112 protein-coding genes and 4 pseudogenes (2 of these 116 cut by a window edge) are annotated in these 115,343 nt (G+C 56.3%); 50 read left to right on the forward strand and 66 right to left on the reverse strand.

Annotated elements, in window-relative coordinates; genetic code table 11:
* From hslU to NY406_RS05045, 4 genes are all read right to left on the reverse strand, one after another.
* On the reverse strand, positions 1-1,253 hold the 5' portion of the coding sequence (gene hslU / locus NY406_RS05030; protein ID WP_260633748.1) for an ATP-dependent protease ATPase subunit HslU. The gene continues 223 nt to the left of window position 1, outside the view; only the first 1,253 of its 1,476 coding nucleotides appear in the window; the start codon lies at positions 1,251-1,253; its stop codon lies beyond the left edge, outside the window.
* A gap of 83 nt (positions 1,254-1,336) precedes the next feature.
* Positions 1,337-1,882: an ATP-dependent protease subunit HslV gene (hslV, locus tag NY406_RS05035; RefSeq protein ID WP_260633639.1), complete on the reverse strand. Its 546-nt coding sequence runs from the start codon at positions 1,880-1,882 to the stop codon at positions 1,337-1,339.
* Between the two features lie 27 nt (positions 1,883-1,909).
* Positions 1,910-3,358: an RNA polymerase factor sigma-54 gene (gene rpoN / locus NY406_RS05040; RefSeq protein ID WP_260633640.1), complete on the reverse strand. Its 1,449-nt coding sequence runs from the start codon at positions 3,356-3,358 to the stop codon at positions 1,910-1,912.
* A 6-nt stretch (positions 3,359-3,364) separates the two neighbouring features.
* Positions 3,365-3,928, reverse strand: coding sequence for a DUF3109 family protein (locus NY406_RS05045; RefSeq protein WP_260633749.1), 564 nt, complete (start codon positions 3,926-3,928; stop codon positions 3,365-3,367).
* Here NY406_RS05045 and NY406_RS05050 point away from each other — a divergent pair.
* The 8 genes from NY406_RS05050 (at position 3,912) to NY406_RS05085 (ending at position 10,499) form a co-directional block, all read left to right on the forward strand.
* Positions 3,912-4,214: a hypothetical protein gene (locus NY406_RS05050; protein WP_260633641.1), complete on the forward strand. Its 303-nt coding sequence runs from the start codon at positions 3,912-3,914 to the stop codon at positions 4,212-4,214. The genes NY406_RS05045 and NY406_RS05050 overlap by 17 nt on opposite strands.
* Positions 4,160-5,530: a DNA repair protein RadA gene (gene radA, locus NY406_RS05055; protein WP_260633642.1), complete on the forward strand. Its 1,371-nt coding sequence runs from the start codon at positions 4,160-4,162 to the stop codon at positions 5,528-5,530. Before NY406_RS05050 ends, radA begins: the two co-directional genes overlap by 55 nt.
* A gap of 166 nt (positions 5,531-5,696) precedes the next feature.
* On the forward strand, positions 5,697-6,038 hold the full coding sequence (locus NY406_RS05060; RefSeq protein WP_260633643.1) for a phage holin family protein: 342 nt from the start codon (positions 5,697-5,699) through the stop codon (positions 6,036-6,038).
* A gap of 25 nt (positions 6,039-6,063) precedes the next feature.
* A complete protein-coding gene (locus NY406_RS05065) occupies positions 6,064-7,020 on the forward strand; it encodes an alcohol dehydrogenase catalytic domain-containing protein (RefSeq protein ID WP_260633644.1) in 957 nt (318 codons plus the stop codon).
* 14 nt (positions 7,021-7,034) lie between these two features.
* Positions 7,035-8,570, forward strand: a complete 1,536-nt coding sequence (locus NY406_RS05070; RefSeq protein WP_260633645.1) for an ABC transporter ATP-binding protein — start codon at positions 7,035-7,037, stop codon at positions 8,568-8,570.
* 15 nt (positions 8,571-8,585) lie between these two features.
* Positions 8,586-9,620, forward strand: a complete 1,035-nt coding sequence (locus tag NY406_RS05075) for an ABC transporter permease (RefSeq protein ID WP_260633646.1) — start codon at positions 8,586-8,588, stop codon at positions 9,618-9,620.
* Between the two features lie 251 nt (positions 9,621-9,871).
* Positions 9,872-10,207, forward strand: coding sequence for a DUF2934 domain-containing protein (locus NY406_RS05080; protein WP_260633647.1), 336 nt, complete (start codon positions 9,872-9,874; stop codon positions 10,205-10,207).
* A 124-nt stretch (positions 10,208-10,331) separates the two neighbouring features.
* Complete coding sequence (locus NY406_RS05085) at positions 10,332-10,499, forward strand: hypothetical protein (protein WP_260633648.1); 168 nt, start codon at positions 10,332-10,334, stop codon at positions 10,497-10,499.
* A gap of 163 nt (positions 10,500-10,662) precedes the next feature.
* On the opposite strand, the gene NY406_RS05090 is transcribed toward NY406_RS05085, so the two are convergent.
* The 3 genes from NY406_RS05090 to NY406_RS05100 form a co-directional block, all read right to left on the reverse strand.
* A complete protein-coding gene (locus NY406_RS05090; RefSeq protein WP_260633649.1) occupies positions 10,663-11,547 on the reverse strand; it encodes a calcium/sodium antiporter in 885 nt (294 codons plus the stop codon).
* Between the two features lie 70 nt (positions 11,548-11,617).
* Positions 11,618-12,352 (reverse strand): PASTA domain-containing protein, encoded by a 735-nt coding sequence (locus tag NY406_RS05095; RefSeq protein WP_260633650.1) that lies wholly within the window; start codon positions 12,350-12,352, stop codon positions 11,618-11,620.
* A 43-nt stretch (positions 12,353-12,395) separates the two neighbouring features.
* On the reverse strand, positions 12,396-13,370 hold the full coding sequence (locus NY406_RS05100) for a polyprenyl synthetase family protein (RefSeq protein ID WP_260633750.1): 975 nt from the start codon (positions 13,368-13,370) through the stop codon (positions 12,396-12,398).
* A gap of 90 nt (positions 13,371-13,460) precedes the next feature.
* Between NY406_RS05100 and NY406_RS05105 the strand changes: the two genes are divergently transcribed.
* From NY406_RS05105 to NY406_RS05115, 3 genes are read left to right on the forward strand one after another with little or no spacing between them, the layout of a single operon-like run.
* Entirely contained in the window at positions 13,461-13,682 is a 222-nt protein-coding gene (locus NY406_RS05105) for a hypothetical protein (protein ID WP_260633651.1), read from the forward strand.
* Positions 13,679-14,677: a twin-arginine translocase subunit TatC gene (tatC, locus tag NY406_RS05110; RefSeq protein ID WP_260633652.1), complete on the forward strand. Its 999-nt coding sequence runs from the start codon at positions 13,679-13,681 to the stop codon at positions 14,675-14,677. Before NY406_RS05105 ends, tatC begins: the two co-directional genes overlap by 4 nt.
* Positions 14,674-15,696: an alpha/beta hydrolase gene (locus NY406_RS05115; protein ID WP_260633653.1), complete on the forward strand. Its 1,023-nt coding sequence runs from the start codon at positions 14,674-14,676 to the stop codon at positions 15,694-15,696. The genes tatC and NY406_RS05115 overlap by 4 nt, the downstream gene beginning before the upstream one ends.
* Before the next feature lie 279 nt (positions 15,697-15,975).
* Here NY406_RS05115 and coaE read toward each other — a convergent pair whose 3' ends face one another.
* Both coaE and NY406_RS05125 read right to left on the reverse strand, forming a co-directional pair.
* Positions 15,976-16,617 carry a dephospho-CoA kinase gene (gene coaE, locus NY406_RS05120; RefSeq protein WP_260633654.1) on the reverse strand — a complete coding sequence of 214 codons (642 nt, stop codon included), beginning with the start codon at positions 16,615-16,617 and terminating at the stop codon, positions 15,976-15,978.
* Positions 16,614-16,979: a hypothetical protein gene (locus NY406_RS05125; protein ID WP_260633655.1), complete on the reverse strand. Its 366-nt coding sequence runs from the start codon at positions 16,977-16,979 to the stop codon at positions 16,614-16,616. The genes coaE and NY406_RS05125 overlap by 4 nt, the downstream gene beginning before the upstream one ends.
* A gap of 104 nt (positions 16,980-17,083) precedes the next feature.
* On the opposite strand from NY406_RS05125, the gene NY406_RS05130 reads away from it, so the two are divergent.
* On the forward strand, positions 17,084-17,686 hold the full coding sequence (locus NY406_RS05130) for a superoxide dismutase (RefSeq protein ID WP_260633656.1): 603 nt from the start codon (positions 17,084-17,086) through the stop codon (positions 17,684-17,686).
* Between the two features lie 133 nt (positions 17,687-17,819).
* On the opposite strand, the gene NY406_RS05135 is transcribed toward NY406_RS05130, so the two are convergent.
* Complete coding sequence (locus NY406_RS05135) at positions 17,820-18,701, reverse strand: DUF4292 domain-containing protein (RefSeq protein WP_260633657.1); 882 nt, start codon at positions 18,699-18,701, stop codon at positions 17,820-17,822.
* A gap of 142 nt (positions 18,702-18,843) precedes the next feature.
* Between NY406_RS05135 and NY406_RS05140 the strand changes: the two genes are divergently transcribed.
* Complete coding sequence (locus NY406_RS05140) at positions 18,844-20,028, forward strand: class I SAM-dependent rRNA methyltransferase (protein ID WP_260633658.1); 1,185 nt, start codon at positions 18,844-18,846, stop codon at positions 20,026-20,028.
* A gap of 342 nt (positions 20,029-20,370) precedes the next feature.
* Here NY406_RS05140 and NY406_RS05145 read toward each other — a convergent pair whose 3' ends face one another.
* The 3 genes from NY406_RS05145 to NY406_RS05155 all read right to left on the reverse strand — a co-directional run bounded on the left by NY406_RS05145 (position 20,371) and on the right by NY406_RS05155 (position 22,256).
* Positions 20,371-20,946 carry a 5' nucleotidase, NT5C type gene (locus tag NY406_RS05145; protein ID WP_260633659.1) on the reverse strand — a complete coding sequence of 192 codons (576 nt, stop codon included), beginning with the start codon at positions 20,944-20,946 and terminating at the stop codon, positions 20,371-20,373.
* A gap of 142 nt (positions 20,947-21,088) precedes the next feature.
* Positions 21,089-21,895 carry a thioredoxin gene (gene trxA, locus NY406_RS05150; RefSeq protein WP_260633660.1) on the reverse strand — a complete coding sequence of 269 codons (807 nt, stop codon included), beginning with the start codon at positions 21,893-21,895 and terminating at the stop codon, positions 21,089-21,091.
* Positions 21,896-22,076: 181 nt separating this feature from the next.
* The gene (locus tag NY406_RS05155) at positions 22,077-22,256 is read right to left on the reverse strand and encodes a hypothetical protein (RefSeq protein WP_260633661.1); all 180 of its coding nucleotides are present in this window, start codon (positions 22,254-22,256) and stop codon (positions 22,077-22,079) included.
* Positions 22,257-22,456: 200 nt separating this feature from the next.
* On the opposite strand from NY406_RS05155, the gene NY406_RS05160 reads away from it, so the two are divergent.
* Together NY406_RS05160 and NY406_RS05165 are read left to right on the forward strand one after the other, a co-directional pair.
* Positions 22,457-22,930 carry a DUF2141 domain-containing protein gene (locus NY406_RS05160; RefSeq protein WP_260633662.1) on the forward strand — a complete coding sequence of 158 codons (474 nt, stop codon included), beginning with the start codon at positions 22,457-22,459 and terminating at the stop codon, positions 22,928-22,930.
* A 222-nt stretch (positions 22,931-23,152) separates the two neighbouring features.
* On the forward strand, positions 23,153-24,085 hold the full coding sequence (locus NY406_RS05165) for a hypothetical protein (protein WP_260633663.1): 933 nt from the start codon (positions 23,153-23,155) through the stop codon (positions 24,083-24,085).
* 2 nt (positions 24,086-24,087) lie between these two features.
* On the opposite strand, the gene NY406_RS05170 is transcribed toward NY406_RS05165, so the two are convergent.
* The 4 genes and pseudogenes from NY406_RS05170 to NY406_RS05185 all read right to left on the reverse strand — a co-directional run.
* Entirely contained in the window at positions 24,088-25,434 is a 1,347-nt protein-coding gene (locus NY406_RS05170) for an NAD(P)/FAD-dependent oxidoreductase (protein ID WP_260633664.1), read from the reverse strand.
* 98 nt (positions 25,435-25,532) lie between these two features.
* Positions 25,533-25,694, reverse strand: a complete 162-nt coding sequence (locus NY406_RS05175; protein ID WP_260633665.1) for a hypothetical protein — start codon at positions 25,692-25,694, stop codon at positions 25,533-25,535.
* The gene (locus tag NY406_RS05180; RefSeq protein WP_260633666.1) at positions 25,691-26,209 is read right to left on the reverse strand and encodes an HlyD family secretion protein; all 519 of its coding nucleotides are present in this window, start codon (positions 26,207-26,209) and stop codon (positions 25,691-25,693) included. The genes NY406_RS05175 and NY406_RS05180 overlap by 4 nt, the downstream gene beginning before the upstream one ends.
* A 132-nt stretch (positions 26,210-26,341) precedes the next feature.
* Positions 26,342-27,231: pseudogene (locus tag NY406_RS05185) on the reverse strand (ABC transporter permease); the annotation flags it as partial.
* 263 nt (positions 27,232-27,494) lie between these two features.
* Here NY406_RS05185 and NY406_RS05190 point away from each other — a divergent pair.
* Positions 27,495-28,271: an N-acetylmuramoyl-L-alanine amidase gene (locus tag NY406_RS05190; protein ID WP_260633667.1), complete on the forward strand. Its 777-nt coding sequence runs from the start codon at positions 27,495-27,497 to the stop codon at positions 28,269-28,271.
* 465 nt (positions 28,272-28,736) lie between these two features.
* Positions 28,737-29,060, forward strand: a complete 324-nt coding sequence (locus tag NY406_RS05195; RefSeq protein ID WP_260633668.1) for a hypothetical protein — start codon at positions 28,737-28,739, stop codon at positions 29,058-29,060.
* 179 nt (positions 29,061-29,239) lie between these two features.
* On the opposite strand, the gene NY406_RS05200 is transcribed toward NY406_RS05195, so the two are convergent.
* The 18 genes and pseudogenes from NY406_RS05200 to NY406_RS05285 form a co-directional block, all read right to left on the reverse strand.
* Positions 29,240-29,974 carry a YozE family protein gene (locus tag NY406_RS05200; RefSeq protein WP_260633669.1) on the reverse strand — a complete coding sequence of 245 codons (735 nt, stop codon included), beginning with the start codon at positions 29,972-29,974 and terminating at the stop codon, positions 29,240-29,242.
* Entirely contained in the window at positions 29,971-30,450 is a 480-nt protein-coding gene (locus NY406_RS05205) for a hypothetical protein (RefSeq protein WP_260633670.1), read from the reverse strand. Before NY406_RS05205 ends, NY406_RS05200 begins: the two co-directional genes overlap by 4 nt.
* A gap of 65 nt (positions 30,451-30,515) precedes the next feature.
* Positions 30,516-31,889 (reverse strand): UDP-N-acetylenolpyruvoylglucosamine reductase, encoded by a 1,374-nt coding sequence (locus tag NY406_RS05210; protein ID WP_260633671.1) that lies wholly within the window; start codon positions 31,887-31,889, stop codon positions 30,516-30,518.
* A 16-nt stretch (positions 31,890-31,905) separates the two neighbouring features.
* Positions 31,906-32,070 carry an FAD-binding protein gene (locus NY406_RS05215; RefSeq protein ID WP_260633672.1) on the reverse strand — a complete coding sequence of 55 codons (165 nt, stop codon included), beginning with the start codon at positions 32,068-32,070 and terminating at the stop codon, positions 31,906-31,908.
* A 110-nt stretch (positions 32,071-32,180) separates the two neighbouring features.
* Positions 32,181-34,730: a cation-translocating P-type ATPase gene (locus NY406_RS05220; protein WP_260633673.1), complete on the reverse strand. Its 2,550-nt coding sequence runs from the start codon at positions 34,728-34,730 to the stop codon at positions 32,181-32,183.
* A 223-nt stretch (positions 34,731-34,953) separates the two neighbouring features.
* The gene (locus NY406_RS05225; RefSeq protein WP_260633674.1) at positions 34,954-35,190 is read right to left on the reverse strand and encodes a hypothetical protein; all 237 of its coding nucleotides are present in this window, start codon (positions 35,188-35,190) and stop codon (positions 34,954-34,956) included.
* 201 nt (positions 35,191-35,391) lie between these two features.
* The gene (locus NY406_RS05230; RefSeq protein ID WP_260633675.1) at positions 35,392-36,879 is read right to left on the reverse strand and encodes an amino acid permease; all 1,488 of its coding nucleotides are present in this window, start codon (positions 36,877-36,879) and stop codon (positions 35,392-35,394) included.
* 97 nt (positions 36,880-36,976) lie between these two features.
* Positions 36,977-39,639: pseudogene (locus NY406_RS05235) on the reverse strand (cation-translocating P-type ATPase).
* 102 nt (positions 39,640-39,741) lie between these two features.
* The gene (locus tag NY406_RS05240; protein WP_260633676.1) at positions 39,742-40,995 is read right to left on the reverse strand and encodes a hypothetical protein; all 1,254 of its coding nucleotides are present in this window, start codon (positions 40,993-40,995) and stop codon (positions 39,742-39,744) included.
* Positions 40,996-41,080: 85 nt separating this feature from the next.
* Positions 41,081-41,341, reverse strand: coding sequence for a Nif11-like leader peptide family natural product precursor (locus NY406_RS05245; protein WP_260633677.1), 261 nt, complete (start codon positions 41,339-41,341; stop codon positions 41,081-41,083).
* Positions 41,342-41,528: 187 nt separating this feature from the next.
* The gene (locus NY406_RS05250) at positions 41,529-42,287 is read right to left on the reverse strand and encodes an SDR family NAD(P)-dependent oxidoreductase (protein WP_260633678.1); all 759 of its coding nucleotides are present in this window, start codon (positions 42,285-42,287) and stop codon (positions 41,529-41,531) included.
* Between the two features lie 46 nt (positions 42,288-42,333).
* On the reverse strand, positions 42,334-43,200 hold the full coding sequence (locus tag NY406_RS05255; RefSeq protein WP_260633679.1) for a glycosyltransferase family 2 protein: 867 nt from the start codon (positions 43,198-43,200) through the stop codon (positions 42,334-42,336).
* Between the two features lie 27 nt (positions 43,201-43,227).
* Positions 43,228-44,520: a pentapeptide repeat-containing protein gene (locus NY406_RS05260; RefSeq protein WP_260633680.1), complete on the reverse strand. Its 1,293-nt coding sequence runs from the start codon at positions 44,518-44,520 to the stop codon at positions 43,228-43,230.
* 7 nt (positions 44,521-44,527) lie between these two features.
* Positions 44,528-45,820 carry a hypothetical protein gene (locus NY406_RS05265; protein ID WP_260633681.1) on the reverse strand — a complete coding sequence of 431 codons (1,293 nt, stop codon included), beginning with the start codon at positions 45,818-45,820 and terminating at the stop codon, positions 44,528-44,530.
* A gap of 14 nt (positions 45,821-45,834) precedes the next feature.
* A complete protein-coding gene (locus tag NY406_RS05270; protein WP_260633682.1) occupies positions 45,835-46,227 on the reverse strand; it encodes a DoxX-like family protein in 393 nt (130 codons plus the stop codon).
* 160 nt (positions 46,228-46,387) lie between these two features.
* Positions 46,388-46,507: pseudogene (locus NY406_RS11300) on the reverse strand (hypothetical protein); the annotation flags it as partial.
* A 218-nt stretch (positions 46,508-46,725) separates the two neighbouring features.
* Positions 46,726-47,025: a type II toxin-antitoxin system RelE/ParE family toxin gene (locus NY406_RS05280; RefSeq protein ID WP_260633684.1), complete on the reverse strand. Its 300-nt coding sequence runs from the start codon at positions 47,023-47,025 to the stop codon at positions 46,726-46,728.
* Entirely contained in the window at positions 47,022-47,312 is a 291-nt protein-coding gene (locus NY406_RS05285; protein ID WP_260633685.1) for a type II toxin-antitoxin system Phd/YefM family antitoxin, read from the reverse strand. The genes NY406_RS05280 and NY406_RS05285 overlap by 4 nt, the downstream gene beginning before the upstream one ends.
* A gap of 122 nt (positions 47,313-47,434) precedes the next feature.
* Between NY406_RS05285 and NY406_RS05290 the strand changes: the two genes are divergently transcribed.
* A complete protein-coding gene (locus NY406_RS05290) occupies positions 47,435-47,635 on the forward strand; it encodes a hypothetical protein (protein WP_260633686.1) in 201 nt (66 codons plus the stop codon).
* Positions 47,636-47,723: 88 nt separating this feature from the next.
* On the opposite strand, the gene NY406_RS11305 is transcribed toward NY406_RS05290, so the two are convergent.
* Positions 47,724-47,984: a type II restriction endonuclease gene (locus tag NY406_RS11305; protein WP_411267100.1), complete on the reverse strand. Its 261-nt coding sequence runs from the start codon at positions 47,982-47,984 to the stop codon at positions 47,724-47,726.
* A 70-nt stretch (positions 47,985-48,054) separates the two neighbouring features.
* Here NY406_RS11305 and NY406_RS05295 point away from each other — a divergent pair, with 70 nt between their 5' ends.
* A complete protein-coding gene (locus NY406_RS05295) occupies positions 48,055-50,037 on the forward strand; it encodes a DUF2075 domain-containing protein (RefSeq protein ID WP_260633687.1) in 1,983 nt (660 codons plus the stop codon).
* On the opposite strand, the gene NY406_RS05300 is transcribed toward NY406_RS05295, so the two are convergent.
* The 15 genes and pseudogenes from NY406_RS05300 to NY406_RS05370 form a co-directional block, all read right to left on the reverse strand.
* Complete coding sequence (locus NY406_RS05300) at positions 50,006-50,440, reverse strand: hypothetical protein (protein ID WP_260633688.1); 435 nt, start codon at positions 50,438-50,440, stop codon at positions 50,006-50,008. The genes NY406_RS05295 and NY406_RS05300 overlap by 32 nt on opposite strands.
* A gap of 147 nt (positions 50,441-50,587) precedes the next feature.
* A pseudogene (locus NY406_RS05305) lies at positions 50,588-51,136 on the reverse strand (efflux RND transporter permease subunit); the annotation flags it as partial.
* The gene (locus NY406_RS05310) at positions 51,019-51,324 is read right to left on the reverse strand and encodes an efflux RND transporter periplasmic adaptor subunit (RefSeq protein WP_260633689.1); all 306 of its coding nucleotides are present in this window, start codon (positions 51,322-51,324) and stop codon (positions 51,019-51,021) included. The gene NY406_RS05310 and the pseudogene NY406_RS05305, both read right to left, overlap by 118 nt.
* A 33-nt stretch (positions 51,325-51,357) precedes the next feature.
* Positions 51,358-52,047: an efflux RND transporter periplasmic adaptor subunit gene (locus tag NY406_RS05315; protein ID WP_260633690.1), complete on the reverse strand. Its 690-nt coding sequence runs from the start codon at positions 52,045-52,047 to the stop codon at positions 51,358-51,360.
* Positions 52,048-52,182: 135 nt separating this feature from the next.
* Positions 52,183-52,911, reverse strand: coding sequence for a PhoU domain-containing protein (locus NY406_RS05320; RefSeq protein WP_260633691.1), 729 nt, complete (start codon positions 52,909-52,911; stop codon positions 52,183-52,185).
* A gap of 202 nt (positions 52,912-53,113) precedes the next feature.
* A complete protein-coding gene (locus tag NY406_RS05325; protein ID WP_260633692.1) occupies positions 53,114-53,608 on the reverse strand; it encodes a DUF3124 domain-containing protein in 495 nt (164 codons plus the stop codon).
* 177 nt (positions 53,609-53,785) lie between these two features.
* Entirely contained in the window at positions 53,786-54,472 is a 687-nt protein-coding gene (gene phoU, locus NY406_RS05330; RefSeq protein WP_260633693.1) for a phosphate signaling complex protein PhoU, read from the reverse strand.
* 18 nt (positions 54,473-54,490) lie between these two features.
* The gene (gene pstB / locus NY406_RS05335; RefSeq protein WP_260633694.1) at positions 54,491-55,345 is read right to left on the reverse strand and encodes a phosphate ABC transporter ATP-binding protein PstB; all 855 of its coding nucleotides are present in this window, start codon (positions 55,343-55,345) and stop codon (positions 54,491-54,493) included.
* 5 nt (positions 55,346-55,350) lie between these two features.
* Positions 55,351-56,697 carry a phosphate ABC transporter permease PstA gene (gene pstA / locus NY406_RS05340; RefSeq protein ID WP_260633695.1) on the reverse strand — a complete coding sequence of 449 codons (1,347 nt, stop codon included), beginning with the start codon at positions 56,695-56,697 and terminating at the stop codon, positions 55,351-55,353.
* Between the two features lie 28 nt (positions 56,698-56,725).
* Positions 56,726-57,889 carry a PstC family ABC transporter permease gene (locus NY406_RS05345; RefSeq protein ID WP_260633696.1) on the reverse strand — a complete coding sequence of 388 codons (1,164 nt, stop codon included), beginning with the start codon at positions 57,887-57,889 and terminating at the stop codon, positions 56,726-56,728.
* A 273-nt stretch (positions 57,890-58,162) separates the two neighbouring features.
* Positions 58,163-58,981: a phosphate ABC transporter substrate-binding protein gene (locus NY406_RS05350; protein WP_260633697.1), complete on the reverse strand. Its 819-nt coding sequence runs from the start codon at positions 58,979-58,981 to the stop codon at positions 58,163-58,165.
* Positions 58,982-59,277: 296 nt separating this feature from the next.
* The gene (locus NY406_RS05355; protein WP_260633698.1) at positions 59,278-60,096 is read right to left on the reverse strand and encodes a PstS family phosphate ABC transporter substrate-binding protein; all 819 of its coding nucleotides are present in this window, start codon (positions 60,094-60,096) and stop codon (positions 59,278-59,280) included.
* Positions 60,097-60,451: 355 nt separating this feature from the next.
* Entirely contained in the window at positions 60,452-61,546 is a 1,095-nt protein-coding gene (locus NY406_RS05360) for a putative porin (RefSeq protein WP_260633699.1), read from the reverse strand.
* A gap of 237 nt (positions 61,547-61,783) precedes the next feature.
* The gene (locus NY406_RS05365; protein ID WP_260633700.1) at positions 61,784-62,455 is read right to left on the reverse strand and encodes a GNAT family N-acetyltransferase; all 672 of its coding nucleotides are present in this window, start codon (positions 62,453-62,455) and stop codon (positions 61,784-61,786) included.
* Positions 62,443-63,198 carry a lysophospholipid acyltransferase family protein gene (locus NY406_RS05370; RefSeq protein ID WP_260633701.1) on the reverse strand — a complete coding sequence of 252 codons (756 nt, stop codon included), beginning with the start codon at positions 63,196-63,198 and terminating at the stop codon, positions 62,443-62,445. Before NY406_RS05370 ends, NY406_RS05365 begins: the two co-directional genes overlap by 13 nt.
* 315 nt (positions 63,199-63,513) lie before the next feature.
* Between NY406_RS05370 and NY406_RS05375 the strand changes: the two genes are divergently transcribed.
* The 6 genes from NY406_RS05375 to NY406_RS05400 all read left to right on the forward strand — a co-directional run bounded on the left by NY406_RS05375 (position 63,514) and on the right by NY406_RS05400 (position 70,559).
* Positions 63,514-64,173, forward strand: coding sequence for a class I SAM-dependent methyltransferase (locus NY406_RS05375; RefSeq protein ID WP_260633702.1), 660 nt, complete (start codon positions 63,514-63,516; stop codon positions 64,171-64,173).
* Positions 64,174-64,176: 3 nt separating this feature from the next.
* Positions 64,177-64,854 (forward strand): HAD family hydrolase, encoded by a 678-nt coding sequence (locus NY406_RS05380; RefSeq protein WP_260633703.1) that lies wholly within the window; start codon positions 64,177-64,179, stop codon positions 64,852-64,854.
* 161 nt (positions 64,855-65,015) lie between these two features.
* Positions 65,016-67,196, forward strand: coding sequence for a polyphosphate kinase 1 (gene ppk1 / locus NY406_RS05385; protein WP_260633704.1), 2,181 nt, complete (start codon positions 65,016-65,018; stop codon positions 67,194-67,196).
* 203 nt (positions 67,197-67,399) lie between these two features.
* Complete coding sequence (locus NY406_RS05390) at positions 67,400-68,221, forward strand: hypothetical protein (RefSeq protein ID WP_260633705.1); 822 nt, start codon at positions 67,400-67,402, stop codon at positions 68,219-68,221.
* Positions 68,222-68,241: 20 nt separating this feature from the next.
* Positions 68,242-69,810 (forward strand): CHAD domain-containing protein, encoded by a 1,569-nt coding sequence (locus tag NY406_RS05395; RefSeq protein WP_260633706.1) that lies wholly within the window; start codon positions 68,242-68,244, stop codon positions 69,808-69,810.
* Positions 69,811-69,812: 2 nt separating this feature from the next.
* Positions 69,813-70,559 carry a ParA family protein gene (locus tag NY406_RS05400; protein ID WP_260633707.1) on the forward strand — a complete coding sequence of 249 codons (747 nt, stop codon included), beginning with the start codon at positions 69,813-69,815 and terminating at the stop codon, positions 70,557-70,559.
* 68 nt (positions 70,560-70,627) lie between these two features.
* Here the strand turns inward: NY406_RS05400 and NY406_RS05405 are convergent, their stop codons facing one another.
* Both NY406_RS05405 and NY406_RS05410 read right to left on the reverse strand, forming a co-directional pair.
* Entirely contained in the window at positions 70,628-71,689 is a 1,062-nt protein-coding gene (locus NY406_RS05405) for a metallophosphoesterase (protein WP_260633708.1), read from the reverse strand.
* Positions 71,690-71,829: 140 nt separating this feature from the next.
* Complete coding sequence (locus NY406_RS05410; RefSeq protein ID WP_260633709.1) at positions 71,830-72,903, reverse strand: metallophosphoesterase; 1,074 nt, start codon at positions 72,901-72,903, stop codon at positions 71,830-71,832.
* A 266-nt stretch (positions 72,904-73,169) separates the two neighbouring features.
* Here NY406_RS05410 and trmH point away from each other — a divergent pair, with 266 nt between their 5' ends.
* The 22 genes from trmH to NY406_RS05520 all read left to right on the forward strand — a co-directional run bounded on the left by trmH (position 73,170) and on the right by NY406_RS05520 (position 99,309).
* Positions 73,170-73,820: a tRNA (guanosine(18)-2'-O)-methyltransferase TrmH gene (trmH, locus tag NY406_RS05415; protein ID WP_260633710.1), complete on the forward strand. Its 651-nt coding sequence runs from the start codon at positions 73,170-73,172 to the stop codon at positions 73,818-73,820.
* 250 nt (positions 73,821-74,070) lie between these two features.
* Positions 74,071-74,295, forward strand: a complete 225-nt coding sequence (locus NY406_RS05420) for a hypothetical protein (protein ID WP_260633711.1) — start codon at positions 74,071-74,073, stop codon at positions 74,293-74,295.
* Positions 74,229-74,687: a DUF4255 domain-containing protein gene (locus tag NY406_RS05425; RefSeq protein WP_260633751.1), complete on the forward strand. Its 459-nt coding sequence runs from the start codon at positions 74,229-74,231 to the stop codon at positions 74,685-74,687. Before NY406_RS05420 ends, NY406_RS05425 begins: the two co-directional genes overlap by 67 nt.
* Positions 74,688-74,693: 6 nt before the next feature.
* The gene (locus NY406_RS05430; protein WP_260533058.1) at positions 74,694-74,978 is read left to right on the forward strand and encodes a hypothetical protein; all 285 of its coding nucleotides are present in this window, start codon (positions 74,694-74,696) and stop codon (positions 74,976-74,978) included.
* Positions 74,979-75,026: 48 nt separating this feature from the next.
* On the forward strand, positions 75,027-75,707 hold the full coding sequence (locus tag NY406_RS05435) for a hypothetical protein (RefSeq protein WP_260533059.1): 681 nt from the start codon (positions 75,027-75,029) through the stop codon (positions 75,705-75,707).
* A 29-nt stretch (positions 75,708-75,736) separates the two neighbouring features.
* Positions 75,737-77,806 carry a phage tail sheath family protein gene (locus NY406_RS05440; protein ID WP_260533060.1) on the forward strand — a complete coding sequence of 690 codons (2,070 nt, stop codon included), beginning with the start codon at positions 75,737-75,739 and terminating at the stop codon, positions 77,804-77,806.
* A gap of 56 nt (positions 77,807-77,862) precedes the next feature.
* Complete coding sequence (locus NY406_RS05445; RefSeq protein ID WP_260533061.1) at positions 77,863-78,300, forward strand: phage tail protein; 438 nt, start codon at positions 77,863-77,865, stop codon at positions 78,298-78,300.
* Positions 78,301-78,313: 13 nt separating this feature from the next.
* Entirely contained in the window at positions 78,314-78,757 is a 444-nt protein-coding gene (locus tag NY406_RS05450) for a phage tail protein (RefSeq protein ID WP_260533062.1), read from the forward strand.
* Positions 78,758-78,761: 4 nt separating this feature from the next.
* Positions 78,762-78,953, forward strand: coding sequence for a DUF5908 family protein (locus tag NY406_RS05455; protein WP_260533064.1), 192 nt, complete (start codon positions 78,762-78,764; stop codon positions 78,951-78,953).
* Positions 78,953-79,663 carry a CIS tube protein gene (locus NY406_RS05460; RefSeq protein WP_260533066.1) on the forward strand — a complete coding sequence of 237 codons (711 nt, stop codon included), beginning with the start codon at positions 78,953-78,955 and terminating at the stop codon, positions 79,661-79,663. Before NY406_RS05455 ends, NY406_RS05460 begins: the two co-directional genes overlap by 1 nt.
* A complete protein-coding gene (locus tag NY406_RS05465) occupies positions 79,660-80,370 on the forward strand; it encodes a phage late control D family protein (RefSeq protein ID WP_260533068.1) in 711 nt (236 codons plus the stop codon). The genes NY406_RS05460 and NY406_RS05465 overlap by 4 nt, the downstream gene beginning before the upstream one ends.
* A gap of 3 nt (positions 80,371-80,373) precedes the next feature.
* Positions 80,374-81,426, forward strand: a complete 1,053-nt coding sequence (gene vgrG / locus NY406_RS05470; RefSeq protein WP_260533070.1) for a type VI secretion system tip protein VgrG — start codon at positions 80,374-80,376, stop codon at positions 81,424-81,426.
* A gap of 14 nt (positions 81,427-81,440) precedes the next feature.
* Complete coding sequence (locus tag NY406_RS05475; protein ID WP_260533072.1) at positions 81,441-81,710, forward strand: PAAR domain-containing protein; 270 nt, start codon at positions 81,441-81,443, stop codon at positions 81,708-81,710.
* A gap of 121 nt (positions 81,711-81,831) precedes the next feature.
* Entirely contained in the window at positions 81,832-82,272 is a 441-nt protein-coding gene (locus NY406_RS05480) for a GPW/gp25 family protein (RefSeq protein ID WP_260533074.1), read from the forward strand.
* 27 nt (positions 82,273-82,299) lie between these two features.
* Positions 82,300-86,004: a baseplate J/gp47 family protein gene (locus NY406_RS05485; protein WP_260533076.1), complete on the forward strand. Its 3,705-nt coding sequence runs from the start codon at positions 82,300-82,302 to the stop codon at positions 86,002-86,004.
* Positions 86,005-86,040: 36 nt separating this feature from the next.
* Entirely contained in the window at positions 86,041-89,379 is a 3,339-nt protein-coding gene (locus NY406_RS05490) for a hypothetical protein (RefSeq protein ID WP_260533078.1), read from the forward strand.
* A gap of 42 nt (positions 89,380-89,421) precedes the next feature.
* On the forward strand, positions 89,422-92,022 hold the full coding sequence (locus NY406_RS05495) for a hypothetical protein (protein WP_260533080.1): 2,601 nt from the start codon (positions 89,422-89,424) through the stop codon (positions 92,020-92,022).
* Entirely contained in the window at positions 92,019-92,165 is a 147-nt protein-coding gene (locus tag NY406_RS05500) for a hypothetical protein (protein ID WP_260533082.1), read from the forward strand. The genes NY406_RS05495 and NY406_RS05500 overlap by 4 nt, the downstream gene beginning before the upstream one ends.
* Before the next feature lie 225 nt (positions 92,166-92,390).
* Complete coding sequence (locus NY406_RS05505) at positions 92,391-94,133, forward strand: contractile injection system tape measure protein (protein ID WP_260533084.1); 1,743 nt, start codon at positions 92,391-92,393, stop codon at positions 94,131-94,133.
* 14 nt (positions 94,134-94,147) lie between these two features.
* Positions 94,148-97,462: a DUF4157 domain-containing protein gene (locus NY406_RS05510; RefSeq protein ID WP_260533086.1), complete on the forward strand. Its 3,315-nt coding sequence runs from the start codon at positions 94,148-94,150 to the stop codon at positions 97,460-97,462.
* An 18-nt stretch (positions 97,463-97,480) separates the two neighbouring features.
* Positions 97,481-98,806 (forward strand): ATP-binding protein, encoded by a 1,326-nt coding sequence (locus NY406_RS05515; protein WP_260533088.1) that lies wholly within the window; start codon positions 97,481-97,483, stop codon positions 98,804-98,806.
* 80 nt (positions 98,807-98,886) lie between these two features.
* Positions 98,887-99,309, forward strand: coding sequence for an NUDIX hydrolase (locus tag NY406_RS05520; RefSeq protein ID WP_260533090.1), 423 nt, complete (start codon positions 98,887-98,889; stop codon positions 99,307-99,309).
* Here the strand turns inward: NY406_RS05520 and NY406_RS05525 are convergent.
* Entirely contained in the window at positions 99,306-99,659 is a 354-nt protein-coding gene (locus NY406_RS05525; protein WP_260533092.1) for a hypothetical protein, read from the reverse strand. The genes NY406_RS05520 and NY406_RS05525 overlap by 4 nt on opposite strands.
* A 267-nt stretch (positions 99,660-99,926) precedes the next feature.
* On the opposite strand from NY406_RS05525, the gene NY406_RS05530 reads away from it, so the two are divergent.
* Together NY406_RS05530 and trpD are read left to right on the forward strand one after the other, a co-directional pair.
* Positions 99,927-100,898 (forward strand): zinc-dependent alcohol dehydrogenase, encoded by a 972-nt coding sequence (locus NY406_RS05530; protein ID WP_260533094.1) that lies wholly within the window; start codon positions 99,927-99,929, stop codon positions 100,896-100,898.
* A 79-nt stretch (positions 100,899-100,977) separates the two neighbouring features.
* Positions 100,978-102,063: an anthranilate phosphoribosyltransferase gene (trpD, locus tag NY406_RS05535; RefSeq protein ID WP_260533096.1), complete on the forward strand. Its 1,086-nt coding sequence runs from the start codon at positions 100,978-100,980 to the stop codon at positions 102,061-102,063.
* A gap of 221 nt (positions 102,064-102,284) precedes the next feature.
* Here trpD and NY406_RS05540 read toward each other — a convergent pair whose 3' ends face one another.
* Positions 102,285-103,061 carry a YkgJ family cysteine cluster protein gene (locus NY406_RS05540; protein WP_260533098.1) on the reverse strand — a complete coding sequence of 259 codons (777 nt, stop codon included), beginning with the start codon at positions 103,059-103,061 and terminating at the stop codon, positions 102,285-102,287.
* Between the two features lie 193 nt (positions 103,062-103,254).
* Between NY406_RS05540 and NY406_RS05545 the strand changes: the two genes are divergently transcribed.
* The gene (locus NY406_RS05545) at positions 103,255-103,539 is read left to right on the forward strand and encodes a hypothetical protein (RefSeq protein ID WP_069809850.1); all 285 of its coding nucleotides are present in this window, start codon (positions 103,255-103,257) and stop codon (positions 103,537-103,539) included.
* Between the two features lie 100 nt (positions 103,540-103,639).
* Here NY406_RS05545 and qmoC read toward each other — a convergent pair whose 3' ends face one another.
* From qmoC to tusC, 11 genes are all read right to left on the reverse strand, one after another.
* A complete protein-coding gene (gene qmoC, locus NY406_RS05550; RefSeq protein WP_260533100.1) occupies positions 103,640-104,815 on the reverse strand; it encodes a quinone-interacting membrane-bound oxidoreductase complex subunit QmoC in 1,176 nt (391 codons plus the stop codon).
* Positions 104,816-104,924: 109 nt separating this feature from the next.
* Positions 104,925-107,177, reverse strand: a complete 2,253-nt coding sequence (locus NY406_RS05555) for an FAD-dependent oxidoreductase (protein WP_260533102.1) — start codon at positions 107,175-107,177, stop codon at positions 104,925-104,927.
* Between the two features lie 3 nt (positions 107,178-107,180).
* The gene (locus NY406_RS05560) at positions 107,181-108,419 is read right to left on the reverse strand and encodes a CoB--CoM heterodisulfide reductase iron-sulfur subunit A family protein (RefSeq protein ID WP_260533104.1); all 1,239 of its coding nucleotides are present in this window, start codon (positions 108,417-108,419) and stop codon (positions 107,181-107,183) included.
* A gap of 141 nt (positions 108,420-108,560) precedes the next feature.
* Complete coding sequence (aprA, locus tag NY406_RS05565; protein ID WP_260533106.1) at positions 108,561-110,537, reverse strand: adenylyl-sulfate reductase subunit alpha; 1,977 nt, start codon at positions 110,535-110,537, stop codon at positions 108,561-108,563.
* Positions 110,538-110,567: 30 nt separating this feature from the next.
* A complete protein-coding gene (aprB, locus tag NY406_RS05570) occupies positions 110,568-110,990 on the reverse strand; it encodes an adenylyl-sulfate reductase subunit beta (protein WP_260533108.1) in 423 nt (140 codons plus the stop codon).
* A gap of 108 nt (positions 110,991-111,098) precedes the next feature.
* Positions 111,099-112,313 (reverse strand): sulfate adenylyltransferase, encoded by a 1,215-nt coding sequence (gene sat / locus NY406_RS05575; RefSeq protein WP_260533110.1) that lies wholly within the window; start codon positions 112,311-112,313, stop codon positions 111,099-111,101.
* A 259-nt stretch (positions 112,314-112,572) separates the two neighbouring features.
* Positions 112,573-113,082 (reverse strand): sulfur carrier protein DsrE2, encoded by a 510-nt coding sequence (dsrE2, locus tag NY406_RS05580; RefSeq protein WP_260533112.1) that lies wholly within the window; start codon positions 113,080-113,082, stop codon positions 112,573-112,575.
* Between the two features lie 69 nt (positions 113,083-113,151).
* Positions 113,152-113,586: a DUF1634 domain-containing protein gene (locus NY406_RS05585; protein ID WP_260533114.1), complete on the reverse strand. Its 435-nt coding sequence runs from the start codon at positions 113,584-113,586 to the stop codon at positions 113,152-113,154.
* Positions 113,583-114,533: a sulfite exporter TauE/SafE family protein gene (locus tag NY406_RS05590; RefSeq protein ID WP_260533116.1), complete on the reverse strand. Its 951-nt coding sequence runs from the start codon at positions 114,531-114,533 to the stop codon at positions 113,583-113,585. Before NY406_RS05590 ends, NY406_RS05585 begins: the two co-directional genes overlap by 4 nt.
* A gap of 320 nt (positions 114,534-114,853) precedes the next feature.
* The gene (gene tusB / locus NY406_RS05595) at positions 114,854-115,150 is read right to left on the reverse strand and encodes a sulfurtransferase complex subunit TusB (protein WP_260533118.1); all 297 of its coding nucleotides are present in this window, start codon (positions 115,148-115,150) and stop codon (positions 114,854-114,856) included.
* 62 nt (positions 115,151-115,212) lie between these two features.
* On the reverse strand, positions 115,213-115,343 hold the 3' end of the coding sequence (gene tusC, locus NY406_RS05600; protein WP_260533120.1) for a sulfurtransferase complex subunit TusC. Its footprint extends 244 nt past the window's final position; the window shows 131 of its 375 coding nt (coding positions 245-375); the start codon falls outside the window, past its right edge — the gene reads right to left on this strand; it ends in the stop codon at positions 115,213-115,215.

Below are 115,343 nucleotides of genomic sequence, written 5' to 3' on the forward strand. Positions count from 1 at the left end.
TCTCGAATCGCTTCGTCAGTAAACTCGAGATCGATCTGCTCGGTCTTGAGCATGGCACGATACTGCTTGATAAGCGCGTTGCGAGGCTTGGTCAGGATCAGGTAGAAATCATCCTCGGTGAGACTTTTCAACTCGACCCTGATCGGGAAACGGCCTTGCAACTCTGGAATCAGATCGGACGGCCTCGCTACATGGAACGCGCCCGAGGCGATGAAAAGCACGTGATCGGTTTTGACGACACCGTACTTGGTGGAGACGGCCGAGCCTTCCACAATAGGCAGCAGGTCGCGCTGCACGCCTTCACGGCTGACATCAGGGCCCTTGCCGCCAGCACCGGTGGTGGGGGCAGCAATTTTGTCGATCTCGTCGATGAACACGATGCCAGAATCCTCAACTTTGCGAAGCGCTTCCTTGACAACAGCGTCCATGTCGATGAGCTTCTGCACCTCCTCCTGTTCCAGATACTTGCGGGCTTCGGCGATGGTCATGCGGCGCTTTTTGCGTTTTTTCGGCATGCCGCTCATCAGATCCTGCATGATGTTGCCGATCTCCTCCATCTGCCCGAGTGGCCCGAAAATCTGCATCATGCCGCCCTGCCCGTCGCTGCTGACCTCCAGTTCTATCTGGCGATCCTCCATTCTGCCGTCACGCAGGCGCTCGCGCATCTTCTGGCGGCTTTTGCGGTTGATTTCACGTTCGAGGTTCTTCTCCCCGACCACCTCGGCGTCACCTTCAACAACCACGGCATTCTCTTCGTCGCCAACGTGTTCCGGTTCTTCGAGTCCGCTCACGGGAGGCAAAAGGATGTCGAGCAAACGCTCCTCGACAAGTAACGCCGCCTTTTCGCGAACCTCCTCCGACTTCTCGCTGCGCACCATCGCCACCGACTGTTCGACCAGGTCGCGGATCATCGATTCGACGTCACGGCCGACGTAGCCAACCTCAGTGAATTTTGAGGCTTCGACCTTTATGAAGGGAGCTTTGGCAAGCTTGGCCAGCCTCCGGGCGATTTCGGTTTTGCCGACACCGGTTGGGCCGATCATGATGATGTTGTTCGGCATGATCTCGTCGCGCAGCTCCTCGCTCACATTCTGGCGGCGAAGCCTGTTACGCAAGGCGATGGCCACCGATTTCTTGGCCTCTTTCTGGCCAATGATGTACTTGTCGAGCTGCTCAACGATCTGTGTCGGCGTGAGCTGCTCCTTGTCGATGAGTTTGACCGGAAAACCCTGAGGTTCATCCGGCTGGGTCATATCCTGAGTATCGTTGTTCATTGAGTGTCGTTCGGAATTTCATGAAGATGGAACCTGCTCCGGCATGGTGCCAAATTGCTGGTTCACAGGGTTTCGATGACAATGTGGTCGTTCGTGTAGATGCAGATATCGGCTGCGGTTTGCAAGCTTTCGCGGACGATCTCCTCTGCGGAAAGCGTAGTGTGCTTCATGAGCGAGCGCGCGGCGGCCAGCGCGTACATGCTGCCACTGCCGATGGCCACGATGCCGTCCTCCGGCTCAATGACGTCGCCCGTGCCGGAGATGATGAGGGCCTTGTCCTGGCTGACGATCGCGAGCATCGCTTCGAGACGGCGCAGGTACTTGTCGGTACGCCAGTCTTTTGCCAGTTCTACGGCAGCGCGGTCAAGCTTGCCGCTGTAGGCTTCGAGCTTCGCCTCGAAACGATCGAGCAGCGTCAGTGCATCGGCGGTGGCGCCTGCAAAACCGGCAATGAATTTGCCCTGATAGAGGCGGCGGATTTTGCGGGTTGAATGTTTCATCACGGTTGCGCCGAGCGTCATCTGGCCGTCGCTGCCAAGCGCAGCCTTGCCATCCCTGATGATGCCGATAACGGTAGTTGATCGTATCTGCGGTTTTTCGTAGCCCATGGAGTCGTAGTCGAAATAATGATTAACCTATTTTTTCCTTAATCTTGCAACTGGAATTTGCATTTGTTCACGGTATTTTGCAACCGTGCGCCGGGCGATCTTCACCCCTTTTTCACTCATCAGTTCCGCAAGACGATCATCGCTGAGCGGCTCGGAAGAACTCTCCCCCTCGATCAGCTCGCGAAGCTGCTGCTTGATGATCCTCGACGACAGCTCCTCGCCTTCGTCGGTCGATAACGCACCGCTGAAGAAATATTTCAGTTCGAACACCCCGAAACGGGTCTGCACATATTTGCCGTTCACCGCGCGGCTAATGGTCGAAATATCGTAACCGGTCTCTTCGGCGATCGTCTTCATCACAAGCGGCTGCAAATAGCGCGGCCCGTCGATGAAAAACTTCGCCTGCACCACCAGCAGCGCCTCCATCACCTTCAGCAACGTCTGCCGCCGGACTTGCAGGGCGGTGGCGAATTCATTGGCCCGCTGGAGCTTCTGGCGCATAAACTGCCGATCCTCCTTTGGCACCTTCCGCTTCGCAAGCACCTCTCGATACTCGTCCGACACTCTGACAGAGAGACTGCTCCGGTCATTCAGTACAGCGGTCAGCGCACCATTTTCGTAGGTGACAATGAAATCGGGCGAGATGTAGTGCCCTCCCTCATCGAAAAACACTTCACCCGGATGCGGATCAAGCGACGTGATCACATCGATAGCTGCTTCGAGCTGGCGTTTTTGAAGATTCAGCTTTTTCTGCAACCGGTCGAAGCGCTTGTTCATGAAGTCGTCGAACGCCTCGTCAAGAATCGTTCGCGCAATGACAACCGCTTCGGAATCGTGCTCACGTTCGTAGACCGAAAGCTCAACCAGCAGTCGTTCGCGGAGATTTGCGACTGCCACGCCGGGCGGATCGAGATACCAGATTTTCTGTTGTATTTGGCGAACCTCTGCCTCGCTGGCATCGATATCTGACTGCCGGAGTCCATCGATGATCACCTCCAGCGCTTCGGTCAGATAGCCGTCGCTGTCGAGGTTACCGAGAATCTCGGCGGCGATGAGCACCTCCCGCTCTCCGATTCCCTCCTGGAGCGAGAGATCGCGCAGCAACCGCTCGTGAAACGTGTCGTGCTGCACCGCCTGGAAAAAGCGCTCCTCGCCGCCCGAAGCTGCTCCGCCTGCCCTGCCGACAGAAACAGTCTCCCTGCTCCCTCCATCGGCCCGCCTCTTCATCGACGAGCGCTCAAAGCGGGACACCAAATCGAACATCTCCGTCGAATCAGCGGAGCCCACCTGATTGGCACCAGCCGCGCCATCGTCCTGACGACGCTCCTCGACCAGTTCGAGCATGGGATTGTCTTGTACCTCTTCATAAATCCGCTGTTCAAGCTGGGTCAGGGGCAATTGCAGCAACTGGCTGGTCATTACCTGCTGCGCCGACAACTGGGCGGTCTGGCGCTGTTGTAGCCTCATCTCCGCCATGATACTTCAGATAGATGCGACAAATTCCTTCAGGCTCATGTACCAGTCGTGTCCGTACTTTTCAACGAGTGGCGCTTCGAGGAAATCGATCAGCCGGACATCCTCTTCGGCTCCCTGCCGCCGGGCATCACGGCACATGGCGTGCTGTTCATAAACAAGATAGTCCAATCCGAACTTTTTTCGCACCCGGATCGGGAAAAGGCGGCACGATAAGGGCTTGGTCGCGCCGAGCTGCCCCGCCTTCCACGCCGTCTCGACTGCACAGAGCGCCTTGCCGTTTTCGTGATAAACGAAGACGCACTCACGCCCGTCGATGGTTTTGGTGTAGAGATTTCCCTGATAGAGCTCCGTACAGCCGTGGCGGCGAATGTAGCGAAGATTGCGATCCGGCAGCATTGAACGAAGCGGCTCAACGGAAGATTCGAGAAATTTCGCTTCCTGCTCGTCGATTGGCGCACCGAGTTCGCCCTCGACGCAACAGGCGCCGTGGCACAGATCGAGATTGCAACTGAACCACGCATCGAGCGCCGCGCGGTCAACGAGGACTTCACCGATGGAGACGACTGACATTTTCAGCAAGGGAGAAGTGGATGAAAAACAGGGGCTGGAAAATCTGCCTGAGCCTTTGAGGAGTCTTCACTATCTTTTTACTTTGACCGTTCAACGTATCTTCAACGGCGCATCGAGCGAGGAAGTTGCACTGAAAAAGCGACGCTTCCACGCGAAAGCACACTATGTAATCAATCGAGCCGAAACTTCCAACGCCGGAGATTCGGTGACAAAAACAACGGGAACCGCTTCATGGCCAAATCCACTGTTCGCTACGTCTGCTCCGCCTGCGGGGCGGTTTCGCTGAAATATCAGGGGCGCTGCTTCGAGTGCCAGAGCTGGGGCACGCTGGTTGAAACCCACGCCGATGAGCCGGACGCCAAAGTTCGCAAGAAACGCCCCACCGGCACCATGCCCGAGGTGCAGAACCTCGATGACACCCCTCCAGAGGGCTTCCACCGCTTGATGACCGGCATCGGCGAGCTCGACCGCGTGCTGGGCGGCGGCCTGATGGAGGCCTCGGCGATCCTCGTGGGCGGTGAACCGGGCATCGGCAAATCGACGCTGATGATCCAGCTCGTGCCGCGTCTCGGGGGCAAAAAGGTGCTCTACGTCGCGGGCGAGGAGTCGCCGAACCAGATTCGAGAACGCGCCCGGCGTCTCTCGATCAAAGCCCCAAACCTTCGCCTCGTCTCCGAAGTGGCGCTCGAACGCATCCTGGACGCCATCGCAAACGAGCAGCCTGAAATGGTGATCGTCGATTCGATCCAAACCGTTTACTCGACCGACTACCAGAGTTCGGCGGGAACGATCACGCAGATTCGCGAGTGCGCCGCCTCGCTCATCCGCGCGGCCAAGGAGCAGAACTTCATTCTGCTCATCATTGGCCATATCACCAAGGAGGGGTCGCTGGCCGGGCCAAAGGCACTGGAGCACATGGTCGATACGGTCGTGCAGTTCGAGGGCGAAAACTATCAGCGCTACCGCATCATCCGATCAGTCAAGAACCGCTTCGGCCCAACCAACGAAATCGGCGTCTTCAAGATGGAGGAGGACGGCCTGACGGAGGTCTCGAACCCGTCGGAGTTCTTCATCTCCGATCGTAGGACGGACGTGCCGGGTACCGCCATACTGGCCGGCATCGAAGGTTCGCGCGCGCTTATGGTGGAGGTGCAGGCGCTGGTGTCGCGCACCGGCTACTCGATGCCGCAGCGCATCAGCACGGGCTTTGATTTGAAGCGCATCGCGATCATCCTCGCGGTGCTCGAAAAACGCTTGCAGTTCCAGACCGCCGGGCAGGATGTATTCGTCAAGATCGCGGGCGGCCTGAAGCTGGTCGAACCGGCGGCGGATCTGGCCATCGCCGCCGCTGTCGCTTCCGGCTTACAAGACAAGCCATGCAGCCCCACAGCCTGCTGCTGCGGCGAAATCGGCCTGTCGGGCGAGCTGCGCGCCATCAGCGACGGGGAACGCCGCATCCGCGAGGCGGTGCACCTCGGCTTCAAGTCAATCGTGCTGCCGGAGTCGAACACCCGCGAGCTGAAGCCGTCGCTCAAAAAGCTGCCGATCAGAATGCACGGCTGCCGCACGCTGCACGAAGCGCTCGAAGCGATGGGAGTGTAAAGAGGAAGAATGGGAACGGCTCGGCGAGATGAATAGCGATACCAGGCAGGGTTGGACAGGCACGAGGCGCCCCTACAGGTTTTCTGCCATTTTGCCTGAAATGTCTTACATTAGAAGAGCAGAGAAGAGCAAGCATTGAAACGTTACACAAAGAAAGGAGATCACCGTGTTCAGGATATTGATTCACTGGCTCATCAGCGCTACGGCGGTGTACGTGACCGCCCACATGCTTCCGGGCATTACCATCAAAAGCTTCGGCGCGGCGCTCATCGTGGCGCTGGTGCTGGGCCTCGTCAACGCGCTCATCAAGCCGGTGCTGGTCTTCTTCTCGATTCCGCTCCTCCTCCTCACGCTCGGCCTCTTCATGCTGGTCATCAACGCGCTCATGCTGCAACTCGCCGCTGTGCTGGTGGACAGCTTCGGCGTGCAGAGCTTCTGGTGGGCCGTGCTCGGTTCCATCTGCATCAGCGTGGTCTCATGGCTCATGAACGCCGTACTGAACATCTGAAACTCCAGACAATCGACAGACGACCATGCAGGGAGAAGCACAGGCCCTCATCCTCCTCAAAGCCAACAAACTCAAGCTCCAGTCCGTGAAGTATGTGGCTGACGGGCCACATGACGTTCTCGTCAGGACCATCGCCAGCACCATCACGCCGGGCCTTGACCGCCTGCTTCTGACCAACAAACCGGTTTCGCACAAGGTGCTCGCCTATCCGGTGATGCCGGGCAGCGAATCCATTGGCCAGGTGATGCACACCGGCCCGGAGGTCACCAGCGTGAAAGAGGGTGATTTCGTCTATGTCTTCAAGGGCAACCGATGGATCGGCATTGACCCGTATTACGGCTGCCACGCTGAAGTGATTCCGACCTCCGAGGAGAACGTGCTGGCGCTCGGCCGGGAGCCGATTCATCGCGACCTCCTGACAGGCCTGGTGGGGTATGTGCTGAGCGCGATGGAAAAAGTGACGTTCGACCCTTCGATGCGGGTGCTCCTGCTCGGCCTGGGCTCGGTGGGGTTGATGGTATCGGAATACCTTCACTATCGCGGCATCCGCCACGTCGATGCGCTCGAAAACTTCCCGCTTCGCGGCCAGCTCTCGCACGCTGAAAACATTGGCATCGAGATCATCGATTTCACCGGCGAGTTCAACGACCGCTACGACCTGGTCATCGAGACGACAGGCCGCATCCTGATGGTCGAAAAGGTGATGCGCCTCCTGAAACCGAAGGGCAAGGTGCTGCTCATGGGCAGTTACGAGGTGCTCGGCTACGACTACCGACTGATCCAGCACAAGGAACCGGTCATCGTGTGTTCAAGCATCACTGGCAGACAGCATCTCATCGAAGCGAAGGAACTGCTCGAAACCGAAGCGCTCGAAACCGAAAAATTCTTCACCAACGTCTTCCCGGTCAGCCAGTACGAACTTGCCTACCGTATCGCCCTCGACAGCAAGGAGGCGATAAAGACAGTCATCAGCTGGATTTAGGGCGGAGAATTTTCATGGCGACAGCAGTAAAGCTCTCCGGAATCACCAAAACCTTCGGCAACCTCAAGGCCAACGACAACGTTTCGTTTTCGATAGCATCGGGGTCGATCCACGCACTGGTCGGTGAGAATGGCGCGGGCAAAAGCACCCTGTCGAACATTATCTACGGCCTGTTGCAGCCCGACTCCGGCGTGATTGAAATCGACGGCAAGGTGGCGAAATTCAGCTCAGCGAGGCAGGCCATCGAGGCAGGAATCGGCATGGTGCACCAGCACTTCATGCTGGTACCGACGCTTTCGGTGACAGAGAACATCATCCTCGGCAAGGAAGAGAGCCTCTTTTCGCTACCGACAAAGCGTATCGGCAAGGAGATTCGCCAGCTCGCGGCTCAGCACGGTCTCGACGTCGATCCCGACGCGCTGGTCTCGACGCTCTCGGTCGGTGAGCAGCAGCGCGTCGAAATTCTCAAGCTGCTTTACAGACGCGCCAAGATCCTGATTCTCGACGAGCCGACCGCCGTGCTCTCGCCGCCCGAAACTGCGCTACTCTTTGCCTCACTGCGCTCGCTCGCCGCCGAGGGGCGCACCATCCTGCTCATCACCCACAAGCTCAACGAAGTACTCGCCGTCTCGGACTCGGTGAGCATCATGCGCAAAGGGTCGCTCGTCGGCACGGTGCCTACCGCCTCGACCGGCAAGGAGGATTTGGCGAAGATGATGGTCGGGCGCGACGTGCTGCTCAGAACCGCCAATCCGCCGCAGCCTCCGGGCAAAACCGTGCTCTCGATTGACAAGCTTACCTACCGTTCGCCGCTTGGCATTGACAAACTCACCGGCCTGACGCTGCACGTGAGAGCAGGAGAAATCTACGGCATCGCCGGAGTAGAGGGCAACGGCCAGAGCGAGCTGCTCTCGCTGTTGTGGGGAACGTTCGACCGCAGCGGCAAAACCGGTGGATCGATCACCATCGACGCCCGGAAGACGCTTGGCATGAACCCGTCGGAAATCGCCGCACTCGGCGTTTCGATGATACCCGAAGACCGGCACAAATCGGCAATCATCGCCGAATACGGCATCGAAGAGAACCTGATCCTCGGCAGGCAACGCGAAAAAACATTCCATCGAGGCATCGGATTTGATCGTGACGCTGTTCGCAAAAATGCTTCGGCAATGATCGAGCAGTACGACGTCCGGTGTGCGGGGGAAACCAATCCGCCCATCGGCGCTCTCTCTGGCGGCAACCAGCAGAAGATCGTGGTGGCGCGTGAAATGGAGCGCCCCCTCCTGAAGCTGCTCGTGCTGGCGCAACCCACGCGCGGCGTGGATATCGGCGCTATCGAGCAGATTCACAAGCGCATCATCGACGCCCGCAAAAGCGGCCTGGCGATCCTGCTCATTTCGTCGGAACTCGAAGAGATCGTCGCTCTTTCGACGCGCATCGGCTGCCTCTACAAAGGCGCGATCCGCCACGAATTCAGCGAAACGGAGGTCAAAGAGGGACGCGACCACGAGTCGGGCTTCGAGAAAGAGATCGGTATGCACATCACCTGAAACCTCATTTTTTCGATGTCGAAACGCAGCGTCAAACCGTTCATCCCGGCACTCTCCCTTTTGTTCGCCCTTCTGGCGGGGAGCCTTATCATCGCCACCACCGGCAGTAACCCGATCGAGGTATACCAGAAGATGCTCCGTGCGACCTTCACCTCCGGCTACGGTATCGGGCAGGTACTCTTCCGGGCAACAACGCTGATTTTCACCGGCCTCGCCGTAGCGCTGCCGTTCCGGGTGCGGCTCTTCAACATCGGCGGCGAGGGACAGCTTCTCATAGGCGCTTTCGCCGCCGCCCTCTGTGGCATCGCTCTTCCGTCAGGCACGCCCGCGCTCGTCGCCGCGCCCGCGCTGATACTCGCGGCCAGCGCAGCTGGCGCCGGATGGGCGATGGTCGCCGGATGGTTAAAGGTTCGGCGTGGCGTCAACGAGGTGATTTCAAGCATCATGCTGAACTTCATCGCCCTTGCAATTACAGGTTACCTGCTCACCAACCGCTTCGCCGTTCCTTCGACCGTGCACACACCCGCCATCGTCGCCGGAGGATGGCTACCCGATTTCGATGCGCTCTTCGACCTCGGTTGGCACTCCCCCGCCAACCTGTCGCTCTTCATTGCCCTCGCCGTCACTGCCGGAGCCGCCGTGCTGCTCTACCGCTCGCGCTACGGCTACGATATGATCGCCTCGGGGCTGAATCCCGACGCCGCCCGCCACGCAGGAATCAGCACCAATCGACACATATTCGGCGCGATGGCGATGGGCGGCGCGATGGCGGGCCTGGCCGCCTCGAACCTCGTGCTCGGCTACAAACACTGGTTCGAGGCTGGTCTCTCCACCGGAGCCGGCTTCATGGGCATCGCCGTCGCCCTGCTCGCCGGAACCAACCCCGCCGGAATCATTGTCGCTGCGCTCCTTTTCGCCTGGCTCGACTATGGCGGCCTCGCGGTCAACACACTCGTGCCTAAAGACATCTTCATGATGGTGCAGGCGATCACCATCCTCTCCATCATCAGTATCCCTGCCCTCTTCAAAAACAGGCTAAAGGAAAATTGAGACCAAGGATGTTTCTGCAAAAAGGACAACAGTGAACATTCACGGTAACAATACTCGCCAGCTCAGGACAAACACGCAACTCTGCTTTTGCACATTCACCATTATCATTATTGCAGGTTGGTGAAATTATGACGAACCCTCTTTACTCTGAGCAGTTGAATTGATTATCTTGCATTTACATTGGGCGCAGTTTTTTATATGAACGCCCGGTTCCGGACGAAATAATTCATCGAAGAATATCTCTGAATACCATGGCTAAAAAATCTACCGCCAAAGAGGCGCCAGAAGTAACGCCCGAAAAAAAGACGGCTAAAAAAGCCGCTGCAAGCGCTGAAACCAAACCGAAAGCTGCAAAATCAAAACCCGCAAAAATAGCTGCACCAGAAGAGGCTAAACCCGCCAAGGCTACCAAGCCGTGCAAAAAAGCAAGCCCCAAACCAATGGCTCCAGAAACCCCTGCCGCAAGCCCGGAGGAAGTCGAAGAGCATATCCGGGTCGCCGCCTACTACCGCTGGGTCGAACGAGGCATGTGCGATGGAGGACATGAAGAAGATTGGGCTGAAGCCGAGAAACAGATTAAGGGATAATCACGTTCTCAAATCTGACAATGAAAAAAGCCATTCGTCGAATGGCTTTTTTATATTCAGGCTTTCTCAGTACTCGGCCGGAAGTTTCGTTTAACCCTTCGAGCGTTATTCAATGCCATCACCCATGAAGTTTTTCACCTCCATTACTGAAAGCATCAAGCTTCTTTTCGCAGGTATCTGGCTCGTCTTCAGGATCATCCTCGAATACTTCGGCATCATCAGTGACGGCAATGACCGCACCACCGGCATCAAGGACATGCGCGAAGAGTACAAAAAGGCAAACTACCGCTAAAAATCAAACAGCCGACCGGTCAATCACCTTTTCACAGAAGAGCTGACGGTCCAACGGATATGTTCCTGCACCTCCTGATCGCCAAACAGGCACAAAACCTTCAGTTTCCGCACATCTTCTCCAAACAGTGTCAGAGAGACATCCGAAACAAAGAGCTGATATTTCAGGATTTGCCGGATTGGAGTGGCACCAAATCAGCGCCGTTCATCAAAATCAGCGGCTGGCAAAAAACAGGCTCATCACATAGACGGAGTACAAACGCCACTTCTGAAAACGGAACGCGAATCGGTGTCAAAATGGATGCTACCGATACGATAAACAGTCCATTGAAGATGTTGCTGCCCAAAACCGTGCCGAGACTGATCTCGTCGTGCCCTTTGATTTTGGAGAAAATAATGGATGCAAGCTCCGGAACGGTTGTTCCCAATGCCACGAAGGTCGAGCCGATGATGAAGTCGTCAACGCCGAAATCCCTGGCGATGCCGGCTGCGGAAAAGACAATCAGCTTTCCGGCAATGATGAGCAGCATCATGCCGGAGATCGCTAAAATCCAGTACATCGCACTTCCTTTTCTTTTCGACCCGCCGCTCTTGTGCCGTCTGTGGTGAAGCGCCTGCATGACAACCGAATAAAGCCATGTCGCGAAGATGCCAAGCAAGAAGACTCCTTCGAGCCGGTTGAGCGTATTGTCAATCAAGAAAATTCCGGTCAAAACCGGCGCGATGATGGCTATCCTCACATCGCGCTTCAACGTTTCAGCTGCAACAGGAATGCCGGATATGAGCAGAGCGATGCCGAGAACAAGCGATATATTGATGATGTTGCTGCCAAGCGCGTTACCCAGAGATATCTGCGACTTACCGGCAAGTCCCGAGTTGACCGCCACGGAGAGTTCCGGGCTCGATGTCGCGAAGGCGGCAACCGTTACGCCGATAATTCCCGGCGGAATGCGCAGGGCGGTTGCTATGCCGACCGAGCCCCGGACGAAAAACTCTCCTCCGGTCGCAGCACAGGCAATGCCGGCCAGCAAGAAAAGATAGTCACTCATGTTTCATCTTCCTCCTGCCTGATCGGGTCATGACAGGCAAAGGTCAAAGTACCGACAAACAGCCCAGCGGTTAATTGGGGTTGCCGACAACGGCAATATCGACCGACTGGCCAAACTGAACCATCGCGTTTGCCGATGGCTTCTGGGAGACAACCGTGCCGGGGACCAGAAGATCAGAGTTTTCATAACTGATCTTCCCCAACAATAGGCCGTCTCTGACAATAACACTTCTTGCCTGATCGACCGACATACCGAGCACATCGGGCACGATGACAAGCCGCATACCTGTCGGCTCCTGCTCGAGTTTGCCGACAATGAACGACACCTGGCTGCCGGACTTGAGCACCACATCGGGCGGTATGGACTGGCTGAGCACCCTGCCGTCCTGATCGGAATCGGAAACAACCTGCGTCTGGACCTCGGCGACGACCATTCCAAGCCGTTCGAGTTCCGTGCGCGCTTCCGCTTCAGTACGACCGACCAGATCCGGAACGGGATAGCTGGGCTTGTCCAAACGGTTAAGCACCAGAGTGATACTGCGTCCCGGCTTGACTATCGAACCGGGCTCGGGCACCTGATCGATGACCCGATCTGGAGGGACATCGGGCAAATAGCGCACATTATAACTCTTCATTGCATTCAAACCCGCCTTGCGCAATTCCCAGTTGGCAGCCTCATAGGTCATGTTCGTGACATTCGGAACAGTGGTCTGCGAGCCGCTTTCAGTATAGTACGGCAACAGGAATCTATCGACGGCGACAATGGCGATAATAAACAGGAACAGAAATATCAGTACTTTTTTCATCTTGGCTGACCGGTCTGAAAATGCTGGATTGGCGTTGGTTGATTCAGTGCTGCCGCTTCATGACGAAATCGACAAGGAGCTGGAGGGAGCGTTTGGCATCGCTTTCGGGAAAACGGGCGAGCGACTCGACCGCTTTTGCGGCAAAGCCTTCGGCAACCTCGGCGGCGTAATCCAGCCCGCCCTTGCGGGTGACGAACTCGATCACTTCGCCGCTCCTGACCGAACGCTTCCGGGAGCTTTTCAGGATCGACTTGATCTTGTTCTGCTCCGATTTGTCCGATTGACGAAGAGCGTAGATCAGCGGAAGAGTAATCTTGCGATCCTTGATATCGATGCCGAGCTGCTTGCCGGTTTTTTTGGAGTCCCCGGTATAGTCGAGCAAGTCGTCCCTGATCTGGAAAGCGAGGCCGAGAAATTCGCCATAGCTTTTCAGGTTGGCGATCTTGTCTTCGGAGTCGGTGGAGCTGGCCGCGCCGATGGCGCACGAGGTAGCAATGAGCGAGCCGGTTTTGTCGGCAATGACACTCAGGTAATCCTCCTCGGTGATATCAAGGCTTCTGGTTTTCTGGATCTGGAGAATCTCCCCCTCGCTCATGCGGCGAACCGCCTCCGATACCAGATGCAGCGACCGGTAATCCTTGTTTTCGAGGGAGTAGAGCAGACCCTTGGAGAGCAGATAGTCACCGATCAGCACTGATATCTTGTTTTTCCACAGAGCGTTGATCGAGGGAATGCCTCGGCGCATTTCGGCGCCGTCCACCACGTCGTCGTGAATCAGCGTAGCCGAGTGCAGCAGCTCCACCATGATCGCCCCACGATAGGTGACGTCGTGAACACCGCCGCACGCCTTGGCCGCAAGAATCACCAGCGTCGGCCTGATCTGCTTGCCCTGCTGCCGGAGCACATAGCGCGTAACCTTGTCAACCAGGCTGTTGCTTGAATGAAGCACCGTTTTGTAGCGCTCCTGGAACTGTTTCAGCTCTTCCGTAACGGAAGATGTTACCACATTGATATCCACCACCTGATCCTCTGTGCTTGGGTGTGCACCGTCAATTGCCCGGCGCGATTGCGCTTACGTTCAAAACCGTGAGAAGTTATCGATATTTCCATGATTGAGCAAATCGGCATCCCATGCCCCTCCTTTACAGCTCTTTCAGGCGAAGATTTACAGCTAAAAAAACATTTGCGCACAAGAACGATCTTTGTTACTATGAAACGGATTACAGGCTCTCAAGGCACCCAACGCCACACATTGCCCGGCATCCTCCTGAATTTTTCCGAAACCCTGGCCGCACCTCGCAAAGCGACCCGGCTCCGTACTTCGACATGAGCAACGAAAACGAACCAACCATACCGCCAGCGGACGGCAAAGGGACCGGCGCGGAGACCGGAAATGATCAAGAGCCAGCCCTTCCAGCTGTACCCGAAAAGGAAGAACAGGAGGAGTTGAAAAACGAGAAAAGTCTGGATTTTCCTGAAGACGACTTCAAAGCGCCGGAAAAGGCCCCAAGCGAAATAGCGGATTCAACCACCCAGGTTAAAACAGAAACGGCAGCGCCGGAAGAGGGGGCCGAACCGGAAGAAGGCATGAGCTTCCTCGATCATCTCGAAGAGCTTCGCTGGAGGCTCATCAGGGCTGTTATCGCATTTGCTGTAGCGGCCATCGTTACCGCATTCTTTTCAGACTTCCTCGTCAACCAGGTACTCATCAGACCACTAAAAGAGAGTGGCCCGAACATTCATCTGCAGAACCTTGTACCCTACGGCCAGATTTCACTCTACCTGCAAGTGATTGTTTTTGCGGCATTCGTGCTCGCGTTCCCCTTTCTGGTCTGGCAGATATGGCAATTCGTCGAACCCGGCCTGCATGAAACTGAAAAAGCAGCCAGCCGTTTTATCATTTTCTTCATTTCGATCTGCTTCTTCTCGGGCATCGCTTTCGGTTACTTTGTCTTCCTGCCAATCTCACTGAAATTCTTTGCGGGATTCGGCTCCGAACTCATCGCCAACAACATCGCCGTCCAGGACTACATCAGTTTCTTCATGGGCACCCTGCTGACAACCGGTCTGGTCTTCGAGCTCCCCTTCATATCCTATGTGCTCTCGAAAATCGGTTTGCTGACCCCGGCCTTTATGCGCTTCTACCGTCGCCATGCGGTCGTAACATTGCTGGTCATCGCCGCCATCGTCACTCCGTCAACCGATATGGTCACGCAGGCAGTCATCGCCATTCCGATGATCGTGCTGTACGAAATCAGCATCTACATTTCAGCCGGTGTACAGAAAAAGCGCAACAAGAAGATGATGGAGGAAGGCGCGGCATGATCTGCGACGATGCCCGCCCGAACGTCGTGTTCGAGACCATCGAAAGTTCGTTACTGAAAGGCAATCCGCTTGGAGACCCATCTCTGCGCCACGTGCCGGTTTACCTGCCGCCATCCTACGACGGAACAGAACGCTTTCCGGTGATCTATCTGCTTGCGGGATTCGCCTCGACAGGCATGAGCTTTCTGAACTATGGTTTTGGTCGTCAGACCCTGCCGGAGATGATCGACGCGATGATCCGGCGCGGCGAGATGCCGAAAGTCATTGTCGTCATGCCGGACTGCATGACCCGCTACGGCGGATCGCAATATGTCGATTCAACGGCCACCGGGCCTTACGAGACCTATCTGACCAGGGAGCTGATCCCGCACATTGACCGCAAATTCCGCACGCTCACGGAAGCGACGCACCGGGCTGTCGTCGGTAAATCGTCGGGAGGATTCGGCGCACTGAGACTCGGTATGAGGCATCCGAAGCTGTTTGCGGCGGTGGGCTGCCACAGCGGCGACATGGATTTCGATCTCTGCTACCGCCCAAACTTCCCTGTTGCAGCACGCGCTCTCGAAAAATACGGCGGCAGCCTCCCAGCCTTTTTCACTCGCTGGGAATCGCTCGACAAAAAGCCGCGCGGTGAGTTCGCCCTGCTCGACATCATGGCGATGGCCGCCTGCTACTCCCCCAACCCTTCGCTACCGCCCCCCGGAAACATGAAGCTTCCCTTCGAGCAACACACCTGCCAGCTCGTTCCGGAGGTCTGGGAACAGTGGAAAAGCTTCGACCCGCTGACGATGCTCAACGAGGCAAAGTACCAGGATTCCCTCGGCTCGCTCCGAACGCTCTTTCTCGACTGCGGGTCGCAGGACGAGTACAACCTCCAGTTCGGCCACCGGCGCTTTTCGGCGAGGGCTACCGAAATCGGCATAGCGCACCGCTACGAAGAGTTCCCCGACACCCACACCGACACCTCCTACCGCTACCGGGCCTCACTGCCGCTCCTCGCCGAAGCGATTTCCGGGTGAAGAGGGTTTTATTACTCCGGCAACAAAAAATCGAAATCTTCTCTAAAAGAAGAGATTGGGCTAAAGCCCTGGCTTTTTTGTCTTATCCATAAACCCCGGACTAAAGTCCGGGGCAATTGTTTAAGAGTTTTATTTGCCGAAGTAATAACCCGACGAACATTCATTCTTACATTGCCGTTCTGTTGCCCCGGACTTCAGTCCGGGGAACGCAGGTAAAACAAAACCGAAAAGGGCTTTAGCCCAATCTCTCGCTGTGGCGGTTTTTGCGATCTATTGCTCTCATGAACCGTACTCTGAATCGACGATACTTTCAAGGCTCTGGTAGATCTGCTCGACCTGCGAGCGCAACTCGTCGAGGGTGCCGTCGTTGAAAATCACGTAGTGCGCCCGCTCGATAAGCTTCTCCTGCGGCCACTGCGCCTGCATCCGCTTGCGAGCCTCCTCGCGATCGAGACCACGAGCGACGACGCGAGCGAGCCGAAGACCGTCGTTTGCCGCCACCACGATGATGCGGTCGAGATCGCGATCCGCACCCGCCTCGAACAGAATGGCCGCCTCCTTGCAGAGAATCCGTTTGTCTTCACGGGCGCAACGCTTCACTTCGTTGACAAAGGCTTTACGGACCTTCGGATGGATAAGCCGATTGAGGGCAGCAAGCTTTTCCGGCTCGGAAAAGACAATCGCAGCAATGGCTTTGCGGTCAATGAGAAGTTTGCCTGATGCATCGCGCGAGTAGACATCCGGGCCAAAAAGTTTTTCAATCCCCCCGATTACCTCGGGATCCTCGACTTGCAGTTCTTTGGCAATCCGGTCAGCCTCGAACAGCTCGCATCCCATTTCGGCAAGCATGGCGCACACCGTGCTCTTGCCGCTCCCGATGCCGCCGGTCACCCCGACGAGCAATGGCAGTCGCTCCATCATTTACTCCTTTTTTGATCGAGGTTGCGACGCACCTCCAGCAACACTTTGCGCCAAAGCTCGGGATTGCGCGAATAAGCGTCCAGCCTCGCGTCAAAGGTTTTCTGGTCGAGTTTGTGCCGAACGAACAGTGTATCGAGTCCCGCCGGAGTCAGGTCGGTCAAGGGGGCCGCATTACCCTTGCCCGTCACTCCGGAACGGGCAAGATAATCGGCATAAAACGCAGCGAAATGAAGGTCGTCTGCGCTGAGCTTATCCTGGCGCTGCAAGCTGCAACCAGCCATAAGAAGCCCAAAGAGTGCGATGAAACACAAACGCCCAAACAGCGCAAGTCCCTTATGTATCAATGTAAAATTGAGATTCAACTGTCGTAAATTATTTTTTGCCCGCTGAAACTAACAAGGTCAGGAGCCGGGTTAAAGGGTTACTTTCTAACGTAGCCTGCATAACCATAAAAATCAATAGTCACATGGCATATCAGCAACCTGCTCTTCCTTACGCCGACAACGCGCTTGAACCGCACATCTCGGCCAATACCATTGGATTTCACTACGGCAAGCACCATGCAACCTACGTCAAAAACTACAACGGTCTTGTAGAAGGTACGCCGTATGACGCCATGAGCCTCGAAGAGGTTATTGTTCAGACAGCCAGCGACGCCTCAAAAGTCGGCGTATTCAACAATGGCGCGCAGGCATGGAACCACAGTTTCTACTGGAACTGCCTGACTCCGAACGGCGGCGGTGCACCAAGCGGCGAAATCGCTGCGAAGATCGTCAAGGATTTCGGCAGCGTGGACAAATTCAAGGAGGAGCTGAAGAACGCCGCCGCAACGCAGTTCGGAAGTGGCTGGGCCTGGCTGGTGCTCGATGGCGGCAAGCTCAAGGTAACCAAAACCGGCAACGCGCAGAACCCGATGACCTCCGGCCAGACGCCTCTCCTCTGCATCGACGTCTGGGAACACGCCTACTACCTCGATTACCAGAACCGCCGCCCCGACCACGTAGCCGCCGTAATCGAGAACCTGATCAACTGGGATTTTGTCAACAGCAATTACGCTGCAGCGAAATAACCCAACTCCTGGCTTAAACACTCTTGCAGAAAGGCTCCGTTTTCCGGGGCCTTTCTTGCTTTTCGTCAAATGCTGATGGAAGCTATGGATCGAATAATGAACCGTTCTCTCCACATTCAATTCATAATCCTTTTTAAAGCCACGGCAGCCGCTCCACTTCGTCGAGGTTGACCGTCTTCGCTTTGGCTGGCCATTTGAATGTGATGTTAAAATCGGGCGGATTGATGACCCGTTCATCATAGACTACCTTCAGGCTGCGCGACCCTTCCGGATCATTTTCCCGATAGAGGATCATGTCGATCTCTCGCGGCATCTTCAGCGACTCCTCCCCCTCTCTGCCCTGCTGTGACTGGTAGTTGGCAAAGTGGAATTCGATGCTCTTGCGTCCCGAATGATCGAAATATGTAACTCCAGCCAACTCCCTTGCCAGTGGATCGACCACAAGCTCTTTCGTACCGTTACCGGACTTCACGGTAAAACGAACCCGGCCATTGCCCTGCCTGACCGATACAATGTCGCTTGCCGGCTCAGGTATGTCGGCAATGCCGAAAAGCGTTTCGGTCATCCGGCCAAATCCCGCGTTGACGCCAATGATCTTGCCCATATTCTCGCCGTTGTTGCGTCCGACAAGCATCCGGTTGTTCAGCATGTCGTTCACAAAGAGCGAGTCCGGGCGAATCAGAAGATCGGCCACAGGCCATCCGAGTATGCCGGCAGTAACGATCATACGGGCATCTCTCGATTTCTGTATCTGAACCGTGCAGTAGGCCTTCGCCCTGCGCTTCGGCGTTTCAAGGTAGATATCCGCATAGCCATCCAGCGCCTTGACCGTGCTGGCGTTCGAAACCACCTCTTCATACAGCCCCTTCAGCTCAGGCGTCAGTTTCACCCGTTCAGCGGGCAACTCCGGCTCTCTGGTGACAGTTCTCATCTGCGAGCATCCCGCAATCACCAGAAATGCGGTCAGGCACAACCATTTCATCACCGTTTTCATCGACACTCCTCTTTTCATCATCACCTCGTTCATAACCAGTTAAACGCAACTCCGAAGCACCGTTCCCGGTGAATCTGAATCCCGGTCAAGGTTGATAGCTCCGAAATGTTATTTTAATCAAATGATTTCTCTGTCAAAACATGAAACCGGGAGTTTTCGATCCATGCACGCACTCTACCTCAAACCAAAAGAGCACCGGCGGCTGCTCGGTGGCCACCTGTGGGTTTTCAGCAACGAGCTTCGGGAGGTGCCGCGTGACATTGCCGCCGGAGAAACCGTTCAGCTCTTCACCCACGACGGACGCCTGCTCGGCGCGGGGTTCTTCAACCCCCAGTCGCTGATCGCCTTTCGCCTTCTGACGAGGGACGAAGAGCAGCCTGACCGCGACTTTTTCCGGCGTAAGCTGCTCGAAGCGCTGAAACTGCGCGAAAAAATCTACTCAGAAAGTGAAACCAACGCCTGGCGGCTTGTCCATGGCGAGTCGGATGGACTACCGGGGCTGGTGATCGATCGCTTCGACCGTGCCTTCGTGCTGCAATCATTTTCCGCCGGTATCGACCAGCACCTGCCGCTTTTCTGCGAACTGCTCCGGGAACTGTTCGATCCTAAAGCGATCGTGGTGAGAAACGAGTCGCCGCTCAGGGAGCTTGAGGGGCTGCCGCTCTACCGCGAAACCGTGCTCGGCGAAAGCAGCAACATGCACCAGGAGATCCGGGACAGCGGCATCAGCTACCGGGTCAACATCCTTGAAGGTCAGAAAACCGGTTTCTTCCTCGACCAGCGCGAAAACCGGCGCCATATCCGGAAATACGCCGCCGGTGCGGATGTACTTGACGTGTATACGAATGATGGAGGATTCGCGCTCAACGCCATGCATGCAGGTGCAAAATCAACCACCATGGTCGATATTTCCCAGGAGGCGTTACAACGCGCCGAGCAGAACGCCCGAATGAACGGGTTCGGAAACTTCTCGATCGTGGCCGCCGATGCATTTGAGACTCTCGGACGGCTCAGGCATGAAAACCACACTTTCGATCTGGTGGTCCTTGATCCGCCAAGCTTCACCAAAAGCCGCAAAACCGTGCCGACAGCCCTGAAGGCCTACACGAAGCTTAATCGTCTCGGCTTGCAGCTCGTCAGGAATGAGGGATATCTGGCGACAGCCTCCTGCTCGCACCATGTTTCCGAAGAGGATTTCCTCGCGGCCATTCACCTTGGAGCAATGCAGGCGGGCAAACATCTGCGGCTCATCAGCCGCGCCGCACAACCGCCGGACCATCCGGTGCTGCTCGCGATGCCCGAAACGAGCTATCTCAAATTCGCCTGTTTTTATGTGACAAACCTGTAGCTAACCTAAAAAAAGCGACTTAAGCGCTTATCTATAGACGCAATCTGTGACATGACCCATATAAAGCGGGAACAGCCCCGTAAAGAATTTTCGTCATTTCACCGAAAAACAATTATAAAATTTCAGCAAAATCCACAACAAAAGGCGAAAATACGTCACCGACTCAATAAAGTGAAGACCATTCGCAAAAAAATGATTTCCGTATTGCAAATTCACTTTTCTTATCTATATTTGTTACGAGTAGACTATATAATTGACGCCCGTTAATTCACATAGTTTACATGTGCAGCATGATGTAAAGGGGTACGTCATGCTGCTTTTTTTATGTGCTCCCGCCTTTTTTTACGTCACGAACGCTTTTGCCATATCATAAACCTCCTGCCATGAAGCGGCTCTCAGCTCTTCGATATGCCGGTTTGTGCTGTTTCCGAAACAGATGGTAAAAAGTCCTCTGCCTCGTAACTGCTCCACATTTTCCGGCGAGTCCTCGATGTAGATGTCCGCACCAACCTGCGTCTTCTCTTTTACGAAGCAGAGGTCCCAGTATGGAATACCGTGACTATCGAGCCAGTTAACCGTTTGCTGCACTGCCGCTGCATGAAAATAGTGGATAAAAAGCCGATGGGTGATGATGCGGATGCGGAAACCTTCATCCGAGAGCTGGCGCAGATATTTTCGCGCACCAGGGATCGCCTCCATGCTGCTGAACAGCTCCCGCTGAGTCACGGCGAAACGGTGCAGACTGTCGTATTGGCTTTGGTTCGTGATACCCCATTCGGAAAGCCCCCAGGAGACCTCTTCAGGAAGCTCATCAATCGGTCGTTCAAACCATTCAGAGGCGATCTGCCTCATGCGTCCGTAAAAATCGGCGCAAACCCCGTCGAGATCAACGCCAATAACGATACTGCTTTTTGACATGGTAGTGTTTTTTTGCAAATCAGCAGCTGCCCTGGAGAGCAAAACTCCCATAAGTCGTGTGAGTCCTGTACGACTTATGGGAGAAGACAGGAAAACGATTCAACAAGCCCCCGCAAGGCGCCTGCCATTCATAATTTTTTCCTCAGAACGCCCGGTCAAAAGCTCGCCGGTATTTCATCGTAATTTCGTGCTCTTCGCCGAGAAACCGGAAAATGGCGATACAGCCCTTGCGTGAACCATCGTCGTCGTAATAGCGGTTTTCCCGCAGAACCGAAATGAAACGTTCGAGCGCGCTGTCCATATCTCCATTCCGTAGGCTTTCGAGAGCCTTGCTATAAGTCTCGCGGCTCTCCCCCTCCGGAATTGCTGATGCGGGACGAACAAGCAACGCACCGAGAGTTCGGACAGACTCGCTCAGATCAGCGTAATCCGGCTCCGCTTCGAGCGTCTCGGCAAGCCTGAGCGCCTCTTCTGGACGTGAAAACAGAATCAGCCGGACCAGCATAGCAGCAGCTTTCCTGTTCTCCGGCTCTTTAGCCAAAACGCCCTCGAGCAGAGTGATTGCCACTGCGTCGTTGCCCGCCGCCATCTCGGCAGCGGCACGCGCCACATCCTCAGCCCAAGGACTTGGCAAGGCTTTGGCGAGCCACTGTTCAATCTGGTACTCCGGAAAGGCTCCAACGAACTCGTCGATAACCGCACCGTTTGAAAACAGCTTCACATTGGGAATGCTCCTTATGCCATATTCTGCTGAAATCTCGGGAAACTCTTCGGTATTGATCTTTACGAGAACCCATTTTCCGGCATGACGCTCAGCAAGTTTCTCAAGCACCGGAGCGAGAATGCGGCATGGCCCGCACCACTGCGCCCAGAAATCCACAAGAACCGGAACGGTTTTGCTTTGTTCGATGACATCGTTCTGAAAATCAAAAGGAGTATTGCTCTGCATTAATCGTGTAGTTTTATCGTTAGATTCCGGCTATACGCAGTTGTGCCGGAAAAAGGCGAAAAAATCAACTGTATTCTTATGAAACGCTTTTCAGGTTAAAAAACCGTTCCGATGAAACTCGTACCTGAAAACCCTGCAAAAGAGTTCAGCACTCTCCTGGAAAAAAGCTGATCCTGGAAGATCAGCCTTGCTGTTTGAGTTCGTTAGAGACTTTCTTCAGATAATCTGAAGCCTCTTCGAGATGCCTGAGCGCCTGGCGGATTTCGTAATCGTCATCAGCATCGACTCTGGCACGTTCAAGACGCTTCCGGGCATCATCAATGGCATCAGAGGCGAGCTGGAGGGTTGAATGGACAGACATGACTTCTCCCCTTCTAATTGAGTGGTTAGAAAGAAAACCCCTTAATCTTTTTTAATGTAATAAAAGAGATACCGTCTCATGCAATTGTGCGCCATGCTCATTTTCGTTTAACTCTTTCGCGGCAAAACAAAACGCTGGGCCGCATCCAGATGTTCTCATTGAACAACCTGCATAGCTCTCTATCTTTTTGATAACGACTTATGAAAAAAACAGTTCAGACGTTTTTACTACTTTCGCTTTTCGCCTCGCCGGCGATCACATTGGCGGACAGTCCTTCTTGCGGCAGAATAGAGATACTTATCGACAACGTACGAAGCGAGGAAGGCATCGTAGGCGTAGCGTTATTCAATGCAAAAAAGGGATTCCCGGATAAAAGCGCGCTGGCTATCGAAGGGCGAAGTATTCCGGCTGGAAAACGTTGCAAGGTGATCTTCGAAAATGTTCCGTACGGCACTTACGCCATCAGCGTGCTTCACGATGAAAACGGCAACGGCAAAATGGATAAAGGATTCCTCGGCATCCCGAAAGAGGGATTCGGCACCTCGAACAACCCCGAAATCAAGATGGGACCGCCCTCTTTTTCCGACTCGCGCTTCGATCTCAAGAGCAAAGAAATGACGCTGAACATCGACATGAAGTACCTTCGCAAACCTGAAAATCAGGAACCGCAATGAAACCGGGATTTCCTGAAGAAGTTTGCCAGACATTCTTCATTCATGTAGTATTTACAGTCATTCCCACCTCTACGTATCATTCGAGAGAATCGGATAAGCCCCCAAAAACAATCCAAGTGATTATTTTATAAAAGCTTGGCACAAGATCACCCTTGACTTGGCACGGATATTGATGCAATAAACTCAGAGACCGAGTTATCATACCAAAAAACAGGACTAATTATGACCAATTTCAAGACCATACATGGCGAACTTCGCGGCGTTGAGTTCAGAACCCTCTATTCAAACGGCAAAACTGATGGTTGCCTTGTCAAGAAAGAGAACATTCTCAACACCCCATACGGCGATTTGATCCCGCAGTTCGAGGCCGAGGATATGGGGCGCCGCCAGCTCAAGCCGTTCTATTTTTACAAAAGCGGGGCTATCAAGTCGGTGCCGCTGCAATCGCAAACGCTTATTCGCACGCCGATTGGCGGCATTCCTGCCGAACTGGTCACCTTTTACGAATCGGGCGCTCTCAAACGGATATTCCCGCTCGACGGCAAGCTCAGCGGCTTCTGGACGGCAAAGAACGAGTTTGCGCTGGCCGAGGAGATCACCGTTGAGTCGCCACTTGGCAGTCTTCGGGCAAAGTTCATCGCCATACAATTCTACGAGAGTGGTGCGCTGAAAAGCCTCACCTTGTGGCCAGGCGAGTTTTTGACCCTCTCGACACCAGCCGGTCAGATCAGGGTGCGTACTGGCATCGCATTCTACGAAAACGGCGCAATCCGCTCGCTCGAACCGGCGGGAGTAGTGAAGGTCGAAACCCCGGTCGGCACGATGACCGCGTACGACAACAATCCGCAGGGTGTCCATGGTGACCTCAATTCGCTGGAGTTCAACCAGGACGGCGGCGTCATGGCGCTCAAAACGGTATCGGAAGAGGTCGTGATTACCGACCAGCTTGGCGAAGAGCACCTGTTCCGCCCCTGGCTCAAGGACAACCCGTGCGGCGCGGAGCGCAAGGTGGTGGTGCCGCTGAAGGTGCGCTTCAGCGAAGGCAGGATCATCATTGACGACCGTCACGAGTCGTTCAACATGGCGCAGTGCCGGGTGGAGATCAGGCCGTTCGACCGCAAAGCTGGTGATCCTGCCTACTCCTGCGCAGGCTGATATTAGCAGTTTTCGAAGAGCATACGGGCGGCATGACTGCCGGCGACCCAGCCGGTGGAGAATGCTGCTTGCAGGTTGAAGCCGCCGACCTCCCCTGCGTAATCGAGCAGCTCGCCGCAGCAGTAGAGTTTCGGATGAATTTTGGACTGCATGGTTTTCGGATCGATTTCCCCCAGCGAAACACCGCCTGCCGACACCTCTGCCCGGTCGAGCGGCACTTTGCGCACTGCACCGAGTGTGAGCCGCTTGAGCGCCGAGACGAGACCTAGCCGCTGCGCTTTCGTCAGGCTGCTCATCGTCACCTCCCGGTTGATTCCCGCCTGCCGCATGATTTCGTCGGCGAAGGCGTTGGGAATGGTTTCCGCTGCTGACGAGTCGGATGGCGCATCGAGGCGCTCCGGCGCGAGCGGGCAACGCTGCAAAAAGGTGCGCACCTGACGAGTGCCGTGGCGGGCCGCCTCTTCGAGAATAAAGGCCGAGAGCTTGCCTTCGTCGTGACCGGGAAAGAGATCGGCTGAAATCGTGACCTTCTTGCCGGATGCGAGAAAACCGGCGACCGACCGTGAAAGCGACAGGCACGCTGGCCCCGAAATTCCGCGATGGCTGATGAGCACGTCGCCCCGGCGCGAGTCGGACGCGCCATCCGCGCTCGCCACCAGCAGAATGTTGCGCAGCGTGACGCCGACCAGTTCCGGCTTCGGCGGCACGGTAAAATAGTTCGGCGCAAGCGCGGGCAACACCGGCGCAATCGAGTGGCCCACGGAGGCGGCCAGCCGGTTGCCATCGCCCGTCGTTCCGGCAGAACCCCACGAAGCACCGCCCGTCGCCAGAATCACCGCATCGGCCTCGAACCGCCGCTCCCCCGCGTGAAGGATAAAACCAGAACTGCCACATTCGACCCGCTCCACCCTCGCGCCGGTAACAAGCGTGACGGTGCTCTCTTCGACCATGCGCCGCAAGAGGTCGAGCACCTCGCCCGCCCTGCCGGAAACCGGAAACACCCGCCCATCCGCCCGCACTTCGGTTTTCAGGCCATACCGCCCAAACAGCACCAGCAGATCGGCGTTGCTGAACGTGTGAATGGCGTGGCGCAGAAACCGCTGCTCGCTCTTTTTGAGAAATCCCTTTTCGAGCAGGCTTTTGACGTCGGCGTCATGCGTAAGGTTGCAGTGCCCACCGCCGGAGATGGCAATCTTGTTACCTGGCTTCGGATTGCGTTCGAGCAGCACAATGCGGAGCCGCTCATCGACAACGCTGAGTTCGCGCGCGGCGCGCCGCGCTGAAATGGCGGCAAGCATCCCGGAGGCTCCGGCTCCAGCAATGAGAAGTGTTGACGTTGTGTTGCTCATTTGAGGCTTTGCATGGTTTCAAGAATGGGACGAATAGGAGTTATGGGAAAAAAACGAAAAAAATTTTCTGTTCTTCTTTCTCTTCAATTCATAATTCTTTATTCGCCCTTTGTAACCACGCACATTCCTGGTTCCAGTTCGTTCGGGGGGTGGGTCACCACTTTTTCACCTTCGCGGAGGCCGCTGAGCACTTCGGCCATATCTGCGCCCCTCATGCCGATCTTCACCTTGCGCACTTTTGTGCGGCCTCCGTCGATCACGAACACCTCCCCCAGCCACCATCGCCTCTGAAAAGGGCGCTCACCGGCACGCGGAGCACGCGGTCGGCTTTGCTGGTCACGATCGTCGCCTGGATGCGGAAGTTGTCGCCAAGGCGCGGCTCGGGCTTTTCGAGCATGGCGATGATGTTGACCCGCTTCTCCTCGATGCCAAGCGCGGAGACCTTGGTAAAGGCCGCCGGCTCGATTCGCTTCACCACCCCGGCAAGCGCTCCAACGCCGCCCCAATCCTCGACCCAGACGCGGTCTCCCGGCCTGACCCGCACGGCGTCCGAGGAGAGCACCTCGATCACCACTTCAAGCAGCCCCGGATTGCCGATCTCGACCAGTGGCGTTCCGGCGGGCACAACGCGCTCGTTCTTTTCGATGATGCGTAGCACCTTGCCATTGACCGGCGAGCAGACATCCACCGCCTTGCTGGCGATTCTGGCATCGATGCGGGCCGCCGGCTGCCGTGGCCTGCATCGATGCCGCCCTGACAGCCGCCGTTGCAGCATGGGCCTCTTTTTCAAGCACCGATGCCTCCTCGGTGGCCAGCTCGCTACTCTCCTTCGACACCGCGCCTTCGCTGAACAATCGCTCGTAACGTCCGGCTTTCAAGCGAAGGCCTGAGTGAGCCGCACTGAAGTTTCGCGCTGCGTGCTCACCAGCCGCTGGAGCATGATGTTGAGCAGGAACACCGCGATAGCGAGAAAGATGGTCGGCAGCACGGTAATCTCCATGCCGAGAATGCGGATTTCGTCGCCGATGAAGCGGTCGGAGAGCTGCTGGTCGCGCCCGTACGCGCCAAGCGAACCGTAGCGCGAAAACATCCGGTCGAGCTGGCGGATCACCTCTTTTCCGGACGCGCCGTGCGTGAGCGTCAGCGACAGATCGTTGAACGCGCCGGTCATGTCGAGCGCCGAAGCGAACGCCTTATGACTCATCCAGAACACCCCGAACCGCCGGTTATCGGGGAAAAACGCCCCCGGCTGCACCTCGTAAATGTACTCCGGCGAGAGGCCGACGCCCACGATCAGCAGCCGCTTCCAGCGCCCGTTGATGACCGCCCCGATGTGGTCGCCGGTTTTCAGACGATTGGCCGTCATGAAGGGCTTGCTGGCGATCACCTCCTCCGGCCTCGACGGGTCGAGCATCCGCCCATCGGCGATGAAAACGTCGTTCAGCGCAGGCTCTCCCCGATCAGGCAGAGAGACGAGCTGCGCCGTAGCCGGTTCGTCGAGACCGGGCACATCGAGGGTCACGTTGGTCACAATGCGCGGCGCGACGGTCGCCACACCCGGAATACACCGCACCGCTTCGAGCGTGAACTCCGGCGCGCGCTTGAGCTGCATGAAAAGATCAGCGAACCGGAAGCGGCTGTAGTAGTCGGCCCGCGTCATTTCAAGCGAATACTTCACTTCACATTGCTCATCGACACGAACATAGCCATACCGCACGCCACCACCGCCGTGACAGCTAGCATCTGCCCCTTCATGTGCAGAAGATCACGGAGCAATTTCCGGTTGAGCTGCCTCATGAGCCGGACGCGTAAAGATTCAGCGCAAAAACACCTTCACCTTTTCTGAAAGTTATCAACACACGGCTTGCAAAAAAACGCTTTCCGTTCAGTGGCGAATGAACGGACAAAATCGGCTCGAAAACAGACGCCCCCTGTTGTCAAATAATTTTAAGAGCGACATTACCCTGATCTCTTACGGCTGGATAAACCGGATGGTAAAATGTAACTTTCAAGATGTTCGATGAAAATTTCCAGAACCCAATACCAAGGCAGAAAATCCAATGACGAAAGACGAAAAGCAAAAGCTTTACACGGTTCGCTGGTATGCGCGCGAACGCTGGGGGGACACAAATTCACAGCGGGATGTTCTTGAGCTCCTCACAGAACTTCTCGACCCTGAATCGGCTCCGGATGTCAGACCATCGGTTTCAGCTGGCGGTCAGCATCTGCTCTGGTGCCCTTTCGCGGAAACAGATTTCCCTTCGGCGCAATCACGCGGCAGCTACGCCACAGGCTATCCGAAAGGCGCGGTGGTTCATTTTACTGCCGGACGAAGAAATGGCCTCAAATCGGCGTTGAAATACCAAACCGATCAGGGCTATCTCTATTTCGTTATCGACAAGGATGGCAATATCGGCCAGAATTTCCCGCTCGACTCTTGGGGCTACCACGCCGGAAAAAGCAGTTATCCGGGCCTGAACGGCTGGATAAGCGATGAGCTTGTTGGAATCGAAATCGAGTGCGCCGGGGCGTTGACCAAAGAGGGATCGACCTACAAAACCTGGTTTAAAACGGTTGTCGCCGAGGAAGAGGTTCGGCAGGTCAAAACAAAAACCGACAACCAGCAAGCGGGTTACTACGAAAAATATACAAAGGAGCAGGAAGAGGCCTTGACGCGCCTGCTACTCTGGCTCCATAAAAACAACCCGGATGTATTCAGTCTGGACTATGTCGTCGGTCACGATGAGGTCAGCCCCGGAAGAAAAAATGACCCCGGCGGCTCTCTTTCCATGTCGATGCCAAAGTATCGTGAATTCCTGAAACGGCAAGCAGGGTAGATTATTTCCTCAGCAGGTTAAAAGGCTCAAACAGCAGAGGCTGTCTCGGATTGACTTTCGCGACAGCCTCTGCTGTTTTCTCCCGCAAGCGGACGAGATACGAAAAAGGGGGCGCTATATTTCCGGGCTTGCCGATAATTATGTATTTTTAATGTTGTAGCTTCTAATTCGTGTCTGAAAAAACAGTGTATTCGCGCTGTCAGAAAACGGAAGCTGTTCTACCTGAAATCTTCATTCCCATCGAGAGCTGTAATGAACAAGCAGTTCTGATCCGATAGTTATACAACAGAATCACTGTTTCGCTCAGCCTGCTTCAAACGTGTAAGTCTCTTTTTTTAAAGAATTACATCATAATAGTTTTTCTGATCGTCTTATTTCGTTTCTGTCTTTCAATGCTTTTTTCCTTGACTCAACCGGAATTTGCTTGAATTTTCTGACCAAAAACCATTTATCAAGGAGGTTATCATGACACAGCCAACGGAACCCGCCCAAGCAGACATGCAATCCAACACGCCTGTGAGTGGCTCCCCGAAACCGAAACCAGCTGTTGCAAACTCGCCATCCGATACACCTCCTGGTGCCAGCCCGAAGCCAAAACCGAACGTTGCAGGCAGACCCTCAAATGCCCAGATCGGTGGCGCGAGACTTGCGCCTTTTGACGCCTACACGCGCTCCGGCGTCGTCGCTGGCAGCACAAAAGCAACGCCTGAAGATCGCGACATGAGATCACGGCCCGTCGCCAAAACAAGAATGCTCAACATCTTCCCTGGCGGCACCCCGAAACTCTGAGAGATGCTTGCTGCTGATGCCGACAATTGTGAGATAATGAGATCAACGACGTAAAGCTATAAATATTTACCCCCTGAGCGGACACTTGAAATTAGCGGATGCTCAGGGGGGAAACTGTTTATGATGAGTGCGATTAAATAAATGCTAAGACAGCATTTATTAGTGAAAAAAATATTTTTTTAATATTTAAAGTTTTTAACCGTTGCGATAAAATCCAATAAATCAGGATGTGGTTTAAACCACTCTCCATTCAATCTGATACTAGCAAACTTCTCATGTAAAGTCTTTTCTTCATCCCTTGAACCAGGCATCGTTGCCAGCACTTGAAGTTTATGGGGATGCCCCGTCTGAAGGGTCTTCAACCTTTTTTCAACCTCACCTGAAGTATATCCTATTTTAATCTCTTTTGTCTCATCTGATTTTATAAAATAAATAGTACCTTTATCATTATTCAATGAAATAATTCCCCATAATTTCAACTGTTTTTCAAGTTCCTCAACATCATATTTACTAAAACCATCTTTTTCAACTAAATTCTCAAGTATTACAGAAGATATATCCCGCAATAAAATACAAGAAAATTCATCCCTCTTCAAATAATCAACACAACATTCTTTATCAAGAACACATAACTCTAACCCTTCTGCATCATACACTAAAACAGCATTATCTAATTCAACTTTTCTCCCACACTCACTGCACCATGCCGATGGCGTAACCCTTTCCGGATACTGCTGAATATATTCAAGCCAAGCTTCTTTAAGAGAATCAATTGCTCCAATACAAGCGCCTTGCTTTTCTAAATATCTTTTAATCTCTTCAAAAAACACCAAATCTCTTGGAAAAGACTTGTCAAGATCAACATCTCTTGCTAAATAACCAATTATGTCTGGGCGTTCTTTTTGAAAAATCAACCATTCATAAAATGATCCTCCAGCAGCATATTTTTTATTCCTCTAATCTTTTCATCATTGATAAAGCTATTAACATCATCACAAAAATCATTAAGTTTACTATCACTTTTTTCAGGTATTACTAAAAGAACATCATCAGCAATTATACACTCTCCTATTTTATATTTTGGCCCACTCCCCAAGTCTGACCATAAAACAGCAACTTCAAGATCATCGCCCTTTAAATGACGATATTTCTTTATCCTCTTCCTCTCTTCTGATATTAGCTTTTTATACAGTTTTTCACCAACATAAGTTCTATCATGAATCTCATTATCACTTACGGATACTACCTTTCCATCCGTTAGCATCCAATTATAAAGAGAGTTAAATACTGATATATTTTCAGGAATCTTGCTAAACCAATCCATTGGCAACATCAAACTTTGAATATTCGGAATTTTTCGAATAATTTCTTGGGGATTACACTTTTTCATTTTCCCGATAAGTATCAATATTTAATTAAATCTCGATCTCTATTCCCTCTTTCTCCACATTCTCTTCACCCCACTCTCACCACGCAAAACCTCGCGGGCTGGTGGAAGTCCGGCGCTCCTTCGGCATCCCACCACGGGAATAATCCGTACCGCCCATTTCCGAGGCTGACGGCGCATTGCAGCATCAGGCGTCCATCGTGGATGAACCGCTCCAGCAGAGCGTATGAAAGCTCCATGCCAAAACCTGCTTCGCTGGTGAAGGACTTTGCCTTACCGTGCCAGTACACTTCCGACGGGGTTTCGTGCCCGGTGGCTCGCTGGCGCGGGACGTCGAAGCGGATGGCGAGCCAGTGACCTTCCGACGTCACCTCGAATTCGAGGTACTGCCCGCTTCCGCCGCCGTGGCCGACGAAGAGTTCCGAGACGCTCGATTCCCATAAATGATCGACAAATGATCCGGCGGGTTCGGAGGAGCGCAGCGAAAAAGCGTTTGCCGATTCGTTGCGCGTTGTCCAGCGGATGAAGGGCTGCTCCGGCGATTTTCGCGCCTCGTCGAGCGATGCGAGCTGCTCGACTTCGACGGCGATCCCCGCAGGAAACGCGACGTCGCGGCAAAAGTAGTCGAGCGCCGGGCCTTGCAGCAGCGTGCGCGGAAAGGCTGCGTCCAAGGCCTCCGGAAAGCGCAACAGGCCCGCCCAGCTGTAGCCGGTGCGCGAAGGCTCGGGTGTCGAGGCGATGCCGCAGGCATCGAGCAGTGCGGTTTCGAAAAGTCCGGCGCACTGAAGTTCGAGTTCAAGCGCGGCACCCGCCTTTTCCCTTGCCTCGGTGCGCATGGCAGCGCAAAGCTTCAGAATGTCGGCAGCCTTCGCTCCGCCAGTGTTGAAGATGAAGTTGGCATGATGATCGCTCACCTGCGCCCCGCCCTGGCGGCGGCCCCGAAAGCCGAGCGCATCGAAAATCTGCCCGCTCGGGCGGCCCGCCTCGTAGCTGTTCTTGAACGTGGAGCCGCAGCTCGGGAAATCGAACTGATGCTTGGCGTCGCGGTCGTCGCCATACTCCCGCATCCGCGCTCCGACGGCTTCTGGTGCGTCCTCCTCGGCAAATTCAAGCATCGCGCCGACCACGATCTCAGGACTCCTCATCAGGCGGGTCTCCTTGTAGCCGAGGAACACCTCCCTGGCTTGACGCCAGCGAACCGCACCACCAAGCCCGACCGTCACAACGCCCCGCGTCACAGCGGAAATTTCGCGTCCGTAGCAGCGCCCGTTCATGCGAACCGTCGCGCCGATGGTTCCCGGCAGGCGGTAAAGCCACTCACCTCCGCTCCGGCCAGCCTGTTGAAGCACGAGAGCCGCGTCGGTGTTCTCGACCCCCGCCTCGCAGAAAAACAGCTCGTCGGAGACCCGGAACATGCGATTCATCGCGTCAAGAACGATCACTGCACCGGGGAATTCCTCATCCGAAAAAAAGCATGTTGCTCCCCTTTCCCGCGATGATGACCGGAAGCCCGAGCTGGCGGCACTGGTCAAGCGCCTCGGCGAGTTCCCCGACACTCCGGGGATGAACGACCCAGCGAGCCTCCCCGCCAATGCCGTAGTAACCAACAGCGGCAAGCGGCATCCGCTCATCGAAAGGACAGGAAAAAAATCGGTTCGGTCATGAATGTATGTATGGTCGGCTTGTTTTAGCGATTGTTCTTGTAAAAACGTTTCAATATAGGTGGCATGGAGCTATCCCTGAAAAAGAGCGCGAAAAAAAGGGCGCTTGACAATATCGGGCAAAATGAAGCAGACCATTGACAGGAAAAGCGCCGAGGGCAATTGCCGCCATTCCGGTGTCGCAAACCTGAAAAGTTCGCGCACAAAGGGCACGCCGATCACGATACCAAGAAAGAACAAAGTCCCACTGGTGACCCACCAGAGCGCTTTGTTGGGAGTCTTCATCGAGCGAAACATGCTCTCGTTCCATGAACGGTTGGAAAAGATGAGACCGAGGTTGCCGATCACGATACCGGCGAACGCGATCATCCGCGATTCACCCTCGCCATAGCCGTTCAGAGTCATCAGGGCGTAAACAGCAAGCACGGCCAGAAAAATCGACAGGCCCTGCACCAGCGAGCGGACAAGCACCTTCCGGCCAAGAAGCGCTTCGTCAAGCCTGCGGGGCGGGCGCGTCATAATCCCCGCCTCTTCGCACTCCATCTCAAAAACGATGCTGCACGACGGGTCGATGATCAGCTCCAGAAAAAGAATGTGCGCCGGCAACAGCGCCAGCGGCCAGTCCAGAAGTGCCGGAATCAAGGACATACCGGCAATCGGCAGATGCACCGAGAGGATGAAAGCCATCGCTTTCTGCAAGTTGTCGTAAATGCGGCGACCCATTCTGACCGCACGGACAATCGAATCGAAATGGTCATCCACCAGCACCAGCGATGCGGCCTCCCGCGCCACATCGGTGCCTCGCGCGCCCATCGCAATGCCGATATGCGCCGCCTTGAGCGCGGGAGCGTCGTTGACGCCGTCACCGGTCATGGCCACCACGTCGTTGCGCTTTTTCAGCGCCTGCACGATGCGCAGCTTCTGGCCCGGCTGCACCCGGGCGAATGTCGATGTCGAGGCGATCCGATCATCGAGCTGACGCTCATCCATGCTTTCGAGCTCCGGACCGCTGATGAGATGCTCCGTCTCCGGCAGACCGATCTCTTCGCCGATGCGGCGCGCCGTGGCCGGGTAGTCGCCGGTAATCATGATCATGCGCATCCCGGCATCCCGGCACTCCTTCAGGGCCTCGGGAACCCCTGCCCTGACAGGATCTTCGAGGCCGAGCAGGCCGACAAAGGTAAAGTCGTAATCGTGCTGCTCTTCGGGTAAAGGGTTCTTGCCGAACAGCGCCTTGGCCACGCCGATTACCCTCATGCCATCCGAAGCGAGCTGTTCGACCGCCGCCTGAAGCGCAGCAAGCTGTTCGGAGTCAAAATGGCAAAGATCGAAAATTGCCTCGGGCGCGCCCTTGGCGGCAATCACCATCTGGTTGCCGGTTTTCGAGCGCCACACGTGTGACATGGCGAGCAGATGCTCCGATAACGGGTACTCCTTCAGCAGCTCCCAGTCACGGTGCAGATGCTCCGTATTGGCCAGCACTCGCTCGCCGAGTTCACGCATAGCTTTTTCCATCGGATCGAACGGATCGGGCGGACTGGCGAGAATGCTGTATTCCACGGTTTCATGCACCGCTTCGGGCAAGCCCGCCGCACGGCCGTCGAGGTCGTAGAAACCGCCACCGGCATGAATTTTCCTGACGCTCATCCGGTTTTCGGTCAGGGTACCGGTTTTGTCCACGCAAAGCACCGTGGCCGCGCCAAGGGTTTCAATGGCTGTCAGCCGCCGGGTCAGCACGTTGTGGCGTGAAATCCGCCATGCGCCAATAGCCAGAAAGATGAGCAGAACCATCGGAAACTCTTCCGGCAGCGTGGCCATGGCCAGCGTCAGGCCGGCAAGAATACCGTTGAGCCAGTCGTGCCTCGTCAGGCTGTAGGCCACCGCAACGATAATGCAGAGCGCGACGCTGTAGATGCTGATCGTCCGCACGATACGGCGCATCTGCTTCTGGAGCAGCCCCTCTTCGGGCTCCAGTCCGTGAAGAGCCGCGCCGATCATACCAATCCGGGTGCGTAAACCCGTCTCAAGCACGCGCGCCATGCCCCGCCCCTTGACCACCAGGGTACCGGAATAGACAAACGAGCGCTCCTCTTCTTCAGGAGTCATCACACCGGATTCTTCTGGACGAGCCGCTTTGCTGACAGCGAAAGACTCTCCCGTCAGCAGCGATTCGTCGGTGCTAAGACCGCTCGAAAAAAGCAGGACGGCATCAGCAGGCACGCGATCCCCTTCGGCAAGCAGAATGATGTCATCCCGCACCACCTCACGCCCCGCAATGCGCTGCTGCCGCCCGTCGCGAATTACCAAGGCTCTCGGGCTGGTCAGGTCACGCAACGTTTCGAGCGCCCGCTCCGTCCGGTTCTCCTGCACAACAGCGATGAAAATCATGACCACCACGAATCCCAGCAGCATGAGAGCATCTTCCATACTGCCGAGCAGAAGATAGATCAGTCCGCAGGCAATCAGCATGAGAAACATGGGTTCACGAACCACGTCAATCAGCATGGCCACCCATGACCGCTTTTTCGACGAGGGCAGTTCGTTCCACCCGTCTCGCTCAAGGCGCACCCTGACCTCAGCCGCCGAAAGCCCGGAAGGCATTCCGTTCAGTTCCGCATCCATACCACTGCTTTGCAAGATTATAGAACCAACTAAAAGATAATGAGCGGAAAGAGAACTGACGAGGCTGTATGGGCGCAAAAAAGCGATGAAAAATGACAAATGAGAAGCGCGGCGGGAAGATGATACACAAAAGCGGTAAAAAAGGAGACTAAGGGCGAAAAAAGGTGCTTGTAAGCCCTCTCCCGTGCCCTTTATCTCCTTTACGAATTTCTGCCAACAGGGCTCAGTTGGCCGGAGGATTGTTCTTGGTGAGAATACCGTCCTGAACCATTTTGTCGATCATCTTGCTGAGCTGGTCCTGGATGCGGATCAGGGCAGGCAGCGAAAGAGCGAGCGTCGCGTTTGAACGAACGTTGGGCTCTTTGTCTTTCTCGACAGAGGTGACGTTGACAAGATCAAAACGAACGACACCGTCAACGAGAATCATGTTGGCGATACCATCGGCATAAATGGTCTGCATATCTTTTTCCTCCAGGTGAATAGGGTTTGAGTTTTCCTGATACTTGATACTGCAAAAATCAGTGTGCTAATATACGCAAAGTCATTGCGGTGGCCTAAAAAGGCGGTAAAAAAACATGCATACTTTGGACAAGCCACCCAGAGAAAGCCGCTTCAGGAGCCTTCCGAATAACGGAAGCACTCCTGAGAAATGGCTAAATACTCAATCCTGATGCTGGTTCAGAACACTGTGGTGGCGTCCGTAGATGAAGTAGATGCCGAATCCGATGACCAGCCAGATGATGAGCCGCCACCAGTTTTCGGCGGGCAGCGAAAACATGAGCAAGAGGCAGGTCAAAATTCCAGCGATGGGCACGAAGGGCGCCAGCGGCGCTCTGAAAGGGCGCTCGGCCTCCGGATTGGTGCGGCGCATGATGAGCACGGCGGCGCAGACCACAACGAAAGCGAAAAGCGTACCAATGTTGACCAGCTCGGCAAGCAGCCGCAGCGGCAAGAACGCGCCAAGAATGGCAACGAATATACCGGTGAGGATGGTCGCTTTCCAGGGCGTCCGGAACTTCGGATGCACCGCGCCGAAAAACTCTTTTGGCAAGAGGCCATCACGCGCCATCGCCAGAAAAATTCTCGGCTGACTGAGCATCATGACCAGCAGCACCGAGGTGATGCCCGTGATGGCTCCGAGCGAAACGAGGAACTGCGCCCAGCCGAGGCCGACCTGCTTGAAGGCGTTGGAGACCGGCGCGTCGATGTTGATCTCTTGGTACGGCACCATGCCGGTAATCACCGTCGCCACGCCGATGTAGAGCACCGTGCAGATGATGAGCGACACGATAATGCCGATTGGCACGTCACGCGCGGGGTTCCGCGCCTCCTCGGCGTGGGTCGAGATCGAGTCAAAACCGATGTAGGCGAAGAAGATCATCGCCGCCCCGGCAAGCACGCCGACCGGCGCTCCGCCCGGCCCGGTCTGGCCGAGAATGGTGTGGCCAAACACGCTCAGTCCCGAAAAGCCGAATGGCGCGAAAGGATGCCAGTTTGCCGGCTTGACGTACTGCGCGCCGAGCGCGATGACCAGCAGCACGATGGCTACCTTGACGATGACCATCGCTGTGTTGAACCCGGCGCTTTCGCGAATCCCCTTGACCAGAATCACCGTCACAATGAGGGCGATGATAACCGCCGGAAGGTCGAACATCGAGCCGGTCAGCACCAGCGAGCCGGTTGCCGGATCAAAGTCGAGCGGCGCTCGCGAGAAGATTTCCGGTATGTACAGGCCGAATATGCCTATGAAATCCTGAAAGTAGTGTGACCATCCATGCGCCACCGTGGCCGATGCAACGGCGTATTCGAGAATGAGATCCCAGCCGATGATCCAGGCGAAAAGTTCGCCAAGTGTGGCGTAGGCGTAGGTGTAAGCAGAACCGGCGACCGGGGCCATCGAGGCGAACTCGGCATAACAGAGCGCCGCAAAAACGCAGGCCAGCCCGGCAAGAGCAAAGGAGAGCGTCACAGCGGGGCCGGCCTTGTCATGGGCGGCCACACCGATGAGCACGAAAATACCGGTACCAATGATCGCGCCAACCCCAAGGCTGGTCAGCGCCAAAGGTCCGAGGACACGGTTGAGCCGGTGCTCGCTTTTCATCTCTTCGAGCAGCAAGGAAAGCGGCTTTTTTCTGAAGCTGTTTTTCACGGGCAAATGTGCTTTTGGTTGAAAGAAAAGCACCCAGAAGGGCAAGGCGGAAAAGGCAAAAACTTTTGAATATACAGAGATTTTCCCAGATTTTTCCTCAAAGTCTGCCACTTCTGATCAGCCATTTAACCACTTCGATGACCGGCACTATGGTCAGTGCTCCGCATATCACGATCAGCCAGTCATGCGGTGGCATCGCAAAGGGACCAAAAGGCACGGTCAGCACAGGCATGTAGATGATCGCCGCGAGCATGACCAGCTCCCAGATGATTGCGAGGTTCAGCCAGCGGTTCGTAAAGGTGTTTTTGAAAACGTGCTCCTTCTCCGAACGGAAGTTGTACGCCTTGAAGAACTGGATCAGCACAAGGGAGACGAAGGTCATGGTCATCGCCTCTGCGAGGGATCGCCCGGAGTGACGCGCCCATTCGAAAAGCACCAGGTTGACCAGCGTTGACCAGAGTCCGCCGGCAAGCATCAGGGCCATCACCGGGCGGGTAAAAATACCCTGCTTCCGGTCGTTGGGCGGACGCTGCATGATGCCGGGCTCGGCCGGATCGACGGCGAGGGCGAGTGCCGGAAGGCTGTCGGTGGCGAGGTTCACATAGAGAATCTGCACCGCCGTGAGCGGCAGCGGAATACCAAGCAGCGTTGCTCCGGCCATGAGACCGAGTTCGCCGATGTTGGAAGAAAGCAGGTAGGTGAGATATTTTTTGATGTTGTCGTAGATGCCACGCCCCTCCTCGATGGCCGCCACAATCGTGGAAAAGTTGTCATCAAGCAGCGTCATGGCCGATGCCTCTCGCGACACCTCGGTGCCGGAGATGCCCATTGAAATGCCGATGTCCGCCTTTTTCAGCGCCGGAGCGTCGTTGACGCCGTCGCCGGTCATGGCGACCACCTCGCCCCGTTTCTGCAGTACCTCGACGATGCGCAGCTTGTGCTCCAGCGAAACCCGCGCGAACACCTCCACGCTTCCGGAGGCCTCGCCAAGCGCACGCTCGTCCATCGCCTCGATCTCCACACCAGCGAGGACCCGCCCCTGGCGAAGGATGCCGAGCTCACGCGCCACAGCTTTGGCCGTCACCGGATGGTCACCGGTAATCATGACGGGCCGGATGCCCGCGGCGACGCAGCGTCCCACCGCCGCTTTTGCCTCGTCGCGCGGTGGATCGATCATTCCGGCCAGACCGAGAAAGGTGAGACCATTCGATGCCTCCGCAGCGCCCGCGCTCTCTTTGCGGGCAATGGCAATGCCCCGGAGGGCGTCATGCCCCATCAACTCGACCTTTTCGAGGATATCTCGACGCGCGGAATCGCCGAGCGCTTCGGGTTTTCCGGCACGATCGAGCAATTGCGAACAGGCAGGCAGAATCACCTCCGGCGCGCCCTTGACGATGGTGAAGGTCGCGGCCTCCGCGCGGTGAACCGTCGCCATCCGCTTCGTTTCGGAAGAGAAGGGCTCTTCGCCGATTCTCGGAAAACGCTGCCGCAGATCGCGCTCGTCAAAGCCCGCTTTCCGCGCCGCGACGACGAGCGCAGCCTCGGTCGGATCACCGGAAATCATCCACTCCCCCTCCGGCAACTGGCCGAGCGTGGCGTCGTTGCAGAGTGCTTCGGCTTGCAGCGACTCACGCACCGGCGGCTGCAACTCGCTGGAAACGCCATCAATTGTCATCTCCCCCTCCGGACGGTAGCCCGAACCGGCCACGCTGACATCGACTCCGGCAGTGTAGAGGCGGCGGACGGTCATTTCGTCGCGGGTCAGGGTTCCGGTTTTGTCGGAGCAGATGACCATGGTACTGCCGAGCGTTTCGACGGCGGGCAGGCGGCGCATGAGCGCGTTGCGCTTGACCATGCGCTGAACGCCAAGAGCGAGCGAAATGGTGACAACCGCTGGAAGCGCCTCCGGCACTACCGCCACGGCAAGCGCAATGCCGAAGATGAGAATGTCGATGAAGGGCTGGCCGCGCACGATGCCAAGCGCTACGATCACCGCCACGATTACGAGGGCCGCCCGGGCGAGCGAAGCGCCCACCTTGTCGAGATTTTTCTGGAGCGGCGTCTTCTCGCTCTCGACCCGCTGCAACATTCCGGCGATGCGCCCAAATTCGGTCTGCATCGCGCCGTGGCGGTCACGATGGCGAGACCGCGTCCATGAACCGCCGAGGTGCCCGCAAAGAGCATGTTGCGCCGGTCGCCGATGGCAGTCTTCGGCGCCAGTGTGACAGCAGAATCTTTTTCGGATGGCAGCGACTCGCCGGTCAAGGCCGCCTCGTCCATGCGCAGTTTCACCGCTTCGACGAGACGCGCGTCCGCCGGAATGCGGTCTCCGGCAGCAACTGCGATGAGGTCGCCCGGCACCAGTTCCAGGGCCGGAACCATCTGTTCACGACTGTCGCGAATCACCCGAAAAGCCGGAGCGGCCATCTGCCGCAACGCCTCGATCGCCTTTTCTGCGCGATACTCCTGGACGAAGCCAAGCAGCACGGCAAAGAGCACGATCACGGCGATGGCGACCGCTTCGACACCGTGGCCGAGAAAGGCCGAGAGCACCGTGGCGATCAGCAGGGTGACGATAAGGACGTTTTTGAACTGCTCGGCGAGCAACTTCTATGGGCTGGCGGATGGCGCGCTTTCGAGGCGATTGGGGCCGTAGCGTTCCAGACGGACAGCGGCCTCTTCTTCCGAGAGTCCGCTGCGTGAAGCACCAAGCTGATCGAAAAGCTTTTCGATGGGTTGGATATGAGAGGCTTCCGGCATGGCAACAACCGTTTATGTCAACAAGGTCGAGAAATAGCGGATGCTCTCCCTTTTTTTAACCCCCGATGATGCCGAACGGTTCCGCCAGATGAAGGTCAGCGCTCAGCGCGCGAAATGGACATACTGGCCATCCGAAAACTTCGTCAGGCTGATGCCTTGCTTGTCCGAAGCCCCATCATTGAGCCAACTGATCAGCTCACATCCTTTCCAGTCACTGAAACTGTCGATTTTTGGTTTGTCTGACGCGAGCTGATCGATATAGCGCCGCATCAGTTCGTTGGTAAAGTGAAACTCACGCTCTCCAGCCTGCCAGACGGTCGCATCCTTGCAACCGGCAAGTTTGCCCTGCTGGCTGTCCGCCATCGAGCACAGGTCGTTGCGATGCAGCAGGTAACCGCAATGGCCGCCATCTTCGACCATGCAGACGGCACCCCACGACTCCTTGCCGGCGGGGGTCATCTGCGCATACTGGTTGTTGGCACCCTCCTCGCTCCAGGCCGGAGGATTCGACGCCGTGGTCAGGCACGCGCTGTCACAATTGCCGACGACCATCAGGTTCGGAATCTTTATCTCCGCGAGCTTCTCGCGATAGGGCTTCATGCCGGGAGCAAAAACCGGCACGATCTTGCCGCCAGCCCCGTCCACTGGCGAGAGCTGGAGAACGCCGACCGGATCAGCCATCTGCTCCGGCATCCATTTCGACAACGGAGGCGTATGATCAGGCGTGACTTCACGATTGTAGAAAACCGGGTCATATGGGGTGAACTGCTTGCCACCAAGCGCTTGCAGATTGGCAAAGCCGGTGGCCGCCGCCTGCGCGTGAGCGCCGCCAACCGAGTGGCCTGCAAAAAGCACGCGGTTCCTTTTACTGATGCCATTTTGCGTGCTCTGCTTCAGAAACTGGAAATCCCTGACAGCCTTCTTGTCATTGTATTTATGCGTCGCGCCATAGCGGATGAGGTAGGAGGCCGCCGCATATGCCGCCTGGCCGGGCCTCGGGCTGCCACCGAAATCGGTCCAGGGCAGGCTGTCGAACTGCTGGTGGCAGGTGGTCACGAACGCCAGCGCCCAGTTGTTGTCAATCGCCGCCTGGGAGTAGTTGTAGTACCACGACGGGTTGACCTCGAAGAGTGGCGTATCCTGATTGGTGAGCTTGCTGAGCAACTGCTTCGGGAAGAAGAAGGGGTCGAAGCCAATCAGAAATCCGTGGTTGAACATCACGAGTCCATCGGCCTGCATATTGTTCGGGTAGAAGACCTCGATGACGATCTCCGTAAAAAACGGAAGCTTGTCGGAATATTGCAGCCAGAGATAAATCCTCTTGAAATCGTAGTTGCCAATCTGAATCGGATACATGGATCGACCTCCTTTTTTGGGCGCGCAGTACACCGGTGATTGTGGGGATATGAAACGAATGTCTGGTGACAACGAGCACGGTGCGTCAGTGCCAGAGACCGCCGCCGCAACATCTGCCGCGAGCCTGACTGTCGAACGGCAGCTCGCAAAGCCATGCGGCGACGTGCCCGAGAGCGCCGTGCGACAGGGCGGCCTTGGCCTCCTCAAGCTCCTTGTCGGTAAACTCGAAACCGGCCTCGCGAATCAGCTCCATCCTTTTTCTGGAGAGCTCACCGGCCAGCCGGATACCCAAATCCTCTTCGGCCATAAGCTTGTCGAGGAACATGCGTGCAGATGATAGCGACATTGGCGTGAATTTTTTCAGTTGAAACAACCCGGATACAGTACACTTATAGTATCAAATATGAACAATAAGCGTGTTATAAACCAACGGTTATTGTAAAAACAGTGGACGTTGTGGACTTGGTGGACAAAGTGGACAGGAGAGGATGGTGTGAGGGCGTAGGGGCGAGCGGCGTTCGCCCCTGCCACAATCACAGCCTTGCGCCGCCGGAGATTTCGAGGATTTGGCCAGTGATGAAGGCGGCGTCGTCCGAGGCGAGGAAAAGCGCGGCTTTGGCAACGTCGTCCGGCGTGGCGATGCGCCCGAGGGGATAACGTTCGGCGGAGGCTTTCGCGAGCGCCTGCCAGCGCTCCGGGCCGAGCGCGCGCTCGAACGCCTCGACCTCGACCAGCGCAGGCGCAAGCGCGTTGGCCGTGATGTTGAACGCGCCAAGCGCGAGGGCAAGCGAGCGGGTGAAGGCAAAGATGCCGCCTTTGGAGGCGGAGTAGCTGAACTGGTTCGGGCTGCCGCGCCAGACGAGCGAACTCATGTTCACGATCCGGCCATACGCTTGCGGCTTCATGATCTTTGAGGCTTCGCGGCAGCACACCATGCACGACTTGATGTTCATGTCGAGATTCTTCATCGCCATTTCCATGTCGATTGTCTCAACCGACGCCGCCGGTTCGCAATCGCCGCCCGCGATGTTGACCACGATATCGAGCCGCCCGTAGTCGCGGTGAATATTGGTGAACAGCTCGACAACCTGCTTTTCGGAGGTAAGATCGACCCCCGAGCACGAAGCTTGTCCGATATTTTGCGCGATGTCATCACACACCCGGCTGCACTGCTCAAGATCGATATCCACCAAAATGACCACCGCCCCCTCGCGAGCGAAACAACGCGCCGTCGCGCTGCCAATGCCTCCCGCCGCCCCGGTGACCAGGGCAATCTTCCCCTGCAATCTCATAGTATGCCAGAGTTTTGGTTGATCCTTGTTCAGAGCGCCATGCCTTCTACTGCACCGGAATTACCCGCTTTTCCGCCGCCGATCCGGCGAACAGCTTAAAGCCCATGAGGCTCGTCATCGACTGCACCGCCGAGTTGAAGCGCCCGATAAACAGATCGAGATCATTGATCTGGAACAGCTCATCGGCAGCAACATCCTCCATGAATGCGAGAAACTGCTTGTGGCGCATCTCCCCTATCCGCGACGACCATGAGAGATTGGAGATGCGGAAAGCACAGAGCGGCTCGTCGATCATCCAGAGGTTACCAAGCCGCAAAAGCTGCATCCAGAAATCGAGATCGATGGTGTACGGAATACGGGCGCTGTAGCCGCTCGTCGAGGCAATCAGTCCGGCGGGATAGAGGCCGCAGACCGGCTCGCCAATGATATTGGTGCCCAGCCGCACCATCTTCCTGACCACCTCGTCAGGCGCTTTCAGGCCGCCGTCAATGAAGTTGACCTTGTTGATGAGCACCTTGCCCTCAGGGTCGATGATGGCTCGCTGGGCTGAAACAAGGCTCACCCCCTCATTTTCCGAAAGCTCGAACGCTGCAAGCTGCTTTTCCAGGCACTCCGGAAAGAGCAGATCGTCGGCACAAAGCAGTTTCACGTACCGGCCCCGCACATCGCTGATGGCTCGGTTCCAGTTGCCCTCGGGGCCAAGATTTTGCTCGCTGTCGAAGATCGTAATGCGAGGATCATCGAATGAACAGGCTATTTCAAGTGACCTGTCGGTTGAATGATCGTCATAAATGAGCAGCTCGAAATCGTCCATCGTCTGGTTCAGCACCGATCCGATGGTTTCGGCTATATATCGTTCGTTGTTGTACATCGGTATCGTGACCGTAACCAGCGGATTACCTGATCGTGACATACGCTTTACCCCTCCTTTCGTCCATCATTATCTCAATGGCTCCGATTCATCCATAAATCGCGCCGCATGTTCCTGCGCCCACGCCGGAGTCGCTTTTTTGCCGGTATCGAGCACCGTTTCGGAAGAAACGATCGCACCGTCGAACTCCGCCCTGCCGGTATTGGCGAGCCAGAGGTTCGCACCCCGCAGATCGGCCTGCCGGAGATCGGCCCGCTGAAGATTGGCCGAACGCAGATCCGCCCCTCTGAGGTTGGCATTGTTCAGATCGGCCTTTTCGAGATCGGAACGCTTCAGCGAGGCTTTTTCAAGATCGGCACCGTGCAGGTCGGCATAGGCAAGCACCCGGTTGTCGAGCAGAGCCTCCTTCAGCCTGACGTTCATCGCCGGCTTTTCGGTTCTCAAGCGGTTCCACTTTGTGACGTTGGACTTGAGCTGGTCGAGCTGGTCTGCATCGTAGCTGATCGAGGATGGCGCAGGTCGCCACGCCCTGATGGGTTTCAGGGTCTTGGCAAGAGTGGTCGCTTTTTGCGGAGTGGCAGAGGACCCCGCGTGCGAAGATGCAGACGGTGAGACTGACTGAACGGCTTGAGGCGATGCCGCCCCGGCAACTCCGGCTGGCTCCGGCTCCGGTTTCGACGCTGCCACCACAGGAGCGAACATGGCCCCATGCTCGCCGGCCCACTGCGCCGACCCCGTTTTGCCGTTCGGCAGCACGGTTTCATCTGAAATCAGCGTGCCGGTGAAGTTTGCGCCGCCAGTTTTCGCCAGCCAGAGATTGGCCGCGCGAAGATCGGCGCGGCTCAGGTCGGCATGTTCGAGGTTCGACTCCCGGAGATCGGCGCCCGACAGATCGGCTCCGCAGAGCTTCGCCTCCGGGCAATCGGCGCGCCGCAGCACGGTCGAGGCCATCTTCGCACCGCTGAAATCAGCATCCGAACATGAAGCACCGGCAAGCGAAGCCTGATTCAGGTTCGCGCCGGTGAAGCGGCCTCCAACCAGAACGGAGCCATCGAGCTTCGCGCCATGCAGATCGGCATCACGGAACTCCGATCGGCCAAAATCGCTCTGACTCAGGTCTGCACCAACAAGGCTGGTCTGGCTGAAATCGATCTTGCGCAGCCGCCGTCCTTTCAGGGCCGCGCCCGAAAGATCGGTGTGCATCGCGGGATTTTTTTCCCGCATGGCATTCCACTCGACGCTCCCCTTCTGCACCACGCCCTCCTGCCGGGCATCGGCAGCGATGGCTTGGGAAGCAAAGCCGAAAAGCAAAACACCAGCGCACGCAGCAGCACCACAGAAACGGCACAATGGATGTATCATGTGATTTTTATGATTTGTCACCGGTCTCGAAAACCGGATCGTGGATGAGATTTCGCAAAAGATAAAGAGCCGCCGCAGCGTAAACAATGCCACCAATGCCAAGCACGAGCTGCTCGCCACTGAAGAAGCTCACGATGATCGCCACCCCGGCAACGAGGATGATCGAAAGCGATACGAACGCGCGGTTCATCGTGCGCTCGTCGAGCAGCTGCTCCAGCGGATCGCCGGATTGCAACAGTTCGAGGCTCCCGGTCTTCTGGATCGCGGGCAGCACAATATAGATCATCCCGATAAACGAGAGCGTGATCCAGCCAAGCAGCGCCGAGTGGGTGTGCGAGTGGTAGATCCACATCTTGTCGCCCCGGATGGGCGGATAGCTGCCGAACAGAATCCCCTTCGCATAGTAGATGTTCAGAATGCCGAAAGCGCTGGTGGCGAAGAGAAACGCCAGGCCGCCGAGCATGAAGGCAAGCGCCGGATGAGCGAAGTTGTCGCGGAAATAGTTGCGCAGAAACACCCCGAAGGTGTAGAGTAGTGCCATGACCCCAAAGGTGAGCAGATGGCTGATGAGCATCATGCCGAGGTAGTCGCCCATGAGGATCACGATGAGGAAGTAGAGCACCCCGCCGACAAAGATGTAGAACCAGAGGCTGAAGAGCTTTTTGGCAAGCTCCATCTTGTCCGTCCGGCGCCATGCGTAAGTGTAGAGAAATCCCATGACGCTGATGCTCAGTGGGAACGAGGAGCCGAGGAAGTAGGACGACTGTGTCACGAAGAACGGAATGATGCCGTTGTCGGGAACCGCCTCCTTGAGACCGAGCGTAAAGAGGCCGAGGTTGGCGTTGAGCAGAAAGACCACATCGAAAATGTAGTAACGCACCGACACCTCATTCCAGATTTTCGTCACCGAAAGCGTGGTGAGAATATCATAGAGCGGCAACGCCACCACCGCCATCAGCATCAGTCCCGCCGCGGCCTTCAGGAACGGCAGGTCGGCGGCCACCGACACGGTGACCATCACCAGAGCTACAAGCACCGCCGCGATGAACTGGCGCTGCCGCCGCGGATCGATGCGCAGTTCGGGGTAGATCGATGCGGTCAGGTAGCGGTTGAAAATCAGAATGGCCAGGTTGCCGAATCCGACAAAAAAAATGTATGGATGGAGCTTGAGCAGAAAGGCATTGTCGACAAGGACGCCGAGGCCACCACCCGTCGCTGCGATGGCGATGATGGTGAAAGAGACGACAAGAAAGGTTCTGGATATTCCGCGAAGCGGGTTGCCTGAAGTTGCAGGAATCATGGATCGTTTTGATTTCATTGATTGCTTGCCGAAACCTTGCCCGTCTCCAGCCAGGCGATAACGGAAAGGGCGATCACCGCCGCGTTGAGCGACACCGGATTGAACGCTTCTGTCAGCAGGCCCGGCTCATGCAACGAAACAAAGCCCAGCAGACTCAGCATGGCGGCAATGTTCAGCAAAAACGGCCAGCGCCAGGGAGTCAGAAGCAACAGAAGTCCGAACGCCACCTCGCCGTAACCCATAACCGAGCACATAAACCCGTACAGCGGCCCCAGGTGGGAAAGCAGTCCCAGCTCGATCGGGCTCGGGCACACCAGTTTCGGCACCGCCCCCTGATAAATCCACACAAAAGCGAGAGCAATCCGGCTGGCAATCAGCGCCGGAGACTGAGGGGCGAACAGACTCATAAGGGTAAAAGGTTCAGGCATTTCTTTTTGGAAGATAACAGTTGCCGGACAAATACAGCCACACCTAACGTTAAAGGCGTGTTGAAAGTGCGCAGCAGCACAGATTGGACGATAGCGGGGGTTGCGAAACGATTTTTGCTCCATTCGACCACTTGCAAAGAAAAACGCCGAAGAGCTGGCCGTCGAGATCGGTGCGGTCGGTGATGATGACGAAGGTCGGGTTCTGCATGGTGGTTTCGCGCATGACGCGGGCCGCGAAGCAGACCATCGTGATGCTTTTTACCGTGCAAAGCATCTTCGCAGGCAAATGCGGGAATCTGCGGATTGAGCCGAAGCATGGATTCCTGAAGCCATGAGGCGAGCACGACGTCGCGGGAGCGTCGGGCGCAATGTCGGGGCCGAAACGGTGCGGGTATCCGGTTTTTCGAGCTGCTCTTCCGTCAATAAATGGGGGGGACGGTTTCGATGGGTTACACGTTCGCAATGACGAAGAACCTTTTAGTCCTGATCGAGTTCTTCGGAACGCAAGGCTTGATGACCTTCAAAAATAGTGAGAATAACAATCTGCGCAGGGGTAGCGCGGTACACTATCCGGTAATTCCCGACAAGTATCTCACGGATGTCAGACCGGGAATATTCGGGAACAACTCTTCCCATTTCCGGAAATGAGGCAATCAAATCGCCTTTTTCAAGCAGTCGATCAATAAAAGCGTCAGCCCTCTGAGGATTATCCTGCGCGATAAACTTCTCGATTTCATCAAGCTTTCGGAGAGCTTCAGATGACCAGACAACATTCATTGTTTTCTGGTCGCTCTTTTTTCTGCAAACCGCCTTCTCAACTCGTCTGTGCTGTACACCTCCCCTTCTTCTGCCGTCATCAGCCCTTGCTCGACGGATTCGATAAACTGTTTTCTGTACACCAGGTTATCATACTCCTCGGGCGACAAGAGGACGCCGGCAGGTCTGCCGTTCTGGGTAATAATCAGGGGGTGACCCGTTGCCTGAACCTTTTTGAGACAGGTTGAAATGCTCGTCTTGAACTCACCCAACGGGATGATGTCACTTGAAATACGAATGCTTTTCATAATGGGATCGAGTTATATTCAGCCCTGAATTCAGTCCTTTATACACCACCGAATATACGCCACGATACGAGAGTAACCAACCACCGCCTTTTGCTGCCCGTGGGAACTCCGAACACGCGCGGATGCTCGACACTGACCCCCGCCATCCGGGGCGTTCAGCGCTGGTGAAGCTCGGGCGCGCCTGGGGAGTCAGCGGCTGCAAAGCTATTGTCGACGAAGTGTATGCCGCCTTCGAGAGCTGGAAAACGGAGTTCGCCGCAGCCGGGGTAAGCGATGAGGATATTGGCCAACTCCGCGAAATCGACGGCAATGTGCACTGGTAAGCCTCACGCGCCGCGCCGGGTTCGTTTTGGCTTTTGCGCCATTGCATGGGAAAGAGGTTCGGCGTATCTGGCGTACAGTTCAGTTGCTTTAAGTTGATTTCCGCTCCAGAGTCTTTACTTCGCTCAAAAATCCGTCAAGAGTCATGATCTCCGAACGGATGTCTTTATGGTACAACTTGATGATTTCGGCAGGAACAACAAGCTGAACATCGTGCGCACGCATTTCACGGAACTGATTTAGCGAAATGCCCTGCTGGGCAGTTAACAAGTGCTTTTTGCCGATTCGGTCAGCCTCGTTCAGTACCTGACGCCATCTGTCCTTGCAGGTGGTAGCGCGAATCCCTATAATTCATTCAAAGGATTTGCACTTTTGAGTAGCACAACAGCTTTTGAGCGCTCAACCCCTCAACTCAGGAATTATGAATCGGTCATGGTATAACGCGAGCATAGACGTTTTCCTCCAGACTTCTGATGAGCAAATTATCGGGGAACTCGCGTTAAACAGCACTTTTGCCGATCTTCCAACTCAAAAAATTGCGTGGCTCAAAGAGATTGCGATGCTTCGCAGAGCGTTAAGAAGATTCGATGGTTGGCTGCACCTTGAGTTTAATATTCCTCGGATGGGCCGACGGATCGATGCAGTTTTGTTGCTCAACGGTATTGTTATGGCTATTGAATTTAAGATCGATGCAACTCAATATCTTACAGCTGACATCGATCAATCGTATGATTATGCTCTTGACCTAAAATATTTCCACGAAGCCAGCCACAACGCAACTATTATCCCATTATTAGTTGCAACAAAGGCCCATGCTGTTTCGACGGCATTGCATCCACATCCAAGAATTCTTGGACTTTATGAGCCAGTATGTAGCAACGAAGCCGAATTTGCCTCAACTCTTGAGAAAATTCTACACCAATTCCCAGAAATGCCATTTGATCCACAAGCGTGGTCTGATGCCGCGTATCGACCAACACCGACTATTATCGAAGCTGCCAGAGCACTTTATGCAGGTCATGGTGTAGCCGAAATATCAAGAAACGATGCTGGAGCGATCAACCTAACAAAGACTTCGAAACAGCTGTTTCGCGTTATTGATCGAGCAAGAAAGCAAAAAGAAAAAGCGATTTGTTTTGTAACTGGTGTACCGGGAGCAGGAAAAACACTTGTTGGTCTGAACATTGCCACCCGTTACAGCAATGAGCAAAGCGAACTTTATAGCGTTTTTCTCTCTGGCAACAAACCGCTTGTGGATATTCTGCGTGAAGCGCTTGCTCGTGACACTATTCTACGAGAGAAACAGGAACACGGCAAGAGGCTTAAACGATCAGAGGCACAAGCACGAGTAAAGGCATTTATTCAAAATGTGCACCATTTTCGTGATGATTGCCAAAAGAATGACAAACGGCCACCCGTTGAGCATGTTGCACTTTTTGACGAAGCTCAACGTGCATGGGACAAGGCGCAAACATCACTGTTCATGAAACAGATAAAAGGTGTTCCCGACTTTGATATATCAGAACCAGAATATCTCATTTCTTGCATGGATAGAAGAAATGATTGGGCGGTCATTGTTTGCCTTGTCGGTGGCGGTCAAGAAATCAATACTGGCGAATCTGGAATCAGTTCATGGATCGAGGCCCTTCAGGAGCAATATCCAGATTGGCATCTCTATATTTCACCGGCATTAACCGATAGCGAGTATGGGGCTGGTAAAATACTTTCTTCCATAAGAACTCGAAAGAACGTCCATTTTGAGCATGGCCTCCACCTTGCGACCTCCATGCGCTCCTTTCGAGCAGAAACAGTTTCAAAGTTTGTTAAAACCGTGCTTGATTGTGAAGTTGATGAAGCAAGGACGCTGTATCAGCAACTTATAGAGCGTTACCCTATCGTTCTAACACGGAACCTTGAATCTGCTAAACAATGGCTAAAAACACAAGCCAGTAGTTCAGAGCGTTATGGCATGGTTGTGTCTTCTCAAGCTGAACGTCTTAAACCTTATGCAATTGATGTTCGATCTCCAATGAATCCAATCAAATGGTTTCTTGACAGCAAAGATGATATTCGTTCTTCCTATTACCTCGAAGATGTTGCCACAGAGTTTCGTATTCAAGGTCTCGAACTTGATTGGGTCTGTGTCTCATGGGATGGCGATTTTCGTTATGGAAATCAAGGCTGGGAACACTATTCTTTTCGAGGCAACAAATGGCAAAATATTAAAAGCGAATCACGAAAAACATATCAGAAAAATGCTTATCGAGTCTTGCTAACCAGAGCACGGCAAGGCATGGTAATTTTTGTTCCTGAAGGAACACCAAATGATCCAACGAGAATGCCAAGATTTTATGATAATACCTACAAATATCTCAAGAGCTTGGGTGTTCGGGAGATCGGTTAATAATCGAAGTACTAAATGACTTTTCCCACGGGTCAAATACTTTCCAACCCTGACAAGAAAAGTTTTCAACATCTTTCACAAATTCACCGATCGAGCAATACTGCAAATTTATATCTTCTCTGGAAGCATCAACGGCTTCTACAGAATTATATTCATGAAAACAGTGATCATCAGCGCTCAACGAATATTCTTCATCATCGAATAAAAACACTTCCGGTACCCCTACTTGATCGGCATTGAAAAGGCATCCCATATCGAAGCTCTTTTCTAATCGTCTGTGAATTTCATCAATTTCCAGCCCTTCAGAGTTTTTAAAATCGACAAAATTCCACTTTTTGTAATTTCCGGCATCGCGATAGAGGTAGTGGAAGCGAATAACGGAATTCTCATTTTTTTGTTTCATTGTAGAACGTCGATTCCAGTTTACTGAAAAAGGGCAATAACTTTATAACATAAATAAGAATATAGCCAATCCGGAAATATTTGCGTACAAATCAGTCAATTCGATCAATTGCAGAAACAGGCTGGGCACACAGACCCACCCCGTCCGTCACCCGCGAACCTTCGCGAATTTTGCAATCGCCCACGCCCTTACCCGGTCGAACCACACATACACCACCGGAATGACCAGCAGCGTGAGGAACATCGAGCTGGACAGGCCGCCGACGAGTGCCAGGGCGAAGCCGGATTTCCATTCGGAGCCGGAGCTGCCGGAGAGGGCTATCGGCATGAGGCCGAAAACCAGCGTAAGCGTCGTCATGAGAATGGGGCGCAAGCGCTCGCGTCCGGCTTCGGTGATGGCGGGCACAAGCTCCATCCCTTCGGCACGGAACTTGTTGATGAAATCGACGAGCAGAATAGCGTTCTTGCCCACCAGACCGATGAGCATGATAATACCGAGAATCGTGAAGATGCTCAGCGATTTGCCGAAGAGCGCCAGCGACCAGAGCGCGCCGATGATGGCGAGCGGAATCGAGAACATCACCACCATCGGCCATATCCAGGAGTTGTAGAGCGCGACCATGATGAGATAGACGAAAATGATCGCCACCATGAAGGCGTAGAGCAGGTTGACGTTCGACTCGCCCTGCCACCGGAGACAACGAACACCTCGGCATCGGCGATACTGCCGTTGAGCGCCCGGCGGGGAATCAGGAGCGCCTGACGGGAAGCGCTGCCGACAAAGGCCGTGCGGGCGAACATTCCAGCGCGAATCGGCGTCTCCTTCGGGTTGTCCATGACCGACTCGACCCGGTAGGTGTGGTCACGCGAGGATTTGGCGCTCACCGACTGCACCTTCCCCCGGAACACCCTGCCCGGTCAGACATCGGTCGTCACCTGAACCGGCATCCCTTCGGCGATGAGTGAAACCTGCTTTTCAGGAATCGACGAAACGATTTTGAGCTTCGAGAGATCAACCATGTTGGCCACCTTCATGCCCGGCTGCACCAGATCGCCCACCTCGACGAGCCGCGAAGTGACAACGCCCGCGAACGGGGCTTTGATGGCGGTATCATCGAACCGGCGGCGGGCGGAGACAAGATCAGCTTCGGCATCTTCGAGCTTCAGCTTCACAGCCTCGAAGTTCGAGATCGCCACAGCCCCCTCTTTCTGAAGCCTGTCGTAGCGATCGAAATCGCGGCGGGCCAGCTCGCGATTCACGCGGGCCTTGCGTAAAGCGGAGGCCGCCACCTCGTCATCGACCTTGAGGAGCGGCTGCCCAGCGGCTTTTTTCTGACCAACCTCGGAGGAGACGCTCCGGACGATACCCGAAGTCTCTGCGTGAATATCGACATCGCGCCACGCCTCGACAAGCGCAACCACGGAGAGGCTGTCGTGCACCGGAGCCACGGACGCCGCCTCCACGCTCACGGCGATAGCCATCGTGGAGGGCTGGCTCTCACGAGCCGGTTTGGGCGATTCAGGTTTTCTGTTCAAAGCCAGAAACGCCGCGGCAGCGACCGGCACAAGTACAACCAGCGCAATAATCCGGGTTCGGTTTTTCGTCATGAAGAGAGTGGACGTTGTGAACAAAATGGACGTTCTGGACAAATACCGAAACGCGCTCTTTTTTCAACAATATGAAGTTCAGACAAAAAAGAAGGCGGGACTCGCCCGCCTTCTGAAAGTTTTCAATGCTTTGACTCAGCAGAAGTGCCGGGCGATCACGCAGGAGATTTCAGCACAGGCGTGAACGTGCTCCACGACGGAGAGGATACCGGTGTAGTTGGTGATGTTCGAGTCGTTGACCTCGGCCTTGAGCTTGGCAACCGCTTTCTGGTAAAGATTGTCGACCTTTTTCATCATTTCGAGCGTCTCGGTGGCGTGTTTCGAGTTGCCGCTGACAAACGCCTCGACCGCTTTCTTGATCATTTCTGCGGTGTCGTCGCCCATCGGCTTCAGATCATATTCATCCCGGTGCAGATCCTGAATGTTGGCGAGCTGGATGTATTCGGTCTTGTCGGCGATGTTGAGGCAGAACTGGGCGATCTTTTCAAGCTCCTTGAGAATCATGCGGGCGTGGGCCACAGTTTTGTGGTCGGCCTCGCCAAGCTGCTGGAAGTTCAGGTAAGCGAGGGTCAGGTACTCGACCTCGAACTTGCCTTTCTGGATGTAACGCTCGTCGAACTCGAATGCCGAAGAGGCCAGCGCCTTGTCCTTCTTTGTCGAAGCGCGGACAACGAGCATCAGGTTGTTCTCGACGTTCGAGGAGAGCTTGGTGAGCTTCTGCTTGAGCGTTTCGAGCTGCTCGTGCACCGGCCCCGAGGGCTTTGTGGCAAGATTGAATTTCGACGGATCAATCTGGATGGTAAACGCTTTTGGAACAGCGACGAATTTCGATGAATCGGAGGATTTCTTGCCGAACAGTGCCATAATATAAAGCTCGTTGGAGAAGTTGGTGAGGCTTTGCCGCCCGCCGTACGTCGATTTACCCGGGCGGTTTAAACAGGCCTTAATTTAACTTACCGGAAGGGTTAAGACAAGCCGGAGACTTAAAAAAAGCAAGATGGAAACCAAAGCCAAATACGCGCTCGCTCCGGTTAGACAATGCCCTCATCCCGCGAGCCAAACGCCATCATGGCTGCGCTTGGCGCACCACCTGCCCGCGCGAGGTGAACGAGATACCCTGCTGCATTCCCGTGCCGATCATCACGCTCTCGACCACAGGCGGCGCGGCTTTTTTGGACGACCTCCACGAAACGAGAAAACTCGCCCCGACGCCGCCAGTTTTGTCGGACTCGTCGATCACATAGACGAGCGTCGAAACGGGGCGGACGACGAGCGGCGTTTTCATCATGGCGCGAACAAAGCGGCCCGAAGCGTCGTAATAGTCAACCCGCGTGACGGTGATCGGTGTCTCGGAATCGGCGTTCCTGATCGCCAGCGAGGTGGTCAGGTCAAAGGTTTTGCGCCGGTTGCCGACAAAGATGTGCGAGTACGACGGCACATACACCGTCTGCCCCGTTGAGAACAACAAAGGCTCCGCAACGGCAGTCGTGAACTGCACGACGAGCAGTGCAAAGGCGGCAAGAATGGATTTGAAGACCGGAAATCTGTAAACAAATTTCATGGCGAATCGCAGCTAAGGTGACTATGATGCTCATTCAGCGCAGGCTGTGAATTCAAGGTAGCATTTCCGGCTGAGAGTGCGCAATTCATCAAAATGAAAAAATCCCGCCACCGGAGCACGTATTCCGATGGCGGGATTCTGTATCGCAAGCCGCATCCGCAGCTGATGTTACAACATTCAATCCTTGAGCGACTGGATCAGTTTTTCGAAGGTGTCGTCGCTGTGGCGGACGATTTCGCCGGTAACGAGGTAGATCACTTCGAGGGCGATGCGAGTGGCGTGGTCGGCCATGCGTTCGATGTAGCGCGACACGCTCAGGACGGCGAGTAACTGCTCGGTGTCGGTGTTACACGCCTTCATGGCATTAGCAACCTTTTTGAAAACCGTGCGGTGCATGGTATCAACATCTTCGTCCATCGCGCACACCTTGTCCGCAAGCTGGCGGTCTCTTTTCACGAAAGCTTCAATCGCTTTTCTGACCATGGTGGCCGACAGGTTGCCCATCTTTTCGAACTCATAGCGCTCCATCACCTCATAGCCGAGTTCCGGCATACGCTCGATAATGTGCACGGCAAGGTCGCCAATGCGTTCGAGGTCATCGTTGATCTTGATGATCGTCACCATCGTGCGCAAGTCGCGGGCGACCGGCTGATGCAGGGCAAGAAACTCAAGGCACTGCTCTTCAAGACGCACCTCGGCCTGGTCGATCTCGTCATCGACGATCCGGATCTTTCGGGCGGTCTGAACATCTTTGTGCGTTACCGCATAGAGAGCCTCGTTGAAATTTTGCAACACCTTCTCGGAAAGCTGAACGAGGGCTTCCGAAAGTTCCTTGATATACTCGTGTATGGGTCTTTCCGACATGGCGCTGATAGTGTTTCGTTAGCTGAATCTTCCGGTAATGTAATCCTCGGTCATCTGATCCTTTGGCCTGGTGAAGAGCTGCGCTGTCGGCGCATATTCGACGAGCACCCCCTCGTAGAAAAACATGGTGGAGTCAGACACCCTCGACGCCTGCTGCATGTTGTGCGTCACGATCATGATAGTGTAGCTGCCGCGAAGCTCCTGGATGAGATCCTCGATCTTGGCCGTGGCTTTCGGGTCGAGCGCCGAGGTCGGCTCGTCGAGCAGGAGAATCTCCGGTTCGACGGCGAGCGTACGGGCAACGCACAGGCGCTGCTGCTGTCCGCCGGACAGACCGAGTGCGTTCTTGTCGAGCCGATCGCTCACCTCATCCCAGAGCGCGGCCTTGCGGAGGCTCTTTTCGACGATCTCGTCCAGCATCTTTTTATCCTTCACGCCATGCAGACGCGGCCCATAGGCAATGTTGTCGTAAATCGATTTCGGGAAAGGATTCGGCTTCTGGAACACCATGCCGATCTTCTTGCGCAGAAGCACTTCGTCGGTGAATTTACCATAAACATCCTCGCCATCAAACATGAGCGCACCGGTGGTGTGGCAGCTCGGAATGAGGTCGTTCATGCGGTTGATCGCGCGGAGGAAGGTGCTCTTGCCGCAGCCGCTCGGACCGATAATGGCCGTCACGTATTTCGAGAGAATGTCGGCGTTTACCTTCTTGACCGCCTCGAATTCACCGTAATAGATCGAAAAGTTCTTCGCCACGACGTGCGGCACGCCGCCGCCCGAAATCTTCTTGCGTTCCGGCGGCAGGTAGATGTCAAGCGCAGATGACTTGTCGTTCTTTTTTATCTCTGTTGCTTCAAGGGACATTGGCATGGGTCTTACCCTTTAAGTTTTTTGGATATGCGCGCCCTGAGAATGATGGCTGACAGGTTAAGCAGCAGCACGATCATCACCAGGGCCAGCACCATTCCGTACTGGACATGGCGGATTTCAGCGGCGGCTTCGTGCTCACTGGCGAGGTTGTAGATGTTCCATGAAAGTGCAGGCGTAGGCGAAGTCAGCACGTCGCCGAGACCGATGGCCGCTCCGACGCTGACCGCCGCCGTAAAGATGATCGGCGCGGTCTCACCCGCCGCCCTGCCAAGGCTGATGACGCCGCCGGTCAGAATGCCCGGCAAAGCCGCCGGAAGAATCACCGTCACAATCGTATTCCACTTGGTCGAGCCGAGACCGAGCGAGGCCTCCTTATAGGTCTTCGGCACGGCAAGAATTGCCTCTTCGGCGGCGCGGATGATGGTCGGCAGAATCATGATAGCCAAAGTCAGCGAACCGGCCAGCACACTTTTCGATTCAGAAACATGGAGCGTGTTAATGAAAAAAGCCAGACCAAACAGTCCGAACACAATGCTCGGCACACCGGCCAGCGTACTGTTGGCGCTGCGCAACATGCTGGTCAAAAAACCGTCGCGGGCATACTCGGTGAAATAGACCGCCGCGATCACGCCAAGCGGAAAAGCGAAAAGCATCGCGCCGACGGCCAAAAAGATCGTGCCCTGAATTTCAGGCCAGATGCCACCGAAAAAATGGGCATCAAGGGAACTCTCGGTAAAGAAACCCCAGTAAAAAGTCCACTCGGGCATCATCATCTTGTCGAGATTCTCCTCGACATAGGGAAAGAGCTTGACCAGCGAGGTTCCGGCAAATCCGGCTGCGCGGCTGACATCGTAGGGCTTGGCAATCACGTCGGGATTGGAGTAATCCCACTTCTGCTCGTAAAGCAGGCCATGAAGCTTCTCCTCGGCCTTGTCCCATCGGGTCTGGCCATACTGGAAGCGGGTCAGCGCAGGCTCGCTGTCACCGGGCAGCGGGCCAAAAAGCGCGCGAAGCGCGGTCTTGACCTGTTCGTAACTCTCGCGATATTTCGACTGCTGCTCGTAATCCATCTTGTCAAATTCCTTGTCGAACGCGGCAAGCATGTCGAAAACCTTCTGGCGGTAGCGGTTCGTCTCCGCCTCCTCTTTTTCTATCTCCCTGGCATCACCGAGATGAAACTCGTTCAAGAGGAGCTTCCGGTGCTCGATGGTGCCCTGAAAGACAAACGCTCCCACGCCCTTGGTGACAATCGGCGTGAGCACGACCAAGAGCGCCAGACCCATGATGACGATCGAGCTGAAACCAAGGGCGGTGAATGAACGGTCGAGCAGCTTTCTGGTTCCGAGATTCATAGGATCACAGCATTGATTTGGATTGGCCTCACTGGCCGGAAAGAATCTTGCGCTGACGGACAACGATTCGCTCACTGACAAGATTGCTCACAAAACTGACGATCAGCAGCAAAAGACCCATTGCGAAAAGCACATGGAACCTTGCAGAACCGGTCACCTGGTCAGCCTCGCCCATGTCACCGGCAATCGTTGCCGTGAGGGTGCGCACCGAATCGAGGTAATTAAAGAACGGGTCGGGAATGTGCGATGAGTTACCCGAGGCCATCCAGACCACCATCGTCTCGCCGAGGGCGCGCATAATGCCGAGAATGACCGCGGCGAGAATGCCGCTGCTGGCCGCCGGAAGCACGGTCTTGATGATGGTTTCAGCTCTGGTCGCGCCAAGCGCGTAGCTGCCCTCGCGAAGTTCGCGCCCGACAGCCTGGAGTGCGTCTTCCGAGACGCTGACGATGGTCGGCAGCGCCATGAAACTCAGGATAATCGAGACGTTCAGGGCGTTTGTGCCGCTCATGATCACCAGCCCTTGCAGGTGGTTACCGACAACAGAGAGAAAGAGAATCGCCAACAGGCCGAGCACGATATTCAGCGCCATTTTTGCCGATTTCTTCATCGACTCTTTGGCGATGGAGGCAGTCAGAAGCTCCGAGGCCACAATGACGGCGAGAAGGAAAAATGGGACCGCAATGACCCACCAGGTCCACATGAGAATCGGGCCCCCATTATTCTGAAGAAGCGGTGCGAAAACAACCAAGGCGAAAAAACCGTAAGCGACGGATGGAATGGCGGCGAGCATCTCAATCACCGGCTTGACATACTGGCGTACCGAAAATGGCAGGATGTCGGAGAGACAGATCGAGGCGATAACGCCCATCGGAACGGCGATCAAAGCCGAACCGAACGTCACCATGAGGCTCCCGTAAATAATGGCCAGAGCGCCGAAGTGCGGCGGATCGTCAGCCGGATACCACTCGGGACTGGTGAAAAATTCGGTGAAGCCTCGCAGCCGGAAGAATGGAACTGCGTCTCGGGCGACAAACCAGAAAATAAAGAAAACAACTATCGCGACAAAAGACGCAATCAGCAACAGGATCGCCTCACCGGCTTTCTGCTTGATTTTCTGAATTTTGTGCTTTTGCGCACTAACGATAAACTCGGACGACCTGCTCTGGTTCGATGCTACATCACCATTCATACCATTGCTGTTTTGCAGGCTAACGACCTGTTTGATTCGTTTAAGCTTGACATTTGAGGCATGTCCTGTAATTGAACTAACGTAAGGAAACTCACGTCTCTCTTGACGCCACAAATCTATACCTTGAACCGATAGAAAAAAAGGGTGGATTGTTACAATTCTGGAACATTCAAAAGAGCCGGGGGCCTGTAGCGGAAAAACCTGCAACCGAACGGACGTTACCGGTTGCAGGGATATCTTTGAGCTATAAGGACACGGTTAAAAGAGCAAAAGTCAGTACTTCGGCACAAAACCAAGTTCCTTGATTATCCTCTGGCCATCAGGAGTTTTAGGCAGATCGACAAATTTGGCAACCATTCCAGACGGGCGGCCATTGGTGTACATGTAAAGCTCACGGGCAAGCCTGTAGCTCTTGTTCTTGACCGTTGCTGAGGAAGGAAGAACTCCATTGACGGCGATCTTTTTGACCGAAGCGTCGAGATAGCCAAGACCGACAAAACCGATAGCACCGCGCGTCTGTGAAACCCTGTTCTTCACCGCGCCGTTGCTGGCCTGGGTTTCAGCGTTGCGAACCACCGAACGGTCTTTCAGAACCAGTTCCTTGAAGGTCTCCTGCGTACCGCTGTTGGATTCACGCTGAATCACCACAATCGGAAAATTCGGCCCACCGACCTGCCGCCAGTTATTGATGCGGCCCGAGAAAATATCGGCGATCTGAGCTTCCGTGAGGTTACGAACAGGGTTGGAGGGATGGACGATCATGGCAAGGCCGTCGAGCGCCACGACATTGGCAACGGGATTGATCTTTCGAGCCTTGGCGGCAGCGATCTCCTGCGGCTTCATCGAGCGCGACATATCGGCAATGTCGCAGCTCCCGTTGATGAGGCTTTTGGCACCGTTACCCGAACCAGATTCGCTCACCGTTACCGGAACCTTGTATTTTTTCATAAAATACGCGGCAAACGATTTGGCAATCGGACCTACGGTCGTTGATCCGTCGATCACGATTCCTTTGGTTGCCGCCCCGGCATTGCCGGCCACGATCATGGCCAGAATCGCCATCAATGTCAAAACTGCGCAAAACTTTCTCATTCGTTACTCCTTGTTTGTTTGAAATGACTTCATGTGCCGGAAATTAATGAATGAAGCTCCGCTTTACAAACGGCGGGCGATACGGCGGAAAAAGCGAACAAAACGGCGCGGACAATGAGCCGCCAACTCATTTTCATCGAAATCGATGTTCAGAGCGCCAGGTGGAGGTGAGCGGTAATGGCAGCGCGTTTTCGATTACGATTTCGAGCTGAACACAGAAAGGCTGTTCCGTCATCGCAAACGGAACAGCCTTTCTGCAATGCGTTGATCAATAAGGCAGTTGACAGCCTTGCAGATCAGTACTTGTTCACGAAGCCGATCTCGCTGATCATCTTCTTGCCTGCGGGGGTCTTCGGCAGGTCGATAAACTGCTTCACCATACCTTTGGGCTGACCATTGGTGTACATGAAGAGCGGGCGAGAGATCGAGTATTTGCCGCTCTTAACCGTCATGACGCTGGGCTTCACGCCATCGACGGCAACATCCTTAACCGAAGAGTCAACATAACCGAGACCGACAAAACCGATGGCGGTAGGAGTCGAAGCGACGCGGCTCTTGACAGCGCCGTTGCTGGCCTGGGTTTCAGCACCCTGAGCGATCGGCTCATTCTCCATAACCAGTTCCTTGAAGGTGTCCTGGGTGCCGCTGTTCGATTCACGCTGGATCACCACAATCGGAGCGTTTGGGCCGCCAACCTGGCTCCAGTTGGTCACTTTGCCGGTGTAGATTTCACGAATCTTTTCTTTGGTCAGCGAAGCGACGCGGTTGCTGGGGTGCACGATGATGGCGATACCATCGAGAGCGACGACGTTCTGAACCGGGTTGACGCCATTGGCTTTCGCGGCGGCAATCTCGTTATCCTTCATTGCCCTCGACATATCGGCGATGTCGCAGGTCTTGTTGATAAGGCTCTTCGCGCCGTTACCCGAACCGGACTCGCTGACGGTAACGTCAACACCGGTTTTCTTGTGGAAGTAAGCGGCAAAGGCCTTGGCGATCGGGCCGACGGTGGTCGAACCATCGAGCACAAGCGTCTTGCCGGCAGCCGATGCATCACCGGCAGCCATAAGGCCCATAACGGCAGCACCGAACACGATTTTCCTGAGCAGGTTCATAATTATTATTCTTGGTTTGATTGAATGGTTTTGAAACAACACTTGTTCAAGACCCTCTTGAACACGGACTCAATCTACGGCATACTTTATTGAGGAATCATTGAGGAAATGCAAAGAAATCGAAAACAAACCTATAGTGACAATCAGACCCCCCCCCCCCCCCCCCCGCCGCAGCTTCCGGTGAGATGACCGGAACGGTTGCCAGACAAAAAAAAGCTCAACGATGCAGAGGCTGAGCGGTCATAAAAAAAGCCGCCCCGATTTGTCGGGGCGGCTTTGCAGCAATCCGGATGAGCACCACACACTCACCCAACGGAGAAAGAACATCACACACAAAAAGAACAGCAAAGCAGTATCAGAATTTCACTACCACGTCAGCCTGGATCATGTTCTTTGAATCGCTCGTAGAACCGGTGAGGATGCTATCGACCGGGTTGACATGGAAGTAGGTTGCTCCGAGCGTCATATTCTGCACGAGCTGATAGGTAGCGCCGACTTTGAGTCCTTTGACATCGGTGGAATATTTGCTGCTCATCGGACGGTCGCCATCGGTCAGCGGAGTGACTGCGTACTTTTCGATGTAGAAGTAACCGCCATCAAGCGTCCAGCCGCCAGGATTTTTGTCACTACCAAGCTTCAGGCCAGCGAGCACAGCCTTGTTGTCGCTGTTGAGGGCTGTGTTGTTTGCGTACTGTGCGTAAAGAGTGGCAGGAAGCGAACCACCAAGCTTGCCGCCGAGGGTGCCAAAGAGTTCGAGGATTCTGAAATCCTTGCCATCATTTACAGGAGCCCCATTACCCCACCAAACCACCTTCTTCATATTGACGTAATCGAAGTAGCTGGCGCCAAGATTGAAATCAGCACCTGAAACCTTACCCATATAAGCGCCCTGAACGGCAAAAATGCAGGGATCGGAAGCGTCGGAATAATTCTCGAGAGTATAGTAACCGGCGATGAGGCTCGGGCCGCTCTTCTGATTACCCGAAACGTCCTTGCCATACTGCAGCGTCGCGCCTTCAATCGTAACGTCGCTATCCCAGACCAGGTCCTTCACCACGTTAAAGGTCTTGGCAATGTCGCGCTTGCCGAGCAGCACGTTCACCTTGCCATCGAGAGCCTTCGGATGGTAGTTGATATACGCTTCATCGAGCCAGATAGCCTTGTCAGCGAAATCGTTACCGATGCTCTGGTTGGTGGAGGTAGGGTTCTTGCCGTCACCAGTCGCCAGACGCAGGCCGGCAGAGAGTTCATCGTTGATGGTCGGGCTGACGCCAAAGCGTGCGCGGATACGGTAGCGATCGTTGCTCGGCGCATCAGGAGAAGACTTGAGGTCCGTCTTGCTCGACTCGTAACGGAAGCGAATATCGCCGTTCCAGTTCCAATCGACGGCTTGGGCGTTGCCATAACCCATGGCAGTTGCAAGCGCTACTAAAAAGAGAGTTTTTTTCATGATGAATGCTTTTTTGTGTTGTGCTGTGCTGTTTTGTGCTTTGGAGAGACTGATTGAACACGGAGGACCGCACGGCCATCCTTTTCGGACACTAATATACGCCACCAAATATTAAGGAATTGTTAAGACACTGAAAAAGAGATTGTAAACAAAAAGAGGATACAGACAGAAAAATCACCGCAACAGCATCTATTGATATTACAATAAGATGCCAGGCGAGAACTGCATCAACTTCACTCACACCTGCGCAGAGAGTCCGCCGCGCCTTTTGGCGTACCGGTTCTCGACTTTGCCGCGCAATCCTTCGACCAGCTCCTGATACAAGCGGCTGCGGCTGTCCTTGACGCGGTTGTAGAGCTTGATGATGTCGAGTGTCAGAATGATGCGGGTCGAGCTGCAATTAAGTTCGCCGAACAAATGGCTGCCGATCACCTCGAAGCCGAGCACCCGCGTGTGGAAGTTCAGCGGCGAATGCTCCTCGCCCTCGAAGACGTCGGTAATGAAGTGGCTGTAACCCCGCTCGACCACCTCGCCGGTGGCGGTCCGCATAAGGCGAAGGGCGACGCGGTGCTGCCGCCGGAACTGCGGACGAATCATAAACCTGCCGATTTCAACGTACTGCCCGGCAGCCCGGAGCGTTTCGAGGTTGATGCCCGGCGCGAACCGCACCTGGCATGCCTCCGGCAACTCCAGCGGCGGATCGTAGAAGAGGCGCATCACGCCCGCAGGCTGGTCCCCCACCCTGGCCAGAAACCATGAATATTCCGGATTTCCGTCCAGAAATTCCGGAATCTGCTCGCCAGCATCCTTCATCCACTGCTTCTCCCGGACAAACACCTCCTCGATCACCCCGAGCGCTTCGAGCCGGTCGCGGGGCGAGAGCACTTTCGATACGGTTATGACGGACATAGCGCCTCCATTGATGGTTTGAGAGTCGGATTGGGTTCTGATTCACACTCACGGTGCGGATAGCTCTTGCCACAAAGCGACGATATGGCGCTCATCACTTCGTCAGCAATTTCACCGGCAAGACGGCGTTTGAAGGTGCGACTGGCTCCGGCGTCCGGCGCGTCAACCGGTGCGCCGTGCCACCGCTCGAACTGCATCGGCGCGCCGAAACGCAGTATGATCTTTCCTATCAATGGCACGCGCCCACGCCTGCTGGCGGCGACGAACTCGATTCCCACCGGAATGACCGGCGCACCCGATTCGAGCGCGATATAGCCAATACCCGGTTTCGCTCTGAGAAGACGGAACGGATCACCGTTACGCGTCCCTTCGGGAAAGATGCCGATGCTCGCGCCCGTGGCCAGCCGCCGCAAGCACTCGTCGCGGCTCGACGACGAGGCCGCTTTCACGCGGCGGCGTTCAAGAAAAGGCAAAGTCGAGCGCTTGTGCCACACGTAAACGGGATCGATCTGCTTCATCAGCCAGCCGACGACGGGCAACTGACCGAACATCCAGTCAATCACGAAACTGACGCGCTGCCCGCCAAGCAGCCAGATCAAGAGCGTCGGCACGAAGAGCGACTCGAAGGCGTTGTTGTGGTTGAATGCATAGATGCAGGGCGACGAACCGATTTTCCGAAGTTCTTCAGCCCCCTCGACCTCGGCAAGAAACAGGTTCGGCACCATGAGCAACCTGAGTAGCACAGCATCCCGTGTACTCAAGTGCGGCAAAGGCCTGCGCAGAAGTTCGAGGAATCGGTTCATAGAAAATTCTTATAGGGCCTATATGTCGTATGGAATTTGAATGAGACAGACTCATCTGCCGACGTTCAAAATTAACCGTGGATTGTTGGGCGTTTGTGGAGGGGTGGCAACGATTTGGCAACTTCTGCGAGCCGCATAATGAGGCGCTTCGAAGGGCAGCGCTTCCGTTTTTCACTCTTGACCGGCGAGCCTTATATTGTGCGCGGTCAGCAACCGCTGCCGATTTCCGATGAACCGCATAACCGCTGAACGACGATGAGCAAACAGAACTGGACCGATACCGAGCGCTTCGATAACAAAGCTGCCGAGTGGGACGCCAACGCCGTCCGGGCGGCGCTCGCCGATGGCGTGGCTCGCGCGATCATCGCACATATGCCGGTAGGCAAGCCCGCGAACGCACTCGAATTCGGCTGCGGCACGGGCCTCGTAACGACCCGCATTGCACCGCATTGCGGGCGGCTGACGGCGCTTGACAGCTCCTCCGAGATGCTCCGGATGCTCGGCGAAAAGATCGCAGCAGCCTCCATCGCCAACGTCAAGCCGCTGCACCTCGACTTCAGCAGACCCGAAGAGGCCGCCGGGCTTGACCGGAACTATGACTTCGTGTACAGCAGCATGACCCTGCACCACATTCCCGACACCGCGAGCTTCCTCCGGGAGCTGATCGGCCACATGTCGCCTGGCGGTGCGCTTGCCATCGCTGACCTCGACGCTGAGGATGGCCTCTTTCACGACGACGCCACCGAGAAGGTTCACCACGGCTTCGACCGCGCGGAGCTGCAAGCGCTCCTCGAATCGGCGGGTTTTTCGAGCGTCGCCTTCATGACCGCGCACATCATCGAAAAGAAGAACCGCGACGGCATTCTGAAAAACTACCCGGTGTTCCTCGTCACCGCAGTCAAACCAAAGGGCTAACGCATGATGAATCTGTCAGTTACCAAGAAATTCTCCGCCATAGTGTTCGACATGGACGGCACGCTCCTCAGCACGCTCGCGGACATCTCATACAGCCTCAATTCGGTGCTTGAAGAGCACGGCTATCCGACGCACACCTTTGAGGAGTGCCGCATCATGGTCGGCTTCGGCATGAGGGAGCTGGTGCGCAAGGCGCTGCCCGAAAGCGCGCACGACGACGCCATAACGGAACCGCTACTCAAAGAAATGCAGGCACGGTACGCCGAGCACTGGAACGACAGCTCCCGCCCATATGAAGGCATCGCGGATCTGCTTAACGCCATCGACCAGTTGGGGCTGAAGAAGGCGATCCTCTCCAACAAGCCCGACCGCTTCACCCGCCAGTGCGCCGAAGAACTGCTCGCACCATGGAAATTCGACGTCATCATGGGCTTCCGCGAAGGCATCGCTCCGAAGCCCGACCCGACTGGCGCGCTGCTCGTCGCCAAAGAGCTCGGCGTCGAGCCAGCCTCGATCCTCTATGTTGGCGACAGCGGCGTGGACATGTTGACCGCCAACGCCGCCGGAATGTACCCCCTCGGCGTCACCTGGGGCTACCGTCCCGGCGAAGAACTGCTCGCCACTGGCGCAGCGAAGCTCGTTTCACACCCCACCGAAATCATCCCGCTGATCACCGCGTGAGCACCTGACCGCTTAACCGTCAGAAAGAAAAAGAGTTAACACGTTCGTAACCTTTCCGGCGGGAACTATTCGCTAATTTCGCCAGTACACAGTAAAACACGTACGCCGGAAACAACCCGGATACCTCAGAATGACGGACATCCAGCTCCAGTTCGCACGATATGAACCCAGCCAACTCCGAAAACCTTCCGGCAGCGTTGCTGCCAGAGCATCAGAAACTCAACGGCAACGCTCACTGCGACAAGCCCGATTTGAGCGATCCATCGCTCTACATCAATCGCGAGCTGAGCTGGCTGCACTTCAACCGCCGTGTGCTCGACGAGGCGATCCGGCCCGACCAGCACCCGCTGATCGAAAGGGCCAAATTCATTGCCATCTTCAGCTCCAACCTTGACGAATTTTTCATGATCCGCGTGGCCGGCATCGAAAAGCAGGTCGAGGCGGGCATCCGCAAAAAGACCATCGACGGCTTCACCCCATCCGAGCAACTCGAACGGATCAGAGCGGAGGTAATCGAGCAACTCAAGCTGCGCAACGCCTGTCTGTACGGCGACATCCTGCCAGCACTCGCCGCGGAAGACGTCACTTTCGTCCACTTCGCCGACCTGCCAGAAAAAGAGCAAGTGGCGCTGAACGCCTGGTTCCGCAAGGAGATCTACCCCGTGCTCACGCCGCTGGCGTTCGACACCGGCCACCCGTTCCCATTCATGTCCAATCTCTCGCTGAACCTGGCTATCGAGCTTGACGACATCGAACACGGCAACTTCAAATTCGCACGCGTCAAGGTGCCGAGCGTGCTGCCGCGTCTGTTGAGGCTCAACGACATCGAGGGTCTGGGCAACGATCCCTCGTGCATGAGGTTTCTCTGGATCGAGGAGCTGATCCAGCAGAACCTCGGCCTGCTCTTTCCTACGATGAAGATCGTGCAGTCGCACCAGTTCCGCATCATCCGCGACGCCGATATCGAGATCGAGGAGGACGAGGCAGGCGACCTCTTGCAAACCATCGAAAAGGGCGTCAGGTCGCGCCGGTACGGCAACGTCGTGCGCCTCGACATCAGCCCGAAAATGCCTGAGTTCGTGCGGCAATTGCTGATAAACAACCTTGAAATCGAGGAGCGGAACGTTTACGAAATCGACGGAGCGCTTGGCCTGAGTTGTTTGATGGAGCTGCTCGCCATCGACCGGCCATCACTCAAGGACGAGCCGTTCATCCCCTTCAACATGTTCGAGGAAGAGCGGAACACCGACATTTTCAGTGCCATTCGTTCAGGCGACCTCCTGCTGTATCACCCCTACGACTCGTTCAAGGCGGTGGTCGATTTCATCGACCGGGCGGCAAGCGACCCCGACGTGCTCTCCATCAAGCAAACCCTCTACCGGGTCGGCAGCAATTCGCCGATCGTCAAATCGCTGATGAAGGCCGCCGAGTCGGGCAAGCAGGTGGCCGTGCTGGTGGAGCTGAAGGCGCGGTTCGACGAGGAGAACAACATCGTGTGGGCGCGAGCGCTCGAAGATGTCGGGGCGCATGTGATCTACGGCCTGCCCGGCCTGAAGACCCATGCCAAGCTGACGCTCGTGGTGCGCCGCGAACCGCAGGGCCTCAAGCGCTACCTGCACCTCGGCACGGGCAACTACAACCCGTCAACCGGAAAGCTCTACACCGACTACAGCTTTTTCACCGACGACGAACAGCTCGCCGGAGAGGTCTCGGAACTCTTCAACGCGCTGACCGGCTACTTCCGGTACACCGCCTACCACTCTCTGCTTGTCTCACCGATCAATACGAGAAAACGGATCATCGAGATGATCGAGCGAGAAATCGCCCTAGCCGGAAAAGGGAGCAGCGGCAAAATCATGATGAAGATGAACTCGCTGGTCGATCCGGCCACCATCCAGGCACTCTACCGGGCATCGCGTGCGGGAGTGCAGATCGACCTTGTGGTCAGAGGAATCTGTTGCCTCAAGCCGGGCATTCCGGGCATCAGCGAGAATATTCGCGTCATCAGCATTATCGGACGCTACCTCGAACACAGCCGCGCCTACTACTTCGCCAATGGCGGCTTGCCCGAACTGTACCTCGGCAGCGCCGACCTCATGCAGCGAAATCTCGACGACCGCGTCGAAACGCTCTTCCCGGTTTTCGACCCCTCGCTGGTGGAGCGGGTCAAAAACGATCTCGAGCTCCAGCTCAGCGACAACCTCAAGGCCTGGAAAATCGGGCCGGACGGCAATTGCACCCTTGTGCGCAACGACGCACCGAAGGTCAACAGTCAGGAGCGCTTCATGAAACGCCGCACGCAGAAGAAAAAACAATCGGCATCAAGGGGCGCCTGGGTCTGAACTGATCCGGTCACGGTTCGAGGACAGCCTGAAATGGCTCCTGAACAGCAACAGATTGGTGACGATTCCGTTAATACTTTGCAAATGAACAATATATCCGGCATCGATCAGCTAACTTTTCTACCGTACATACTGAAAAATCTGTTCAATCCGATGCCATCCCGAAAGGGCCATGACCGGCATCGAATCATCAACGTTTCGCAATGATGCGCACATTCAGAGATATTATGGGCACGCTCGATGGTACGGGCGATATCGACTGCTCAAACATGGGACTGACTTCGCTTGAAGGGTGCCCCGAAATCGTCGAAGGCTCGTTCAACTGCTCCGGTAATCGGTTAACCTCCCTCGATGGCGCGCCCCGGCTCACCGGTAGCTTCGACTGCTCCGGCAACGAAATCGTCTCGCTCGAAGGAGGGCCGGAAAAAATCAACGGCGATTTCAACTGTTCGTTTAACCAGCTCTCGTGCCTGAAGGGCGGGCCATCGAAGGTGAAGGGAGATTTCCTCTGCTCCGGTAACCGCCTGATTTCGCTCCTCGGTGCACCGAAAAAAGTAAAGGGGCTCTTCGACTGTTCCGGTAACCAGCTTGTTTCGCTCTATGGCGGCCCGATCGAAACCGGCGCGTTCAACTGCTCCGGCAACCGCCTGCGCTCACTCCAGGGTGCGCCTGACGAAGTCCATGCCGGTTTCGACTGCTCCTCGAACCTGCTCGTTTCGCTTGACGGCGCTCCGGAGTTCGTCAACGGCGACTTTTCCTGTGCAAACAACCTGCTGGAAAATCTCGCGCACGGGCCGGTAGAGGTCTCGGGCAACTTCAACTGCTCCGGTAACCGCCTCATGAGCCTCAAGCGCTTCCCGAAACGGGTCGAGGGCAAACTTGACTGTTCCGGCAATCCGGTACTCGCCTGTGATGCAACAGGGCCAGAGTCGGACCGGAGCTGCATCAGGCTCGTCCAGGGCGGGACAGTACGCTGCTGCTGCCACGAGGTCGGCGGCAGTCAACTCGAAGCATTGTCTTCATAACCGGTCAAAACCGTGAGCCTATGAGCGACACCCAAGGGTCCCTTTTTTTCCGAATCAACGGCGATGTGCCGCTGGTTCAGTCGGTCGGGCAGAACCTGCCTGAAGGGTGGGGCCTTGGCAAGAGTTCCTCGCGACGGGAGCGGCTCGTATTCTACGATACCTTCGAGGAGGAGGCGTTCCGCAACGGTCTGGCGGTGATGCGCAGAAAAGGAACGCTCTTTATCATCGATCTTGAGAGCGGCGCGGTGGAAGCTGAGACGCCCCTCGCCCAGACCCCGCCGGCCTTCTTCGCCTCCGACCTTCCGGAGGGCAAGGCCCGTAAACGTCTCTTGCAGTGCAGCACGCTCCGTGCCTTCATCAAGCGCTGCGCCGTTGACCGCTTCATCTCGTCATGGCGGATTCTGAACCGGGACGACAAAACCGTCGCGACGCTCGATTACGAGTCGTTCTATCCGGTGGACAAGACCAGCGAAACAGTCTTTCCGCAACACTTTTCGATCACGCCGCTCAAGGGCTACCACAAGGAGCTGTCGCCAATGCTGATGGCACTGCCGGAGCCGGTTGATGCCTACCGGATCGTCGGCTTCAAGGAGCGCTTCATGACCATCATGGAGGCCGCCGAACCGTTCGGCAGGGGCTACTCCTCGAAGCTTCACCTGCAACTTGACGCCAGCGCGCCAATCCACGAAAACGTCCTGCGGCTCCTGCAGTTCACAACCTCGATCATGGAGGTGAATGAAGAGGGAATCCGCAAGGACATCGACTCCGAGTTCCTGCACGACTTTCGCGTCGCCATCCGCCGAAGCCGCTCGATTCTTCGCCTGCTCAACGGCGTGTTCGATCCCGAAAAAACCGCTTGGGCACTCGCCGGGCTGCGCGAGCTTGGCAAACGCACCAACGACCTGCGAGACAGCGACGTCTATCTGCTCCGGCGCGAAGAGTATACCAGCCTCCTGCCGCCATCGTTGAGAGCGGCGCTCGATCCCTTTTTCAGCGATCTCGAAGCAGATAAACGTTTGCATCACAGGCAATTCTGTCGCTACCTTACAGACAGGGAATATTCCGGCTTTATGACCTCGCTGAAAGAGTTCATCGCGGAGGGAGAACTTCCCGATCCGGAAACCGCGCCACTCGCCGCAGAGCCAACGGGCGATGTGGCAGCAAAAACGATCAGGAAAGCGCTGAAAAAGGTTCTCGTGCACGGACGGCGTACCGGCAGCGAAACCAGCGACGCCGAACTTCACGAACTGCGCATCGACTGCAAAAAGCTCCGGTACCTGCTTGAATTTTTCGCCTCACTCTTCCCTCCGAAAGCCACCACGCAGGTGCTCCGGCAGATGAAGGCGTTGCAGGACAACCTCGGCACCTTCGTTGACCTCTCGGTGCAGATGGAGTTCCTGCAGAGCCGCCTCGAAGCCATTCCGGCGGACAGGGGCGGCATCAGCGAGGCGGCAGCGATCGGCGGTTTGCTCACGACGCTCTACCGTGAAAGGGAAAAAGTCAGGGAACATTTCCACGAAATCTTCTCCGGATTCGATAGCAGCGAAACCGGGGAACTGTTCGATGAACTGTTGACCGGACTTGCCTGAACATGAAAACCATTGCCCTGTACAGCATCAAGGGCGGCGTTGGCAAAACAGCCGCCGCCGTCAACCTTTCGTTTCTTGCCGCATCGCCCTCAACCCCAGCACTGATCTGTGACCTTGACCCTCAGGGGGCCAGCTCGTTCTATTTCCGCATCACGGCCCCGCGCAAGTACAACAGCGAAAAATTCCTGAAGGGCAACGACAAAATCCTGAAGAACATTAAAGCGACGGACTTCGAGAACCTCGACCTGCTCCCCTCCGATCTTTCCTACCGGAACCTCGACATCGAGCTATCGGAGTCGAAAAAACCCAAAAAGCTGCTGTCGAAAAATCTCGAAGGAGTTGCCGACGAATACCGGTACCTCTTTTTCGATTGCCCGCCGAACCTAACGCTCCTCTCAGAGAGCGTCTTCCGCGCCTCCGACCTGATTTTGGTGCCAGTAATTCCGACGACGCTTTCGATCCGTACTTTCAACCAGCTCGTGGAATTTTTCACCGAAAATGGCCTTGACAGCTCAAAGATCGTCGGATTCTTCTCGATGGAGGAGAAAAGAAAAACGATGCACCGGGAAATCGTCGAGGAGTACCAGAGCCACCCTTCGATGCTCAGGCAAACCATTCCATACAGCTCCGACGTTGAAAAAATGGGCCTCACCCGCGCCCCCCTCAACGCCACCCACCCCAAAAGCAATGCCGGGCAAGCTTACAGCAAGCTGTGGGAAGAGGTGCGCGAGCGAATTGAAAATGGATAATTGATAATGAAGAGTGTATCGTCTTCAATTCTCTTCATCCTATCCGACATAGAAGTCCAAGTCAACATTCACGCCAGCAGCCGGATTCTCGAAAATACGTAATCGAGGTGATCCTCGTTCAGCACAACACGATAGATACCGCTGTTGCCGAACTCCCGCGGCGGATTGAGGCGTTCACCAGTCGAGCGGCCTCGCAAACCGTCCCTGCTCCAGTAAACGAGGCGGATCATACCATCCTCGATCTCGATGGCAGTGATACCTCGCTTGCCGATACAGCAGCCTGAATTGAAGATACTCGGAATGGCGATGGTGTCGTAGCGCCCGCTGCGCAGGCTTTTGTGGATGCCGTTCCGGTAGCACGATTCAAGCTCAAACCTGACCTCAGCAATTTCGATCTCGATTGCCTGTTGACGCGCAGCATCCGCCGGAGCATAGCTGCGGCACAGCTCTTCGAGGCGGTAATTCAGGTAGTCGAGCTTGGACATCGATTCAAAAAGGGGGCGATGCGTGTGACCGATGATCGAGATGAGCTTGAAGCGGTTCGAGAAGTCGTAAACCGAACGCTCGATGGCGTAGCGTTTCCGGCTGCTGTAGGAGACCGAGTAGTTGCGAAAACCGAACGGACGGGCGAGGTAGCGCAGAAGGTAAAAGAGCGAACGGCTGAAAACCGAGCCTGGTTCGTTCAGGAACGGCGACGCCTGATGGCCGTGAAAGAACAGGAGCGTCTGGCCTTCGTAGCTCAAGGCCAGCGATTCGCTCAGGGCAGAGGCGAGCTTGTAGTTATGATGATCGAGCAGAGCGTGATCGTGGTTGCCGTACAACTTCCGGAAGAAGCCGTTCCGCCCGAATGTCAACCACAGATCATACAGCCCGTCCCAGGCAGCGGCGATGGCATTGAGATCAAATTTGAACAGCTCCTCGACGTCGCCGTTCAGGACAAGGCTGAATCCATCCTCAAGGTACCGCTGGCGCAGCACTGTTTCGAAGAGCGGGCCGTTATGCCGAAATTCATCGTTGCGGCCGCCATCACCAAGATGCAGGTCGCTGAAAATCACGACCCGCGAGGCACGGTCAATCCCGATCGTTTCCGAGGTATGCAGAAGCCTTTCGAGATTGGAATAGCGCGTCATGTACCGCCAGGTGGATAAAAAAACCGGTTTGCTTCAGCAAAGGTAAAAGGTAAGCTTTTTCAAATCAGCACTTTGCAAAATTCCCGCAAACTTTCGGCAAACTCTTTTCGCCAGCTCAGTCCGATCCGACGGCTCTTTTCTCAGGCCAGCAGGCGGATTCGCGAAAACACATAATCCAGGTGATCCTCGTTCAGCACGATGCGGTAAAAACCGGTATCACCGAGCTGTTCCGGCTCGCTGTTCCGGTCGCTGACAAAGCGCCGCCCCTGCTTCTCCTTGAACCAGTAAACCAGCCGGATCCGGTCGCCGTCGATTTCGAGAGCAGTGACGCCCCGCTTGCCGATGGCGCAACCCGAGTTGAAGACACTCGGAATGGCGATGTTGTTGTAACGTCCGCTACGCAGACCGATCTTCTTGCCTTCGGTGAAACAGGCATCGAGCATCGCCTTTAGCTCGCCGATCCGCTCCTGGATGGCAAGGCGCTCCTCCGGCCGGGCCGAGGGGTACTGGCGGCAAAGCTCCTCGATCTTGTAGTTGAGATGATCGACCTTCGAGAGCGACTCAAACAGCGGACGATGGGTGTGACCGATAATCGAGACGATTTTGGCCTGGTTCGAGAATTCGTAGATCGATTTTTCGATGGCGAACCTGCGGCGACTGTTGTAGGCTGTCGAGAAGTTGCGAATGCCGATGGGCTTGGCCACGTATCGCAGGAACAGAACAACCGCGCGGCTGACGAGCGGGTAGGTCTCCCAGAGCAGAATCGAGGCCTGATGGCCGTGAAAGAGCAGCATCACCTCCTCCTCGTACTGGAACCTGATCGATTCGAGCAGATGCTTCGAAAGCGGGTAATTCCGCTCCTCGAAAAGATCGGAGTCGTGGTTGCCGTAGGTCTTCCAGAAAAACCCGTTCTTCTCGAATTGCAGAAACAGATCGTAGATATGGCCCCATACCCTGGTTATATCTTCGAGCGAGAACTTGAAGAGCTCCTCGATATCGCCGTTCAGCACAAGGCTGTACTCACCCGGCAGGTAATAGTCCTGAAGCATCGAACGAACAAGCTCCGAATTTCGCCGGAACTCGTCACGCCGCCCGCCGTTACCCATGTGCAGATCGCTCAGAATCAGCACTTTGGACGAACTGTCAAGCCTTACGGGCCTCGCCGTTTCAAGCAGTTTTTCAAGATGGGGATGTTTCTTCTGATGCAGGCTCACTGATGAAAACTCATGGTTACAGACACATTTTTCAGACGGATGAGTACCGTCTACCGATACAACAGAGCACGCCACTCAAAGGTTCTCGACCAGCTTTTCACGAGCCACAACCTCTTCTTCAAAAACCGAATATACTTTTAAGAATTGCATTTACCTCGTTTTGCAAAGTATCTGCCATTCATGGATGCCTGATTGAAGATTTAACGAAAAATGACTTTCTTTTCAGAATACCTCAAGCAAGGCTTCATCAAACAAACCGCATCGCATTGGTATCACCTGAACGATTCCGGAAAATCCGCGAGCTGCTCGAAAAGCGGCAAACCGACCTGACGCTGGTCATGGACAACGTCAACAAGCCGCACAACCTGGCCGCCATCATCCGGAGCTGCGACGCGGTCGGCATCCACCAGGTGCACGCTATCTCCTACCGCTCCTCGATCAAGACCAAGCAGCACACGGCAGCGGGTGCAAGTCGCTGGCTCAAGGTGCGCCTCAACGAATCGATTGTACCGGTCGGCGAGCAGCTTCGGCAGTCGGGAATGCAGATTCTCGTAGCCAACTATTGCCCGGAGGCGGTGGATTTCCGGTCGATCGACTACACCCGCCCGACGGCCATCGTGATGGGCGAAGAGCTGAAAGGACCATCGCAGGAGGCACTCGACCTCGCCGACAACTTCATCTACATCCCGATGATGGGTATGGTCGAGTCGCTGAACGTCTCGGTCGCCGCCGCGCTCATTCTTTTCGAAGCACAGCGCCAGCGGCAGGCCGCTGGATTGTACGACACACGCCACTTCAGCGATGCCGACTTCGAGCAACTGCTCTTCGAGTACACCTACCCGCGCTTTGCCGCCGTGCTACGCGAGCAGGGCAAACCATACCCGAAACTCGACGAAAACGGTGCATTCACGGAGTGAGGCTAATGGCCCCGTGGTATTTCGCTAAAATATTACCATTTGTCGAGTGCACGTCATCTGGTGTCTCTGTCAGATAAAGCGTCGGCAATAACCGTTTTTTCTTTTCCTCGCGATTTTGCGGAGTTCAGCGCTGAAAACAAACTCCAAACTGACCATAGAAAGAACAGCCGGCTTGAAACTTTTTTCCTGGCAGCCAAAGAAAAAAGGTGCAGCACAGGCACGCATCAAACCGCCAAACAAACGATGACCGATGATTTCTCATGCCCTGACAATCGTGGTCAACGAACTGAATGCTCATCTGAAGGATGCGTATGAGATGAGTACGGAAATTGCGCGACTCGGCAATCCATCCGACGGTTTCGATACCTCGAACAACGGCATTTCAAGGGATTCGGTGATTTTTCCGTTATCAATGTCAGAGAGGAAAAAACGCTCAAGAACCAGCCGAATTACCGGCGCGATGAAACCAACCTGAAAGCACTGTATGAAAATCCGCCGGTTTTCCTGAATTTCCAGATTCTCGTCATCGCGCCTCATGCGAACTACTCTAACGGCCTTTTGATGCTCTCCAGAGTATTGCGATTTTTCCAGTTCCGGAACGTCTTCACCCAGGACAACGTCAAACCCGCCTCGATCGCCGGCAATGCGCCAACCAACGACCTCGATTGCCTTGAATCATTCAAGCTGATTTTCGATCTCCACTCCCCTTCGATGGAAGAGGTCAACCACCTCTGGGGAACACTCGGCGGAAAGCAGTACCCCTTCGTCATCTACTGGATGCGAATGCTCGACCTCAAGTTCCGTGGACGCCCGAAGGAGGGCCGCCTCGTCACGGAGATCGTCACTGAAATCAGCCATAAACTCTGACGCATCATGGCTGAACAAACTGAAAAAGCATACCGCAAACTCTTCGAGGTGCGCATCGTCCACCACTACTGGCTGGACAACGGCACAACGCTGTTCGACCGCCTCTCTGACGAGCAGCAGGAACGTTATCTGTTAAATTATGACGTGAAAGCATTTCTGGAGATCAAGCCGACGGCAGCGACCGAAAGAACAATGAAAACCTACCAGGTTATCTGGCGAAAGACGAAAACCGGCTTCATCGTGGCCGCGCCCGACGACGCGGTTCTGCCTTCAGACACCGTGCTGGAGTAGAGTCTTGCCGTCATTGACCCGGAATTCTTCAACTACACGGCGCTCACCTTGCAGCCGCAGGCGATCCGCGAATGCTACACTGGCGACAAAAGCGCCCGCTACCGGTTCAAGGAGAACGTGCCGGTGTTCAGCAACCTTACCGGAGCTTCGAGGGGCAGCGGCGAAAGCAAGCGTCTCTTCCTGTCGCGAGAGATCGAGTCGCTCGACACCGGGGACAAGGCCGAAGCGCTTTTCGAGAAAAGCGGTGCGCTCTGCCAGCTCACGGCTGACCAGACCGGCGGCGATCCGACCTCCCAGACGCTTGACAGCGACGTCAGCTCGATGCCGGTTTTCGCCAACCAGAACGACGTACCGGGGATCACGCCGCCAGAGGGCATAACAGATGCGCCATCGAGAGGCATCCTGCTCGACGATGATCTGCCCACCAACCTTTTCGCACTCGTCAGCCTCACGGCAAAACGCAGTGATGACGATGAATTCAGTTTCATCGACAACAATGGCAAGCCACTAGCGGAATGCCCTGTCTTTGAGGTGCGCTTCAAAAACCGCCACACCTGGTGGAAGTGGATCGGTCGTGACGGCACCGAAAGCCTCTCGACAGAACCGTTGCCCATGACGTATTACGGCAATGCGTCCGGTTCAACCAGGCCGAAACACTCCGTAGAAATGGTCAAGACCGAGCTGACCGGAACCACCATATCAAAAATTGTTTCGGAAATATTTATCTGACCCAACCTCAACCTAAAACGGGATACATCATGGCAACAATGTACAAGACCCCCGGCGTCTATATCGAAGAGATCCCGAAGTTTCCACCTTCGATTGCACCTGTGGCGACGGCGATTCCGGCCTTTATCGGCTACACCGAAAAGGCGCTCAAAAACGGTGAGTCGCTGACCAACAAGCCGACCAGAATCGAATCCATCGCCGAATACGTGGAGCTGTTCGGCGAGGGGCCTTCTCAGGAGATCGAGGTCTATCTCGACGCGAACAACAACTACGCGGGCTGTGGACAGTCCGGCAGCGGACGCCTGCTGTATGACAGCCTGAGAATGTTCTACGCCAACGGCGGGGGCAACTGCTACATCGTCTCGATCGGCAGCTACAGCGACAGCCTCGACAAACAGGTCTTCCTCGACGGCCTCGAGGCGATTGAGAACGAAGACGAGCCGACCATCCTGCTTTTCCCGGACGCCGTGAACCTGTCCGGCAACGGACTGCACGACGTGCAGGTCGCCGCGCTCGCGCAGTGCAACAAGCTTCAGGACAGGGTGACGGTCTGCGACACGGTCAAATCGGATGATTTCAGCGCGGACGTCCAGAAACTCCGCGACAACATCGGCATCAACAACCTCAAGTACGGTGCAGCTTACGGCCCCTGGATCAACACGAGTCTCCCCCGTTACTTCTACTTCCGTGACCTCACGCTCAAGCGCGACAACGCCGCAGGCGCGAACGTTCCGGCAACAAGCCTGACCAGCGATTCCTCGATCCTTCAGATACTCTCTGATGTCACCGAAGCGCAGAAAGCCGTCGATGCGCTCGATGCTGCCGAAACCGCCGCTGCTGGAGCGGGCAAAACCTGGGCTGATCAGCTGAAAGCACTTTCAGACGCCTATAACACTTCGTCGGCGACCACGCTTGCGGCTCTAGAAGCTCCCTTGCAGGCCATCTACGACCTGCTTGCCGAAATCGTGGCTGGCGTCAGCGACATGATCGCCTCGCTTCCGAAGGTCGTCACCGGTTCGCCCGATCCTTCGGTTCCAGAGACCAAGGATTTTATTCTCAAAAAAGACATCACACAGTACCTCGGCAGCTCCAAGCTGAAAAGCTCGGTCTTCGACGTGCTGGCCGCGCACTACAATTACCTGGCCACAACGGGAATGCCCGTGGAACCCGACGATGGTACACCCGACCCGGAGAATGTAAAAATCAAACTGTTTTCGGACGGCCCCTCTACCCCGTCAACCGATCTCGGCAAAGCAATCGCCCTGCTCGACTACAGCTCCAGCCCGTTTACCTCTTGTGCCGATCCCGCAGTCACCGCGAAATACGCTGCCGCGACAACGGACAAAGAGGCTGCCGACATCGCCAAGAACGCTGCCGTACAGGCCGCCAGCTCGATCATCGCGCTCTTCCGCTTCGCGCAGAGTTCGGCGGCGGAGTATGAAAAGAGGTTCAACGACGCCCTGATCAGCGGTTTCGGAACCTACAAGAGCCTCGTCAGCAAGGCCATCGAATCGCTCAACCAGCTTCCGCCGTCGGGCGCAATTGCCGGTGTGTACGCGGCTGTTGACTCGGATCGCGGTGTCTGGAAAGCCCCGGCGAACATCAGCCTGAACTCGGTGGTCAGCCCGGTCGCCAAAATTTCGCAGGAGCAGCAGGCGGACTACAACGTGGACGCGAATGCCGGCAAGTCGATCAACATCATCCGCAGCTTCACCGGCAAAGGCGTCCTGGTGTGGGGCGCTCGCACCTTGGCAGGCAACGACAACGAGTGGCGCTACGTCAACGTTCGGCGCTTCTTCAACTTCGTCGAGGAATCGGTCAAAAAGGCTACCGAACAGTTTGTCTTCGAACCCAACGACGCCAACACCTGGGTACGCATCCAGGCGATGATCGAGAACTTTCTGACGGTTCTGTGGCGACAGGGCGCCTTGCAGGGCATCAAACCGGAACATGCGTTTTACGTCGCCGTCGGCCTCGGCAAAACCATGACCGCGCTGGACATCCTCGAAGGACGCATGATTATCGAAATCGGCATGGCCGCCGTCAGGCCCGCCGAGTTCATCATCCTGCGCTTCTCGCACAAGATGGCCGAGTCGTAATCGTTGAACAGAGAATCAGATAGCAGTTTTATCAATCCATAAATTATCAGACCATCATGGCACAGGAATATCCGATACCAAGGTTTCACTTCCAGGTTGACTGGGGCGGCGCGAAACTCAGCTTCACCGAAGTCACCGGGCTGGTAATGGAGCGCGAAAAGATCGAGTACCGGCACAGCGACAGCAAGGACTTCAGCAAGATCGCCATGCCGGGCATGGTCAAGAACAGCAACATCACGCTCAAGCGCGGCAAGTTCGAGAACGATTTCGACTTCAACACCTGGCTTGAGGATGTGGCCAACGAGCGCGTCGACAACCGCCGCGACGTCACCATCCGGCTGCTCAACGAGAAGCATTCGCCGGTGGCCGCGTGGACAGCGGCGCGCTGCTTCCCGGTCAAGATCACCGCGCCCGATCTGAAATCCGACGCCAACGAGGTGGCCATCGAGAGCATCGAGCTGGCGCACGAAGGGCTGAAACTGATGAAGGTCTGAACGAGGCAGAACGATGGTTGACTACTATCCGCCGTGGGGGTTCTATTTCCGGGTTGTCTTCGGCATCAGCCAGGACAAGAACGATGCGAGGTTCCAGTCGGTCTCGGGCCTGTCGGTCGAGTACGACTTCGAAACCTTCAAGGAGGGCGGCGAGAACCGCTTCGAGCACAAGCTGCCGGTAAGGACGAAATATGCCGATCTGGTGCTCAAGCGCGGTCTGTTGACCGATTCGTCGGTCATCGAATGGCTGACCGACGCCTTTCAGAACCGCACGTTCAACCCCACGGACTTGTCGGTCAACCTCTTGAACGAAAAAGGCGAGCCGCTGCAAACCTGGAACGTGGTGCACGCCATTCCGAAAAAGTGGCTCGTCAGCGATTTCAATGCGAACGAAAACAGCGTCGTCGTCGAAACGATGGAGCTGAGTTACCGTTACTTCACCGTCCAGAAGGGGTAGAAATATGCCGGTCGAGATCAGGGAACTGCATATCAAGGTGACGGTCAACGAAGCGCCGCAGGGCGAGGGCACGGGGGCCAGCCGGAACAGCGCTGAGCGCGGCGGCAGCGAAAATACGGGCGCGGATCGTGACGCGATCGTGGCCGAGTGCGTCGAACAGGTGCTCCGGATCATGCAAAACAAACGTGAACGCTGATGGCTGAGAGCGGAAAACTCGAAAAGATGCTGATTCTGGCCTTTGCCGATTCGCAACAGGCCGAAAGCGGCGGCAAAAAAGAGGCGGACGACTACGTCGAGGCGCTCATCAACCCGGAGAGCTACACCCAGAGCTACAAGCTGAAGTTCTCCAAATCGGGCCAGGGCCAGGGTACGAGCGGCCAACAGTTGAAGTACGAGTACTCAGAGCCGGGCGAAATGAGCTTCGAGTTCCTCTTCGACAACACTGGCATCATCGACGGCAAGAGCCGGGACTCGATCACTGAGGACATCGAGAAGTTCCGCAAGGTGCTGACCGACTACAAGGGCGACTCGCACGAGCCGCGTCACTTCAAGCTGGTCTGGGGCGAGAACTCGATCTTCAAGGGGCGGGTGACCTCGCTCGAAATCACCTTCAAGCTCTTCAAGCCCGACGGCACACCCCTGCGAGCCACGGCCAAGGTAACCTTCAAAAGCAGCATCGAGGAGGAAAAACGCGCCGCAACGGAGGACAGGCAGTCCGCCGATTTGACACACATCCGCAAGGTCAGGGCCGGTGACACCCTGCCGCTGATGTGCTTCAGAATTTACGGCGACTCGAAATACTACCTCGACGTAGCCGCAGCCAACGGGCTCGACGACTTCCGCTCGCTGACGCCGGGCGCGGAGATCAGGTTTCCACCCATCGACAAAACCGCAAAGTCATCGTGAGTCCCGAGAACACCATACCGACCCCGGCGACTCCGGATGTCTGCACCTTCGCGGTGCTGATCGATGGCGCGGAAATTCCCGGCAGGTTCCAGCTCGTGGCGCTCTCGGTATCGCACGAACTGAACCGGATTCCCACCGCCGAGCTGCATCTGCTCGACGGGCAGGCTTCGACCGGAACGTTCGCGGCAAGCGACGAAGAGCTGTTCATACCGGGCAAGAAGATCGAAATCCAGCTCGGCTACCGCTCGACGAACGACAAGGTTTTCAGCGGACTCATCGTCAAGCAGAGCATCAGAATCCGCAAGAACGGCAGTTTTCTCGCCATCGAGTGCCGGGGCAACGCGGTCAGAATGACGAGGGGACTCAAAAGCCGCTACTTCGCCGACATGAAAGACAGTGACGTCATGGAGGAGATCATCAACGAGTACGGCCTGACAAGTGATGTAACGGCGACCACGCCGGAGCCGGGTTCGGTGGTGCAGTACGAATCGACGGACTGGGACTTTCTGGTCTGCCGCGCCGAAGCAAACGGCATGGTGGTGGCGGTGGAGGACGACACGGTGACGGTTGCTCCGCCCGACACCGCCGCCAATCCGGCCGTGACGGTGCGCTTCGGAGCAACCGTGCTGGAGCTCGACGCGGAACTCGACGCCCGCGTGCAGGAAACCGGCATCACCGCCTCGTCGTGGAACCCGGCGGATCAGTAGCTGGTGGAGTCGGAGGCGAGCGAACCCTCGACGACCGGTAACGGGAACCTTTCGGCGGACGATCTCGCCGGAGTGCTTGGTGGCGACGCTTCGGTGCTACGCCACAGCGGCAACCTGAGCCAGCCCGAGTTGCAGGCTTGGGCCGACGCCCGCCTGATGAAGGAACGGCTCTCAAAGGTGCGCGGACGGGTGCGATTCCAGGGAATGGCCTCAATTCTGCCCGGGCAGGTGATCGAGGTGACAGGCATCGGTGCGCGCTTCGAGGGCAAGCTCTACGTCTCCGGCGTGCGGCAGTCAGTGAGCGGCGGCAACTGGGAGACTGACGTGCAGTTCGGCCTCGATCCGGAGATTTTCCCTGAGCGCTACAATCTGCGCCCGTTGCCCGCATCGGGCCTTCTGCCCGGCGTCGGCGGCTTGCAGATGGGCGTGGTCACAGTGCTGAAGGGCGACCCGGAGAGCATGGAGCGCATCAAGGTGCGTCTGCCGCTCATCAGCGATTCGGACGAGGGGGTCTGGGCGCGGCTCGCCACGCTCGACGCGGGCGACGGACGCGGCACCTTTTTCCGCCCTGAGATCGGCGACGAGGTGGTGGTTGGCTTCATCGCCGACGACCCGCGCCACCCGGTGGTGCTCGGCATGTGCCATAGCGGCGCGAAACCCGCGCCTGAAGCGGCCTCGGACGACAACCACCGCAAGGGTTACGTGAGTCGGGAAAAGATGATGCTCACCTTCGACGACGAAAAGAAGATCATCCATCTCGAAACGCCCGGCGGCAACAAGCTCTCGCTGTCGGATGAAGACAACGGTATCATCGTCGAGGACATGAACGGCAACAAGATCACCCTCGACGACAAGGGCGTCACCATCGAAAGCGCAAGCAACATTGTGCTCAAGGCGACCGGCGACCTCAAGGCCGAGGGGGTGAACATCGAGCTGGCCGCACAGAGCGGCTTCAAGGCCGAAGGCTCTGCGACGGCAGAACTCTCCGGAGCCAGTACAGAGGTCAAAGGCAGCGCCACGGCGAAGATCAGCGGCGGCATGGTACAGATAAACTGAAAACTGAAAACGAAATGGCATTCGCGGCAAGAGTCGGCGACATGATCGTCAGCACAGCAACCCAGGGCGCTCCGGTGCCAATCATCCCGCCCGGAGCGCCAACAGTGCTTATCGGCGGAATGCCAGCAGCACGGCTGGGCGATACGTGCGGCGCGGACTCCATCGTGATGGGATCGACCAGCGTGATGATCGGTGGAATGCCCGCCGCCCGCATAGGCGACCCGACCGCCGGAGGAGGCACAGTCATGTCTCCCGGCGCAGTAACCGTAATGATCGGAGGGTAGAATTGAATAATGAAAATGTAGGGGCAGGCCTCGCGCCTACCCAGCCCGGAAAATCGCCAATAGGTCGAATAGGTCATAGAAGTCCTATACGACCTATTCGACCTATAACTCTTTCTTAATCATGCAATACCCGTTTCTTGGACGTGGCTGGGCCTTTCCGCCGGTGTTCGACCGGAACCTGCCGGGCGCGCGGATGCTCGAAGACGAGGCGGATATCGCGTCGAGCCTCGCGGTGCTGCTCGGCACGGCGCAGGGCGAGCGGGTCATGATGCCGTGGTACGGCTGCAACCTCGACGAACTGATCTACGAAAGCCTTGATACTCGGATCAAAACCCTCGTCGCGGACAAGATCGAATCGGCCATTCTCTACCACGAACCACGCATCCGGCTCGAAAAGGTCTCGATCGAAAAAAACGATGAGAACGAAGGCATTCTGCTCATCAGCATCGACTACACGGTCAAGACCACCAATTCGCGTTTCAACATGGTTTATCCGTTCTACATCCAGGAGGGCACCGACATCGACATGGCAATAACCGTCAATCCTTTGGGGGAGAACTAAAGCATGGCCGACGGCAACAAGTGCACGATGCAAACGGATCCGAACCGGCTCAGGCGGGACGGCACGAGCCAGAAGCAGCGCTTCCCCGCCGCGCTCGATCCCGCTAGCGCGCCCATCGATGGGCGAACGCCCGAGGTACTCATCGCTTTTGCCCGGAACTACTCGGCCTCGGTGCGCTATTACGACCTGAACAACGCCGAGATCGACAACTGGACGCGCTTTTTCAGCGACGACATCGCCGTCAGGGTCGCCTGCGCATCGATTGAAACGGTTGAGCTGTACCGCAAGCGCATCAAAGAGCTGCTCGACATTCTGAAGAACGATGGCGACTTTGCTTCGGACGCGGAACAGAAAAAAGCGCTCGGCTGGCTCTTCAGCGACATCGGCACGCTCGCGCGACAGCTCGACCGCCTCAAGGACGACCTCGATCCCGCCGTCGCGCTCAAGGCGACCCTGCGGAACCTGATCGCAAGCCGCCTCGCTCCGGCCTTCGGCAAGCTCATCGCCGCGTTCAAGGCGGGCGTCAAGCTCGGTCACATCGAAAACGAGACTGATGCGGACGGCAAGATCGTCGCAAAAACGACGCCGGACGGAGAACTCGTAATTTTCGAGGCGTCTCCCGAGCCGTTCGAGGCGATCTGCTCGGCGGGCCTCTCGAAGGAGTGGATCACCGGCGGAGCGACGGAGTGGACGGCGTATTTCGACTCCATCGAGCCGAACGAATCGCTCTACGCTACGCTGACCGGCCTCGACGCCTGGAGCCGCCTGGCGAGGCACAACCTTTTCATCTCGCAGCTCGACCTCTTCCTGAAAGCCTACGCCCGCATCGTCGCCGACGCCAAGACCGCTTTGCCAGAGCTCCTCACCGGGCGCGACGACCACCAGCCGCACTACGCGCTCTATCTCGCCTTCGTGCAGTTGATGGAGCTGTCGCGCAGTCACCTGAACACGCTGACCGGACGCCATCTCGATTTTTACTACAAAGAGGTGCTGAAACTCGCGCCGAACGCCTCCGAACCCGACAAGGTTCATCTGCTCTTCGAGCTGGCCAAGAACAGGGAGAGCGCTCGGCTCGAAGCCGGAACCCTCTTCAAGGGCAAGAACGAAACTGGCCAGACCGTGCAGTACGCGCTCGACGAGAAGCTTGTCGCCAACCGCGCCACCATCGAAGCGTTGCAGGCAGTGCGCCACTCGATCAACGACACGCAAAAACGCCTCTACGCCTGGCCGGAGGTCAATTCCGGCGACGGCATCGGTGGCGAAATCATCGCGACCGACGGCCAGTGGCATCCGTTCCTGAACGACACCGGCGTAACCAGTCTCGCCGAAGTCGGCTTCGCCATTGCCTCGAACTGCCTGCTGCTCCGGGAGGGAAACCGCGAAATCACGCTCACCCTTGAGTTCAACAGAGGCAAGGTTTTACAAAGCGCGTTCTGCAACAGCTTCGATTTTTACCTCTCGACCAGCAAGAAATGGGTTCAGGCCACGCTCGACACGACCAACGTTTCGGCATCCACCTCACTATCGAAAAAGGTCAGAATCCCGCTCACCTTCGGCGGGGAGCAGCCAGCGGTCGAGCCGATGAGCGAGGCTTCACCGGGCAACGCGCTTCCGGCATCGCTGCCGATGCTCAAGGCTGTGCTCAAGCAGGAGTCGGCCCAAAGCCTGCCGCTTTCGACGCTTCAGGAGCTGCGGATCGACATCGCCAAGTCACAACTCGAAGTAAGCATCGGCTTCGACAGCGCTGGCAAGCCTGACGGCAACGGACTGAAGAGCCTCGCTGTCTCGAACAAGTTCGGCGACCTCAAGACCGACAAGCCTTTCCAGCCCTTCGGCGCGACGCCCGAAAGCGACGACTGGCTGATCATCGGTTCGGACGAACTGTTCCAGAAAAAGGACGCCCGGTTCCAGTTGCGCATCGTCTGGAAAGGACTCCCGTTCTGGAGAGGCGACATCGACTTCGACTGGGTCAACGAATTTTATCCAAAGGCCGATTTCGCCTTCCTCAAACAGGGTTCGTGGCCGAAGAAAAACGACCTCGAAAACCAGAAACTTTTCAGCTGGAAATATGCCGAGGTGGCCTTCCCGGAATCGAAAGCCACCCTGCCCGCGCTGGCGTTGACCGGGACGCACTTCGACGAGACGCGCTACACGCTCGACAGCCGCAGCGGCTTCATGAAGCTGACGCTCAACGGCGATTTCGGCCACAAGCTCTACCCGCTCACCCTGAGCCGGTACATGATGCGCGTCGCGGCAAAGGACAAGGAGCTGGTCGATGACTGCATGAGCCTCTGGAAAAAGGTGCGCCATGATCTGTACGAGTGGAAAAATGGACGGAAAGAACCGAAAAATCCGAAGAACTTCACGAGCCAGTTTGTCGAACAGTTCTCAAAATGTATGCCGGTCGAGCCCTACACGCCGGTGATCGAATCGCTGACGCTGAGCTACACCGCCTCCGCGCAGCTCTCGGATGCGGGCCTGTACCAGCTCACGCCGTTCGGCTGCAAGGCAGTGACGCCGGGCAAAAAATCGACGCTGCTCTACCCGTTCGACAACGAGGGTGAACTCTACATCGGCATCGACGGCTTCACGCCAGGCCGGAACCTCTCGGTGCTCTTCCAGCTTGCCGAGGGGAGCGCCTCGCCGACGGTCTCGAAGCCGGAAAAGCATGTCGCGTGGAGCTGGCTTCGCTCGAACAAATGGGTCGATTTCGAGACCTCCGAGCTGTCGGACGACATGGCGCAGCTCACCCGCTCCGGCATCATCCGCTTCGCCGTGCCCTCGTCGGCCACCAGCGGCAACTCGCTTCTGGGTGGCGGAAATCTGCACTGGCTACGGGCGGTGGTGAAGGAGAAGCCGGAGGCGGTCTGCAAAATCATCGGCGTCGAGACGCAGGCAGCCAGAGCGACGCGCCTCACCGGCAACGACTCCGCCGGTCAGCTCGCGGCGGAGAGCATCAAAAAAGCGGTCACGCCCGATGCGTCGGTCAAAAAGATCACGCAGCCCTACGCCAGCTTCGGCGGACGGAAGGCCGAGGATGAAACCGCGTTCCGCACGAGAGTCAGCGAACGGCTGCGCCACCGGAACCGCGCCATCACGATGTGGGATTACGAACGGCTGGTGCTCGAAGCCTTCCCGCAGATTTACAAGGTCAAGTGCCTGAACCACACCCGCTACGAACCAGGCGAAACCGGCGTCGGTATCTATCGCGAACTCGCGCCTGGACATGTCACCATCGTGGCGGTGCCAAACTTGCTGAACAACAACGCCATCGATCCGCTGCGGCCCTACACCAGCCTCGGCGAGCTCGACCTGATCCGGACATATCTCGAAAAGCACGCCTCGGAGCTGGTGAGCCTGCACGTCGAAAATCCGGTGTTCGAGACCATCAGCACCGAGTTCAGCGTCCGCTTCCGGCAGGGTGTCGATGAAGCCTTTTACATCGGGCAGTTGCAGCAGGAACTCATGAAGTTTCTCTCGCCCTGGGCCTTCGAGGAGGGAATGGACATCGCGTTCGGCGGCAAAATCCACAAATCCTCGCTGATCGATTTCGTCGAGGAGCGAGCCTACGTGGACTACGTCACTGATTTCAAAATGTACCATACCGACGGCAACGGAAAGACGAGCGGCGACCTTGACGAAGCTGCCACCACCCTGCCGCTCTCGATCCTCGTATCGGTGGAGGCTTCCGGACACGCGATCACGCCGATCTCCGGAGAACTCGACGGATAACCAACGATAAACCGTGACGAAAAAAGAATTTCCGACATGGCTGTAACGACCGGAACCATACAGAAAGAGCCGCAGCGAGAACCGGATCAGGACTTCACCGCCCTGCGCCGCAAGGGCATCGAACTCATCGAACAGATGAGCAGCCGGTGGTGGACGGACTACAACAGTCACGATCCGGGCGTCACCATGCTCGAAGCGCTCTGTTACGCCATCACCGACCTCGGCTACCGGATCGGCTGGGACATCGTCGACCTGTTGCAAAATCCGCCGGGCGAAGGCACGGATAACGCCATCCAATCCTTTTTCACGGCGCGTGAAATCCTGACGGTCAATCCGCTCACGGCGGACGATTTCCGCCGCCTGCTCATCGATCACAAGGGAATCAGCAAGGCGTGGATCGCCACCCGGCAGAGGGCGTGCGAAAGCGCCTGGTACGCCGACTGCAAGCATGACCGGCTGAGCTTCATGCCTTCAGGCGCACAGACTTTCGAAGCGAACGCCGTCTCGCCGCGCGGCATCCGCGATGTGTTCCTGCAATTCGAAAACGACCCGGAACTTGGCGATCTGAACGACCGAAAGATCCGCCACGCCTTCGCGATTCTGAATGCCGACGAAGAGGCGCTGGAGGTCACAGCGGAGTTCCGTATGCCCTTGTGGTCAACCATCGAGCTTGGCGAGGTATCAAAGTACGTCGATAGCAGCGGCAAGCTGCTGCACGCCGTGACCGGCGTCGAGCTGACAAACATCGCCGATGGCCAGCAGAAGCACAGGTATCTGGCCGACATCGAAATTTCATTCGATGTCGATGCCGGAGACGCAGCGCTCTCGCCGCTCGTGATTCAGGCTGTGCCGGTCAAACTGTACGGCTCCACTTCGGATTTGAAGGGTTACGGCGACACCTGGAGTTTTTCGGATTTCGACAGCGCCGAGCTGGCGAAAATAGTGGCCGAGCCGTTCCTGCGGAAATCAGCCGCCGTGCAGCGCATCACCGGCGAGGCTGCCGCGCTGCTCCGGGCGCACCGGAACCTGTGCGAGGAGTTCTGCTGCATCGAGCCGGTGAGAACCGAAGAGGTGGCGATCTGCGCGGACATCCTCCTCGAACCGGAAGCCGACATCGAACAGGTGTTCGCCGCAATGCTGCTGGCCATCGAAAACTACTTCAATCCACCGCTCGCGTTCCACTCGCTCGACGAGCTGCTGAAAGAGGGCATGGCGGTCGAGGATATTTTTGAAGGCCCGGTGCTGACGCACGGCTTCCTCAAACAGGAGGAACTCGAAAAGGCGCGGCTCCGCAAAACGCTCCGCACCTCCGACATCATCAACGAAATCGTGGAGATCGAAGGAGTCATGGCGGTCAGAAGTCTCCGCCTGACCCGGTACGACAGCACCGGCAATCCGGTCGGCGGCGTAGCCGACATCGGGCGGGGCATTGACAAAAAGAGAATCAGCGCCGAATGGAAACTCGAAATCAGCGAAAACTGCCTGCCGCTGCTCTCCGTCGATAACTCGGCCTTCCTCTTTTTCAAAAACGACCTGCCGTTCGTCGCCGACTTCGCGGAGGTGAGCGACACGCTCGCGCAACTCCGGGGCCAGGCGGAGCGGCTCAAAACGCAAAACTCTGGCTTGCTCGACCTGCCTGTGCCAAAGGGGCGCTACCGCAATCCGGAGCGTTACGCCCCCGTGCAGTACACGCTGCCGGAGTGCTATGGCGTCGGCCCTGATGGCGTACGCGAACCAGCCACGGCGGAGCGGCACGCGCAGGTGAGGCAGCTCAAGGGGTACCTGATGGTGTTCGAGCAGCTGCTCGCCAACGCCTTCTCGCAACTGGCGGGCGCGCGCCACCTCTTTTCGCTCGACCCGGCGGTGCAGCAGACGATGTTCGTCCAGAGCCTGAACAATGACGATCTCATTCGCGGGGTCACGGACATTCTGAATGCGGAACTCGACGAAGCGGCGCTGCACGAAATGGCCGAAAGCGCCACGACCATGCAGGAGCGGCGCGGTCGCTTCCTCGACCACCTGCTGGCCCGTTTCGGTGAACGCTTCAGCGACTACGCCTTGCAGATCACTGACTACGACGGCAGGAAAAAACCGGCAGAGACGCTGATTGCCGACAAACTCGCTTTCCTCTCCGCCCTTCCGGAGCTGAGCCGGAACCGCGCCAAAGGGCTGAACACGGCGGCCACGACGCTGACGCCAGACGACGAGGCGGTCCTGAAAAAACGTATTTCGCTGCTGGCCGGTCTCGCGCCCGAAACGGCGCAAAAGATTATTGTCGTGGAACATCTGCTCTTCAGACCGCGCTTCCCCGGCGACGCCCTGATGGAGGTGTGCCTTGGCAAACTGCTTTGCGGCGCGTGCGGCGAGGCTGACCCATACTCGTTCCAGCTCACCGTGGTGATGCCCGGCTGGCACACGCCGTTCGACAAAAACATCGAACTGCGCAGATTCATCGAAAACACCATCCGGCAGGAGCTGCCCGCCCACATCCTCGGCAAAATCTGCTGGGTGGGCAATCAGGATTACGACTCGACTTACCGCGAACTGCTGACCGTGCCGCTGGCCGAGTACCTGCGCGAAGAGGGCCGGAACGCCGGAAACGCCCGCCCCTCGGTGAGCAACGCCCAGAGCGGCGCGGACAAACTGCACAACGCCGCCCTCGAATCGTTCAGCGCATGGATGCAAACCGGAGTTTACCGGACAATCAACGACGGTGATCTCGACACGACGCTCCGCGAACTCTTCGTCGCCGAACTCGATCCGCTGTCGGAGATCTACAGCGGCGTCAGCAACTACGACGTTATCGGCCCCACCATCTACGACATGATGTCGGAGCACTTCGCGGGAGTCGTCGAGGATGACCGCTGGTACATCTACGACCGCTTCGAGGCGGCCTGGAACGCCTGGCTCGCCGCGCTGCCAAAGGCGAAGCAGAGCGAGGGGTGCCCCGCCGGATTCGTTTCGCGCGTGCAGGAGGCGATGACCGGCATGATCGGTTCATGGCTCGATCCGGAGGAAACCGCCCGTCAGGCGGTCGAACAGTTCGCCGAACTCTTTGCGCAGGAGATGCGCGAACGGGCCGAAGCGGGAGACTCCGTCGCTGACCCGGAAAGCGTGGTCGCGGAGCTTTTCGACGACGCGCTCGCCTATGCGCCCTTCAACAGCTCATCTCTCTCCGACACGGAGCGGGACGAACTGAAAGCGCTATTCGTCGAACTGTACGCCCCACGCGTCCATGACAGCCTTCTCTTGCAGGAGGCCGTCACGATGCACGCCAAACTGACCAGCATCTACCCGCCCGCGACGCTGCACGACTGCGTTGACGGCAACGAAGTCAACCCGGTGCGGCTCGACAGCTCGATGCTCGGCGGCTGACCGGTGCAACAAGGATATCAATCGCTTAAACAACAGCTTGTCATGATTCCCGAGAACAACATCTATCCGTTCTTCGAAGCCAACCAGGTGCTGAGCGCCGACCACCTCAACACCCTTGCCGCCCGGCTCGACGAACAGGACCGCCTGACGCGGGCCACGCTGCACGGTATCGGCATCGTCTGCGGCATGGAGGTCTCCGTGACCAAAAGCGGCGGAAACGCGACGATCTCGATCTCCAAAGGCTACGGCGTCACCTCGGAGGGCTACCCGGTCATCATCGGCGACAAAGGCTTCAGGGCCGACCGATGCCGCGCGCTGGAGGTCAAGGATGACTACAAACCGCTGCTCCTCGACGATGTGGACGGAGCCGGAGAGCTGCTCGAACTGCTCGACAGCGGCCATGAGCACTATGAGGAGGGCAGCGCAATCGACGCCGATGAGGCCGCAGAGATGGTGGTCGTGCTCTACGTGGAGCTGCTCGAAACCAGTCTGAAAACCTGCACCCCCGGATCGTGCGACGACAAAGGCAAAAAGGTGACGGTCAGCGTGCGCAAGCTGCTCGTGCCCACCGCCTACCTTGACGCCTTGCACAAGAAGGTGGCCCAAGATATTGAGAAGGATTCCGAGGGGGACTTTTTCCCGAACCTCGCCGCCCGCCTCGATTTGCCGGATATACGGATGCCACGCTTCGACGTTCCGGCCACCACGCTGACTGACGCTGAATCGATCATCGCGGCCTACAAAAAAATCCTGATCAATCCGATCGATGGCGCGGACAAATCCCTGTACAAACGAATCGCTGCTGCCCTCGACGCGGCGAAAACCGCCTACGCGCCGCTGCTCGACAATCCGGTAGACGACTTTTCGACGGCGCTGAGCACTCTCGAGTCAGGCTTCCTGAATCCGGGGAGCAAAAAAGCCGCCGCGTTCCAGTACCACTACGACTTTCTGAACGATCTCATCGACGCTTACGACGAGTTCCGCACAAAAGCGTTCGAGCTGACCGCGCTCTGCAATCCTCCGTCGCAGCTCTTCCCTCGCCACCTCGAACTCGGCGAGCTGGAACCGGAATCCGGCGACGCGCCCTCCGCCGAAGCCGGTATCCTCGCCTATCGCCACTACTTCCGGCCCTCACCGACACTCGGTAAACTCAAAACGAAACGGGCGGAAGTGCAGTCACTCTACAACCGGCTCCAGGCAATGGTCGCCAGCTTCGATCTGCCCGCGCAGGACAGCTCGAAAAGCGCCGATGAAAACATCCGCGTCACGCCCAGCCGCGCGGCGAACGCCCCGCTCTCGCAACGGTCGATCCCCTGCTACTACAAGCCGACAGCCAGGCTGCTCGAAACCTGGGACTTCGCGAAAACCTCGGCTGGCAGAAGCGACCAAAACTGCGGCTGCCGGATCGACGGCGACGACTCGATTGAATGGTCGCTCGACCGGCGCGGCTTTTTCAGGATCGAAGGCCATATCGGCCTCGACTGGGACAAGGCGCTCGACGCATTGCAGAAAAAAATCGCCAGCGACCGCCTGCCCGTCGACGTGCTGGTGCTGAAAACGGAGACGCCGCCAGCTGGTCTCGACGATGACGAGCTACAGAGCTACCTGCCGGAGTTCCTCAAAAAACACCCCGGCATCGGGCATAACTGCGGCGTCATGCCGGGCGGCACCTTCGTGATGGTCTGCAACAACAGCGGATCAACTGCCAGCAGCCCGTACAACGCGGTGCTCTCCAAAATCGGTTCAAAAGCGATTGTCGCCGACTTCTCGCTCCCCTATCGCATCGCCGGAACGGTGAAGCCCACCGAGATTTCTGTCGGCGAGTGCGAATATGACTGGATCGACAGCCTCCGCCACCTCAACAACATCACGCTGCGGAAGTATCGCCAAAAAGCTACCGCCAAAGCGCCCGCAGCTCATGAGGCGGAGGCGAACCGCCTGGCCTCGAACTACGTCGTGAGAATCCGCAGATACGAAATTCAGGGCCGTAATTTCATTGGAAACAGAAACTTCATCGATGTCGCCGCACCGCTCGCCGAGCTGAAACTGTACGGCCACGCCGCCATCCTGAAGAAGATCAACGAAGAGTTTCCGCTTGGTTTGGTCTTCGATAACACTGCGGGAAGCGGCAACGTGCTGATCCGCGCCGTCCGGGGGCAGCGCTTCCGCATCGAACTCGAAGGGGTGCAGGGCAACCGGATTCGCTACGCCTACACCGAGAGCGGCATGTACCGACTCCAGAACGACAATTGGGAGCAGATCGGCGGATCGGGCGAAAAGAGCTCCTGCCGGATCATCGCCGGGAACTACGATGAAAACGTCTATCGATGGCTGCGCCAGCGCTTCGGCCAGCCCTCGACGCTCACCCCTGTTCAGCGCCCGACAGCCAAGGAGGTGATCGACTGGCAAAAGCTGACGCTCGTGCGTGCGCGACACTACGCCAAAGCAAGCAGCCTGCCGATCTCCGGCCTGCTCGGCTCGATCGCTTCGGCAATCCGGCAGATCGATCCGGACGCAGGCATCGTCCTTGTCGGCAGTTGGGCCAACGGAAGCTGGCTGTCGAGAATCGAAGCGGAGAATGTCGCAAGCTTCGAGGGATCGAAAAAAAACTCGACGCATTCCGCTCGCTCAACAAAAAGGTGACCGGCAGAAGCGGCTACAGCAGCATCGACCTCATGATCGACAGCGCGGAAACCATCACGCCGGAGATGATAAAGGTCACCAGCGGCTACACCATCACGATGTTCAGGGGAAAGAAAGATGCGCAGAAAGGAGTGGCGCTATGACGAATAGCGGATATAAAAAGGAGAACCACCGACGTTCTTTCATGATCCACTGCCGATTTGACTCGGATGCCGCTTTCACGACTCAGATTTTCACTACTTCACCGGTGGTTATTGTAGGTTCGCTACTTCCGCAGCATTTCCCTTTTCGTCGCCTCACAGTGCTCTGCGTGGCTCAACTCAGTGATTGAATTTACGGCTTTCCGGCGATACGATGCAAATTTTTTTATGACAACAGACCAGCGACATACCATCGGCAAGCAGGTTCTCGACGTGACCTTCAACGGTTCCGAAAGCGGCGCGATGGCGCTTCAGTCAGCCATTTCCGGCCTGAACCAACTCGGCGTCACTCCGGCCATCGAGCGGATTCTTGACGGGTATGGCGACTCCTTGAGCGTGCTCAGAATCGACCGGCTCGAAGTCGATGCGGGAGCCGTGCCGCTCGAAGAGATCGAAGAGCGCCTGCCCGAAATGATCGCCGAGGCGCTCGACAAGGCGCTTGGAGAGATCGCGATGCCGGACGAGAAAGCGGGTGCCGAGAGCTTTGACCAGCTGACCAGCAGACGGCTTTCGGAGACCGAGGCCGCCGTCGATGCGCTGCTCTTCTTCCTCCGGCACGGCACCCTTCCCGCGACATTCAGGCCGCAATCGCACGAAAGCTTCGAAGCGCAACTGCTCGAAGCCTGGAATAGCCCCGGCCTCGCACGGCAAACCGCCGAAGCCCTCGCCTCCCCGACGGCGCGGCAACGCCTCCTCGCTCAATTCGCGCGAAAAGTGACGGCGAGGCTGATTGAAGCGCTGTCGCCAGACGCGATACCGGTCATCGAAAAACTCATCGGCGAATGCGACTGCACCTCCCTGCCAGAAGAGCTGGAGACAAAAATCGAGCACAAGCTGCTCGACAAAACTCTCGAACTCTCCGCCACGCGATCAACCATCGCACCGGCTGAGTTACGCGAAACGCTGCTCGCTGCAGCTTTGAGCCGACCAGAGGTTTCGAACGAATTCCAGAGCGACAAATCCGAGACGGAGCCGCACCACCGAACAGAACAGAGCCCGTCGGCCCAGAACGGAACAGACAACGAAACAGCCCGCCAGACGCTCGATTCCGCACCGCCGGCGAAGCGTGAAATCGAGCAAAAAGTGCCGTCAGCCCCGGACAAATCCGCCCAAAAGGCAAAAGAAATCAGTTCGGACAGATCAGGCGCATCACTGGCGACGCCACCGAATGCCTCATCCGACTCACGCGACACGAACACGGGTGATCGTGCTGCCGACAACTTGAAGAGCGAACAAACAAACGAACCGTCGGCTCACGCAGCATCCGGGGATCGAGCCGCGACCGTCTCGCAAGCATCGTTCTCCGACGATTCCGACAGCAGCCCGACAGCGTCGAAACACCGGGACTCCGGCAATCAGCGGACGCCGCTCCGGCACAGGGCGGAACCCGCCGGAGAGCATCCCGACGAGCGGCGCGGGCTGTACGTCGAAAACGCCGGACTTGTACTGCTGCATCCGTTCCTGCCACAGTTTTTCCGGGCGCTGCAAATCGCCGGTGAATATGAGCTGCTTCGGCCCGGCGAAGCGCTCCGGTTGCTGCACTTCCTCGCCACCGGCAGTGAAGATGCGCCGGAATACGATCTCGTGCTGCCAAAAATTCTTTGCGGCCTCTCGCCAGCAAGCCTCGCCGGAGAGTCAGCTCCTCTCTCCGGCGAGGAGCGAGAGGAGTCCTCGGCGCTGCTCTCGGCGGTCATCCACCACTGGGATGCACTGAAAAACACCGGCATCGACGCCCTGCGCGAAAGCTTCCTCAAACGCAACGGCAAGCTGACCCGCTGGCACGACGGCGGCTGGCTGTTGCAGGTCGAATCAAACAGTTTTGACATTCTGCTGGATCAACTCCCGTGGGGCTTTTCGATGATCCGGCTCCCCTGGATGGCCCAAATGCTTCATGTCGAGTGGCGTTTCTGACTTAAACGATCGTTATGAAAAGCAGTGCCGACAGATCATCCGCCAGCGCAAGCAAGCCCGCTCACGCCACCGCCAAACCGTTCTTCGGCCCGGCGGGACGGAGCACGGTTTTCGCGCCTGCCGTGCAGATGAAAATGGAGGTCAGCAAACCCGGCGATCCGTTCGAAAAAGAGGCAGACCACATGGCCGGAAAGGTGATGCGCATGGCCTCTCCGGCTCCCGTTCCTGCCCCACCGGGTGACGATAAGCTCCAGAAAAGCCCGGACGAGAAACTCCAGAAAGAGGAAAAGGAAGTAGTCCAGAAAGCTGCGGCACCTGAAAAAGAGATTCAGAAAGCCAAGGACGACAAACTTCAGAAAGCTCCGGAGGCTGAAGATAAGCTCCAAAAACAGGACGAGGAGAAACTTCAGCGCAAGGAGGCCGGTGGCGCGGGCGCGGCTTCGTCGAGCGTGCAGTCGGCGATCACTGGTAAGATGACCGGCGGGCAGCCAATGTCGAGCGAGGTGCGCGGTTTTATGGAGCCACGCTTCAATGCCGACTTCAGCAACGTGCGCATCCACAACGACCCGGAGGCGGCCAGCCTGAACAACCAGCTCAGCGCGCGCGCCTTCACCCACAAGAACCACATCTTTTTCTCACGCGACCAGTACCAGCCCGGCACGAGCGGCGGCAAGCACCTGCTGGCGCACGAACTGACCCACACCATCCAGCAGGGCCACGCCGTGCAGCGCGCTCCGCAGGTTTCGACCACCTCGACGCCCCCGCCGGTGCAGCGCCTCGGCATTCAGGACGCGCTCGACTACTTTGCCGACAAGGCGGCCAACATCCCCGGCTTCACGATGCTAACAGTCATCATCGGTTTCAACCCGATCAACCAACGCAGCGTAGACCGCAGCGCCGCGAACATTCTACGCGCGATGGTTGAAATGGTGCCGGGCGGCCACATGATCTCGCAGGCGCTCGACAACCACGGCATTTTCAACCGCGTCGGAACCTGGGCCGAGCAACAGTTCGCCACGCTCGGAGACATCGGCAGCGACATTGTCAGCGGCCTGAGGCGCTTCATCGACTCCCTGAGCTGGACGGACATCTTCGACCTCGGCGGCGTGTGGGATCGCGCCAAGTCGATCTTCACCTCACCGATCAGGCGCCTGATCTCGTTCGCCACAAGCCTCGTGAGCCAGATTCTCGGCTTCATCCGGGAGGCGATTCTCAGACCGCTGGCCGCGCTGGCGGAGGGCACGCGAGGGTACGACCTGCTCAAAGCGCTGCTCGGGCAGGATCCCATCACCGGCGAGGCGGTACCGAGGACGCCCGACGTGCTCATCGGCGGCTTCATGAAGCTGATCGGCCAGGAGGAAATCTGGGAGAATATCAAGAAAGGCAACGCCATCGCCAAAGCATGGGCGTGGTTCCAGGGCACGCTGGCGGGGCTGCTCGGCTTGGCGCGGTCGATTCCGCAGAAGATCATCCAGACGCTCGCCTCGCTGACGATCATGGACCTCGTGACGGTGGTCGGCGCGTTCCGCAAGATCGGCAGCGCGTTCCTCGGCATCGCCGGAGAGTTCGGAAGCTGGGCGCTCGGCCAGGTGATCAGCCTGCTGGAAATTCTCTTCTCGGTGGTCGCGCCGGGCGTGATGCCCTACCTCAAGAAAGCGCAAGCAGCCTTCACGACGATTCTCAAAAACCCGATCGGCTTCGTAGGCAATCTGGTGCGGGCCGCCAAACTCGGCTTCCAGCGCTTCGCGGGCAACATCGTCACGCACCTCAAAACCGCACTCATCAAGTGGCTGGTCGGGCCGCTCGCCGAGGCTGGGGTGTACATTCCGAAGTCGTTCAGTTTGACGGAGATCGTCAAGCTGGTGCTCTCGGTGCTGGGGCTGACGTGGCAGAACATCCGCGCGAAGCTGGTGAAGATCATCCCCGAGCCGGTGCTGGTCGGGCTTGAGAAAACGGCGGGTATACTCGTGACGCTCGTCAAGGATGGCCCGGCGGCAGCGTGGGAGCAGATCAAGACGGAGCTGAGCGAGCTGAAGGATCAGCTCATCGCGCAGGTCACGCAGATGGTTTCGGTTGAAATTGTCAAGGCGGCGGTGATGAAGCTGGTGAGCATGATCAACCCGGCAGGCGCGGTAATCCAGGCGATCATCGCGATCTACAACACAATCAGCTTCTTCATCGAAAAAGCGAGTCAGATCGCGGCGGTCGTCGGCTCATTCATCAACTCGATCGCCGCCATCGCCGCCGGACAGGTCGATGCCGCCGCCGGCAAAGTGGAACAAACGCTGGCCAACACGCTGACGCTGGTTATCTCGTTCCTGGCCAAATTCGTCGGTCTCGGCGGCATACCGGCAAAACTCGTCGGCATTGTTTGGAAAATCCGCAAACCCATCGACAAGGGGTTGGACAAAATCGTGGCATGGCTGGGCAAGATGCTCGGCAAGCTCAAAGCGGCAGTCACGGAGTGGTGGAAATCGAGAAAACCCTTTACGACCAGAAAGGGCGAGCGGCATGAGGTATACTACTCCGGATCGGACAACAAGGCTATTCCGATGGTTGCCAGCAATGACCCGAAACCGATAGCGAACAAGCTCGACGAGTTTACGGGCAAGCTCGATTCACTACCGGCGGATAAAAAAGGGCATGCATCGACGCTCATTGCATCGACCCGAAAGACCCTGCAAAGCAATCCGGGCGATTCGTCGATTGTCGCCTCTATGCAAACCCTGTTCGAACTCTTCGAGGGAGACCAGACCGGCCAGCCCAAGAAAGCTGAATACACGCCAATGTCAGGCACCCTTCCGGGAGACTCGACGGTTGTCGGCAAGGCGATGAAGATCGACTGGCTCAGCACCGATTTCATCGCCTCGCATCCGGGCAGCGTACCCGGCAGCGGGCAGGACGCACTCATGAGCAAGCTTGTTGTTGACAAGAAAAATCGGAGCGCCTTCAAATACATTCGAGGCCATCTGCTCAACGAAAACCTCGGTGGCGAAGGGAAACCGGAAAACCTGTTCCCGATTACGGCAAATGCCAACAGCCAACACTTGCATTCGACCGAAAAGGAGATAAAAAACTGGGTTGGCACGCCGGGAACTCAAAATCAGGGGCCAAAACAGTATGCATTCTATGAAGTCAAAGTTGACTATAAAGACAGCGACGTTCAGCTTGCAAACAGCGATATTTCACTGAACAAGGTCGATTCCACCCTGCACACCAGAGTCTTGCTGAAGGATGAAACCGGAGCGGTCAAGAAAAGCTTCATGACATCGATCATGTCACGATACGAGCATAAAGAAAAAGCAGAACGGTTCGATCTCAAGCAATAAATGAAGTTATCGGCATCAATGAACAATCAGGACTCCAGCCTTTTGCCTGCAATAGACTGGCTCGAAACCATTATCGATGCACGCTTTGCGCAGCATTTTAAAGGAAGTGGCGATAGAGGCATTCCCCGTCTCCAGCTCTCGACAACCAACCTCTGGCTTGCGGAGTTCATGCGTTCTCATGAGCCTGATGCTGAAGAATTCGCCCTCCTCATGCTCGCCCTCGTCCCCCATCTTCAGCCCGACTTCTTCGGCAAAATCATCACTGAATACCTCCCCGACGGTGGCGATTTTCCTGAGTTTGGCGGCGTTCGGGGGGTGAACCATCGCGGGTTACTACCGACCGGCGAAACGGCGCAATTCGTCATTGGGGGGAACGACCTCGAAAAGCGGCTCGATGTGCAGCGTCTGCTCGGCGCGGATCACTGGTTCTCGAAAGAGCACATTCTGTGGCTCGAACCGCTACCTGAGGGCGAGCCGGTGATGAGTGGGCGGCTGACGCTGAATCCGGAGGTGGTCGAACAGCTCACGCTCGGCACGGCGAGCAAACCGCGCTTCAGCATGGACTTCCCTGCCGAGTATATCGAAACCGGCATGACGTGGAGCGACCTCGTGCTGCCCACGACCACGCTCCAGCAGATTCGCGAAATCGAAAACTGGATCACGCACAACGATACGCTACTGCACGACTGGGGCATGAAAAAGCGCGTCAAACCGGGCTATCGCGCGCTCTTCTATGGCCCGCCCGGCACCGGCAAAACGCTCACGGCGACGCTGCTCGGCAAACAGACCGGCAAGGATGTGTTCCGCATCGACCTGTCGCGCATCATCTCGAAGTACATCGGCGAGACCGAAAAAAACCTCTCACGCCTGTTCGACAAGGCCGAGAACAAAAACTGGATCCTCTTTTTCGACGAAGCCGACGCGCTCTTCGGCAAGCGCACCGACATCCGCGACGCGCACGACAAATACGCCAACCAGGAGACCGCTTACCTGTTGCAGCGCATCGAGAGCCACAACGGTCTCATCATCCTCGCCTCGAACCGGCGCGGCAACCTCGACGAAGCCTTTTCGCGGCGCTTCCAGAGCATCATCCACTTCCCGATGCCCAAGCCCGAAGAGCGCCACGCCCTCTGGCTGAACACCCTGCCGGAGCGGATGATGACCGACGCCGAGATCGACTGGCGAGCCATCGCCTCGCGCTACGAGTTGAGCGGCGCAAGCATCCTGAACATCGTGCACTACTGCGCCATCGAGTCGCTGGCCAACCCGGCCAGCCCCCTCGACAACAAACGCCTCGAAAAAGCGATCATGCGCGAATTCATCAAAGAGGGCAAAGTAGTATAATCCCGAAAAAACCGATTTTATCTCTTAACCCAAAAGTTCCAATCGTCCCACAAGTCCCACTCTGCCAAACTCACCCAACCATGAAACGAGTCGGCACCAGCATCATTCTCAGAAACACCCGCAACGAAGTGCTGCTCTTCCTGCGCGACGACAAACCGGAGATTCCCTACCCGAACCACTGGGACCTGCCCGGGGGGCACGTAGAGAAAGGCGAAACGCCCGAAGCGTGCATCGCACGGGAGATGATGGAGGAGATCGAAACCGACGTTTCCGCCTGCCGCCGCCACGGGATTTACGACTTCCCCGACCGGATCGAGTATCTTTTCATTCTGGATTTCGACGCCGACGCAAAAAACATCCCGCTGCACGAAGGCCAGCGGCTGCGATGGTTTTCCGAGGAGAAGATTCCATGGAAAAAGATTGCGTATGGCTTCGACCTCGTACTCCAGGACTTTTTTGCCGGACGGCAGCGCTGGGACCGTGGCGGTGAATTTCAGGACTAAACTTCGCGCGAGGTGATGAGGCAGGTGTACTCGCCACTCCCCTGCTGCTGATCGATATGGTTATGCAGCGCCTGAAGCAACTCGTCGATCTCCGAGAGCAGGTTACGATGGTTGAACGCCAGCGACACAAGAAAGAGCGGAAAAGAGATATGCTCCCGCCGAAGCTTGCGAAGCACATTGCCCATGGCGAGGGTCATCGTCGGGAAAACGTGTCGCTTTGCCGGCAACTGTTCTCGATGCACGAAATTCCTGTCAGCCGCCGTCAGGTAGCGACACGAAAACACGAAATCCCCATTCTCCCGCCACTCGATGTGAATGCTCGATGGCTTAAACTTGTTGCATGAATCCATAGCAAATCCGGATAGTTATCCCGCCTGTACAGATAGATAACACCCCGACAGCACCCAAGCCAGCCAAAGCATGAAACATTACGGTGAACTTGTAAACAGCAACCGCGCCTGCCCAGCCTCTTCGGCATCGGCCATTTACCTCTCCGATTGTGAGTTTTTATTTCACGTAGAAACGGACTAACGATTTGCGAAAGTCCTTCAGAATTATGTAGTTAGGTACACGTTCAATAGCGAACGCACTTTCTTCAACGCAGTCATGAAAACAGAATGCAGGCACTGAGACTGACCGGAAAGGAACAGTTCGAACTGGTTGAACAAGAGCTACCGGTTCCTGAGGATCATGAGATTGCCGTGCGGGTTGCGGCAACGGCGATTTGCCGGACTGATGCGAAGATGTGGCGATCCGGACATCGCGACCTGGTGATGCCGAGAGTGCTGGGACATGAGGTGTGCGGAACCATCGACGAGGCTCCCGGACGGCTGTTTGCGGTGTGGCCGGGCAGCGCCTGCGGTTCGTGCAGCGCCTGCCGGAGCGGGCGGGAGAATCTCTGCCCGGAGATGCAGATCACCGGGTTTCATCGCGATGGAGGGTTCGCCGAACGGCTCATCGCGCCACGTTCGAGTCTGGTCGAAGTGCCGAAAGGAATCGACGCATCGCTGGCCACGCTTGCCGAACCACTCGCCTGCGCGATCCACGGAGTAAAGCAGATTTCCGTGCGCCGCGCCGACCGGGTGCTGATCTACGGCGCAGGCACGCTCGGCATCCTGCTTGCCGTTGCGGCGATCAACCGTGGAGCAAGCGTATTGATGACCGATCCTGATGCGGAGAAGCTTGCAAAAAGCGCTGCATTCAGAAGCCGATATGCCATCGAAACCGACGAGGAAAACGCTGATCGTCTGTTCGATATTGTCTTCAACGCAACGTCGTCAGCCGAAGCCTTTGAATCGGGCATTCGCCATCTCGAAGCAGGCGGAAGGTTCTGCCACTTCAGCGGCCTCGGTAGCGCGCCGGTACATCCGGGCACGATCTTCAGCGAACTGCACTACCGCGAACTCGAACTGGCCGGTTCCTACGGCTGCACGAGGCCGGACATGCGCGACGCCCTGCGGCTGCTCGCCCGCTACGGCCACGACCTCGGTTTCCTCATCGAACGCACGATCCGCCTCGAAGATGCGCCTTCAGCCATGGAAACCATACTCGCCGGCAAAGACTTCAGGCAAGTCATAGAGTTCAAATGAAGAAACAGCACCTCAAGTCTTAACCCTACAGGACAGTCTTATTAGACCCATACCTCCTATTCATTAAAAACCACCACCAATGCCAAACGAACAGGAACTTCGCGCTTTCGGCAAATTGATTTCAGCCATTGCTTCGGGGCACCTCATGAGCCGCGAAGAGTCTTATGAAGCTTATCGTCAGGTCATTCTCAACACCCAGCCGGAACTTCAACAGGGAGCCTTCCTTGCGGCGCACCTGATGAGAAAGCCGACAACCGAAGAGCTTTCTGGCGCCTGGGATGCGCTCGACCGGCACGACACGGCAAAGATCGACGTTGATCTCGACGGGCCGGTCTGCGACATCGTCGGCACAGGATCAGACCGGCTCAAGACGCTGAACTGCTCCAGCCCGGCGGCCCTCATTGCGGCTGCCTGCGGCCTTCCGATAGCCAAGAAGGGGGCGCGGCTTGTCACCGGCGTGTCGGGCGCTTCGGATATCTTCGAGTCGCTCGGTATCGACCTCGATCATCCGTTGGAACGGGCGGCGCTGAGCCTGCAAAACACCGGCATTTGCTACCTGCCCGGCGAAGCATTCCTGAAATCGGGCTGGGCGCGACTGATCGGCTCCATGCGCTTCACCTCGGCCTTCAACATCCTCGGCCCGCTCACCCGCCCCTGCACGCAGAACAACTGCGCAGTCATCGGCGCGTACGCTCCGGAGGTCTCAGAGCAGATGATCGACATCCTCGCTGAAATCGGTATGTCCGCCGCGCTCTCCCCCTACGGTCTGGCAGAAGGGTTCTGCCCATCGCTCGGCATGGATGAGTTCTCCCTCTGCGGCCCGACAAAGGTGATTGAGCTGCGCAACGGCCAGATCGACAGCTACGAGGTGACGCCGGAAGATTTCGGCATGAAGACTGCCCCTTTCGAGAAAATCGCAAGCATGAAAAACGCCCAAGAGAACGCCACCGTGGTCATGGAGGTGCTCCAATGCAAGCGCGGTGGCGCAGCGGCAGAGTTCTTCTGCATGAACGCCGCCGCGGCGCTCTATATCGCAGATATGGCCACGAGCTACCGTGAAGGCGCCGACATGGCGCAGGAGGCCCTTGAATCGGGTGCGGCATGGGAAAAGCTCGAAGCTATGCTCGAATATCAAGGAACCGGCACCGTCACGGAATGCATCTGACCATTCCGTGCTGAAACCGGAGAAACGAAAAATCCGGGTGACATGAGTGCTCAAACTTCTGTCACCCGACACTGCCGTGCTTCCAGACGGCAACAGAAGATTTCGATGAAAAAAATCCGTTTTGCTCTCAATTCATCCGAATAGTTGAGCATACAATGAAATAAGGCTGCCTCTTTTTTCGTGACAGCTTTTTTTACACCGATACTTTTGTTGCAGGATACTCAAACCTGCTTGAGATTCATCGTCGGCTTTTTGAAGAGCGCGAAAAGCAGCCACTGGTGGGCGAAAAGCATCAGCTCGGACTCGTCGCTCTTGATGATTTCGAGGCGCTCTTCCTCGATGTCAAACACCTCAAGAAAGCGGCTCTCGAAGACAAAATCCCGGAAGGCATCGAGATCGTAGCTGGCCATGAAAAACATCTTGAGGCTCTTCTCGTCCGGTTCAAGCTCCGGACTGTAGAGCTTCTTGTTGAGGATCACCTCCATCCAGACGCGATTCTTGTCGTCATACTCGTCAATCCCCTGATTCTTGCGCCACTCACCGACCGTCCATTCGCGCTCCTCTTCAAACCCCTTGCAGTGATCTTCCTTGATGAGAAAATAGAAGTCATCTCCAGCCTCTTCGTTTTTGTAGATGCCGAAGCCAAGCGGGTAGTAGCGACACGCCACCGGACGGTCGCCATAGACCGTGCAGCCTTCGGCGGCAACGAAGCGACACTTGCCCGCTTCGCCAAGCTTGAGCTTCAGAAATGGCAGCTTCGACTCCTTCTGGATCACCGGCTCGGTATATTCCGAGATGAACTCCGCCGACGACAGACCGAGGCGGTTTTTCATCCGCAGAATATCGTAAGGCGTGAGCACAATGTCGAGATTGCTGCAACAGGTGTTGAAGCATGACAGGCCGCTGTGACAGTTGAACCTGAACTTACTGTCGCTGGTGAGGCGGGTCTCTGCGTTGAGTTCTATGCCGAGTTTGTCGAGAATGTTCTCCATCATCATATTGGTTTGGTCTGCCGCCCTCCCGTCCGGGAACCGGGAAAAACAGCGGAATGTTAGTCATATTCGGTTGCAGAAACTCTCTGGATAGGTTATCATGATTGCATTCCCGGAAAGGGAACAACGTTCCCGCTCCTTTGGAAAGTCCCGCCAGGGTCGATGAACTTACCCAAATTTCGATTCAATCAGAAATACCATGAAGATAACGGAAGCTCCCGAGTGCCCCCATTGCGGCGCGAAAATGAAAAAATGCGAACCGCCGCCGATCAACTATGGCGATGGCCTGGGTTGGTGCACGCCCTACATGTACGTTTGCTTCAACGACGAGTGCAAGCTCTATGTCAACGGCTGGGCCAACCTGAAGAACAACTACAACAAAACCGCCTCCTACCGCTGCATGTGCTATCCCGACAACGGCGTGTTTGACGCCATGTGCGTCTTCAGCCCCGACGGCCTGAAGGGTCAGATCATCGAAGAGTAAGCCTGCCACCCAAAGCCCTCAAACAAACGGGGTCGCCTGTTCAACATGGCGACCCCGTTGCGTTTAATCTTCTTCGCGCGGATAACCTCCGCATCACTCATCACATCTCGACGTCGCGCTTCAGCATCTTCGTGTAAGTGATCGCCGCCGTACGGTAAACGAAGTGCGCGAGCTTGGAATACGGCAGGTACACGATGATGTAGAACACCAGCACGAGATGGATAAAGTAGGTGCCATAGGCCAGCGCTGCCGGGAAGTTCGTGACGCGCATCACCTGGGCGAGGAATCCGCTCACGCCGACCAGCAGCACGATACCGGCAAAGAGCCAGTCGAACGAAGAGGTGGTGGTTTCAACGCTCCGCTCCTTGAGGCGGTTCATAATAACCAGCGTTCCTCCTGCGAGCAGCATGAGAGCGCTGGCGTTGGCGAAGAGCTTGAAGATGATTTTGTAAGCCCAGGCCAGAGCTGCAGAACCGCCGAAAATCGCGAGCGCCTGCTCGTCAACCGCGTATGGCAGCTCCCAGTGCAGAATGTAGAGGTTGAACACCGCCCATCCGGTGGTAATCGCCAAGCCGATAAAGCCGTAAAACACCAGCACGTGCGAGACCGAGCGATCCTTGTTCTCGTCGCACTTCCTGAACTTCGAGTGCGTCATGATCTCCTTGAGCGTCTCGATGAGGCTCGGCATGAACTCTGCCTTCGGCTGCATACCGGAAGCCTCGGTCATATTCTTCCAGAAGCGGGACATGCTGACGGCGAACATGCCGACGGCAAGCGCGGAAAGGGGTACAAAAACGCCATCGATGACTGAAACCGGCACAAACTTCGAGAAGACCACCGGGCCTTCGGGAATGTGCAGGTGACCCGTCACGCCGAGAATGACCAGGAACAGCACGACCGGAATGAGCAGCGCCTGCCAGATGTTGTTCGGGTCGCCGACGATCTTGCCCATGAACTTCGGGAAGGCGTTTTCCTGAATGACGGCTTTCCTCAGAATCGAGAGCACGTCGCCCGGCTTCGCGCCGCGCGGACAGTATTTTGAGCAGTCATTGCAGTTGTGGCAGAGCCAGATATCGGAGCTTTTGAGCAGCTCGTCCTTAAGACCCCATTGCGCCATGAGCATCTCCTTTCGCGGAAAGGGTTTGTCGTCAGGAGCCAGCGGGCACACCACGGAGCAGGTCGCGCATTGATAGCACTTTTTCAATGTATCGGCACCGGCCTTTTGCAGCTCCCTGACGAACTTGACGTCCGGTGTGAATACAGTTTCTTGAGCCATAGAGAACCTCCAGAGTTAACAGCAGTATAAACCCGGACAGCAGAACCCGCGTATCAAGCCGAAATTATAATCCGGAGTACGCGACGACCTGCCGCCCGCAGTGATTGATTTAGAATCCCTTGTACGGATTGTCACCGATATCTTCGATCTTCTTCGAGAACTCCTCAAGGATGCCCGGGAGCTTGTCCCACTCATTGATGGCGAGCTGCACCTGCTCGACGCGTTCGGCTTCGAGCATGAGCCTGTCGAGCGTCTCCTGAACCTTGCCGAGGCGTTCGTTGGCCATCTGACTGCCCTTGACGTAGTGACACTGATAGTCGTCGCCATATTTGCAGCCGAGCAGCAGGATGCCGTCCACGCCGCGAGAGAGCGCATCTGCGATCCACACGAGGTTGAGGCCGCCCAGACAGCGCAGCGGAATAAACCGGAAATTGGTATTCATGCCGATCCTGTTCAGACCCACCATGTCGAAGGCCGGATAGGCATCATTCTCGCAGACAAAACCGATAACAAAGGTTCCCTCATCGGGCACCTCGATCGACTTGATCATCGCAGAAATCATATCGACGCTGTAATCCCTGAACGAGATGACCCTCTGCGGACACGCGCCCATGCAGACGCCGCAGCGGCGGCAGCGGGACGGAAAATCGAGCGGCGTGCCGTCAGCCTTTTCATTGTACGCGCCGAACGGACATTCGACCGTGCAGCGGCGGCACTGGGTGCAACTTTCGAAACGAATTTCGGGATAGGTTCTGTCCCAGGTTCTCGGATGCACCGCGCGGCCTTGGGCCGTCAGCTCCATGCACTGAATCGCCTTGAGCGCCGCGCCGGTGGCATCAGCCGTTGCCTGCACGGCATCCATCGGATGGCGCACCGCGCCGGCGGAGTAGATACCCGTTCTGCGCGTTTCGTAAGGGAAACAGATAAAGTGGGAATCAGGGAAACCCCATTTCAGATGAGGCATTTCAGGACCCTGGCGATACTTGAGATTCAGGATGAGGCTCTCCGGTTCGAGCGCTTCGATCACGCCGTCCGAGGTCTCTTTCTGAACCATCTTGCCAACATACTCGGGCGTCAGGTTATTGACTGACATTCCGTCGGGCACCATGTTTGACACCATGCCGGTGGCGAGCACGAGCATGTCGGCCTTGACCTTCATCTTTCTGCCGAGCAGCTGGTTATCGATTTCAACGACGAGGCTGCCGTCGGACTCCTCTTTAAGTCCGAGGATCTCGCCCTTGGTGAGAAAGATGCCTTCGTCGTCCTGCGCGCTTTTGTAGAAATTCTCGTACAGGCCGGTGGTTCGCATGTCCTTGTAAACAATGAAGGCCCCGGCATCGGGATCCGATTCACGCACATACTTGGCCTGTTTGAGGGAAACGTTGCAGCAGACGGTCGAACAGTAAGGCACGTGATCCTTGTCACGCTGACCGGCGCACTGGAGGAAAACGACATTCTTGGCCGGTTTTCCATCCGAAGGGCGCGTCACCTTGCCGCCGGTTTTCGAAACGTTCTGCTCGAATTCGAGGTTGGTCACGACGTTGCGGTGCTTGCCGTAGCCGAGATGACCGAGTTTGCTGGCGTCGTAGGGCTTCCAGCCGGCGGCCAGCACGATAGCTCCCGCAGGGAAGGTTTCGGTCGCGCCGTTCCTGTCGATCGTCACCGTGTACTCACCGGGACCGCCCTCGATGGATGCGATGGTCGTTCCGGTATGCACGGTGATGTTGCCATCCTTTTTGACCGCCTCGATCTTGTTGCCGATGGCCGGTTGTTCGATTTCAGCGAACGGCGGCTTTGTCGGAAACACGCGGTGCATCTTCTTCGCCCAGCCGCCAAGCTCCTGGGCTTTTTCGACAAGCACCACCTTGTAGCCGGTCTGCGAGGCTTCAAGCGCCGCAGTCAAACCGGTCACACCACCGCCCACGACCAGTACGGTGCGGTTCACGTCGGCGATCTTGGGTATCGGAACTTCAGATTTCTGCACCCTGGTAATGCCCATCCTCAGGTAGTCGGCAGCCATCATCTGGGTGCCCTCTTTGGCGTCATCGCCTTTCGGAGCCGTCCAGACCACCTGCTCGCGCAGGTTGACCCGCTCAGTCACATAGGTAAGCGGGTCAAAATTGAATACATCGTTGTTCACCCTCTGCGAACACGCGGCAATGACGATCTTGTTGACCTCTCCGTTGTTGAGGTCATCCTTGATCACCTGAACGCCTTCGTTGCTGCACAGGTTGGGATGCTGTTTGCAGACGGGAACCTTGAACTCTTTTTTGGCTACCGCTTCAAGCTCATCCACATTCAACGCCTCCCCGATGCCGCAGTCGGTACAGAGGTATACGCCTATTTTTTTATCATCAGCCATAGTTTAACTCCTCACGAGACTTTGAATGCTTTTCAATGCCATTCCGGTCGCATCCTGAATGGATGTGGTCACATCGGACGGCCTCTTGGCCACGCCGGTCGAGTAGATTCCGGCAGCTGTTCCGCCATTGATGAAGCCGTTCTCCTCGAAACTCAGCATGGAGCTGGTCTTGACACAGGGCTCCATACCGGTGGCAAGCACAGCCATGTCGGCGTGCTCATGGCTCTTTCCGCCGCCCTCGACATCCTCAAATTCGAGAATGACACCGCCAGTGGCGTTGTCTTCCTCAATCTTGGCGACCTTGCCTTTAACCAGCTTCACGTTCGCGTCAGCCTCAACCTTGTTGAGGAACTCTTCGTACTTGCCGGGTGCGCGCAAATCGATGTAGGCCACGACAACCTGTGAATCCGGAATGCGTTCGCGGACGTATGTGGCCTGCTTGAGCGACGCCATGCAGCAGATCGACGAGCAGTAGTTGAGGTGATTCTCGTCCCTCGATCCGGCGCACTGCACGAAGACCACCTTCTTGACCTCCTTGTTGTCCGAAGGTCTCAGGAGCTTTCCGCCCGTCGGTCCGTTCGGTGCGGCAAGACGCTCCATCATCATGTTGGTAATGACGTTCTTGACTCGTCCGAAACCAAGATTGTCCATCCGGGTCGCATCGTAAGGATTCCAGCCGGTAGCGTACACGATGCTGCCAACCTTCATCTCGATGGTCTGCGGTTTCATATTCAGATCAATGGCGTTGTATTTGCACGCCTTGACGCACTTGTCGCAGTTGTCCTTGCAAGCGCTTCTATCTATCACATATCTCATGGGATAGGACAGCACATGCGGCAGATAGGCCGCTTTTGTCTTGTCCATCCCGAAATTGAATTCGTTCGGCTTTTCCACAGGGCATGCCTCCGCGCAGGCATTGCAGGCCGTGCACTTTTCGTTCACGAACCTCGGGCTGACCTTGAGCCTGACGCTGTAATTTCCTTCCTGACCGCTCACCGACTCGACTTCGGTCATGGTGTAGACGGTGATTTTCGGATTGGGTTTGATGCGCCTGAAGTTCATCTCCAGTCCGCAATACGGGGGGCACAGTTTGGGGAAATACTTGTTGAGCTGTGAAACCCGGCCACCAAGGTAGGGGTTCTTCTCGACAAGCACGGTATTGTAGCCGACCTCAGCAGCCTCGACCGCCGTGGTTATTCCGCTAATGCCGCCGCCGACAACTAAAATGGTTTCAACTGACATGATTTTTCTCTGCGGATAAACTCTCAAAAATCAACATTCCTGAAAACAGGGAACAACGCAGTATGCAACTTGCAAAATCCGGATGCCGATAAAGCAATCCCCGAGGTGATACCTCGGGGATATGCCTGAACGGTAAGCGGATCAGTCCGGAACGACCTGGACGTAGTCCCTCTTCGAGAGAGTCCACTCCTTGCTGTCCCTATCGTACTTCGAGATGGTGAAGCACTTCCAGTTCTCGTCATCGACGTAGAAGTGGTCAGCCCTGAAGTAGTAACCGGGATAGCGGCTGTCCTCACGGAAGAGGATGTGACGTGCATGGGCTTCGCCCGCCATCAAACGATGGTAGTTCTCCCATGCGCGCATCAGCTCGTGCAGATCACTGGCAGCCATCTTCTCGGCGTCCTCCTTGAGAAGCGACAGGTGCTCAAGACCCTTTTCGAGCATGGTTTTGCTGGTGGTGTACCAGGTGGACACACCGGCGACATACTCGTCCATGATCTTCTGGAGACGGGCCTGGAACATTTTCGGCCTGATGTAGTTCGGGTTGACCGACGGATCGGTGCTGTAATCCTTGTTCTTGGCGAAGGTCTCCATCGGAGCGTAGATCTCGGCGATCACTTCGTCAACATCGCGGCCAAGTTCCGGCTTGTAGTCAGCGTGATCGAGGCAGTAGGCGGTCATGCTCTTACCGGCGATACGGCCTTCTGCGTGTGAACCGGAGGAGAACTTGTGACCCGATGCGCCGACGCCGTCACCTGCGGTGAACAGACCATCGACGGTGGTCATCCTGTTGTAGCCCCAGCTCCATTCCGCCGGGACACCCTTGATGTCGCCAGGGCCGCTGACCCAGATACCGGCGCAACCGGCATGCGAGCCGAGCAGGTAGGGTTCGGTTGGCATAAGCTCGGAAGGAGTCTTCTCAGGCTCGATGTTGTTACCGGCCCAGACAACAGCCTGACCGATGCACATGTCGAGGAAGTCTTCCCATGCCTCGGCTTCGAGGTGCTTGATCTGCTTGGGGGTCATGGTTTCGGCAAGCGCGGCCATCGCTTCGTGAGTCCTCATGAGGATCGGGCCTTTGCCGGCCTTCATGTCGATCATCATCATGTGGTTCCTCATGGCGGTGGTCAGCTTGTGCGGATCCTCGGCGTACTTGCCGAAATCCTTGTTGGCTGCCGCGAGGTTGGTGGCACAGTAGTCCTCGCCAAGCGAGTTGGTGGCTTTACACTTGAAGAACAGGAACCATGCACCGACCGGGCCGTAGCCGTCCTTGAAGCGGGCGGGCACGAAACGGTTCTCCATGAGCACCAGTTCGCAACCGGCCTGTGCGGCGAGTGCGTAGGTGGTGCCGGCGTTCCAGACCGGGTACCATGCGCGCCCCTGACCTTCAGCGGTCGAGCGCGGACGGTAGACGTTCACGGCGCCGCCGCAGGCAAGCAGCATGGTTTTGGCGGTGAAGACGTACGCCTTGTGCTCACGGACGCTGAAGCCGATAGCGCCAGCGACCTTGCCAGGATTGTTCTTGTCGTGGATAAGTTCACTGACGAAGACGCGCTCGAACAGGTTCTGCTCAACGCCGGTCTCCTTGCGGTTGTATTCGAGGGCTTTCTTGGCGGCCTCGGCAACGATGACCTTGTAGGATTCGCCGTTGATCATGATCTGCCAGCGACCGGAACGGACCGGTTTGCCACCTTCGGTGAGTTTCGGAGCCGGTTTCGCGCCGTCCATGGTCGAACCATCCTCGTCGCGCTTCCAGACCGGAAGACCCCACTCTTCAAAAAGATGAACCGAGTTGTCAACGTGACGGCCAAGGTCATAAACCAGGTCCTCACGAATGATGCCCATAAGGTCGGTTCTTACGTATTTGACGTAATCGGCCGGATCGTTCTCGCCGCAGTAGGTATTGATAGCGGAAAGACCCATGGCGACAGCACCGCTTCTGTCAACGGCAGCCTTGTCAACCATCGTGATTCTCAGGCCTTTCGGGGTAGCCCACTTGGCCGCTTCATACGCCGCGCCGCAACAAGCCATGCCACCGCCGATCAGCAGAATATCCGTATCCACATAAACAACTTCGGGCTTCTGGCTAAACTTGAATTCGTTTTTTTCAACTCCCATGGATAATGCCTCCTTGAGTAATTTGTTTGTTTAGAGGGTCGGATATTCTGTCATGTTGAAGAATCCAGGCTTCTTGAGGTTCGCGTAATCCTGCTCGGGCTTGCCGGAGTACAGATCGATCGAACCTTCAGAGGTGGTCCTGATCGGGAACTTGTAGCGCTTCAGAATACCGTTCCGGAACTTGATGGTCCACATGATGGCGTCGGTACCACGAAGCGGGATAACGTTTCCGCCCAGCGGTACGAAATCGGCATATCCCCTGACCTCGATCGCCTGCTGCGGGCAGATCTTCACGCAGTTGTAGCACTCCCAGCACTGGTCGGGCTCCTGGTTCCAGGCTTTCATCCTTTCGACATCCAACTTCATCAGGTCGTTCGGACAGATGTACATGCAAGCTGTCCTCTCCTGCCCTTTGCAGCCGTCACATTTTTCTTTAATGACGAAACTTGGCATAATTTGTCCTCCTTTAACCGAAAATTTGCAGGCTGTGCCCGCGATTTACGAAGCCATTGGATATAAGCGAGATAAAAAAACAGGGTATCCCGGTTTCCCGGAAAACCATCATTTCCCGATTGCGTGGGAATGCATCTTGATGTCAACCTTCTCGGTCAGACCGGCATAGTAGCGCCTCAGAATCTCAAGCACCTCCGGACGGCTGAAGTGCTCCGGCACCTCCTCGCCTTCGGAGAGCATCTTCCTGAGCTTCGTGCCGCTCAGGTTGAGCCTGTCGGCCGGTTCATGCGGGCAGGTTTTCATCGACGCCATGGCGTCACACTTGTAGCAATAGAAGGTCCAGTCGATCTTCAGCGGCTTGGTTTCAAGCGCGTCAGCTGGAATCTGATCGAAGATATGGTGCGCATCGAAGGGGCCGTAGTAGTCGCCGACGCCGGCGTGATCACGTCCGACAATCAGATGGCTGCATCCGAAGTTCTGGCGGAAAAGCGCGTGAAGCAGCGCCTCTCTCGGGCCGGCGTAGCGCATGTCGAGCGGATAGCCCGCCTGGATGGTGGTGCCCTTGACGAAGTAGTTTTCGGTCAGGACGTTGATGCAGTCACGCCTGACATCTGCGGGAATATCGCCCGGCTTGAGTTTGCCGAGAAGCTGGTGGATGAGCACGCCGTCGCAGATTTCGACAGCGATCTTGACAAGATATTCGTGGGAGCGGTGCATGGGGTTGCGGGTCTGGAATGCGGCTACGGTGCTCCAGCCGTTCTCCTCGAACATTTTTCGGGTCTGGGCGGGGGTCATGTAGATACCCTCGAACTCGGTCGGGAAGGTGCCTTCGCTGAAGACCTTGACCGGTCCTGCGAGGTTGACGTCGCCCTGGTTCATAACCATCAGCACGCCAGGGTGCTCGGGATTGTCGGTCTTGAACACTTCACGACACTCGTGAGTCTTGTCGATGGAGTACTTCTCCTCGATCTTCATGCTGCCCATCAGCTCGCCGGTCTCGTCATCGACCAGAGCCACTTCTTCGCCGATGGCAAGGCTGTCTGCCTGCTCCTTCGAGGTCGAAAGCGTAATCGGAATCGGCCAGAAAGTGCCATCTGCCATGGTGCATGTTTCGACGCTTCCTTTCCAGTCTGCATGGCCCATGAAGCCGGTCAGCGGAGTGAAACCGCCGATCCCAAGCATGATCAAGTCACCAGTCTCCCTTGAAGAGAGCCTGACCTGTTTCATAGATTTGGCCCGCTCCTTTTCGCTGACTAACTCGTCACCGGTCAGCAAAAGCGGCTTTAAAACCTTTTCCTTGCCATGTGGATTGACTAACGCCATGGGACTCCTTTTTAATGTGAGTTATTGAGAATCGAGCAAGAGAATGTCGTGGAGCGGCTGACGCATTGCCAGAGGAGACTGCAAAAAATAAAATTCATGTTATTGAATCCTGATGTATTTACCAAACTCCTCAGCCAAAAAACGGCAGCCAGCAAGAACATTCCAGGAGAAGGGAGCTTCCGGTTGTTGAGTATGTAATTATGCAAAATAATTTCATAAACCGGAAGCGTCACGACCCTTTCCTGCCCCTTTTCTGCGCTCAGATAAAGAGCGAAATATTGGCATCCGCTGCATATTCAAGGAAAGAGGCTGCGCCGCCATAATCGACACCTTCGATGAATTCCGACTTGTCGAAGCCGAAAACCTCCATCGTCATCTGGCAGGCGATGAACTTGACTCCCGCCTCGATACACATTTCGCGAAGCTGTTCAACGGTGGCAACCCCCTTCTTCTTGAAGGTCTCCTTCATCAGCATGGTCGCCATCGTATCGAATCCGGGAATGTTACCAGAAATAAGGTTAGGAATCGGCCAGTTGATCGCCTGGAACTCCTTGCTACCGAAAGGCATGTGCATCGGCATGGCCGGATTGCCGACCGGCGTCACCTTGGCATCGATCTCCTTTTTGAGCAGAGGCAGGCCGTAGAAGGTGAAAAACACCACCGCTTCCATATCCATGGCGGCGGCGGTCGAAGCGAGAATGAAGGGCGGGTAGGCCCAGTCAAGGGTTCCCTTGGATGCGATAATCGCAAGTTTTTTGGTGTCGGACATAGACGATGAATTTTCTGGTTTATCGTTTTGAGAATTTTTCACTCGTACCGGCTGCTGCCTTTTGGCCAGTCAGTGACCGGAGGTAAGCTTGCCACTGGCCGCAACAAGCAACACGAACACCTGCAGGATAGTTATCAGGAGGTAAATGCGATTTTTCTCCTTGAAAAAAGCTATGGTGGCCGTAGCAAGGCACACCATGGTGGCCATGGAAAGAAAAACTACCGATGCATAACTGATGGCATCTCCATGCATGAACGTATGCACATCCTCAAAGCAACTCCAGCCGCAATGATGGTGAATCTTCATCTGCAGTTTGGTGGCATTGAGATGCCAGTTCGCCGCGACGGTTTCCACCGGTACGGTGAGCGGTAGCAACCGGAAAATGTAGAGTATAAAACCAATCGCCATCACGATGATAATCGCGTGCGATACAAATTCAAGAGTTTTCGCGTAAGCGAGCTGTACGCTGTCGGCGTAGAGCTTGCCGGGTTTGAGCTCTTTCATATTCCCATTCCTTTCATCAATGAACGAAAACCCGCGAGCGCCAGGATGGTGATGACGATCAGCCGTATGGTTCTGGTGTTGACCTTCGGCAACATTTTTGCCCCGATCTTCGAGCCGAGCATCATGCCTCCGACGGCGGGCACCGCAATGATGGGAAGCACTGCACCATTGAACATGTAAACCCAAGCTGCCGCCGACCCATTGATCGAAAGTACGAGACCACTGGTTGCCACGGCAACCTTCAGCGGAACACCCATGAGCAGGTTAAAAACCGGCACGTTGGCGAATCCGGCGCCAAGGCCGAACATCCCCCCGATGAAGCCGATGATTAAAAACAGCACCGTTGCAACCGGCGTCCTGTGCACCTGCCACGAAACCTCGTGCTGGCCAAACTCCTCAAAATAACACCCCGAAATACCAAGCATCCTGGAAAGAGCGTCAGGTTTCTTCACCTCGGGATATCCGGACTTCCCCGCCTTAAGCATGATCGCGGTGATTCCGAGAATCACGACGCCAAGCAGAAATTCAACGCTTTTGGCCGGTATTGCAAGCCCCACCAAAGCTCCGGCGATTGAACTGACCGAACCGACCAAGGCCATGGGTAAACCAAGCTTGAGATCAGCCATGCCTTTTCTGAGCAGCGGCGGTCCGGCTGAAAGTGCACCGGCAAGAGCCACAAGAAGACCTGCGCCCCTGACGTAATCAATATGAAACGGGAAAAAACCGCTGACGATAGGTACAAAAAGCACCCCGCCACCAACGCCGGCCAGCACTGCCACAATGCCAAGCAGAAAGGAGAATACGAACAATGCGAGCACCCACACCCACCAGGGCGCCGTTGTCGTTACCCCAGCCGCCTCAGCAGCAGACACCATATCGGGATTCAGAAAAAGCAACAATCCAAAAACGCCCGGAATGATCCAGTTTCTGATATTTTTTAAAACCATTAAAACAGGGTTTTATGCTTTAACGAACATAGTCGAGCCCCCTGATGCCTCTTTACGGGGAAAAAAGAAATGCAAATTACTACGAAATAAGAACAGTAATATATGATATGTCCGGCAATAACTCCCTTCAAGGCAAGGAAATACGCCAGGAAAATCATTAAACAGGAGCGAATTCTGCGCCACATGCTTCTTTTTTTCTCACAAACCTTAAAGCACAGCAACGACTTTTACTGCGTGCACATGTTCAATTTTATTTTGCCGAAATATGTGACAAACTGGATGCCCAACGAAACAGAGGCGCACGAGACGTTTTCGACAAATTACAGCCAGCTGTTGACCTGGTGCTCTTCGACCAGATCGACAAAGCCTGCATAATCGACCGTCTTTACGCCATCGGCGATAGCGGAAATACCGCGGGCATCGAGATCAGGCTTGAGTGCGTAGACCGGATTGTTCTTCTTCAGTACCGTCTGGATCAGCGCACCGAACCGGTTGCCTGCCTGTACCGCGTAAACGCCGTCCTCGATAAAGAGCACGGGATCGCCCGGCTGAAGAAACCTGACGCAGGTGGTGAAGGTGTTGTTTTCGAACGGTGATTTATTGATGGTGTGTAACATAATGCAAGTTACCGTTTCTGTGTTCGTTGCTCGTTATTCGGCCCCGGAAATCGAAGGCCGGATCAATGGTGAATGACGACATCCTGTTCGTTCATCAGGCGTCCGATCTCCGAGGAGTCCATGACTTCGACATCGACCAGCAGGTCATCCTCGGTCAAACCCCGCTCTTCGAGAGATTGCTTGTCCACGTACA

It is taken from the genome of Chlorobaculum sp. MV4-Y (assembly GCF_025244685.1).
GTDB lineage: Bacteria > Bacteroidota > Chlorobiia > Chlorobiales > Chlorobiaceae > Chlorobaculum.

Bases quoted from the DNA above. Each gene is read 5' to 3' on its own strand.
- hslV (WP_260633639.1), bottom strand. From the start codon at position 1,882: ATGGGCTACGAAAAACCGCAGATACGATCAACTACCGTTATCGGCATC.
- rpoN (WP_260633640.1), bottom strand. From the start codon at position 3,358: ATGGCGGAGATGAGGCTACAACAGCGCCAGACCGCCCAGTTGTCGGCG.
- NY406_RS05050 (WP_260633641.1), top strand. From the start codon at position 3,912: ATGGAGACGACTGACATTTTCAGCAAGGGAGAAGTGGATGAAAAACAG.
- NY406_RS05045 (WP_260633749.1), bottom strand. From the start codon at position 3,928: ATGTCAGTCGTCTCCATCGGTGAAGTCCTCGTTGACCGCGCGGCGCTC.
- radA (WP_260633642.1), top strand. From the start codon at position 4,160: ATGGCCAAATCCACTGTTCGCTACGTCTGCTCCGCCTGCGGGGCGGTT.
- NY406_RS05065 (WP_260633644.1), top strand. From the start codon at position 6,064: ATGCAGGGAGAAGCACAGGCCCTCATCCTCCTCAAAGCCAACAAACTC.
- NY406_RS05070 (WP_260633645.1), top strand. From the start codon at position 7,035: ATGGCGACAGCAGTAAAGCTCTCCGGAATCACCAAAACCTTCGGCAAC.
- NY406_RS05075 (WP_260633646.1), top strand. From the start codon at position 8,586: ATGTCGAAACGCAGCGTCAAACCGTTCATCCCGGCACTCTCCCTTTTG.
- NY406_RS05080 (WP_260633647.1), top strand. From the start codon at position 9,872: ATGGCTAAAAAATCTACCGCCAAAGAGGCGCCAGAAGTAACGCCCGAA.
- NY406_RS05085 (WP_260633648.1), top strand. From the start codon at position 10,332: ATGAAGTTTTTCACCTCCATTACTGAAAGCATCAAGCTTCTTTTCGCA.
- NY406_RS05090 (WP_260633649.1), bottom strand. From the start codon at position 11,547: ATGAGTGACTATCTTTTCTTGCTGGCCGGCATTGCCTGTGCTGCGACC.
- NY406_RS05095 (WP_260633650.1), bottom strand. From the start codon at position 12,352: ATGAAAAAAGTACTGATATTTCTGTTCCTGTTTATTATCGCCATTGTC.
- NY406_RS05105 (WP_260633651.1), top strand. From the start codon at position 13,461: ATGATTGAGCAAATCGGCATCCCATGCCCCTCCTTTACAGCTCTTTCA.
- tatC (WP_260633652.1), top strand. From the start codon at position 13,679: ATGAGCAACGAAAACGAACCAACCATACCGCCAGCGGACGGCAAAGGG.
- NY406_RS05115 (WP_260633653.1), top strand. From the start codon at position 14,674: ATGATCTGCGACGATGCCCGCCCGAACGTCGTGTTCGAGACCATCGAA.
- coaE (WP_260633654.1), bottom strand. From the start codon at position 16,617: ATGATGGAGCGACTGCCATTGCTCGTCGGGGTGACCGGCGGCATCGGG.
- NY406_RS05130 (WP_260633656.1), top strand. From the start codon at position 17,084: ATGGCATATCAGCAACCTGCTCTTCCTTACGCCGACAACGCGCTTGAA.
- NY406_RS05135 (WP_260633657.1), bottom strand. From the start codon at position 18,701: ATGATGAAAAGAGGAGTGTCGATGAAAACGGTGATGAAATGGTTGTGC.
- NY406_RS05140 (WP_260633658.1), top strand. From the start codon at position 18,844: ATGCACGCACTCTACCTCAAACCAAAAGAGCACCGGCGGCTGCTCGGT.
- NY406_RS05145 (WP_260633659.1), bottom strand. From the start codon at position 20,946: ATGTCAAAAAGCAGTATCGTTATTGGCGTTGATCTCGACGGGGTTTGC.
- trxA (WP_260633660.1), bottom strand. From the start codon at position 21,895: ATGCAGAGCAATACTCCTTTTGATTTTCAGAACGATGTCATCGAACAA.
- NY406_RS05155 (WP_260633661.1), bottom strand. From the start codon at position 22,256: ATGTCTGTCCATTCAACCCTCCAGCTCGCCTCTGATGCCATTGATGAT.
- NY406_RS05160 (WP_260633662.1), top strand. From the start codon at position 22,457: ATGAAAAAAACAGTTCAGACGTTTTTACTACTTTCGCTTTTCGCCTCG.
- NY406_RS05165 (WP_260633663.1), top strand. From the start codon at position 23,153: ATGACCAATTTCAAGACCATACATGGCGAACTTCGCGGCGTTGAGTTC.
- NY406_RS05170 (WP_260633664.1), bottom strand. From the start codon at position 25,434: ATGAGCAACACAACGTCAACACTTCTCATTGCTGGAGCCGGAGCCTCC.
- NY406_RS05180 (WP_260633666.1), bottom strand. From the start codon at position 26,209: ATGCTGCAACGGCGGCTGTCAGGGCGGCATCGATGCAGGCCACGGCAG.
- NY406_RS05190 (WP_260633667.1), top strand. From the start codon at position 27,495: ATGACGAAAGACGAAAAGCAAAAGCTTTACACGGTTCGCTGGTATGCG.
- NY406_RS05195 (WP_260633668.1), top strand. From the start codon at position 28,737: ATGACACAGCCAACGGAACCCGCCCAAGCAGACATGCAATCCAACACG.
- NY406_RS05205 (WP_260633670.1), bottom strand. From the start codon at position 30,450: ATGAAAAAGTGTAATCCCCAAGAAATTATTCGAAAAATTCCGAATATT.
- NY406_RS05215 (WP_260633672.1), bottom strand. From the start codon at position 32,070: ATGCCGCTTGCCGCTGTTGGTTACTACGGCATTGGCGGGGAGGCTCGC.
- NY406_RS05220 (WP_260633673.1), bottom strand. From the start codon at position 34,730: ATGGATGCGGAACTGAACGGAATGCCTTCCGGGCTTTCGGCGGCTGAG.
- NY406_RS05225 (WP_260633674.1), bottom strand. From the start codon at position 35,190: ATGCAGACCATTTATGCCGATGGTATCGCCAACATGATTCTCGTTGAC.
- NY406_RS05240 (WP_260633676.1), bottom strand. From the start codon at position 40,995: ATGTATCCGATTCAGATTGGCAACTACGATTTCAAGAGGATTTATCTC.
- NY406_RS05245 (WP_260633677.1), bottom strand. From the start codon at position 41,341: ATGTCGCTATCATCTGCACGCATGTTCCTCGACAAGCTTATGGCCGAA.
- NY406_RS05250 (WP_260633678.1), bottom strand. From the start codon at position 42,287: ATGAGATTGCAGGGGAAGATTGCCCTGGTCACCGGGGCGGCGGGAGGC.
- NY406_RS05255 (WP_260633679.1), bottom strand. From the start codon at position 43,200: ATGTCACGATCAGGTAATCCGCTGGTTACGGTCACGATACCGATGTAC.
- NY406_RS05260 (WP_260633680.1), bottom strand. From the start codon at position 44,520: ATGATACATCCATTGTGCCGTTTCTGTGGTGCTGCTGCGTGCGCTGGT.
- NY406_RS05265 (WP_260633681.1), bottom strand. From the start codon at position 45,820: ATGATTCCTGCAACTTCAGGCAACCCGCTTCGCGGAATATCCAGAACC.
- NY406_RS05270 (WP_260633682.1), bottom strand. From the start codon at position 46,227: ATGAGTCTGTTCGCCCCTCAGTCTCCGGCGCTGATTGCCAGCCGGATT.
- NY406_RS05280 (WP_260633684.1), bottom strand. From the start codon at position 47,025: ATGAATGTTGTCTGGTCATCTGAAGCTCTCCGAAAGCTTGATGAAATC.
- NY406_RS05285 (WP_260633685.1), bottom strand. From the start codon at position 47,312: ATGAAAAGCATTCGTATTTCAAGTGACATCATCCCGTTGGGTGAGTTC.
- NY406_RS05290 (WP_260633686.1), top strand. From the start codon at position 47,435: ATGCTCGACACTGACCCCCGCCATCCGGGGCGTTCAGCGCTGGTGAAG.
- NY406_RS05295 (WP_260633687.1), top strand. From the start codon at position 48,055: ATGAATCGGTCATGGTATAACGCGAGCATAGACGTTTTCCTCCAGACT.
- NY406_RS05300 (WP_260633688.1), bottom strand. From the start codon at position 50,440: ATGAAACAAAAAAATGAGAATTCCGTTATTCGCTTCCACTACCTCTAT.
- NY406_RS05315 (WP_260633690.1), bottom strand. From the start codon at position 52,047: ATGACGAAAAACCGAACCCGGATTATTGCGCTGGTTGTACTTGTGCCG.
- NY406_RS05320 (WP_260633691.1), bottom strand. From the start codon at position 52,911: ATGGCACTGTTCGGCAAGAAATCCTCCGATTCATCGAAATTCGTCGCT.
- NY406_RS05325 (WP_260633692.1), bottom strand. From the start codon at position 53,608: ATGAAATTTGTTTACAGATTTCCGGTCTTCAAATCCATTCTTGCCGCC.
- phoU (WP_260633693.1), bottom strand. From the start codon at position 54,472: ATGTCGGAAAGACCCATACACGAGTATATCAAGGAACTTTCGGAAGCC.
- pstB (WP_260633694.1), bottom strand. From the start codon at position 55,345: ATGCCAATGTCCCTTGAAGCAACAGAGATAAAAAAGAACGACAAGTCA.
- pstA (WP_260633695.1), bottom strand. From the start codon at position 56,697: ATGAATCTCGGAACCAGAAAGCTGCTCGACCGTTCATTCACCGCCCTT.
- NY406_RS05345 (WP_260633696.1), bottom strand. From the start codon at position 57,889: ATGAATGGTGATGTAGCATCGAACCAGAGCAGGTCGTCCGAGTTTATC.
- NY406_RS05350 (WP_260633697.1), bottom strand. From the start codon at position 58,981: ATGAGAAAGTTTTGCGCAGTTTTGACATTGATGGCGATTCTGGCCATG.
- NY406_RS05355 (WP_260633698.1), bottom strand. From the start codon at position 60,096: ATGAACCTGCTCAGGAAAATCGTGTTCGGTGCTGCCGTTATGGGCCTT.
- NY406_RS05360 (WP_260633699.1), bottom strand. From the start codon at position 61,546: ATGAAAAAAACTCTCTTTTTAGTAGCGCTTGCAACTGCCATGGGTTAT.
- NY406_RS05365 (WP_260633700.1), bottom strand. From the start codon at position 62,455: ATGTCCGTCATAACCGTATCGAAAGTGCTCTCGCCCCGCGACCGGCTC.
- NY406_RS05375 (WP_260633702.1), top strand. From the start codon at position 63,514: ATGAGCAAACAGAACTGGACCGATACCGAGCGCTTCGATAACAAAGCT.
- NY406_RS05380 (WP_260633703.1), top strand. From the start codon at position 64,177: ATGATGAATCTGTCAGTTACCAAGAAATTCTCCGCCATAGTGTTCGAC.
- ppk1 (WP_260633704.1), top strand. From the start codon at position 65,016: ATGAACCCAGCCAACTCCGAAAACCTTCCGGCAGCGTTGCTGCCAGAG.
- NY406_RS05390 (WP_260633705.1), top strand. From the start codon at position 67,400: ATGATGCGCACATTCAGAGATATTATGGGCACGCTCGATGGTACGGGC.
- NY406_RS05395 (WP_260633706.1), top strand. From the start codon at position 68,242: ATGAGCGACACCCAAGGGTCCCTTTTTTTCCGAATCAACGGCGATGTG.
- NY406_RS05400 (WP_260633707.1), top strand. From the start codon at position 69,813: ATGAAAACCATTGCCCTGTACAGCATCAAGGGCGGCGTTGGCAAAACA.
- NY406_RS05405 (WP_260633708.1), bottom strand. From the start codon at position 71,689: ATGACGCGCTATTCCAATCTCGAAAGGCTTCTGCATACCTCGGAAACG.
- NY406_RS05420 (WP_260633711.1), top strand. From the start codon at position 74,071: ATGATTTCTCATGCCCTGACAATCGTGGTCAACGAACTGAATGCTCAT.
- NY406_RS05430 (WP_260533058.1), top strand. From the start codon at position 74,694: ATGGCTGAACAAACTGAAAAAGCATACCGCAAACTCTTCGAGGTGCGC.
- NY406_RS05440 (WP_260533060.1), top strand. From the start codon at position 75,737: ATGGCAACAATGTACAAGACCCCCGGCGTCTATATCGAAGAGATCCCG.
- NY406_RS05445 (WP_260533061.1), top strand. From the start codon at position 77,863: ATGGCACAGGAATATCCGATACCAAGGTTTCACTTCCAGGTTGACTGG.
- NY406_RS05450 (WP_260533062.1), top strand. From the start codon at position 78,314: ATGGTTGACTACTATCCGCCGTGGGGGTTCTATTTCCGGGTTGTCTTC.
- NY406_RS05455 (WP_260533064.1), top strand. From the start codon at position 78,762: ATGCCGGTCGAGATCAGGGAACTGCATATCAAGGTGACGGTCAACGAA.
- NY406_RS05460 (WP_260533066.1), top strand. From the start codon at position 78,953: ATGGCTGAGAGCGGAAAACTCGAAAAGATGCTGATTCTGGCCTTTGCC.
- NY406_RS05475 (WP_260533072.1), top strand. From the start codon at position 81,441: ATGGCATTCGCGGCAAGAGTCGGCGACATGATCGTCAGCACAGCAACC.
- NY406_RS05480 (WP_260533074.1), top strand. From the start codon at position 81,832: ATGCAATACCCGTTTCTTGGACGTGGCTGGGCCTTTCCGCCGGTGTTC.
- NY406_RS05485 (WP_260533076.1), top strand. From the start codon at position 82,300: ATGCAAACGGATCCGAACCGGCTCAGGCGGGACGGCACGAGCCAGAAG.
- NY406_RS05490 (WP_260533078.1), top strand. From the start codon at position 86,041: ATGGCTGTAACGACCGGAACCATACAGAAAGAGCCGCAGCGAGAACCG.
- NY406_RS05495 (WP_260533080.1), top strand. From the start codon at position 89,422: ATGATTCCCGAGAACAACATCTATCCGTTCTTCGAAGCCAACCAGGTG.
- NY406_RS05505 (WP_260533084.1), top strand. From the start codon at position 92,391: ATGACAACAGACCAGCGACATACCATCGGCAAGCAGGTTCTCGACGTG.
- NY406_RS05510 (WP_260533086.1), top strand. From the start codon at position 94,148: ATGAAAAGCAGTGCCGACAGATCATCCGCCAGCGCAAGCAAGCCCGCT.
- NY406_RS05515 (WP_260533088.1), top strand. From the start codon at position 97,481: ATGAACAATCAGGACTCCAGCCTTTTGCCTGCAATAGACTGGCTCGAA.
- NY406_RS05520 (WP_260533090.1), top strand. From the start codon at position 98,887: ATGAAACGAGTCGGCACCAGCATCATTCTCAGAAACACCCGCAACGAA.
- NY406_RS05525 (WP_260533092.1), bottom strand. From the start codon at position 99,659: ATGGATTCATGCAACAAGTTTAAGCCATCGAGCATTCACATCGAGTGG.
- NY406_RS05530 (WP_260533094.1), top strand. From the start codon at position 99,927: ATGCAGGCACTGAGACTGACCGGAAAGGAACAGTTCGAACTGGTTGAA.
- trpD (WP_260533096.1), top strand. From the start codon at position 100,978: ATGCCAAACGAACAGGAACTTCGCGCTTTCGGCAAATTGATTTCAGCC.
- NY406_RS05540 (WP_260533098.1), bottom strand. From the start codon at position 103,061: ATGATGATGGAGAACATTCTCGACAAACTCGGCATAGAACTCAACGCA.
- NY406_RS05545 (WP_069809850.1), top strand. From the start codon at position 103,255: ATGAAGATAACGGAAGCTCCCGAGTGCCCCCATTGCGGCGCGAAAATG.
- qmoC (WP_260533100.1), bottom strand. From the start codon at position 104,815: ATGGCTCAAGAAACTGTATTCACACCGGACGTCAAGTTCGTCAGGGAG.
- NY406_RS05555 (WP_260533102.1), bottom strand. From the start codon at position 107,177: ATGGCTGATGATAAAAAAATAGGCGTATACCTCTGTACCGACTGCGGC.
- NY406_RS05560 (WP_260533104.1), bottom strand. From the start codon at position 108,419: ATGTCAGTTGAAACCATTTTAGTTGTCGGCGGCGGCATTAGCGGAATA.
- aprA (WP_260533106.1), bottom strand. From the start codon at position 110,537: ATGGGAGTTGAAAAAAACGAATTCAAGTTTAGCCAGAAGCCCGAAGTT.
- aprB (WP_260533108.1), bottom strand. From the start codon at position 110,990: ATGCCAAGTTTCGTCATTAAAGAAAAATGTGACGGCTGCAAAGGGCAG.
- sat (WP_260533110.1), bottom strand. From the start codon at position 112,313: ATGGCGTTAGTCAATCCACATGGCAAGGAAAAGGTTTTAAAGCCGCTT.
- dsrE2 (WP_260533112.1), bottom strand. From the start codon at position 113,082: ATGTCCGACACCAAAAAACTTGCGATTATCGCATCCAAGGGAACCCTT.
- NY406_RS05585 (WP_260533114.1), bottom strand. From the start codon at position 113,586: ATGAAAGAGCTCAAACCCGGCAAGCTCTACGCCGACAGCGTACAGCTC.
- NY406_RS05590 (WP_260533116.1), bottom strand. From the start codon at position 114,533: ATGGTTTTAAAAAATATCAGAAACTGGATCATTCCGGGCGTTTTTGGA.
- tusB (WP_260533118.1), bottom strand. From the start codon at position 115,150: ATGTTACACACCATCAATAAATCACCGTTCGAAAACAACACCTTCACC.